General features: G+C 43.7%; 92 protein-coding genes. 36 read left to right on the top strand and 56 right to left on the bottom strand.

Annotated elements, in window-relative coordinates:
• Positions 1 to 36: 36 nt before the first annotated feature.
• The 13 genes from OW495_RS19205 to OW495_RS19145 all read right to left on the bottom strand — a co-directional run bounded on the left by OW495_RS19205 (position 37) and on the right by OW495_RS19145 (position 15308).
• A complete protein-coding gene (locus tag OW495_RS19205) occupies positions 37 to 828 on the bottom strand; it encodes an acyltransferase (RefSeq protein ID WP_102513591.1) in 792 nt (263 codons plus the stop codon).
• 83 nt (positions 829 to 911) lie between these two features.
• On the bottom strand, positions 912 to 2297 hold the full coding sequence (locus OW495_RS19200; protein WP_289887805.1) for an O-antigen ligase family protein: 1386 nt from the start codon (positions 2295 to 2297) through the stop codon (positions 912 to 914).
• A 94-nt stretch (positions 2298 to 2391) separates the two neighbouring features.
• Positions 2392 to 3555, bottom strand: coding sequence for a glycosyltransferase (locus OW495_RS19195; protein WP_133153977.1), 1164 nt, complete (start codon positions 3553 to 3555; stop codon positions 2392 to 2394).
• Positions 3556 to 3824: 269 nt separating this feature from the next.
• Positions 3825 to 4964: a glycosyltransferase family 4 protein gene (locus OW495_RS19190; RefSeq protein ID WP_102513588.1), complete on the bottom strand. Its 1140-nt coding sequence runs from the start codon at positions 4962 to 4964 to the stop codon at positions 3825 to 3827.
• Entirely contained in the window at positions 4945 to 6459 is a 1515-nt protein-coding gene (locus tag OW495_RS19185; protein WP_065112576.1) for a sigma-54 dependent transcriptional regulator, read from the bottom strand. The genes OW495_RS19190 and OW495_RS19185 overlap by 20 nt, the downstream gene beginning before the upstream one ends.
• 210 nt (positions 6460 to 6669) lie before the next feature.
• Positions 6670 to 7092: an Hpt domain-containing protein gene (locus OW495_RS19180; protein ID WP_076672012.1), complete on the bottom strand. Its 423-nt coding sequence runs from the start codon at positions 7090 to 7092 to the stop codon at positions 6670 to 6672.
• Between the two features lie 349 nt (positions 7093 to 7441).
• Positions 7442 to 8674 carry a glycine betaine/L-proline ABC transporter ATP-binding protein gene (locus OW495_RS19175; protein ID WP_102512830.1) on the bottom strand — a complete coding sequence of 411 codons (1233 nt, stop codon included), beginning with the start codon at positions 8672 to 8674 and terminating at the stop codon, positions 7442 to 7444.
• Positions 8667 to 9566, bottom strand: a complete 900-nt coding sequence (locus OW495_RS19170; RefSeq protein WP_017110849.1) for a proline/glycine betaine ABC transporter permease — start codon at positions 9564 to 9566, stop codon at positions 8667 to 8669. The genes OW495_RS19175 and OW495_RS19170 overlap by 8 nt, the downstream gene beginning before the upstream one ends.
• 191 nt (positions 9567 to 9757) lie before the next feature.
• Positions 9758 to 10750: an ABC transporter substrate-binding protein gene (locus OW495_RS19165; RefSeq protein WP_286298772.1), complete on the bottom strand. Its 993-nt coding sequence runs from the start codon at positions 10748 to 10750 to the stop codon at positions 9758 to 9760.
• Between the two features lie 543 nt (positions 10751 to 11293).
• Positions 11294 to 11983 (bottom strand): chromosome partitioning protein ParA, encoded by a 690-nt coding sequence (locus tag OW495_RS19160; protein ID WP_289887797.1) that lies wholly within the window; start codon positions 11981 to 11983, stop codon positions 11294 to 11296.
• Positions 11983 to 14082: an SLBB domain-containing protein gene (locus tag OW495_RS19155; RefSeq protein WP_289887796.1), complete on the bottom strand. Its 2100-nt coding sequence runs from the start codon at positions 14080 to 14082 to the stop codon at positions 11983 to 11985. Before OW495_RS19155 ends, OW495_RS19160 begins: the two co-directional genes overlap by 1 nt.
• Positions 14079 to 14912 (bottom strand): OmpA family protein, encoded by an 834-nt coding sequence (locus OW495_RS19150; RefSeq protein WP_289887795.1) that lies wholly within the window; start codon positions 14910 to 14912, stop codon positions 14079 to 14081. The genes OW495_RS19155 and OW495_RS19150 overlap by 4 nt, the downstream gene beginning before the upstream one ends.
• 69 nt (positions 14913 to 14981) lie before the next feature.
• A complete protein-coding gene (locus tag OW495_RS19145) occupies positions 14982 to 15308 on the bottom strand; it encodes an STAS domain-containing protein (RefSeq protein WP_017105482.1) in 327 nt (108 codons plus the stop codon).
• Between the two features lie 294 nt (positions 15309 to 15602).
• Between OW495_RS19145 and OW495_RS19140 the strand changes: the two genes are divergently transcribed.
• On the top strand, positions 15603 to 16445 hold the full coding sequence (locus OW495_RS19140; protein WP_289887794.1) for a DNA ligase: 843 nt from the start codon (positions 15603 to 15605) through the stop codon (positions 16443 to 16445).
• A 145-nt stretch (positions 16446 to 16590) separates the two neighbouring features.
• On the opposite strand, the gene OW495_RS19135 is transcribed toward OW495_RS19140, so the two are convergent.
• Positions 16591 to 17961: an MATE family efflux transporter gene (locus OW495_RS19135; protein ID WP_065103441.1), complete on the bottom strand. Its 1371-nt coding sequence runs from the start codon at positions 17959 to 17961 to the stop codon at positions 16591 to 16593.
• Positions 17962 to 18122: 161 nt separating this feature from the next.
• On the opposite strand from OW495_RS19135, the gene OW495_RS19130 reads away from it, so the two are divergent.
• On the top strand, positions 18123 to 18731 hold the full coding sequence (locus tag OW495_RS19130) for a riboflavin synthase subunit alpha (protein ID WP_102280837.1): 609 nt from the start codon (positions 18123 to 18125) through the stop codon (positions 18729 to 18731).
• A gap of 107 nt (positions 18732 to 18838) precedes the next feature.
• Here OW495_RS19130 and OW495_RS19125 read toward each other — a convergent pair whose 3' ends face one another.
• Positions 18839 to 19042 carry a CPXCG motif-containing cysteine-rich protein gene (locus tag OW495_RS19125; RefSeq protein ID WP_004733789.1) on the bottom strand — a complete coding sequence of 68 codons (204 nt, stop codon included), beginning with the start codon at positions 19040 to 19042 and terminating at the stop codon, positions 18839 to 18841.
• Positions 19043 to 19211: 169 nt separating this feature from the next.
• The gene (locus OW495_RS19120; RefSeq protein ID WP_017107077.1) at positions 19212 to 20078 is read right to left on the bottom strand and encodes a fructosamine kinase family protein; all 867 of its coding nucleotides are present in this window, start codon (positions 20076 to 20078) and stop codon (positions 19212 to 19214) included.
• A 569-nt stretch (positions 20079 to 20647) separates the two neighbouring features.
• Here OW495_RS19120 and OW495_RS19115 point away from each other — a divergent pair.
• The gene (locus OW495_RS19115) at positions 20648 to 20992 is read left to right on the top strand and encodes a DUF3802 family protein (RefSeq protein WP_017112048.1); all 345 of its coding nucleotides are present in this window, start codon (positions 20648 to 20650) and stop codon (positions 20990 to 20992) included.
• 54 nt (positions 20993 to 21046) lie between these two features.
• Here OW495_RS19115 and OW495_RS19110 read toward each other — a convergent pair whose 3' ends face one another.
• Entirely contained in the window at positions 21047 to 21532 is a 486-nt protein-coding gene (locus tag OW495_RS19110) for an NlpC/P60 family protein (RefSeq protein ID WP_289887792.1), read from the bottom strand.
• Between the two features lie 104 nt (positions 21533 to 21636).
• Between OW495_RS19110 and OW495_RS19105 the strand changes: the two genes are divergently transcribed.
• A complete protein-coding gene (locus tag OW495_RS19105; protein WP_289887791.1) occupies positions 21637 to 23691 on the top strand; it encodes a methyl-accepting chemotaxis protein in 2055 nt (684 codons plus the stop codon).
• Positions 23692 to 23819: 128 nt separating this feature from the next.
• Here the strand turns inward: OW495_RS19105 and OW495_RS19100 are convergent, their stop codons facing one another.
• Positions 23820 to 24155: an AzlD domain-containing protein gene (locus tag OW495_RS19100; protein ID WP_017112051.1), complete on the bottom strand. Its 336-nt coding sequence runs from the start codon at positions 24153 to 24155 to the stop codon at positions 23820 to 23822.
• Positions 24156 to 24157: 2 nt separating this feature from the next.
• Positions 24158 to 24895: an AzlC family ABC transporter permease gene (locus OW495_RS19095; protein WP_065103436.1), complete on the bottom strand. Its 738-nt coding sequence runs from the start codon at positions 24893 to 24895 to the stop codon at positions 24158 to 24160.
• A 302-nt stretch (positions 24896 to 25197) separates the two neighbouring features.
• Here OW495_RS19095 and OW495_RS19090 point away from each other — a divergent pair, with 302 nt between their 5' ends.
• The 3 genes from OW495_RS19090 (at position 25198) to OW495_RS19080 (ending at position 27616) form a co-directional block, all read left to right on the top strand.
• Positions 25198 to 25578 (top strand): RidA family protein, encoded by a 381-nt coding sequence (locus tag OW495_RS19090; protein WP_017112053.1) that lies wholly within the window; start codon positions 25198 to 25200, stop codon positions 25576 to 25578.
• 40 nt (positions 25579 to 25618) lie between these two features.
• Positions 25619 to 26893 (top strand): L-serine ammonia-lyase, iron-sulfur-dependent, subunit alpha, encoded by a 1275-nt coding sequence (locus OW495_RS19085; RefSeq protein ID WP_065103434.1) that lies wholly within the window; start codon positions 25619 to 25621, stop codon positions 26891 to 26893.
• A 75-nt stretch (positions 26894 to 26968) separates the two neighbouring features.
• Entirely contained in the window at positions 26969 to 27616 is a 648-nt protein-coding gene (locus OW495_RS19080; RefSeq protein ID WP_289887787.1) for a PAS domain-containing protein, read from the top strand.
• A gap of 28 nt (positions 27617 to 27644) precedes the next feature.
• Here the strand turns inward: OW495_RS19080 and OW495_RS19075 are convergent, their stop codons facing one another.
• Positions 27645 to 28442, bottom strand: coding sequence for a sterol desaturase family protein (locus tag OW495_RS19075; RefSeq protein WP_289887786.1), 798 nt, complete (start codon positions 28440 to 28442; stop codon positions 27645 to 27647).
• 68 nt (positions 28443 to 28510) lie between these two features.
• Here OW495_RS19075 and OW495_RS19070 point away from each other — a divergent pair, with 68 nt between their 5' ends.
• Positions 28511 to 29257, top strand: coding sequence for a tRNA-uridine aminocarboxypropyltransferase (locus tag OW495_RS19070; protein WP_076672039.1), 747 nt, complete (start codon positions 28511 to 28513; stop codon positions 29255 to 29257).
• Positions 29258 to 29420: 163 nt separating this feature from the next.
• A complete protein-coding gene (gene nagK / locus OW495_RS19065) occupies positions 29421 to 30329 on the top strand; it encodes an N-acetylglucosamine kinase (RefSeq protein WP_017112058.1) in 909 nt (302 codons plus the stop codon).
• A 165-nt stretch (positions 30330 to 30494) separates the two neighbouring features.
• Here nagK and OW495_RS19060 read toward each other — a convergent pair whose 3' ends face one another.
• The 6 genes from OW495_RS19060 to OW495_RS19035 all read right to left on the bottom strand — a co-directional run bounded on the left by OW495_RS19060 (position 30495) and on the right by OW495_RS19035 (position 35796).
• Positions 30495 to 30761 carry a DUF2960 family protein gene (locus OW495_RS19060; protein ID WP_004733780.1) on the bottom strand — a complete coding sequence of 89 codons (267 nt, stop codon included), beginning with the start codon at positions 30759 to 30761 and terminating at the stop codon, positions 30495 to 30497.
• 272 nt (positions 30762 to 31033) lie between these two features.
• Positions 31034 to 32851 carry a bifunctional molybdopterin-guanine dinucleotide biosynthesis adaptor protein MobB/molybdopterin molybdotransferase MoeA gene (locus tag OW495_RS19055; RefSeq protein WP_289887785.1) on the bottom strand — a complete coding sequence of 606 codons (1818 nt, stop codon included), beginning with the start codon at positions 32849 to 32851 and terminating at the stop codon, positions 31034 to 31036.
• Positions 32851 to 33435 (bottom strand): molybdenum cofactor guanylyltransferase MobA, encoded by a 585-nt coding sequence (gene mobA, locus OW495_RS19050; protein ID WP_017112061.1) that lies wholly within the window; start codon positions 33433 to 33435, stop codon positions 32851 to 32853. Before mobA ends, OW495_RS19055 begins: the two co-directional genes overlap by 1 nt.
• Positions 33413 to 34132 carry an energy-coupling factor ABC transporter ATP-binding protein gene (locus OW495_RS19045; RefSeq protein ID WP_009846743.1) on the bottom strand — a complete coding sequence of 240 codons (720 nt, stop codon included), beginning with the start codon at positions 34130 to 34132 and terminating at the stop codon, positions 33413 to 33415. Before OW495_RS19045 ends, mobA begins: the two co-directional genes overlap by 23 nt.
• A gap of 10 nt (positions 34133 to 34142) precedes the next feature.
• On the bottom strand, positions 34143 to 34841 hold the full coding sequence (locus tag OW495_RS19040; protein ID WP_017107083.1) for an ABC transporter permease: 699 nt from the start codon (positions 34839 to 34841) through the stop codon (positions 34143 to 34145).
• A 148-nt stretch (positions 34842 to 34989) separates the two neighbouring features.
• Positions 34990 to 35796 carry a substrate-binding domain-containing protein gene (locus OW495_RS19035; RefSeq protein ID WP_029223695.1) on the bottom strand — a complete coding sequence of 269 codons (807 nt, stop codon included), beginning with the start codon at positions 35794 to 35796 and terminating at the stop codon, positions 34990 to 34992.
• 302 nt (positions 35797 to 36098) lie between these two features.
• Between OW495_RS19035 and OW495_RS19030 the strand changes: the two genes are divergently transcribed.
• Both OW495_RS19030 and OW495_RS19025 read left to right on the top strand, forming a co-directional pair.
• On the top strand, positions 36099 to 37562 hold the full coding sequence (locus OW495_RS19030) for a sigma-54 dependent transcriptional regulator (protein WP_032501258.1): 1464 nt from the start codon (positions 36099 to 36101) through the stop codon (positions 37560 to 37562).
• Positions 37552 to 39579: a cache domain-containing protein gene (locus OW495_RS19025; protein ID WP_289887780.1), complete on the top strand. Its 2028-nt coding sequence runs from the start codon at positions 37552 to 37554 to the stop codon at positions 39577 to 39579. Before OW495_RS19030 ends, OW495_RS19025 begins: the two co-directional genes overlap by 11 nt.
• Before the next feature lie 82 nt (positions 39580 to 39661).
• On the opposite strand, the gene OW495_RS19020 is transcribed toward OW495_RS19025, so the two are convergent.
• The gene (locus OW495_RS19020; protein ID WP_289887778.1) at positions 39662 to 40348 is read right to left on the bottom strand and encodes a hypothetical protein; all 687 of its coding nucleotides are present in this window, start codon (positions 40346 to 40348) and stop codon (positions 39662 to 39664) included.
• Between the two features lie 274 nt (positions 40349 to 40622).
• Between OW495_RS19020 and OW495_RS19015 the strand changes: the two genes are divergently transcribed.
• Entirely contained in the window at positions 40623 to 42242 is a 1620-nt protein-coding gene (locus tag OW495_RS19015; protein WP_289887776.1) for a methyl-accepting chemotaxis protein, read from the top strand.
• A 154-nt stretch (positions 42243 to 42396) separates the two neighbouring features.
• Here the strand turns inward: OW495_RS19015 and OW495_RS19010 are convergent, their stop codons facing one another.
• Together OW495_RS19010 and OW495_RS19005 are read right to left on the bottom strand one after the other, a co-directional pair.
• The gene (locus OW495_RS19010) at positions 42397 to 43284 is read right to left on the bottom strand and encodes a mechanosensitive ion channel domain-containing protein (protein WP_017112066.1); all 888 of its coding nucleotides are present in this window, start codon (positions 43282 to 43284) and stop codon (positions 42397 to 42399) included.
• A 1-nt stretch (position 43285) separates the two neighbouring features.
• Positions 43286 to 45631 carry an ATP-binding protein gene (locus tag OW495_RS19005; protein WP_289887773.1) on the bottom strand — a complete coding sequence of 782 codons (2346 nt, stop codon included), beginning with the start codon at positions 45629 to 45631 and terminating at the stop codon, positions 43286 to 43288.
• Positions 45632 to 46091: 460 nt separating this feature from the next.
• On the opposite strand from OW495_RS19005, the gene OW495_RS19000 reads away from it, so the two are divergent.
• Complete coding sequence (locus OW495_RS19000) at positions 46092 to 47675, top strand: ABC-F family ATPase (RefSeq protein ID WP_017107090.1); 1584 nt, start codon at positions 46092 to 46094, stop codon at positions 47673 to 47675.
• Positions 47676 to 47844: 169 nt separating this feature from the next.
• Here OW495_RS19000 and OW495_RS18995 read toward each other — a convergent pair whose 3' ends face one another.
• From OW495_RS18995 to fdhD, 10 genes are all read right to left on the bottom strand, one after another.
• Positions 47845 to 49734, bottom strand: coding sequence for a methyl-accepting chemotaxis protein (locus OW495_RS18995; RefSeq protein WP_102514444.1), 1890 nt, complete (start codon positions 49732 to 49734; stop codon positions 47845 to 47847).
• Positions 49735 to 50107: 373 nt separating this feature from the next.
• The gene (gene cydX, locus OW495_RS18990) at positions 50108 to 50212 is read right to left on the bottom strand and encodes a cytochrome bd-I oxidase subunit CydX (protein ID WP_081326082.1); all 105 of its coding nucleotides are present in this window, start codon (positions 50210 to 50212) and stop codon (positions 50108 to 50110) included.
• Between the two features lie 26 nt (positions 50213 to 50238).
• On the bottom strand, positions 50239 to 51375 hold the full coding sequence (gene cydB, locus OW495_RS18985; protein WP_102514443.1) for a cytochrome d ubiquinol oxidase subunit II: 1137 nt from the start codon (positions 51373 to 51375) through the stop codon (positions 50239 to 50241).
• Between the two features lie 9 nt (positions 51376 to 51384).
• Positions 51385 to 53001 carry a cytochrome ubiquinol oxidase subunit I gene (locus OW495_RS18980; protein WP_102514442.1) on the bottom strand — a complete coding sequence of 539 codons (1617 nt, stop codon included), beginning with the start codon at positions 52999 to 53001 and terminating at the stop codon, positions 51385 to 51387.
• A 108-nt stretch (positions 53002 to 53109) separates the two neighbouring features.
• Positions 53110 to 53718, bottom strand: a complete 609-nt coding sequence (locus OW495_RS18975) for a DoxX family protein (protein ID WP_289887770.1) — start codon at positions 53716 to 53718, stop codon at positions 53110 to 53112.
• Positions 53715 to 54482: a putative DNA-binding domain-containing protein gene (locus OW495_RS18970; RefSeq protein ID WP_289887769.1), complete on the bottom strand. Its 768-nt coding sequence runs from the start codon at positions 54480 to 54482 to the stop codon at positions 53715 to 53717. The genes OW495_RS18975 and OW495_RS18970 overlap by 4 nt, the downstream gene beginning before the upstream one ends.
• Positions 54475 to 55377: a DUF692 domain-containing protein gene (locus OW495_RS18965; protein ID WP_289887768.1), complete on the bottom strand. Its 903-nt coding sequence runs from the start codon at positions 55375 to 55377 to the stop codon at positions 54475 to 54477. Before OW495_RS18965 ends, OW495_RS18970 begins: the two co-directional genes overlap by 8 nt.
• A 113-nt stretch (positions 55378 to 55490) precedes the next feature.
• Entirely contained in the window at positions 55491 to 55805 is a 315-nt protein-coding gene (locus OW495_RS18960; RefSeq protein WP_017112074.1) for a hypothetical protein, read from the bottom strand.
• Between the two features lies 1 nt (position 55806).
• Positions 55807 to 56748 (bottom strand): MBL fold metallo-hydrolase, encoded by a 942-nt coding sequence (locus OW495_RS18955; protein WP_289887767.1) that lies wholly within the window; start codon positions 56746 to 56748, stop codon positions 55807 to 55809.
• A gap of 334 nt (positions 56749 to 57082) precedes the next feature.
• On the bottom strand, positions 57083 to 57907 hold the full coding sequence (gene fdhD, locus OW495_RS18950; RefSeq protein WP_017107095.1) for a formate dehydrogenase accessory sulfurtransferase FdhD: 825 nt from the start codon (positions 57905 to 57907) through the stop codon (positions 57083 to 57085).
• A gap of 372 nt (positions 57908 to 58279) precedes the next feature.
• Here fdhD and OW495_RS18945 point away from each other — a divergent pair, with 372 nt between their 5' ends.
• From OW495_RS18945 to cobB, 11 genes are all read left to right on the top strand, one after another.
• Complete coding sequence (locus OW495_RS18945) at positions 58280 to 58744, top strand: DUF3305 domain-containing protein (protein ID WP_017112077.1); 465 nt, start codon at positions 58280 to 58282, stop codon at positions 58742 to 58744.
• Positions 58734 to 59423, top strand: coding sequence for a DUF3306 domain-containing protein (locus OW495_RS18940; protein ID WP_289887766.1), 690 nt, complete (start codon positions 58734 to 58736; stop codon positions 59421 to 59423). The genes OW495_RS18945 and OW495_RS18940 overlap by 11 nt, the downstream gene beginning before the upstream one ends.
• A 301-nt stretch (positions 59424 to 59724) precedes the next feature.
• Positions 59725 to 61386: a 4Fe-4S dicluster domain-containing protein gene (locus OW495_RS18935; RefSeq protein WP_065112606.1), complete on the top strand. Its 1662-nt coding sequence runs from the start codon at positions 59725 to 59727 to the stop codon at positions 61384 to 61386.
• Between the two features lie 9 nt (positions 61387 to 61395).
• Positions 61396 to 62028 (top strand): molecular chaperone TorD family protein, encoded by a 633-nt coding sequence (locus OW495_RS18930; RefSeq protein ID WP_017112080.1) that lies wholly within the window; start codon positions 61396 to 61398, stop codon positions 62026 to 62028.
• Positions 62029 to 62104: 76 nt separating this feature from the next.
• On the top strand, positions 62105 to 62305 hold the full coding sequence (locus OW495_RS18925) for a twin-arginine translocation signal domain-containing protein (RefSeq protein ID WP_029225905.1): 201 nt from the start codon (positions 62105 to 62107) through the stop codon (positions 62303 to 62305).
• A gap of 10 nt (positions 62306 to 62315) precedes the next feature.
• Entirely contained in the window at positions 62316 to 65171 is a 2856-nt protein-coding gene (locus OW495_RS18920; protein WP_065103416.1) for a formate dehydrogenase subunit alpha, read from the top strand.
• Between the two features lie 11 nt (positions 65172 to 65182).
• The gene (fdh3B, locus tag OW495_RS18915; protein WP_010440854.1) at positions 65183 to 65791 is read left to right on the top strand and encodes a formate dehydrogenase FDH3 subunit beta; all 609 of its coding nucleotides are present in this window, start codon (positions 65183 to 65185) and stop codon (positions 65789 to 65791) included.
• A 13-nt stretch (positions 65792 to 65804) separates the two neighbouring features.
• On the top strand, positions 65805 to 66878 hold the full coding sequence (locus OW495_RS18910; protein WP_017107102.1) for a formate dehydrogenase subunit gamma: 1074 nt from the start codon (positions 65805 to 65807) through the stop codon (positions 66876 to 66878).
• Positions 66862 to 67278, top strand: coding sequence for a hypothetical protein (locus OW495_RS18905; protein ID WP_010440849.1), 417 nt, complete (start codon positions 66862 to 66864; stop codon positions 67276 to 67278). Before OW495_RS18910 ends, OW495_RS18905 begins: the two co-directional genes overlap by 17 nt.
• 413 nt (positions 67279 to 67691) lie before the next feature.
• Complete coding sequence (locus tag OW495_RS18900) at positions 67692 to 68912, top strand: ammonium transporter (RefSeq protein WP_099167315.1); 1221 nt, start codon at positions 67692 to 67694, stop codon at positions 68910 to 68912.
• A 204-nt stretch (positions 68913 to 69116) separates the two neighbouring features.
• Positions 69117 to 69851: a Sir2 family NAD+-dependent deacetylase gene (cobB, locus tag OW495_RS18895; protein WP_065112610.1), complete on the top strand. Its 735-nt coding sequence runs from the start codon at positions 69117 to 69119 to the stop codon at positions 69849 to 69851.
• Positions 69852 to 69984: 133 nt separating this feature from the next.
• On the opposite strand, the gene OW495_RS18890 is transcribed toward cobB, so the two are convergent.
• The 6 genes from OW495_RS18890 to potA form a co-directional block, all read right to left on the bottom strand.
• A complete protein-coding gene (locus OW495_RS18890; RefSeq protein WP_065112611.1) occupies positions 69985 to 70800 on the bottom strand; it encodes a GGDEF domain-containing protein in 816 nt (271 codons plus the stop codon).
• Between the two features lie 83 nt (positions 70801 to 70883).
• A complete protein-coding gene (locus tag OW495_RS18885; protein WP_289887760.1) occupies positions 70884 to 71921 on the bottom strand; it encodes an extracellular solute-binding protein in 1038 nt (345 codons plus the stop codon).
• A gap of 227 nt (positions 71922 to 72148) precedes the next feature.
• Entirely contained in the window at positions 72149 to 73183 is a 1035-nt protein-coding gene (locus OW495_RS18880; RefSeq protein ID WP_102512790.1) for an extracellular solute-binding protein, read from the bottom strand.
• A 148-nt stretch (positions 73184 to 73331) separates the two neighbouring features.
• The gene (gene potC / locus OW495_RS18875) at positions 73332 to 74102 is read right to left on the bottom strand and encodes a spermidine/putrescine ABC transporter permease PotC (RefSeq protein ID WP_004733706.1); all 771 of its coding nucleotides are present in this window, start codon (positions 74100 to 74102) and stop codon (positions 73332 to 73334) included.
• Entirely contained in the window at positions 74102 to 74959 is an 858-nt protein-coding gene (gene potB, locus OW495_RS18870; RefSeq protein ID WP_060467661.1) for a spermidine/putrescine ABC transporter permease PotB, read from the bottom strand. Before potB ends, potC begins: the two co-directional genes overlap by 1 nt.
• On the bottom strand, positions 74943 to 76058 hold the full coding sequence (gene potA, locus OW495_RS18865) for a spermidine/putrescine ABC transporter ATP-binding protein PotA (protein WP_102311103.1): 1116 nt from the start codon (positions 76056 to 76058) through the stop codon (positions 74943 to 74945). The genes potB and potA overlap by 17 nt, the downstream gene beginning before the upstream one ends.
• A gap of 330 nt (positions 76059 to 76388) precedes the next feature.
• Here potA and OW495_RS18860 point away from each other — a divergent pair, with 330 nt between their 5' ends.
• From OW495_RS18860 to ttcA, 4 genes are all read left to right on the top strand, one after another.
• Positions 76389 to 77252: a hypothetical protein gene (locus OW495_RS18860; RefSeq protein WP_102512789.1), complete on the top strand. Its 864-nt coding sequence runs from the start codon at positions 76389 to 76391 to the stop codon at positions 77250 to 77252.
• Entirely contained in the window at positions 77245 to 78093 is an 849-nt protein-coding gene (locus OW495_RS18855) for a glucosaminidase domain-containing protein (RefSeq protein WP_065112613.1), read from the top strand. The genes OW495_RS18860 and OW495_RS18855 overlap by 8 nt, the downstream gene beginning before the upstream one ends.
• 123 nt (positions 78094 to 78216) lie before the next feature.
• Positions 78217 to 78867 carry a DUF2987 domain-containing protein gene (locus OW495_RS18850; RefSeq protein WP_076672085.1) on the top strand — a complete coding sequence of 217 codons (651 nt, stop codon included), beginning with the start codon at positions 78217 to 78219 and terminating at the stop codon, positions 78865 to 78867.
• A gap of 344 nt (positions 78868 to 79211) precedes the next feature.
• Entirely contained in the window at positions 79212 to 80105 is an 894-nt protein-coding gene (ttcA, locus tag OW495_RS18845; RefSeq protein ID WP_102339636.1) for a tRNA 2-thiocytidine(32) synthetase TtcA, read from the top strand.
• 135 nt (positions 80106 to 80240) lie between these two features.
• Here ttcA and uspE read toward each other — a convergent pair whose 3' ends face one another.
• From uspE to ccoN, 10 genes are all read right to left on the bottom strand, one after another.
• Positions 80241 to 81191: a universal stress protein UspE gene (gene uspE / locus OW495_RS18840; RefSeq protein ID WP_017108024.1), complete on the bottom strand. Its 951-nt coding sequence runs from the start codon at positions 81189 to 81191 to the stop codon at positions 80241 to 80243.
• 132 nt (positions 81192 to 81323) lie between these two features.
• Complete coding sequence (locus OW495_RS18835; protein WP_004733691.1) at positions 81324 to 82070, bottom strand: FNR family transcription factor; 747 nt, start codon at positions 82068 to 82070, stop codon at positions 81324 to 81326.
• Between the two features lie 86 nt (positions 82071 to 82156).
• Entirely contained in the window at positions 82157 to 82831 is a 675-nt protein-coding gene (locus OW495_RS18830; RefSeq protein WP_102512787.1) for a sulfite exporter TauE/SafE family protein, read from the bottom strand.
• Entirely contained in the window at positions 82821 to 83069 is a 249-nt protein-coding gene (gene ccoS / locus OW495_RS18825) for a cbb3-type cytochrome oxidase assembly protein CcoS (protein WP_102307839.1), read from the bottom strand. Before ccoS ends, OW495_RS18830 begins: the two co-directional genes overlap by 11 nt.
• Complete coding sequence (locus tag OW495_RS18820; protein WP_102512786.1) at positions 83069 to 85441, bottom strand: heavy metal translocating P-type ATPase metal-binding domain-containing protein; 2373 nt, start codon at positions 85439 to 85441, stop codon at positions 83069 to 83071. The genes ccoS and OW495_RS18820 overlap by 1 nt, the downstream gene beginning before the upstream one ends.
• A 5-nt stretch (positions 85442 to 85446) precedes the next feature.
• A complete protein-coding gene (locus OW495_RS18815; RefSeq protein WP_017108020.1) occupies positions 85447 to 85926 on the bottom strand; it encodes a FixH family protein in 480 nt (159 codons plus the stop codon).
• An 85-nt stretch (positions 85927 to 86011) separates the two neighbouring features.
• On the bottom strand, positions 86012 to 86986 hold the full coding sequence (gene ccoP / locus OW495_RS18810) for a cytochrome-c oxidase, cbb3-type subunit III (RefSeq protein WP_017112094.1): 975 nt from the start codon (positions 86984 to 86986) through the stop codon (positions 86012 to 86014).
• Positions 86986 to 87162 carry a CcoQ/FixQ family Cbb3-type cytochrome c oxidase assembly chaperone gene (locus tag OW495_RS18805; RefSeq protein WP_017108018.1) on the bottom strand — a complete coding sequence of 59 codons (177 nt, stop codon included), beginning with the start codon at positions 87160 to 87162 and terminating at the stop codon, positions 86986 to 86988. The genes ccoP and OW495_RS18805 overlap by 1 nt, the downstream gene beginning before the upstream one ends.
• A 9-nt stretch (positions 87163 to 87171) precedes the next feature.
• Complete coding sequence (gene ccoO / locus OW495_RS18800) at positions 87172 to 87792, bottom strand: cytochrome-c oxidase, cbb3-type subunit II (protein WP_016767204.1); 621 nt, start codon at positions 87790 to 87792, stop codon at positions 87172 to 87174.
• An 11-nt stretch (positions 87793 to 87803) separates the two neighbouring features.
• Entirely contained in the window at positions 87804 to 89237 is a 1434-nt protein-coding gene (ccoN, locus tag OW495_RS18795) for a cytochrome-c oxidase, cbb3-type subunit I (protein WP_008221953.1), read from the bottom strand.
• 252 nt (positions 89238 to 89489) lie between these two features.
• On the opposite strand from ccoN, the gene OW495_RS18790 reads away from it, so the two are divergent.
• The 3 genes from OW495_RS18790 (at position 89490) to OW495_RS18780 (ending at position 92882) form a co-directional block, all read left to right on the top strand.
• A complete protein-coding gene (locus OW495_RS18790; RefSeq protein ID WP_289887754.1) occupies positions 89490 to 89855 on the top strand; it encodes a hypothetical protein in 366 nt (121 codons plus the stop codon).
• Between the two features lie 115 nt (positions 89856 to 89970).
• Complete coding sequence (locus OW495_RS18785; RefSeq protein WP_017112097.1) at positions 89971 to 91155, top strand: FIST N-terminal domain-containing protein; 1185 nt, start codon at positions 89971 to 89973, stop codon at positions 91153 to 91155.
• On the top strand, positions 91155 to 92882 hold the full coding sequence (locus OW495_RS18780; RefSeq protein ID WP_102512785.1) for an ATP-binding protein: 1728 nt from the start codon (positions 91155 to 91157) through the stop codon (positions 92880 to 92882). Before OW495_RS18785 ends, OW495_RS18780 begins: the two co-directional genes overlap by 1 nt.
• A 150-nt stretch (positions 92883 to 93032) precedes the next feature.
• Here the strand turns inward: OW495_RS18780 and OW495_RS18775 are convergent, their stop codons facing one another.
• Positions 93033 to 93401, bottom strand: coding sequence for a DUF3693 domain-containing protein (locus OW495_RS18775; RefSeq protein WP_289887751.1), 369 nt, complete (start codon positions 93399 to 93401; stop codon positions 93033 to 93035).
• A 207-nt stretch (positions 93402 to 93608) separates the two neighbouring features.
• Here OW495_RS18775 and OW495_RS18770 point away from each other — a divergent pair, with 207 nt between their 5' ends.
• From OW495_RS18770 to OW495_RS18750, 5 genes are all read left to right on the top strand, one after another.
• Complete coding sequence (locus tag OW495_RS18770) at positions 93609 to 93812, top strand: hypothetical protein (RefSeq protein ID WP_289887749.1); 204 nt, start codon at positions 93609 to 93611, stop codon at positions 93810 to 93812.
• A 2-nt stretch (positions 93813 to 93814) separates the two neighbouring features.
• Positions 93815 to 95845 (top strand): replication endonuclease, encoded by a 2031-nt coding sequence (locus tag OW495_RS18765; RefSeq protein ID WP_289887747.1) that lies wholly within the window; start codon positions 93815 to 93817, stop codon positions 95843 to 95845.
• A gap of 74 nt (positions 95846 to 95919) precedes the next feature.
• Complete coding sequence (locus tag OW495_RS18760; RefSeq protein WP_076647148.1) at positions 95920 to 96234, top strand: chemotaxis protein; 315 nt, start codon at positions 95920 to 95922, stop codon at positions 96232 to 96234.
• Positions 96235 to 96253: 19 nt separating this feature from the next.
• Positions 96254 to 96481, top strand: coding sequence for a transcriptional regulator (locus OW495_RS18755; protein ID WP_102297672.1), 228 nt, complete (start codon positions 96254 to 96256; stop codon positions 96479 to 96481).
• A 19-nt stretch (positions 96482 to 96500) separates the two neighbouring features.
• Complete coding sequence (locus OW495_RS18750; RefSeq protein ID WP_102492046.1) at positions 96501 to 96719, top strand: hypothetical protein; 219 nt, start codon at positions 96501 to 96503, stop codon at positions 96717 to 96719.
• Positions 96720 to 96801: the final 82 nt, after the last annotated feature.

Below are 96801 nucleotides of genomic sequence, written 5' to 3'. Positions count from 1 at the left end.
GGTAGACCACCGAAATCTTCACCGAATACGATTAAATCACGCATGACGACCTCCATGAGTTTCTAGAGTATCGAATACATCAGATTCAGTCTCAACATGTTGTTCGTTTGGAATCTGCCCGACAACACGCGCTGGGTTGCCCGCAGCTATAGAGAAAGGCGGGATAGACTTAGTAACAACACTGCCTGCCGCAACCACAGTGCCTTCACCAATGGTGACCCCGCCTTTTACCGTAACATTCGTGCCTAGCCATACATCTTTCTCTAAAATGATACTTCCAATCTGTTCTTGATCATCGCCTTCGCCTGCCGCTCTGCGCTTAGCGTTGAGTGGGTGCCCAGAGTAACCAAACAGAAATGCACCGCCTGCAATGCGGACATTATCGGAAAGAACGACTTTGTGGCCGATGGCGATAGTGGATTGCCAACCGACGTCAACGTTGTTACCAATGCTTAGCAAAGGTTGAGAACCGTCAGGCGTTGGTTGAGTACAACCCGAGAACGTAGTTTGCCCAGAGATGCGGCAATCATTACCAAGTTTAATCATGAGTGGACCACTAACGAATGGTAGGCCACCATAAAGGTAAAGACGTTTACCGCATTGATTAACTCGGCCTTTGAAGGCTGGAGTCCAATAAACAAAGCGTGCTAATCCAGAGATGAAGTTGCTTACCAGTTTATGAGCATGGTAAAGGCACTTGTTGAAAATCTGAGGACTTGGGAATTCCATTGTTCTAATATTTTTCAAAATGAAAAATACATTTCTAATGTGAGAATTAGGATGAAACTTAAGCCAATGTTTGAATTGATGCGCTGATACTGACGTCATAATGAGAATCTCCATTTTTAACTTTAATGGATATCTTTCATTTTATATGCCACATCTTGATTGTTAATAATTTCAATGAGTTATCATCTTTCGGTTTGTGGGTTCTCATTCTGACATTCAGTTTGGGATACGTGAGATACGCAGACAGTGAGTGCTGCCAAGATATAAATTGGCCAGTTAAAACCTTGAGTTAAAAAGGTGCCCGAGACGATAGTGCCAATTAAGCCCGCATAGACGGCGTAGGCCGCAGAGTGGAGCGCTGGCGTGACCTTGTCAGAACATTGGTTGATACGAGCTAACGTTTGGAGAGTGGTGATGAGCAATGAAGAAATCACGATGATGAAAACAATGAATCCGAGAAAACCAGTTTCGGCCAAAACACCAAACCAAGTACTGTGTACTGCATGGTTTAACCCATCCCAGTGAGAGCTGTAGAAAAAGTAGTTGGAAAAGAAGTTATTTAACCCAACTCCAGTCAATGGGTTATCAAGCGCCATTTTAAAGGCCGCTTCCCAAGCGTATAAACGTCCCATTGCCGATTCATCGATACCGGCTTCTGCTGCACCACCAGAGGCTCTGTCTGAAATACCAGCGGCAAAGTAAAGTACGACGGCGCCTATTGCACCAAGTGATAGCAATAGCACTTTGGAACGAATCACTTTTAAAGCGAATATGCCCACAACGGCAACACAACCTAATAACCCGCCACGGCTTTGTGTGGCTATGACAGCGTAAACCAGAATACAGCCAGCGATAACACAAAGTAGTCGTTTGAAAGTCGCTATGCCATTGGTGCTCGCTTGGCTTATCGCAAACGCGAGAGGAAACATCAGTACAAGTGCTAAGTCGTTAGGGTCTCCTAGCATCGAACCAAAATCCCGACCGATGGTTACTCGGGTTCCTTCTACTAATCCAATACCGTTAATTGAGTTATAAATGGCGATAACGCCGACCAATGTCCCTGCGCCGACGATGATCATCGATGTCTTCGCAAGTTTGTCAGCGCTATTTACTAGCCAAACAATGGCTAATGTCATGACCATGATTTTCCAATAGATGCCTTTAAACTCAGCAAGCGCGACGCCTCTGTTGGAAGCAAACACCAATCCGATGGTCACTAACACCCAGAACACCATTAACCATGACAAAGAACGATGCCAATAAGGCTTAAGCTCTTTGCTTATAAGGCCGTGCCAAAGTAATGCAGATAAAGCGCCTAGCGACAGAAGCAGCGGGATTTTGAACGCAAAAAGCTGAGGGATAGCCTCGTGAATACGAAAGAAAGAGAACACAACGAACATAATCACCAACCAAAACGTTTTGTTGATGATAAATAGTGCCGCAAGTGGAACAAATGCTAAACAAACGGCCACCAATGGGTGAGGCACAATAACCCATACCACTCCCACAATTAGGCAGAGCGCTAAAATACCAATAGTAGAGGGGACTTTTCTGGCCGAATCAATCATCAATGATCCTTATTGTGACGGTTTAGGGGCTGAAGTGTATTCATTCTGATTTCTGCCTTTAAACCTAAATGCACGTAAAATATGAGTGTCATGACTAACGAAAAGCCCAGCGCAAAACTGGTTTTAAGCTGCAAGCTAAAGACATAGAACTCGGTTCCGCATATATTTTCTCGTAGAGTCGTTGGAAGCGTTGTGTGTTAGCAATAACAGTCAGGGAAGAGGCAGTGAGTTCATATAAATCATTACCGAGCCTGCTTCCAAGTTGAGGTTGAGTGATTAAGCTCAGCATATGCTCGGTCATCTCATTTATTGGGTTGTGTGTTGAGAACAATAGCCCATTGCCTTCGTGGTTGATGAACTCCGGAATGCCGCCAATGCGGGGCGCAATAATAGGTAACTTGGCGAGCCCAGCTTCGGCAATCACATGCCCAAACGCTTCATACCTAGCACCACTGATAAAAGCATCGGCACCACCATACAACCAATCCGCCGTATTATTTTGTTCTCCAACTAAGTGAACACGTTCATTTAAACCAGACGAATTAATCAAAAGTTCAAGATTTTCTCTATCTTCACCTTCTCCGATCACGACTAAATGACAGTCATGGTCTTGACTAGCAATGTTAAGTGCTTGAATGATCAAATCTATACCTTTGCTCACAATGAGAGGTCCTACAGTAATGAAGACATAACTTGATGCTGGGATATTTAGGTGTGTACGTAGGTCTATCTTTTGGTGGAGCTCTTGAGCTACACCATTATAAATCACTGACAGTTGGTCTTGAGGGTAATCGTCATCAAGTAGCCCTTCGCATACATCGTAGCTCACCCCAACGATACAGGGAGACAAATGCAATCCGAATGTAAAGCGGTCTCTTAATCGATAATTATTGTGAAGTTGAGTTACAAGTGGGATTTTGCATAGTTTGGCAGCTAGGCACATCCATTGACATGGGGCACCATTATTGATGTGTATTACGTCGATATCATGCTGTTTTATCAATGTGATCGCTTGGTTCACTTGTCTGCACCATCCAATGACATTTAATTTCGGTTGTTTTCGGCCAAGCATGAGATGGAAGGGAGAGTAATGGTTAGGAACCTCGGAATTGGTCAAACGTTCGATAAGAGGCTCACAATTGCTCCAAACCAATGGTTTGTAACGATTTCGATCGAGAGATTCAACCAAGTTGATTAAACGAGATTCGGCTCCACGAATATTATCGTCACCGTAATGAACATAAAGAATGTTTTTCATACCAATCCCCACACATAGGATGCCTGTTTTCTTGACTGCGTTTTAGCGAAATAGAACAGGCTAAAACAGTGTTAGGGTTAACTTTGCAAGTGTGATGCCATTGGTTTTATATGGCTAATATACTGTTATTTAACACTTTATGAGAAAGGCTAATTATCTATTTCAAATTGAGAATCAGAATGAACGATGAAAAGTGACCTAGCGACATACAGAATTGTCAGTGTTTCTGTAAGTGCTCAGCCGTTAAGTGATCTGAGACGCAGGGTGGTTTAAAGGTGGTAGCAATTCAATAACTGCGGGATAACGGCTTGCGGCGAATAGTCATCGATGACGCTTTGTCTAGCTTTGGCACTCATGATTTCTTTGTCAGAGGGGGACAGATTTAACCATGCGTTGAGGTTCGCGGTCAGTTCTGACTCTGAATGCGAAATGTAGCCATTGCTTCCATGATCAATCAATTGAGGTAGATTACCCACAGCCGTTGCAATTACCGGTATACCGCGAACCATGGCTTCAAGAGCGGCCATTGGCAGACCTTCGTATCGAGAGGGAATGATCAATACATCAATTCGCGGCCATACTGAAGCCATATCAATTTGATGACCATGAAATTGGCAGTTTGCAGGGCTATTTTGTGCGAGCTTTGAACGTTCAGGTCCATCACCAAATAGATTGAACTGATGTTGTTCAAAGTTTTTCGCTAACATTATAAAGCGATCGGCGGCTTTTTCGTGGCTTAAGCGCCCGACGAAACCAAACTGATAGTGACCATGTTGGTTGTTTTGTGCTTGTTGAGTATCGCTTAAAGCCGGTGCTTGAGAATCGGCAGGAATACTCACAAAGTTATTGAGCAATGTAGAGCGAGTGGGGAGTTTACGGCTTATCTTACTACTAACCACTAACGAGTGGTTTGATATCCAACTTGTGTAACGGTCGAGAAGATCATACACCCAAACACGACCTGTTGGCGTTTCACCTGCATGGTAGGTGGAGATTTGGCGAAGTGGTACTTGGCGGCTTAACAATTTAGTGGATTTACTTACGATACTGGCTTTGTAACCATGAGCATGAATCAGTTGTGGCTGATATTGTTCAACCGCTGATCGTAACTGAGCTATAGGATTACCTTGGACTTTTGATAGATCTTGGAGATAAGAGTAAGGCAGGGCGCTTTCATTTAATCGCCCGATAATCGAGGGTTCTGGCATGTATTGTGTTAACAAAACAACACGTACCTTTTTTCTGTGGTCAAGCAGCCCCTTTGCTAACTCCAAAACGTGAGTTTCTATTCCTCCGAAAGTTTGGCTATCGATGAACAACCAAATTTCTCCCAATACAGGAATGAGAGCCTCTTTGATAAGAGGCTCGTTTACGTTATTCGGGGGGATATTAGGCTTGGTTGTACTCATCTTCAGATTCCCAAGCCTGCTTCTTACGATAAACGGTAGAAGGGCTTAACTCTAAAAGCACAGCAGCGTTTAACACGTTTCCATCGCAATGATTGATCGCATGTTGAATTGCTTCACGCTCAATCTGCCACATTGGACGTATAGCGCCTTCGACCGTTGTGAAAGCTGGAGTCATTGACTCGATTTGTGCTTGCGGTGTTGGCGCTTGCTCAAGCTCTTCTGGCGTGATCGGCGGTAACTTAGTTTCAGTAACAGGAGTCGGAGCTGCCACAGCAACGGGCGCTACATTTCGTATTGGCGTAATAGACCTTGGTTTCGTGGTATCCGCTTTATTAATTGGCGGAGGAAGCATGTCTTTAGTCACGCTGCTTTCATTATTCAACACCACGATGTTTCGAATGACATTTTGCAACTGACGTACATTACCTGGCCACGCGTAACGTTTAAGTAGGGTTTGTGTCTCTTTGTCGATAGATTTGAACTTCTTCTTATCTTGCTTCGCGTACAGCTTCAAAAAGTGACTCGCAAGGGTGACAATGTCACTTCCTCTTTCTCGTAGTGGCGGCATCTCGATAGGTACGACATGGACGCGATAATAAAGGTCTTCACGGAATCGACCTTCTTCAACTTCAACCAGTGGATCTCGGTTGGTTGCGCAGATGATTCGAACGTCGACTTTGATTTCTCGGTTACCGCCGAGTGGGGTAAAGGTGCCTGTTTGTAAGAATCTGAGGAGCTTTTTCTGCATCTCCAGTTCCATCTCACAAAGCTCATCGAGAAATAAAGTCCCGCCATGCGCTTGCATCGCTGAACCTTTGCGGTCAGTCGTAGCGCCAGTAAAGGCACCTTTAACATGACCGAAGATTTCACTCTCCATTAGATCTCGAGGGATAGCACCACAGTTAATCGCGACAAACGGTTTATCGCAGCGTTGACTCTCTTGGTGTATCGCTTCTGCACAGACTTCTTTACCGGTACCACTTTCGCCATTGATGAAGACACTGGCAGTGGTTGGGGCAACTGAATCAATGATTTTGTAAACAGCTTGCATCGGTAAGCAAGAGCCGATGAAGTTATGGAAACGGTCGCGATCGAATTTGGTTTGAATGTCATCGACCAAGTTTTCGAGCTTGGCTCTGCGCAAGTGAAGATTAACCGATGTTTTCAGGCGGTCAGCTTGAATGGGTTTCTCTAAGAAATCTTCCGCACCACGTTGAATTAGATCAACGGCGATATTCACTGAGCCGTGTGCCGTAGCGATAATGACCGCAGTCGGAATCTCGCTATCACTGATCCAATCTAAGACTTCTTCGCCCGGCATATCAGGCAGTTTTAGATCGAGGATAACGAGCTGTGGGGCGTGTCTTTCTATAAATGTTTTGGCTTCAGCGCCAGTCTCGACATGAAATATGTCGTATGGCTCATCTTTGACGTACTGTTTATAAAGTACGGCAAGGGAGGTGGAGTCTTCAACCAACAATACTTTAGGGCGCATTGTATAATTCCTTTTGAAACTTTATCCTAACCAATCAATAACATAGTGACATCTAAGCATCAATGCGAATAACGCGTATTTGTTAGCTACCGCATGCAATATTTTAATATGCACTTGGCTTTAAATCATTACTGATACTGACGATGTCTAAGCTAATCTTTAAAAGCGATGTTACAAAGAAAATTGTCTAACATCGATTTGAAAACGAGTTTAACTAAAGCCTTGGTCTTTTCTTTCTAAAAGGGCTTTAATCGAACACTCTGCGAGTTCTAACAATTCGTCGACCCTAAGAAACGCGTCTTCATGCTTTTGTTCTAAACATTGCTTTTCTAACGTTCGTGCTAGAACGGACAGTGGGCGATTACCTAGTGCAAGAGCGGTACTGCCAACCGTATGCACTTCAAACTCAAGGGCTTGAGCATCATTATCTGTAGCCGCTTGTCTAATAGCGGTTAGGCGAGTTTGTGATTCTTCTACGTAATGGTCGATTAAAATAGGAATGATCTCTGCACTCGTGTCGCGAATCATTTGTTCTAAGATGCTCTCGTCTACAAGCTCTGCATCGGCAAGTTGTGCATTCGCTTGTTCGTTCAAACTAGCAGGTGTCTCTGAAGCTAAAGTCGAATTATTCACACTAAATCCTTTCATTGTGTGTTGAGGAAATACGTTAGCTTGAGGCTAATATCTATAAGTATTATTAAGTTTTAGTCATTTTTTAGAATAATTTCAACTGGTTGCCTTAAAAACTATGGCATTAATTGGTTCATTGGTAAGCGCGAAATCAAAAATGTCATAGTGGTAATGCTCTGATTTTTCGTGTTTTTACTTATGAAATATGAACTTAGATGTCTAACTTGGGACCGGAAGTTTTAAAAAACAAAGGTAAACTCTACGGCGGAAAGAGAAAGGCCACTGCATTTATTCAATGCAGTGGCCTAGGTTATTTAAGATAGTTAAAAGATTACTACGTTGAGCTAAGAAACTAAGAAGCCTTATCAATCTTTAACTTTGGGGCGGGCTCTACTTCTTCCTCGCTATTTTCAGTGAAGATCTCAGCAACAGCGCTTCGCTCTAACTCTCCTTTAAGGTTGCCATCTTCGTCGACAACAGGAAGAGAGTAATCACAAGACATGGTATCAGGCAGAACCTCTTCAATAACGGCATCAGGCAACACCGCTGGCACTTCTTCGTAGATTTCTTCACTAAAATCATGCACTGAGGAATCTTCAACTGCATCTTGAAGACTTTCTTGGGTCACTAAGCCCTGATAGCCGTCATCGGTTACGTGATAAGCGTAATCGTTTTTCAGCATCTTCATTTGTGCTAGTGCACCTTCAATCGTTTCCGAAGTAATGCGGTATAGAGGAGGTTGCATTACCGTTTCAACGGTAAGCGCGCGTGCTCGGTTGACGTCTTTTACGAACGCTTCTACATAATCATCTGCAGGGTTCAACAGAATTTCATGAGGCGTACCTTGTTGGACTAATTCACCATCTTTCAAAATCGCGATTCTGTCTCCTAAACGAAGTGCTTCGTCGAGATCGTGGGTAATGAAGATAATGGTTTTATGAAGCTTTTCTTGTAGCTCAATCAGCTGATCTTGCATTTCGCTTCGAATCAAAGGGTCCAGTGCTGAGAAAGCTTCATCCATAAGTAGAATTTCAGCGTTGGTACACAAAGCTCGAGATAAACCGACACGTTGTTGCTGACCACCAGAAAGTTGAGCAGGGTACTGGTTGCCGTAACCTTTTAAGCCAACAGTTTCGAGCCACTCGTTAGCTTTCGCTAAACGGTCTTCTTTCTTTATGCCTTGAACTTCGAGTCCGTATGCAACGTTTTCAACCACAGTACGGTGAGGCATTAAACCAAAGCGTTGGAAAACCATCGACATCTTGTGACGACGAAACTCTTCAAGCTCTTTGGTATTGAGGCTCATTACATCAATACCTTCAACCGTGATCTTACCTTGAGTCGGGTCAATTAGACGGTTGAAGTGACGAATTAGAGTCGATTTACCAGAGCCTGAAAGGCCCATGATAACGAAGATTTCACCGCGGTTGATCTTGAGGTTAATCTCCTTCAAACCGACGGTATGCCCAGTATCTGCCAATATGTCGTCTTTGTGTTCACCATTTTTCACACGGTTCATTACAGACATCGGCTTTGGTCCAAACACTTTGTAAAGACCACTAATTTCAATCAATGGTTTAGTCATGCTTGAATCCTCCTAGGTGCGCATTGGTTCTTCGCGCATAAGCCTGTGAAGCTCGGTCAAATAAGATAGCCAGCGCCACAATGGCGAAACCGTTCATCAAACCTAATGTGAAGTATTGGTTGGTGATCGATTTTAATACCGGTTGCCCTAAGCCTTTTACGCCAATCATCGACGCGATAACGACCATAGAAAGTGCCATCATGATAGTTTGGTTGATGCCCGCCATAATGGTTGGCATCGCTAAAGGCAATTGAACACCCCACAAGCGTTGTTTCTTACTCGCACCAAACGCTGTTGCCGCTTCCAATACTTCCTTATCGACCAAGCGAATACCTAAGTTGGTTAAACGAATAACCGGTGGGATTGCATAGATAACTACGGCGATCAGGCCAGGGATTTTACCGATACCAAGCAGCATAACTACTGGGATAAGGTATACGAACGCAGGCATGGTTTGCATGATATCGAGTAGCGGCGTCACAATGGATTGCACTCGATTAGATCGTGCCATTGCAATACCAATAGGGATGCCAAGGAAAATTGAGACTAAGGTACACACAGTAATGATACTGAGCGTCCGCATCGTATCTTCCCACATTCCAAAGTAACCAATCAGAAGCAATGAAACCACACACCCTAATGCCAGTTTCCACGAGCGACTCGCGGCATACACCAAGCTGGTACATACACCAAGAACGATAAGCCACGGAGTGGATATAAGGAGTTTTTCAAACCAAACAAGGAAAGAAAGAAGAGGGTCAAATAATGATTCAATCATTTCGCCGTATTCACGGGAAAATTCGCGGTAAGCGCCATCTAGCGCCTTTTTAATTGCTCGCAAATCAGAGCGTTCCATTTCAGGAAAGCTTGATAACCAATTGCTGTCAGCCATTTTATATCCTTATAGTTCGGCGCCTTTCAGTTCGTCTTAAGTCGCTGTTGAATAACGAGCGAGATAGACGGTTTCAGTCGCGATAACGTTTAACATCATCGTGACTGAAACTTAGGACTCCGAATATTGAATAACATCAAGTATAGCGACGTTATTTATTCCTATTATTTTCATCTACTTAGCGGGAGCGATTACAGCTCTGCTTCTACTTTTTTCGCGACTTCTTGAGATACCCATGGGTGCCATATTTCTGGGAATTCACTCAAGAAATGGATACTCGCTTCTTCACCATCCGCTTGATTGTCTTCCATCCAAGCAAGAAGTGAGTTCATTTTGTCGTTCGTGAAACCACGTTTAGTGAAGTAGTCGTAAGCCTCAGGTGCTCTTGATGCGAAGTCTTCTGTCGTGACGGTGTGAACAGGTGAAGGCGGGTACATGGTTGCTTTAGGAGAATCACAGTCTTCCTTAGTGGTACAGTTCAAAAACTCCTGTTCATTGACGCCACTACCAAAGTCAACTTTGACCATATCGTATTTACCTAACACCGCGGTTGGTGCCCAGTAATAACCAAACCAAGCTTCTTCACGTTCATAAGCTTTAGCGATAGATCCAGATAAGCCGGCACTCGAGCCTGGATCCACAATAGTGAAACCACTCTCTTCTAGGTCAAGAGCTTCAAACAAGTTACCGGCACTGATTTGACAATTCCAACCTGCTGGGCAGCTATAAAATGCAGATGTATCTGGGTCTTCTGGGTGTTTAAACAAGCTAGCGTTTTTGCGGACGCCTTCAATGGTTGCCATTTCTGGGTATTGCTTAACCAAGTAAGCGGGCACCCAAAAACCTTCTTCACCACCGTTTACAAGGGCTTTACCTGCGTAGCGGAGACGTTTCTCTTGGACACCTTTATCAAGTGCGTCTTTGAGACTGTTACTCCATAGTTCTGGTGCAACATCCGGTTGGCCTTTTTCAATCATCGACGTGCCAGTTGGCATTGTGTCACCAGGGATGAGTTCGGCATCACAACCATAACCGTGTTCTAGGATGAATTGGTCAATGTTGGCGATTAAAGTTGCAGAGTTCCAGTTCATATCTGCGATTGTTACGCTGCCACATTCACCAGCGTTAGCATGACCACTGGCTGCTGCAACTAACAAAAATACGGAGCTTAACTTGTATTTCATATTGAGTTTCCTTTCTCTTTAATAATACAACCAAGCTAATCAAGGTCTGTTGACTAACTAAATTGCTCGATGGTGAGCCTTTCCGTGTATTTGAACCATTTGAGCAGAAGGAGGGATGGAGGGAATATGAATAGATAAATCAACAAAGCATAAAGTGTGATTTGCTTGATTCATCCACTGTGTTTCACAGCCATCGGATAACTTTGTCAAACTATTACAAATTCGTCAAAAACCACCTCTATTTATAATCTTAGGGAATATTCGTACGAATTCCATCTTTGATGCGATTTGCATAGTGCTTTAACCGTCTGTGTCACATTACCGCTAAAGTTAGGCACAGGGCTGTTGATCTTTGAGTGGTTTTGAAGGTGGTAAGACCATATTTGTGATGTGTGAAATGCGTTGAATGGTTTTTAAAATCGTATTTTTAACGATAATTTCGCCAAAAACACCAAATTTGGTGTGAGGTGAATTAGCTCTAGGACTAGTAGGATAGGTGGCTGTCGGGTTTTGAATGACAGCCGGAAATCGACACAGGAAAAATCACATTGGCAGATTTAAAAACTCATTTTGATAAAGTTTGTTTGCCAAGCGGTCACGGAGCTTAGAAGGAAGGAATTTCATTCGGTTGACCTGTCGAACCAGTTCTTGAGCGAAGCTTGGGTTGTTCTTCATGTTCATCACGCAACCCATCAGGGAAATGCTTTGAGCATCAAGAAGTTTCTTCGCTTGCTCAAGATGATGAGTTGATGTTTCACCATAGGCGACAACAAGCAGTGCACAATCACAAGCACTCGCAACCGATTGAGCAGGAATATTCCCCTTGTTGATATTAAGCAGAGGCGACGTATCAATGATCACACGGTCGTACTTTCCTAACCACTGAGTCACCGCTTTGTTGAGTGTCGCTGGGTCTTTATAAGCGAGCTGAGTTGATGCGACTTGTGGAGCAGGGACGCCAATGAACATACGATGAGATTCAATGTGTTCAATAAGTTGACCCGATTGTTCCTCTTCAAGCATGTGCAAATTCTTAAATGCAGAGTTGAACAAGTTGAGGTCAACATACAGCGTAGAGTGACCCGCCAACAGGAAACGTTCCGCTAATGCCGTTGCAATAGATGTTACGCCGTCACCTGAATGGCAGGCGGTGACACAGATAGAGCGTTGTCCATTCAGTTCAGAAGCTAAGTACAGTTGTTCAACTTCTGCATGCGTTGCTGAGATAGTCATTATAACGCTCCTATTAAGACGATCATTGTTGTTAGACGTAGTATGTCTTCTAGACCTACACGAGCTTTTTCCATAAAGCTCTCTCGGCGATCTGGGATGTAGATAGTGTCACCAGCGCGCAGTACTGGGAGGTTGTAAATGTTGGCTGTTTTGCTGAACTCAACAAGGTCGAAGGTACGCGCTTGGCCTTGGCAACAAGACATGTTCACAATGGTAATTTTCTCTACGTAAGCGTTATCAGTAGGGCCTGCCGCTTCTGCCAAGATATCCAAGATAGTCATGTTGTCGTTAAACACATAACGACCTGGATTATTGATAGCCCCAAGCACACGAACGGTTTCTTCTTTCGGCGTGTCTAACCAGTTTTTACCTTTCTCTGGGATATAAATGGTGTCGCCAGTGGTTACGTTTGGCAGTAATGATTCATCACCTGTTTCAAAGTACAGTGATAGGTTCAGTTTGCTTACTTGAGAGTAAGTTTTGTCACGGTGTGTGACTCGAACATTGTGGATGTCGGCATCTTTAGTTGGGCCATCAGCCGCTGACAGTATGTCTAAGAAATGCATATCTTTAGTGAAACGGTAACGACCAGGGGCATTCACTTGCCCGAAGATATAGATTGATGCGTCTGAACTTTGACGAACCCATTGTGATTTATTGTCTGAAGGATCTTGTGGTAAATCGTGAACACGAACGATAGAGCCAGCGCGAATGTAGGGCATTTGATCTCGTGGTGCACCATTTCTGATGAAATCATCAAGGTTGAACACAACCAACTTTCTACCCGTTACTACTTCAATTTTTGATGTATCGGCACGTAATGTAGGACCACCGACATGAGCCAATAATCCCATGAAGTTCATTTCATCTGACCATTCAATACGCCCAGGGCGGTTCACTTCGCCAATAACGTTAACCGCTCTGTCTGGCGCAATCTTCAACCAAGACTTCTCGTTCATGTCCGTTTTCTCTGGAACGAAAATAGCGTCGCCTGCCTTAATATTCGGTGGGTTAGAGTTAGGTAGCCCTTCTGTGTAAGCCGACAAATCGAATTTAATCACTCTGCCATCTGCTTTGATTACACGTATTTGGCGAGATTCCGCAAATCGAGTCGGGCCGCCAGCATTGGCAAGGATATCCATGAAAGTAGCGTCTCTTTTTCCTTCAAAAGCGCCGGGAGCGGCAACTTCACCCATCACGTAAACCATATTGGCACCAGACTTAATCTCTTCTTCTTGCTTCGGTACAAAAATGGTTGAGCCGGGGCGAAGAACAGGTAACAAGCTTTCATCACCAGAGTCTAGGTAGCGTTTAAGATTGAATAGAGTAGGTGTGTTGTTAGAGATTACACGGATTTGCTCGACGCTGGCATAGCGAGTCACACCGCCCGAACGCATAAGCACATCGACGAGGTCAGTATTCTCTTTGTACGTGAATGAACCCGGCGCATTTACCTCACCAAATACCTTAATGGCATTGCGAGAGTCGGCACTGTCGCCAGAGTTAGCAAGCTTGGCTGGGTCAAACTCTTGTTCAATGTTACCTACAAGCGGGGAAGCAGGAACAAATAGAGAATCGAGCGATTGCAGTGTCGGTAGGTTAGCTTCATCACCTGAGTCTAGAAAGCGTTTGTAGTTGAACTCTTTTTTGTCAGAGCCACGTTTTAGAATTAATTTGTCTAACTGTGCACCTGAACGTAAACCGCCTGCAGCGTACAGTGCCATTTGAACACTTGAACCTAGCGCTAACGTGTATTCGCCCGGTTCTTTTACATAACCTTGTACCGAGATGATGATTTGTTGCTCTTTTACATAAACGGATGCGTTTGATAGGTCCTTGTATGCCGTAGCCAGTGACTCCAGAACGACTTTGTTTAGTTGTTCATTGTTGTAACCTGCCACGAACACTGCGCCGACTTCAGGGAGGGTAATTCGTCCGCGTTTATCAACTTGGAAACCTGTATTTAGAGTGCTTTCACCAGGAACATTCACTTGGATAAGGTCACCGACCTGTACCGCATCAGAAAACTCGTCATTAGCCTGAACGAAACTCGCGAAGCACAATGCGAATGTGATGAGTAAAGTGATTAGTGATTTCATAGTGCACCTCCCATCTTCGCTGCGTTCTCTGGCGAGATGACTTCAATGCTCACTCGACGGTTTGTCAGCATGGTTCCGTCAGATTCACCCTCAAAAAGTGGCACCGTTTCACCGACTGATACGGCTTTAATTCGTTGTGGACTTAGGCCAAAGATAGTGAGGTAGCGTTCGACTTGTTTTGCACGTCCTAGCGCTAGCTTATCGTTGTACTCTTCAGAACCTGCCGCATCAGCGTGTCCTGTAACAATAAGGTCTAAAGACCTGTTTTCTTTTAAAATGTAAGACGCTTCGGCCAATTTACCCATGTATTTAGGATTCACTTCAGTCGAATTTTGAGCGAATTGGTTGTCAACGTTGAGTAGGTCGTACAGTTGTTCGATCACAGATAACTGCATGCGAAATTGGTTTTCGTTCTTCGGTGGTTCACAACGCGCTTGAGAAGTCACATAGTCGAGTTGAACTTCGAGTTCGTTGAGACGCTTTCTTTGAATAACAAGGTCATTGGCTGCATCTAACAAAAGGCCACCTTGTAGTTCACGAGCAATTCGGTTTTGTTTTTCAATGGCTTGAACGACAGCTGCAGGGAAGCACCAACGCGCACCTTCTTGAATTAACGCATCTAAATGCAATTTTGCGAGTTGCCAATCAAAACGTAGTCCATGTTCAGGACCAAGAGGTTCGTCAGGCATGACAGGTGAGAAGTCAGAATTCTGGTAATTAAGTGAATCGTAGCTTTCAGCTAAACCGCCTGTGCCTTGCTCTGGATAGCTTGTGCAACCCAGAACTAGAGCAGACAGAGAAAGGGCTATGTAGTTTTTAAGTAATTTCATGCCAACGTCCTTTGTTTTTTCTTTTTATTATTATTTTTAGATACTTACTTCTAGCTTAGTGGATCTTTTTTAATTAGCAGGACTTTTTGAGTTAACAGGGATTGCGTGACCAATACGAAGTAAGTTCATGATTTCTAGAGGTTGTCCTGAAACGTTTTCTAAACGCATATTTCTTTCACGCTCTGTAAGACGTTTAAACATGTAGACGATTGCGCCCACACCTGATGAATCAAGAAACTGTACTTGGCTGAAATCTACTTCGATTTCTTGATGACCGTCGTTCGAAATAACATCATCGATGTCAGTTTGAGCATCTCGACTACCTGCTGCGTCTAAATCACCAAAAATAGAAAGAGTCAGTGTCGTAGTGTTTAAGTCAATTTTACGTAATTCCATAATGTTATCTCCTTGAATGCATGTGTTTACAATTGCACTGAATGTGCCAACTTTTTTATTTATTATTTTCAATGGTTTAGGGTAATTAGTTGTTCGGATGTCATATTGAGAAATAGGACTTCTCAATATGAGAACTAAAAATGAGTGAATTTTTGAGAGCTACTAGGTATTAATTTGATGAATGAAATCAAGGGTTGAATAATGTTGACGTTTGGATCGCATCGTTTATTTAATTCCTGATATCAACTCTGTTGAACACATAGGATGAAAGGAGTGAATAATACGGAGTGAATAATGAGGTTAACCAAACTGGCTATAGCGACGTTGTGGGCGTGTACTTTAGCTGCGCATTCATCGTATTTACCACCGGATCAATTGGTGCTTGCCAATACCTATCAACAAGGAATAGATGTCTCTCAATATTGGAAAAGCGAAAAACTGGATGGTATTAGAGCGTTGTGGGATGGCGAGCATCTATTCACGCGTAACGGCAATCGAATTTATGTCCCTAAGTGGTTTGTTGCAAAACTTCCTAAAGTTCACTTAGAAGGCGAGTTATGGGCAGGGCGAGGTAACTTCCATATTGTTCAATCAACCGTTTTAGATCATACGCCCAGTGATACTGCGTGGCAGAAAATCGACTTCATGCTTTTCGATATGCCTGGAGCTGCTGGAGATTATCAAAAACGTTATTACAACATTCTCCATTGGGCGAGTGTGATTGATGAAAAGCATATTGGTTACATCGAACATTTCCCCATACCCAATGAAGAGTTGTTATTCCAGCAGTTAGACAACATCGATGAAGAGAATGGTGAAGGCATTATGCTTCGTAAGATCACCAGTCGTTATCAAGCAGGAAGAAGCAACGACCTGTTGAAACTCAAAAGACATCATGACGCTGAAGCGACCGTTATCGGTTACAAGGGAGGAACAGGAAAATACAAAGGCATGATGGGCTCAATATTAGTGCACACTGAAGAGGGTGTTGAATTTTATATTGGGAGTGGGTTTAGCGATAAAATGAGATTGGCACCGCCAGAGATCGGCAGTCGAATTACCTTCCGCTATAACGGCTTTACGCAAAACGGAAAGCCCAAGTTTGCACGCTTTGTTCGAGAAAAGAGTGAGTATTGAAAACAAAAGCAGTGACAGCATTCAAACGAGAATATTTAGGTTAACAGGAAATAAAAAGAGCCCTGACAATTCAGAGCTCTTGAGGTTTATTTGTATACTGGATTTACGTTAGTAATTCGCGACTAATTATTAACGAATTAACGAATTAACGAGAACTAAACTCTAGCTGAACATCATCATCTTGTTTGTGCATCCAGTGCAGGCGCATACCCAACATAATGGCTGCTGACGTAAGACCAATGATGAAACCAATCCAGAAACCATGTGCGCCCATAGGCTCAACTATCCAGTCTTTCATTCCTAATACATAGCCGATAGGAAGGCCAAGTAGCCAGTAGGCAACGAAGGTAATGTTGAAGATCGAACGCATGTCTTTGTATCCGCGCAAAGCACCCGCCGCAATCACTTGAATTGCATCCGTACATTGATATACCGCCGCGAACAACAACAGCTGCATGGCAACGGTGATAACTGCCGTATTTTCAGTATAAAGTAGCGAAACTTGTTCTCTGAACAACACGGTTAGGGCAGCCGTCATAAACGCCGTTACTAATCCAACAATAATGCCCACATGTGTCGCTATTCTTGCGCCTTCTGTGTTGCCTTGCCCCAATTTATGGCCAACACGAATACTCACCGCAGCGCCAATACTCATTGGAATCATGAACACGAGTGAAGAGAAGTTAATCGCGACTTGGTGCGCGGCAACAATCAATGAGCCTAATGGTGCCACCAATAAAGAAACGACTGCAAATAGCGTTACTTCAAAAAAGATTGCAGCGGCAACCGGGAAACCAAGTTTGAACAAACGGATTTGCGCTTTTAACTGTGGCTTATGGAACGTGCCAAAGATATTAATTTTCGCTAAACGCTTCGATGTTAAAACATAAGCAAACAATAAAGCGAACATCACCCAATAGACGATTGCCGTCGCCACGCCACAGCCAACACCACCAAGAGCAGGTGCGCCTAGCTTTCCGTATACAAACATCCAGTTAAGCGGAATGTTTAATAGTAAGCCGATAAAACCGATAACCATTGCGGGTTTGGTTAAAGACATACCATCAGTAAAACTTCTTAAAGTTTGGAACAGCAAAAATGCAGGAACAGCAAACATCACGGCATTCATATAGCCGATGGTCTTGTCTGCCATGAGCTGTTCAATGTCCATCCATTCAAGTATCAGTTGCGTTTGAAAGAGCACACCAATGATTGGAAGAGAGATGACTAGCGCTAAAAACGCACCTTGCTGAATCTCAAATGGAATCTTTACTTGGCGACCCGAGCCATTCAATTGTGCCACTACAGGAACAAGCGCCATTAATAGACCCACGCCAAATAGAATGGATGGTAACCAAATACTTGCTGCAATCGAAACCGCCGCCATATCAATAGCACTTACGCCACCGGCCATAACGGTATCAACAAAACCCATTCCGGTTTGTGCAACTGACGCGATCAAAACTGGGGTCGCAAGTTTGACTAAATTAGAGGCTTCTTCTTTGTAACGATGCACAAACAACTCCAAATAAGAGAGAAAATTAGAATAATAGCGTAGGAATAGACATTCTGAAGGAATCAGAGACACTGATCTTGAGCTTCCACTGGACGAATCATAAAGAAATGTCACAATACTTGCTATGAAAAACTGTTACTAAAATGCTAAATAGGAATCTTATGTTTACAGGTATCGTTCAAGGCATGGCTACACTGGTTGCTATCAACAAAAAAGAGTTGTTTCAGACTCATACCATTGAGTTAAACGACGAGATGGTTGAAGGATTAGCGATTGGTGCTTCAGTCGCTCATAACGGTTGTTGCTTAACCGTTACTGAAATCTCAGGTAACCAAATCTCATTTGATCTCATGCAAGCAACACTAAGACTAACCAACTTAGGCCAACTCGATGTTGGTGACCAAGTAAACGTCGAGCGCGCCGCTAAGTTTGGTGACGAGATCGGTGGTCACAGCATGTCTGGGCACATCGCACTTATGGCTAAGTTAGTCGAAGTGATTAAAACGGAAAACAACCGTACGCTTTGGTTCGAACTGCCAGAAGCATCGATGAAATATGTTCTGAGCAAAGGCTACATTGGTGTCGATGGCTGTTCATTAACGATTGGTGAAGTGGAAGACAATCGTTTCTCTGTACATCTGATCCCAGAAACGCTGAATCGCACTCTATTTGGTGGCCGTGAAGTAGGGGACGATGTGAACATCGAATTCGACCCTCAAACACAAGCTATCGTTGATACCGTAGAACGCGTACTCGCAAATCAGAAATAACCTGCACGACAAGGTTTATGGTTTGAGTAATAAGATATCGTTATAAATAACAAAAAGAGCACATCAGGTGCTCTTTTTTGATCTGGGCTGAACCTAAAAATGATTGGTCAGAAAACCTGTTCATCGTCTGCATCAATCGAGAGATTAATTCTGTCTCTCACTTCATCTACCTGCATGTCGAGGTGAATGGCATTGCAACACGCTGGACAATCGTCGTAGAAATCTTGGCTACCATTGGAAGCATCGAGCGTTATACTGATGGCGTGCCCACAATGAGGGCAAGAGACATGTTTCTCGGTGTATTTATGCATGGCGAATTCTCCTCACTGTAACTTTTATCAATTGCAGCCGCTTTATCGAACGTGGACGCTTTTCCCAATCGTAGTCGCTTATATCTAACGTTCTAGCTTATGTCGATCCTAGAAGCTTATATCGAACACGGCTGCTTGTATGGTTCTTGGTCAACCGCTGTGACTGGTATTAAACGGCCTGAATCTTCTGAATACACGCTTCGGTTTGCGCTAAATACTCACCGCCAAATTGATTGCAGTGATTTAGAAGATGGTACAGGTTGTAAATGTCTTTTCGATCAGTATAGCCAACGTCTAGTGGCATGACGCTTTGATAGCCGTCATAAAACTCTTCAGGGAAGCCTTCGAACAATTCGGTTAGCGCTAAATCGCACTCATGGTCACCCCAGTAACAAGCAGGGTCGTAACAAATTGGGCCAAAAGCAGAATTGGCAACATTTCCGTTCCAAAGATCACCGTGAAGTAACGAAGGGCGGGGATTGTGGCCCGCAAGTCGCATATTGACCACGTCGACGATATCGTCGATGTCACCAAATTCGATGCCTTTTTCTTTCAGAAGCTGCAGCTGAAAACCTATACGCTGCTCTGAGAAAAAACGGCCCCATTTTTTGTGCCATGGATTGGGCTGAAGGGTACTGCCAATATAGTTATCTTGGTCGCAACCAAACTCTTTTTGTTCACCCCAGCTGTGCAATTGTGCCAGTTGAACGCCAAAGTCATAACTATTATTGCCTGTTTCTAAAGGCTTGGTTGGTAGGTAATTAAGAATAATGAACGAGCACTCTTTGGTTTTACCAATCAGCACCAACTCTGGGACGTAGACTGTGGAAGTATTTCTTAGTAAGCGCAGGTTCTCAGCTTCAATTTCAAATTTTGGGAGAAATTCCCGCTGATTCACTTTTACAAAGTAACGTTCATTACCATCACTGATCATATAGCAATCGTTAATGTCACCACCAGGCACCTTAGTACGTTCAGTAATCTGAAAGTTGAATAAAAGGGTGTCTGAAAGCTGTTGAGAAATGGCCTGCCACATAGGAAATCCTCACAGAACTGTTGATTTGAAATACTAAATACAAATAGTTTAATAGCAATAGTTTAGGATAAATCTGAGCAATTTATAGACGTTCTGGTCAATGTTCTTATCTCTTATTCCGTTCGATATGCATCAATTATAGAATTTGTGAACTCGAACTGTCTCAATGCCGTTGATATACCAGAAGAAATCATACTTTGTTAGGTCGTCAACGGTTTGGAACAGGTATCACATCTGAGCCCGATAAGATCCCTGTTAACTGGAAAAGAAGGGGCGGATTAGTATCGTCTACACGTTACCTTATTTGGTTCTAATAAGATGGTTAACGCTCATAAGACAATAGGTAGAATGCCAGTAAGGTATTAAATCCGTTTGTCGCTGGTCTTTTCACCTGTTTAGTTCGATGGCTTGTTTGATACTTGAGAGGTTGATTTAAATTTGAGCTCAAATGCTAACAAAGATCATTTAAATGCGACTTTTAATAATAAAATGATGACAAATGACCTAATTTACATAGTATTAGCCAAGTACGTATTAATCTACTCTTGAGCTTAAAACGGAGATTTATTGTGGTTGTAGAAACCGATGGCTACTTAGCTTTAATCGAGCACCTATCATTCAACCTGGATGTATTCACCAAAGGTACCGGTGATACTGGCACTGAAAGTGTCGAAGACATCGTAACGGACATGATTTCAAGCAACATCATGGCTATTTTCGAGCAAAACCCAGAATTGCATGCCAGCGTTCGTTTTCAATTGTTGAAAGAGGCCGATGCTGTTGTCGCTGATTTGGGTGAAGTATTAGCAGGTGTTTGGGCTAAGAAAGCGACGAACGAACAGATTGTTTTTCTTGATGAATACATCGCATTAGTGAAGAACTTGTTTGATACTGCTGTGGCTAAATACGACTAAGAACAGTTGCTGCTGACGTTAGCTAAATGCAATTAAAGTCAGATAAACTTCAATCTATATACGTCTAAAGTGCCAGAATTTTGAAGCCCAGTAGGGGTTATCAAGCCTTGAGATAATCACGCCTTTAGACGTAGACGCATGTAGGAACTGTTTGTTTCCCAGATAAACACCTACATGTCGAACCTTTGGTGAGGTTTTGAAAAAGACCAGATCACCGCTTATCGCTTGTTCATATGCGATTTCTTTTCCTTGTTGACTCTGATCTTTGGTCGTTCTTGGCAGTGCTTGCTGGGTTGCATTTTGTACAGCAATTTGAACAAATGCAGAGCAATCAACACCTCTAAATGACGTACCACCAAAGTGATAAGGCACACCTTTCCACTGGTCATACACGCTCATATAGGCATTAACAGTCAATTGTTCTGATTTTGATAAGGATTTCTGTGCGGTTTGACTGAAGTGAGAGGGAGGTGGTGTCGAGCTACATGCAGCTAATGTTGCGAAAGTTATTGTAACTGCAAGCATTTTCCTGAATTTCATACGTAACTCTTCTGAAAAAAAAATGAAATAAAAACGTCATCAAGGACTTCTAGTATACGAACTAACTTAAGGATATCTCTTTTCGTAGTCAAACTGGATTTCACATGCCCGACACAAATTTATCAATAAAACCCTCACGTTATACATTCTCGCTCATCCAAACCGTTAGTGCTGTCTTTATTTCCATTCTTTTACTTGTCAGCTTTTTATCAATGGTCAGCATAAGAGGTGTCGAGCGAGTAGGTGGATATTTCGATACGCTATCGGAGCAGGCTTTACCGCTTGCGTTGCACAACGCGGAGCTAACCCAGAGCGTATTAGAACAAGTCAAACTTCTCACTTACAGCACTCAATCAACCGACTTAGATACACTGAATGCAACACGAGGATCGATTGACCAACTCGCTTCCAAGAGTAACGCAACGCTAGAGGAACTCCTTTTTATCTCCCAATCTTTTCCTGATGCGATCTCTCTAGAACAACAACAGAACCTTATCGATGATATGGCGCAACTACAAACCATGACCAACACGGTTCTGCTCGCCCAGATTGAGATTCAAAATAAGCAAAACCTGATCGACAGCAAAATGAGCGAGTTCCGTTACGGTGTTGGTTCGATCGGACCCGAAATGAACCGTATCAGTTCGTTTTTGGTGGAAGATAATCCAGAAGCCAGTGATGCAGCGAATCGTTTCACTTCAAGTGCTTCAGCAATGGCAAATACCTTCTTGATGTTGATGATGCAATCTGACATCGAGAAAGCACAAGACGAATATCGCCAATTAAGAAACCGAATTGCGGGTCTGAACTTGGCTTACAGTGACTTTGCAGATTGGCATCCTGACATTGCTGAATTCGCAAGCCTAACCGCACCTTATGAAATGGTAAAAGAAGGCTTCACAGAACAAGGCGTTATCAAGCAACTACTTTCGAAATTAGAGTTAGTTCAACAACAAGAGCAAGATCTCGCTGAAGTGATCTCTTTAGCGAACACTGTCATCAACACACTGAACCAATTATCTTTTACCGCTTCTCAATTGATTGATGAGAGCGAGCTCGTTGTTAATCAGACTATTACCAATATTGACCGAGTGTTGTTTATCAGCGGTCTAGTGATCGCCATTATCATCGTGCTCTCATGGTTAGTGTTACGTCGCTGGGTCAACAAAGGCCTTAAAAATATTACGCAACAACTGAGCTTGCTTGCAGAGCATGATTTCTCAAAACAAAGCGTATTGGTTGGCCCTTTAGAGTTACAAGTGATTGCTTCGAAACTGAATACCGTGGTCGATTCAACAGCGGATTCTGTGCGCTTGGTGACACGTAACTGCGAAACGCTTTACCAAACCGCAGAAGTAAGCCATGACGCAGCGGAACAAACTAATTCGAGCCTGAATGAGCAAAACGAATCGCTACAGAATATGATCACTACGATTACTGAACTGGAAGCGTCAATCGGTGAAATTGCACGTATATCGAATGCATCAAATGACGACGCGCTACTTGCTGAAAACGAATCGGTAACCGGCAGCCAAGTTGTCGGGCTCAATCAACAACGCCTGCAAGCTTTAGAACACTCTTTGAGTTTGAACGAAGAGTCGATGACCGACCTCGACGGACGTGTTAAGCAGATCCGTGAAATGGTCGATGTGATCAGCGGCATTGCAGAAAACACCAACTTGCTAGCATTGAATGCCGCCATCGAAGCAGCGCGAGCAGGTGAACAAGGCCGAGGCTTTGCCGTAGTTGCCGATGAAGTCAGAAAATTAGCCAGCGGCACTTCTCAGCAAACCACTAATATTCGCAATATGATGAATGAATTGGTCGCAGCAGCTGGACGTTCTCGCTCGGCGGTGACTGAATCGCGAAGCGAAATGGCCAATGCGATGCAAACCAGTGGTGATGTTAAGCAAGCCTTTGAAAAGATTGAAGTTGCAGTGAGTCAGATTAAAGGACGAGTAGAGCAAATCATGGTGGCGACTGAGCAGCAGGCTCGCGCCACTGTTGATGTTACACATTCAATCACCCGTGTATCGGAGCAGGGTGAAGATACCAAGTTGCAGTTAGAGTCTATGATTGAAAGCTCAGAACAAGTTGCCGAGATAGCAGGGCACCAACAAGCCATGCTTCACAAGTACCAGTTGCAAGCTGAAAAGTAGACACGTTCGTTGCTGTTTGTTGATTAATATTGAATAACTACCAAGCGAGATAGGATTGATGCAAAAGGCAGAGTACGAGACTCTGCCTTTTCTTTTTTAACGCTATTTACCTGTCTATTTGAGCTTCTCTACATCGGCAACATTGGCATGATTTGTTGGAAAAAGATAAGCGAGGCAACACCACTGATCACAACCCAAATCAGATCAAAACGAAGGCTAACAAGCGTACAAACAATCGCAGCCAAAACCTTTGGGTTGTGAAGATCGAATTCCATTTCAGGCCCCGCACCTAAAATCTCCACAGCAATGATCGCAGGTAAAACCGTAACGGGAACAAAGCGCAGCGTCTTTTTAAAACGCTCCGACATCTCAAACTTGCCCGCCATACCAATCACAGAAAAACGAATGATGAAGGTTGCCGCCGCCATCGCTAAGGTAATAAGAATAAAAGTCGTTGTATTCATGGTTATGCCACTCCGCTTTCTGCGATTAATAAACCAGTTTGTGTTGCTTCTTGTTCTGCTTTCTCTGTCGAGAGATCCATACGATACCCCGCGTAAACGCCCACAACCGCAGCGATAACGAGACCAAGTGAATAGGGGAGTTCAGCCAGTAGAACGCCGGTGAACGTCGCAACGATTGCCGCCACAATGCACTCGCGACTTTTCACTTGGGGAATCACAATAGCAATGAAGGCTGCAACCATTGCGAAATCTAAACCATAGTTAGCAATTTCAGGGAACGAAGAACCAATCAGAGCGCCCAAGAAATCAGCCACCACCCAGTTAACCCAAAATCCGCCCATCGCCGCCAAATAGAACCAATGACGACCTTGTTTTTCTTCCTTCATTTCATTGATCGTTACTGCGTATACCTCGTCTGTTAATCCGTAAGACATCAATATGCGCATATGAAGAGGGTACTCTTTCATGTGTTCAGACATTGATGCGCTGTAGAGCATGTGACGCAGGTTGATAATGAAAGTAGTAAACATGATGACTACGATACTCGCAGACGATTGAACCAAGCCTAATGCGACCATTTGCGATGAACCAGCAAACACAGTAAATGACCACAAAGTACTTTGAGTAACACTCATCCCGGCTGTGATACTGATTGCTCCGACGATAAATGAAAATGGAAATGCACCTACGCATAACGGCAAGATGGCACGTAGCCCTGCCTGTATCTGTTGTTTATTCATGACTGCTCACCCTAAATTAAAAATTCAAATTTATTTGCAAATTATGGAGAGAATCGTATTGCTGATTCGTTTATTTTTCAAATGCAGATTAAAATTTATTTGATTTAGATCGGTATTACGACTTCGACAGAAATAGGGTCCACGCTTAAATTGTTCAAATTCAGCCACTTAAATTAACTTCCATTTTTGAGATCTTTGATTGACGGTATTTTAAGATAAATATTGCAACTATTTTTGCACTTTGGTTATTTCAGTGTTTAAAATGTAGTTGAAATATTTAGTAACCCAGAACAGGAATAATCATGAAAGAAGTCATCACAGCAGACAGAGCACCAGAAGCTATCGGTCCATACTCACACGGCAACGCATTTGGAAACCTCGTTTTCACATCAGGTCAATTACCTGTGTGCAGAGAAAAAGGCGGTGTCGTAGAAGGTGGTGTGAGTGAACAATCTCGTCAATCGTTACTAAACCTTCAATATGTATTACAAGCGGCGGGCAGTGACCTAGACGCGGTACTAAAAACAACGTGTTACTTATCAGACATTAATGATTTCGCGGCTTTCAATGAAGTCTATAAAGAGTTCTTTGAAACGGATTGTCCAGCTCGTAGCTGCTTTGCAGTGAAGGATCTTCCTTTAGGTGTGAAAATCGAAATTGAAGCAATTGCTGGTCGTAAGTAGCTGCTCGTAAATAATCGAAGAATAGTGTGAGGTCCTTACTATGAAACAACAATGGCAACAGTATAAAGAGATTTTAAATACCGTCGTTAAACCGGCTCTTGGTTGCACAGAACCCATCTCCGCAGCTTACGCTTGTTCAGTCGCGGCCAAGATGCTGGTGGGTACACCCGACAAAGTTCGCGTGTATGTGTCGGATAATTTATACAAAAACTCGATGGGCGTGTTTGTTCCGGGAACAGGAAAAATCGGCTTACCCATTGCTGCTGCTGTTGGTGCAATTGGTGGGGATCCACACGCTGGTCTAGAGGTTTTGGCTAAGATCACCGCACAAGATGTCGATAAAGCTCAAGCGCTTATTGATGCAGGGCAGGTGAGCGCACATCGAAAAGACGTAGATGAATTCATCTATTGCTGTGCTGAAGTTGAATCTGAAGGTCAAATTGCTATCGTTGAAATCAGCGGCGGTCATACTCAGATCATTAAAAAAACGTTAAATGGTACGGTTTTATTCAGTCAAGATTGTGACCAAACGGTGTCAACCGGATCGATTTGTGATGGTATCGATATTGATATCGGCGGTATCTACAATTACGCCACTGGCGCTGAATTTGAAGACATTCAGTTTATTCTAGAGGCGTCAGAGCTCAACAGTAAGTTGTCACAAGAAGGGTTAGCACATGCATACGGGCTTGAAGTTGGCCGTACCATGGAACAAGGTATCCAATTAGGCTTGATGACCGAAGATCTGATGAATAAGATCATCATGCAAACTGCCGCCGCGTCCGACGCTCGAATGGGCGGGGCAACCTTGCCTGCAATGAGTAATTTCGGCAGTGGTAATCAAGGGATCGCTGCAACAATTCCCGTCGCAATTATCGCCGAGCATTTTAAGTCGTCTCAAGAACAATTGGCACGAGCGCTTATCATGAGTCACCTTGGTGCGATTTATATCAAATCATACTATCCACCGCTTTCTGCTTTTTGTGGTAATACGGTAACCAGTGCCGCGGCAGCGATGGCGATGGTGTATCTTGCGAAAGGCTCTTTCGAGCAGAGCTGTTACGCAATTCAGAATGTACTAAGTGATTGTTCTGGAATGGTTTGTGATGGTGCTAAGTCGACATGTGCTATGAAAGTAAAAACCTCAACCAGTGCTGCGGCTAACGGATTCTTAATGGCGATGCGCTGTAATGAAGCCCACAACCAAGGCATTGTAGCTGATGATGTCGAGACCAGTATTCGCAATATTGGAAAATTGGTTACCGCGGGTATGAGTGTTACAGACTCAACGATTATTGATATAATGTCTGCGTAATCAAACGTTTTAGAATAAAACAAACCGCTTGGTATTTTTACTTAGCGGTTTTTTCGCCAGAAGAGGAAGGACTCAGTGTTTGAATTAGCTCAAAGTGATTATGATATTTTGCACTCAATCGAAAACATCGTTGACGGGATTGCTGCAATGTATGGCGTGCATACGGAAGTGTTATTGCACAGTTTAGATGTTCGCAACCCTTCGATTATCAAAATCGCGAACAGTCATGTCACTGGTCGAGACGTAGGCGCACCTATTACCAACTTAGCGCTGATGAAGCTGACTCAAGGTAAAGATGTGTCGGGTGCGTATATGACAAAATGTCCAGATGGCAAAACCTTACGTTCTATGACGACGATAATTCGAAATCCTCAACAGAAAGCCATCGGTTTGCTCTGTATCAACACCAACCTCGATGCGCCATTCCAAGAGGTGATGCATTCACTGGTTCCTTGTTTGTTGCCTCATTTAGAAAGACCTCAAACCACACCTGAAACCTTTGCCCGCAGCAATGAAGAAATGATGCACAGCTCAATTGAAACCGTGCGAGAGCAGGTGACGAGTGATCCTGAAATAGCGCCATCGAAGAAAAGTCGTGAGATTGTGACGCGATTGCATGAAATGGGTATTTTTGATTTGAAAGACAGTGCGCAAATAGCAGCAAAAGGGCTCGATATCTCTATCCACACCATTTACCGCTATCTACGTGAGTTAAAAGCGTAACGTTTGGTTCGTGTTTGTTGTCTAGTTTTTAACTTTTCTGGTTGTATCTAAATGGCTGGGTGATCAGTTTATCCAGCCTCTGTTCCTTGCCATCTTGTATCTCTGGCACACCGATATGAACGTTATCATGGCCAAGCTTAGGCTGGTCACGATATGTCTCAAACCAGATATCCCACACCGATAAGAAGAAACCAAAGTTTGAGTGTGTTTCTTTAACAATGACAGAGTGGTGGACGCGATGCATGTCTGGCGTAACAATCGCTTTTCTTAATCTTTTATCAAACCACAACGGCAGGCGCGCATTACTGTGGTTAAACATGGCGCTGGCATTCAACACAATTTCGAAGATGACAACGGCGATCACTGGAACACCCAGTGCTATGACCAAGCTCACTTTAATCAGCATTGAAAGAATCATTTCTATTGGGTGAAAGCGGGTGCCCGTTGTGACATCGATATCAAGATCAGCGTGATGTACTCGGTGCAGCTTCCACAACCAAGGAACGCGGTGAAACACCAAGTGCTGTAAGTAAATAGCGAAATCCAACAACAATACACAAACCACAATGCTAAGTTCTCTGGGAAGTGACAGGGTATTAAACAAACCCCATTGGTTATCTTGTGCGATAACTGCCGCTTGGAACGCCGCGATAGGGATTAACGTCGCTAACAGAAAGCTATTCAGAGCGACTAAAGCAAAGTTGTTTCCCCAACGAAACCATTTACTCTGAGTCAGCGTTTTACGTGGAAAGCGGTACTCCCAAAGCGCACATAATCCAAAAACGACAATAAAACAAACAAGGCGAAGCAGGGATGGGTCTTGCATGGGAATTCCTTCTATCATTCTAGGGTCACTGTAAGTACAATCGTGCCACTTTTCTAGATCTATCGTTATTGTCCATGAGAATCCACGCTTTTCACCGTTTATACCAACACCGTTTATCCATTGCTACTAAGCCGTTTAATGCGCGCGGGTGTAAAGTAGTGCGATGTGAGTTCTGTAAAATAAAACAAGACAGCTGTATCTGCGAGCATCAACCTAACATTGATACGAACGTCGCGACTATGTTGATCTTGTCAGACAACGAAATCTTAAAACCAAGTAACACCGGTCGTTTGATTGTTGACACGGTAAAAGACAGTTACGCCTACCTTTGGCATCGTACTGAGCCAAATCAAGAGATGTTGGATGTTCTAAAAGACGACAAATACCAACCTGTGATCGTGTTCCCTGAAGACTATACCGACGACAAAACGCGCGTGGTTCAAGACCTGCCACAAATGCGTGACCCAAACAAAACACTATTGCTGATTTTCATCGATGGCAGCTGGCGCGAAGCGCGACGTATCTTCCGTCGTTCAGAGTATCTGCAAGACTTACCTGTGCTGTCGATCGAGCCTGAATCGGTTTCTCAATACATGATGCGTAAGTCAGACAACGAACAACACCTCTCAACTGCCGAAGTCGCGAGCTTAGTATTAAAACAAGCGGGTGAAGAGCAGGGCGCGAAGACTTTACAACTATGGTTTGAAGCATTTCGTGAAAGCTACATGCTAAGTAAGACGCGTTATAAGTCCGATCCGACCAAACCAAGTCTGAACGCTTTCATAGAGCACACCAAAAGTGAGACGTCACTCTAACCTTTAACCGCTTTGTGCTGACTTGTTGTTCAAACAGACTCGATCACGAGATAAGTTTGTTATCTATCACGGTTTGTAGGGGGAGTGTTATGGATAATGCTCCTTAGTTGTTTAATTTAAAAATTTTATTTGCCCTAATTTAGGGAAAAATTGGAGAGATTTCATGTATTACGGCTTCGATGTTGGCGGCACAAAAATTGAGTTTGGTGCATTCAATGAGAAACTTGAGCGAGTAGCAACAGAACGTGTTCCAACACCAACAGACGATTATCAATTACTGCTTGATACGATTGCTGGTTTAGTTAAAAAATACGACAGCGAATTCTCTTGCGAAGGCAAAATTGGCCTTGGTCTTCCTGGCATGGAAAACGCAGACGACGGCACAATGCTTGTTGTTAACGTACCGGCTTCAACAGGTAAGCCACTGCGTAAAGATTTAGAAGCGCTTATTGGTCGTAGTGTAAAAATCGAGAATGATGCGAACTGTTTTGCGCTTTCAGAAGCATGGGATGATGAACTTAAAGATGAACCATCAGTTGCTGGCCTAATTCTAGGTACTGGCTTCGGTGGTGGTTTAGTTTATGAAGGCAAAGTTTTCTCTGGTCGTAACCACGTTGCAGGCGAGTTAGGCCATATGCGTCTTCCTATTGATGCATGGTTCCACCTTGGCGACAACGCGCCGCTATTAGGTTGTGGTTGTGGCAAGAAAGGTTGTTTAGACAGCTACTTATCAGGTCGTGGCTTCGAATTGATTTATGAGCACTACTTCGGTGAGAAGAAGAAAGCGATTGAAATCATCCAAGCATACAACGAAGGTGAAGCAAAAGCGGCTGAGCACGTAGATCGCTTCATGGAGCTATTGGCTATCTGTTTTGCGAACTTGTTTACGGGTCTTGACCCACATGTTGTTGCACTGGGTGGTGGTCTTTCAAACTTCGAACTTATCTACGAAGAGATGCCAAAGCGCATACCTAAGTACCTACTGTCTGTAGCGAAGTGCCCTAAGATCATCAAAGCGAAACACGGTGATTCCGGCGGTGTACGTGGCGCTGCATTCCTTAACATCAAGTAATCGCAACTTAACGTTCAGCTAGCTAGAAGCACAAATAAAAATGCCGCAATCTCGAAAGAGGTTGCGGCATTTTTTATTGTTTGGTTTTCGTTTCTTTAGCTTTTAACTACTAACCCCAAAACGAAAAGCTAGAAGCTAAATTTTGAGAAAAAGAAGCCAGAGGGCTTACTTCTTCTTTTTGCCAACGCCAAGGTTGTCTTTTTGCTTCAACGTAAGCTTAGTAAAGCCTAGCTTACGGAAATAGTTGTCTTGGTAGTTACGAACCGCTTTAGTATCAGAAATAAACTCAAGCTGTTGCTCAGTTTTTAGATACTCAGTGATGTCGATACCTTCAGCTGCAGCGACAGCTTCTTGGATCGTGCGGTGTTCTTGTTTCGAAAACAGTAACTCTTTGTCTTCGTCTTTGTAAGTGTACAGAATGGTACGAGCCATGATGCTCTCCAATAGAATTATTACTTTGCGCGCACTCTACATAAAAACAGTACGTGGCTCAAGGTTATGATAAAAAATCTTAAGATTATCGTTCTTCAGGCCTATCGCTATTTAAGCTTTCTGTCTTTTAAGGAACGAACAGGTTGTCTCTAACGAAACGAAAGCCCCATAACATCGAAAATTCGATAGAAGGGGCTTCATCTATGTTTTGGCAAAGAGCTTCTAAACCATTTAAAAAGCTGCTAAGTCAATTCAGGTCATTGAACCTTCAATTAAACACGACCTTGAAGTGGAATGATCGTTACCGTCTCGCCAACTTTCACGGTATCAACCGCTGGCGAGATTTCGATTAAGCAGTTCGCTTCGCTCATTGAACGTAGAATACCTGAACCTTGCTTACCGGTTGTTTTCACTTCAAGTACGCCTGACTCATTCATTGAGAACACACCACGGCTGAACTCAGTACGACCTTGACGAGAACGTAATTGCTCAGTTGCTATCGCGTTCGCTTTCACTGCTGTCCAGTTAGTTTGACCTTGTAGCTTGCGGATTGCAGGTTCTACAAAGTTAATGAACGACACCATCACGGCTACTGGGTTGCCAGGTAAACCGAAGAAAGGTTTATCTTCAATTTTGCCGTAAGCAAGAGGGCGCCCTGGACGCATGTTGATACGCCAGAAGTTAATCTCACCCAACTTATCTAACGCGAGTTTGATGTAGTCCGCATCACCAACAGACACGCCACCTGAAGTCAGAACCATGTCGGTCTCTAACGACGCAGCATGAAGTACATCCATCATCTTTTGTTCGTCATCTTCGATAATGCCGTAATCAACGATGTCGCAACCTAGCTTTTGAAGCATACCGATAATAGTAAAACGGTTCGAGTCATAGATAGAGTTCGGCTTCTGCTCACTACCCGGTGCTTGAACTTCATCACCCGTAGAGAACACACCGACTTTAACTTTACGTAAAACAGGGCAGTTGCCAAAACCTAGTGACGCCATCATGCCCATTTCTGGTGCTTCGATTCGTGTGCCACGAGTAAAGACAGGTTGGCCGATTTCTAAATCTTCGCCTGCCATACGGACATTTTGTCCAACCGAGATTTTAGCGTCTGGGAAGCTAACTGTGTCGCCTTCTTGAACGGCTTGTTCGCGCATCACGACGACATCAACGCCTTCAGGCATTGGAGCGCCAGTCATGATCTTAACCGCTTCACCTTGTTGAACGGTTTGCTCGTAGCTGTGACCAGCCATGACTTCAGCAACGATGTTGTAGCTGTCCAATTCTAGGTCTTCGCTACGGATCGCATAGCCGTCCATTGCAGAATTAGTATTCTGAGGTACGTTGATTGGTGAAATAACATCTTCAGCCAGCACACGCCCGTAGCCTTGTAGTAATTCAACACTCTCAGTGAGGTCGAGCGCATCAATACTATCGACGATCTTTTGTTGACCTTGCGTAACGCTTAGGCCAGCAGGAGAGAAGGAGTCACAACACACAACAGGTGTATCGTCTTTTGAAGATGAACACGACGCTGTTTTGCTTGTTGTCGATGAAGGGTCGAATGACTGAGCATACTCGATGATGAAATCACGAATCGCTTCTAAGTCGCTGATCGCCATTTGTGGCAAGTCTGATTCAACGTGACTGTCTGCAGCAATCGCAATAATGTTGTCATCGTTTGGATACAACCAAGGTTTACCGACTTCGTCTCTGTGCAGTTCAATTTTTGGGAAGGCAATGTTCTTGCAGCCTTCAACCAGAATCAAGTCCAGCGTGTTGGTATCGAAACGTGTCAGTAGGTAATCAAAATCAGCTTCGGCTTCTGGCGTTTCTGTCATCATCACGTGACGGTTACGCGAAGCGATCAGCATTTGATTGGCTCCAGCCTTACGTAGGCGGTAGCTGTCTTTGCCTGGCTTATCGACATCGAAATCGTGGTGAGCATGTTTAAGAACACCCACTTTTAAACCCGCATTCGTCAGCAGAGGCAACAACGCTTCAAGTACGGTTGTTTTGCCTGTGCCGCTGTAAGCAGCAAAGCCCAATAAAGGAAGGTTAGGGCGTTGTTTTGAATCTTTCATTATTGAAGCGTTCCAAATTGGGTGAGTTCTTCTGGCGTATTGAGATTAACAAAGCAGTTAGGCGCGTCGCTAAAGTCGACGTACTCAGTGACACACTCTTTGTACAACAAGATGATCTTGCGGTCGCCACGCTCTAAAAACGCTTCTAACTTTGGCAGAACACGTTTGTGGAACAGGGTGAATACAGGTTGCTTAAATTCGCCATCATGAGCCACAAGAATGTCGCTGTCTTCTTTTACTGCTGCACAAAAACGCTCAACAAGGTCGTCACTGATTTGAGGGCTGTCGCAAGGAACAAAGCCTACCCAATCTGTGGTCGCGTTTTTAAGGCCAGCGTGAATCCCACCCAAAGGGCCTGGGTAGTCAGGGAAAGAATCGGACACAACCGGTGCAAATGCTTGGTAACTGTCTAGGTTACGGTTGGCATTGATGGTAATGCTGACATCTTGTTGAGACAGCTTGTCTATAACGTATTGAATAAGCGGAGAACCGTTGAGCTCAACGAGTCCTTTATCTTTTCCGCCCATACGGCTGGCTTGACCGCCAGCCAAAATAACCCAACTAGTTTGCGTTGGAAGCAGCATAAATATTCTCTTGTGCTTTGTTCTTTTTAATAACTTGCAGAAGCGGTGATTCGGTCAAAGTGTTGTCTTTGATCCACCACTGCTTCTTACATAAATCGGTTAACGCGTTAGTTTGGTGGCTAGTGATGACCAAACTCGCGCCTCTCTGAAGAAGATCTTCGGCCATAATGACCAATCTTTCAATAGATTCTTTGTCTAAAGAAGCACTTGGTTCGTCCATCAGCAAGATTGAAGGCTTGAGAATCCAAGCTCGTGCCATTGCCACGCGTTGACGCTCACCACCAGACAAAACAGAAATGTGCTCGTCTGCTAGGGTTTCTAAACCTACCATCCTCAACGCATTAATTATTTGAGCTCGCTTATCTTTTTGGCTCTCTTTGTTAAAGCGAATGCCATAAGCGACATTTTGGTACACAGAGCCATCAAAAAGGTAAGGGGTTTGGTGTAGATAGATGATGTCTTTAAATTTTAACCGAGGAAACAGGCTGTGTTGCCAGCTTTGTGTCGGAGACTGAATACGGCCAGAGCTCGGCTTGATCAATCCTGATAAGATTTTAAGTAGGGTCGTTTTGCCAACACCGTTATCGCCTTTGAGATAAATAGCATCGTTAGGGCCGATCGACAATTCGGGGATGTGGAACAAAACACGCTCTTTGTAGCGCATTGAAATTTGCTGCGTTGTTATTTTTATACTCATGACAGCGTTCCTAAGTTCTCAAGTAGCCTTTTCCTCTCACACTGGAAAGGAAAAAGTTAAGGGCTAATGCCAATGCTAATAAGACCATACCAAGTGCCACACCTTGAGCAAATGCGCCTTTGTGACTTTCCATAGCAATAGCCGTAGGGATATTTCGTGTCATTCCCATAATGTTGCCACCCACCATCATCGAACAACCAACTTCGGTCACGATACGTGAGAATGCAGCAATGGTGGCTGCCAGCAGAGGGAATCGTGTTTCCCAAATTAAAGTACACGCGACTCGAGTGGTTGAAACTCCAAGGGTACGCGCTGTTTCTACTGCTCGGCGATCGCTGGCTTGCAGCGCGCCATGCATCATAGCGACCAGAATTGGGAAACAGATCAGCATCTGACCGAGAATCATCGCCTTTTGCGTGAACAACAATTGCCAGTCACCTAAAGGACCAGAACGAGAGAGCATCATGTACATCAACAAGCCAATTACCACGGTAGGTATCGCTTGTAAGGTGTTGATCACCGAAAGCAGCGCCCATTTACCGGGGAATTCGGTGTAAGCCAATAAGAAAGCCATGATGATTGCAGGAACAATCACCAATGAAATGGCGGACAATGAAACGCTGAAAGATACCGCGACGATTTTCCACAGTTCGTGGTCAAAACTCACCAGTAGATTCATTGCATCAAGCGTTGTTTGCCATAGGGTCATGAAGTATCTCGTTTAAAGCGACAATAAGTCTTAAAAAGTAATGCTGATATTTTGGTAATAGCTGACACTGGATCAATGAAACAGGGTGAGTCAGCCATTCATTCTTTTCGAGTTCACTATTCACCCTGTAAGAATAGTGCAATGACGACTATTCTGCGCTTGCAACAAACAGTTGTTTGCCGTGCAGTTTAAAGTCGTTAATCAGTTTCTGACCTTTAGGGTTAACCAACCAATCACTGAATACTTTCGCTGCTTGGTAGTTGATGGTCGGGTAGCGCTCTGGGTTAACAAGAATCACTTGGTAAGGGTTAAATAGGTTCTTGTCACCTTGGAAAAGGATTTTAAGATCCAATTTGTTTTGGTAAGCCAACCAAGTACCACGGTCTGTCATGGTGTAGCCTTGCATTTCAGACGCCATGTTCAGAGTAGGGCCCATGCCTTGACCAACACTGCGGTAGCCACCGAAGTTTGGTTCCATTTTGGTTTGTGCCCAGATCCCCATCTCTTTCTTGTGAGTACCAGAATCGTCACCACGAGAAACGAACGTCACGTTGTTCGTTGCAATCGCTTTGAACACATCAGCCACTGCTTTTTGAGATTCAATTTTCGCAGGATCACTTTGAGGACCTACGATAACGAAGTCGTTATACATCAGTTTGCGAGGTAGAACGCCGTAGCCTTGTTCAACGAAATTCGCTTCTGCTTTTGGTGCGTGAGTCATCACCAGATCAACATCGCCGTTTTCACCCATACGAAGTGATTTACCCGTACCTGCAGCTAGAACGTCAACTTTAATACCAGAGTCTTTTTCGAACTCAGGTAATAGGTAGTCTAGTAGGCCAGAGTGATACGTGCTTGTTGTTGTCGCAAGTTTGATGTGCGTGGTGTCTTCTGCGCTGCTAGCCGAGTAACTGACGATAGATAGAGCGGCAATAGTTAAGGGAATTGCTTTCATTATTATTATGTCCATTCTGTTATAAATGAATGACACGCCTTCAACTTCAAAGGGCTCAAAGAAGGTCATGTTCATGAGTGCTAATTTTTGTAATTAGAAATCATCACCTTATAAGCAATGTTAGTGCCAATAAATCATGCATCAGATCTCATTAAATTGCTGTTATTTCGAACGAAACTGCGTCATTTAACCCCATAAATTAAAACAAAACATGAGCTAGGACAAAATGTCGCACATTGACCCTGTTGCGTAAAAGGTTAATTGGTACACTCTGTCCCAACTTTCCCTATCGGCTGATCATTATGTCTTTACCTAGTTCAAGCGCTTCTAACCTCAACTCCAACACATTGACTCAATATCAGGCATTTTCTGTCTTGGTGGTTGACGATGAAATTGGTATGCAGGCTATTCTTAAGAAAGCACTAGGTAAGTATTTTGGCAAGGTATCCAGTGCCGGTTCCGTAGAAGAAGCTGAGGTTCTACGTTGCAACGAGCACTTCGATTTGATCGTGCTTGATATCAACCTCCCAGGTCGCTCTGGTATTGAATGGGAAGAGGTATTCAACGACGCCGACAAACGCGCCGATGTTATTTTCATGACAGGTTACGCTGATCTCGAAATGACCATATCTGCACTTAAGCTTGGCGCCTCTGATTTCATTTTGAAGCCTTTCAACTTAGAACAAATGATAAAAGCAGTACTTCGCTGCATGGACAAGCGCCTAGACCAAAGAATGCAATACGCGTTGAAGCGCGATGTTAGCCGTCATATCAAAACGGAACTGATCGGCAACTCAGATAAAACCAAACAACTTAAGCAACTCATCAGTCAATTCGCACCATCAAGAGCATCGGTGTTAATCGAAGGTGAGTCGGGGACGGGTAAAGAGTTGGTTGCTCGTGGCGTGCATGAAGCCAGCAAACGAACAGGGCCTTTTGTGCCAATCAACTGTGGAGCGATAGCTCCTGAGCTTTTAGAAAGTGAATTGTTTGGCCATACGTCGGGTGCCTTTACTGGTGCTAAGAAAAATAGAGAAGGCCTGTTTAGAGTCGCAAGTGGTGGCACATTGTTCCTTGATGAAATCGGTGAGATGCCACTGCCAATGCAAGCGGCGCTGTTACGCGTTTTAGAACAACGAACGATTCGACCTGTTGGCAGTGAGAAAGAGATCGCTGTCGATGTACGTGTGGTTGCGGCGACAAACCGAAATCTTCAAGAAGAGGTCGATAAAGGACACTTCCGTCGTGATCTGTTTTACCGACTTAATGTTCTTAAGATTGACGTTGTCCCACTAAGAGAACGTCCGTCCGATCTTATTGAGCTCGTTCCTTACTTTACCCGTTTACTATCGAGCGAGCTTTGTGTACCGGTTCCAAACTGGGCGCATGAAGACATCTTGGCAATGAATGAGTATGAATGGCCAGGAAATATTCGTGAACTTAAAAACTTAGTCGAACGTTGCATCTTATTAGACAAGCCACCAGCTCATTATTGGCGTGAGATTAACGGTGACCCAGCACCCACCAGCATTTCAGTGACGGTGTCACATGGTGCTGAATTGCCTAATTTAGATAACAATGATGCCGTTGAAGGTTATCCAAACACTTGGACGCTCAAAGATGTTGAGAAAGCACATATAGAACAGTTGGTTAGTTTTCATGATGGAAACAAATCAGCGGCGTCTCGAGATCTTGGCGTTGCTCGTAAAACGTTAGAGCGTAAATACAAAGAGTGGAATACAGAAGGCTCTGAATATGCCGATTAGACGTCATTGGTGGTCAAAGTGGGCGTTCCGATTCAAAACCATGGTGCGGTACCGTCTGTTATTTTTAACGTCTGCTCCGATCATCTTAACTCTATGTGCTCTGGTTGCGATCACTTTGTATTGGTCTGTTCACTACACATGGCAGGGCGCATTGATTGATGTTGATGAGCGGTTGGATGTTGCAGACAACAGTATTCAACTGATTCAAAGCCAACAGGCCTATAACGTTCAAGCCTTTGCTGAGTCTTACAACTTCCGAATCAAACTCAAGAGTGATATTTCAAAAAAAGAGCTCACACGTTGGGTTTCAGAAAACAAATCTCGCTATGAACTCGATTTTCTGCGCTGGCGTAGCGTCGAGAGCATGGAGAAAAAACTTGAATACCTCAACCTGACACACAAAGCGTCGTTCTTTAGTGTATTAAGCCAAAGCGAGCTCAACGATTTAGACCAAAATCTTGCAAGGCAAGCCGAAGTTCCAATGCTTAATAGCCGAAATGTTGAAACTCGTGGTTTGGTTAGCCGCACCGTTGTGTCGATTCGAGACAGTAATGATCACGTCATTGGTTTTCTTGATGGCGGGATCTTACTTAACAACAGCACGCAGTTAGTTGATCAGATCAGCAACCTAATTTATCCGCAACGCGATGGTTTCAATCGTCGTATCGGTACTGTCACGGTTTTCCTTGATGACCTACGTGTGAGTACGAATGTACCGCTGAGCAGTGAAGAGAGTGCAGGGCGCGCGATCGGCACTCGTGTTTCGCATGAGGTTCACTCAAAAGTCTTGAATGAAGGCAAAGAGTGGTTGGATCGTGCTTACGTTTACGACGCTTGGTACATCACAGCATATCAGCCAATTCATGACCAGTTTGATAACGTTATCGGCATGCTCTATACCGGTTATTTGATTTGGCCATTAGTGGAAACGTACTTAACCAACCTTGGTGAAATCAGTATTACTATTGTGCTGTTACTCTTGATCTCCGGTTGGATCGTTCACCGCGGCGCGCGTGATCTTTTCAACCCAATTGAACGCATCCATAAAGTCGTGAAGCTCGTTCAGATGGGGCAAGACAAGCGAATAGGTACACTTGGTTTAGATGATCAACACGAACTCACGTTGCTGGCTAAGCAATTCGACAAAATGTTAGATCTGCTCCACGAGCGTAATCAAGAAATTCAACAAGCGGCGTCTGAGCTCGAATGTAAGGTTCATTCTCGTACTGCCAGTTTGAAAGAGAAAACCGAAGAACTCGAACTTCATATCCAGCTTCTCAACCAAGCTAGAGATAAGCTGGTGGTCAACGAGAAATTAGCCGCATTAGGTGAGTTAACCGCAGGTATTGCCCATGAGATTAATAACCCAACGGCTGTGATTCTTGGCAATGTCGAGTTGATGAAGTTTGAGCTTGGTGACGAAGTGGCCCGTGTAGACGAGGAAGTCCACGCGATCATGGAGCAGATTGACCGAATCCGAAATATTACACGAAGCCTACTTCAATACAGCCGACATGGCGGCGTACAAGACGAAATCACTTGGCAACACATCAATCCAATCGTCGACGAGAGCATTACGCTTGTCAAAACAGGCGCTAAGAAGAAAGGCATTGTGTATGTTTCGCAACTGCACGCAAAAACGTCTGTCGAAGTGAACCGCAACCAATTGCTACAGATTCTGGTTAACCTACAGATGAACGCGATTCACGCGATGGACGGAAAGGGCACATTGACTATTTCAAGTGAAGACTGGGTTGAAAATGGCGTGTCTCATGGGGCTATTGTTCATGTTGAAGATGAGGGCTGTGGTATCAAAGAAGAACAATTGAAACGTATTTTCTCGCCTTTCTATACCACCAAACGAGACGGTACAGGTTTAGGTTTGTCGGTATCTCAAAGTATCTTGAGTCAAACGGGCGGCGAGATACGTGTCGAATCAGAAGTAGGCAAGGGAAGCCGCTTTAGTATCTACCTTCAACAAAAAGCCACACCTCAATTGCTGGTATCAAATCTATAAGTTTAAACAAAAATATAACTGTATAACTCACTCGTTTGATGGGACTCCCGAGTGAGTTTAGTTTTTAACAGCTTAGTCTTTTTTAGAATGTTACAGACACATTTTCTCTAAAATGTTTCAACACTTTGAATTCGATAGAACTATTGTCGTAATTTAGAACTTCGATTCGAGCACCTTTGTAATTAATAAGGTTTGATTTTGACATATCGTACTCAACATCATTAGTGAAAGCCCCGCGAGCCATATCATTGGTAAATTCTCGGTATGAAATGTTTAACTTTGTTCCCACTGAACCGTTATATATCAGCGTTTGGCGAAAGCTCGCGCTATCGTTGATTGTTTTGTCTTCAATATTAGACGTTCCTTCATAGCATTTTACTTCTTTTGCAATCACAGAAGAAACACAAACCTGCTTCGTTTCGTCCACAGATAATGCATAAGGTGGATCTACAAAAGCCCCTGGAGAAACTAGTCCGCCATTAGTCGAATAAATGTTGAACCATGATTTCTTCCCATCGTAGCCCATTTCAGCATATGAGCCTTGACTTATATTATAGAAGGCGCCGTCAATAGACTGGTGAACAGTCAAATATTTTTTAGTTGTAGCTTTTCCTTGGTCAAGCATAAAGTCGCCAACATAAGCACTTGTAAGAACACTGATTTTGGGCGTGCTAAAAGATTTAACTTCAGTTTTAGCATTCTGGGGGATTGATGCTGCGCAGCCTGAGAGGGTTACGAATATTAGGGGGACAAGTACATGGTTTTTCATTTTTCATCTCAAATTTAATTTTAGAATAGCATACCATATAAATAATAATAAGCTGTATTTATAGCTTCAATCTGAAAATATATTGATATCAATCAATTATTAAATGTCTAGTATTACGAAAATATCAACCTCAGCCTGTTTGACGAGCACCTCCTTTTGGTTATGTAACACAGTGTATATCTTTCGATCTTGATGCATATCATCTGAACTGTACGAAATTTTGATAACTTGGTCGAAAATCAATAATCAAAACAAATATTAAAGTCAGTCAGCTATGAAATTAAGTAACTTATCTATCAAATCAAAACTCGTATCCATCGTCATTTTATCGGTTGTTCTACTGGTAATGGCATCCACTTTTAATCTAATGCAACAGCGCGCTAGCTCCATGGAAGAGCGGCAAGATAAACTCAGTGCACAAGTCGAAACAGCGGTCAGCCTAGCTCAACACTATTATGACCAACGAAATATTCTTGGCGAAGAGACAGCAAAGAAACAAGCATTACAAGCCATTGAAACGCTTCGCTATGACAGCACCAACTATTTTTGGATCTTAAACCAACAACTCAACATCATTAGTCATCCACTCAAGCCAGAACTCAATGGCAAAAATGCGGGTAACTTAAGAGATGGCGCAGGCAAGCATCACTGGCGTGAGATGGTCACCATCTCTCAAACAGCGCAACAGAAAGGCTTTCTTGACTACCAATGGAAGAGCCCGAATGGAGAGTTGAAAAACAAGATCTCATACGTACAACTGTTCCCTGAATGGAACTGGGTACTAGGGTCTGGAATTTTGGTCGCTGATATTCAAGATGCGTTCTATGCGTTGGCGATTAAGGAAGGGATGGTTGCGGTTGTGTTGTCTGGTCTGTTGTTTACGATGGGCTACGCGATATCCAATAACATCCTTGTGCCGCTTAACAAGCTTATCGATAACACCCATAAGATTGCCGATGGCGACCTTCGTGTACGTATGAATATGACGCGTAAAGATGAGCTAGGCGATATGAGCCAACAGATCGACACCATGCTCGATAAATTGCAAAGCACGCTGCGTACCGCCAATGAATCTGCGGATCTGTCCAGTAACATGGCAAGTCACATTGCTCAAGCGAGTGAAGAGGCGGCGACCAGTGTCAATTCGCAACACGCTCAGCTTGAGTTATTGTCTACCGCGATGACAGAAATGAGCGCCACCATTTCAGATGTCGCGGTTAATGCAGAGAACACAGCGGCGAGTACCAATAAAGTCGTCGATCATGCCAATCAAAACGATAAGAACATGCAGGTTACATCTAAGACAATCTCTCAGGTTTCAGAGAACATCTCTACGGCAAACGAGTTGGTAAGAGACCTACAATCCGGAGTTAGCGAAATAAGCCAAGTGGTCAGCGTGATTCGTGATGTATCAGAACAAACTAACTTATTAGCGCTCAACGCGGCGATAGAAGCTGCACGTGCAGGTGAACAAGGAAGAGGGTTCGCAGTTGTGGCAGACGAAGTTCGTAACCTTGCTAGTCGCACTCAAAACTCAACCAATGAAGTGCAATCGACGATTGAGAAACTGACTCAACAAGCCGAGCGTACCTTTAAAGCGATGCAAAGTAGTAACGAGAAAGTGGATCACAGTGTCGTGGCCTCAAATGAAACACGCCAACAACTGGATGTGATTGTGAATGAGCTACACAACGCCAACGACATGGTGGCTCAAATTGCAGCAGCCTCGGAGCAACAGAGCACGGTAGCAACCGAAATGAGTGAAAGTGTCACAGGGATTCATCTGGCGGCTAACGAAGTACTGCAAGCTTCACAGTCGCTGGCAGAAGACAGCCAAAAAATGGCCAACACCACGGAACACCTTACCGATCAGCTGAAGTACTTTAAGGTTTAATCCCAACCTAGGTTTGGCCAAGCAAAAGCTAAGCTAAACTAGAACCTCATAAAAAAACACCTCCGCTCTTGAGACAAGTTCGGAGGTGTTTTTGTTTGCAGATGACTGGATTGCTAACTCGCTCAGCAAAAGGAGAGCGTTAAGCCAATCTCGATCAATGCGTTGCCACTGAAATTTTCGGTGGGTTGATGTTGTGCTTCTTAAACTCTTTCATTACTCGAAGGGTAATGTCTGTTTCAAACAACTTCTCATAAGCCGTATCGACCACATAAGCCTTACAAGTTAACTGTATTGCTAGGTAGTTATCCGTAATCGTCTGTTTAACCAGAACCGTAACAGGCTTAGGCAAGTGGATGTAACGGCTTGAAGAAGCGGCTTCTTGAATCAAGTCACGGGCTAGGGTGATGTCTTCATCCATGCTGACATAGAAAGGGATCACCACTTGCATATCCAATGCGCCATAGTTACCGCTCGTCGTCACTTCATTCAAGAACTTGTTGTTCGGGATCGTGATGATGTCATCGTTCAGCGTTCTCATACGAACAGAACGCAAACCGATGGTGATAATGTCGCCGTAGTTACCTTCAAACGTGACGCGGTCACCAACTTGAAAGGGTCTATCGATCATCACCGTGATACCAGCAATGAAAGAGGCCGCCAAGTCTTTAAGCGCAAAGCCAACGGACACGGCGAGGGTACCACCAATCAGAGCCAGTATTTGGTCGTTGATGCGAAAGCTCATCATAAACACGATTAAACCTGTGCTCACATAGATGAAGAACTGCATAAACGATTGAAGCTTTTGCAATAGCATCCGATATTGCACAAATTGGCTACCAAAGCTCGTTACCAAGGAGTTGATGAATTTGAGCAATAGCCACATTGCGGCAATGACGATAGCGGAGAAAAACACGCCACTCCATCGCACTAAACTCGCAATCTTCGAGATGTTTTCTACATTGGCCAACTCTTCCGTCGCGAAGGTCGGAAAACTCACAGTAGTCGCAAGGCCAACAAGTAATAGGATAAATAATTTCTTCATGTTACTTCACCAATAAATGTTGACGGTCGAGAACGTTAGTAATGTGGCGGAACCAGTGATCGGAAATTTTTGCCTTCTCTTCACTCCAACCAATGTAACCTCGACTTTCGAAGTAGCGCAAAATGCCCGTAATCTCAGCAATACTCAGTTGAGTACAATCAGACAGAACTTCAGGGGAGGCTATCTCTAGCTGAACAATCGAGCGAAGCACGGCCAACATTGGTTTGGGCATGTTCTCTAACTCTTGCGCTTCAGGTACGTGGAACAGCCTGACAACAGCTTGGTCGGTGTCTTTGTTTCTATTAAGAGATAAGCGGAAGAAGCGCAGAGCCACTGTTGGATTACCATCAGAGTAATGCCATAGAATTCGATAGAAGCCTTGGCGAGCACGTTCTTCTTCTGTCATCTCATCTTGGTCCCACTGTTTAGGGACCACCAAGCCATCAAACGACAACGGCTTTTCTAACTCGGTATTGATACGGCTTGTTAGTAGCTCGCCGATTTGCTTCTCAGTCCAACGAGGTAGGAAACACACGAAATCAAACAACAGACGCTCGCCACGAGCTCTATCGACAAATCGCCAGCTTGATTTAGCAATCGACATCACGACACGGTGATTCTTTTTAGAACGGCGCAGTAAGTTGGTTAAGCGAATCAGATCAGACAACCCGCCAACCATCGGTTTAACTAGTCGTTGTGCATTGTCGATCGCGATCAGGTAAGTGGTTTCGCTTTTACGTAAGTGAGCCAAAATCTGAATTTCAGTCGCTTCTTCTTCCAGTCCGATGCTTACAGCCAAGTGACAAAGAAACTCTTTGTAACCCGCATAAGGGCAGCTAACGTAAATGGGTTCAGCGTTGGTGACTTTATGTAGCAATGTGTAGAGCAGCGTTGTTGAACCCACGCCACGCTCACCAGACACAATACAAATCGCTGGGCTGTCAGACATCAGATAACGGTTAAGTTGCTTAACTTCGTCGCCCGCATAGTCAATCAAGGTGCTATCGATTGAACCTGGCAGAACGTATTCAAAGGTTTGATCGCCTTTGATTCTCACGAGATTCTGTTGGTTCTTATCAAGGTCGGACTGTTTTGCGACTTCAATTCTAAATAGATAAGCAAGCGCCTGACTAAACAGGGTATAACCGGATAACAGCGCCATAATACGATGTTGGAAGGTATAAACGGATAGCCATACAATACCAATTGCGGTTGCCAGTATATTGAGAATAAATGTGTCTTGGCGATTCACAGCCCAGTTCACCCATACAGGGCGATCTGAAATATGTTGTAGCGCATCAAACACTTTTGCGCGCCATAGCCTCAATACTGAGATAGTCACAAGAACAAACCAGAAGAACAGCGCACTGTAGATCCAGCTGTAGATCGTGCCTTTACCTAGCGTACGAATCGAAATCTGCAGAATCACACCCGCGACAATGAAGCTCCATACGTAACGACGAATCGTCGAGAGGCGCAACGCAATCACTTCTTGGTTTGATGTACGACCTAATCGGTAAGCAAACTCAAGAATAAAGCTGATTGCTATCGAGCCACCGAGAATCCACCACGTAAAGATCTCGAGGAAAATCAAGTGTTGTAAACTCGGTATGCTTGAGAGAATACGCAACGAAATAGTAATCGCGATTAACCACGCTATCGCTCGATGGGCACGACTCACGTACCAAATCAAACGCACCAAGAATGGAGGATTCTGTTTCGCTTCTAAGAAATTAACTCGGAACAATTCAATCAGACGCGTGCTGTTTGATAGCCACCACACTAAACCGAAGTAAATAAACAGCACTTTCAAAGACGCGCCAATCACAGGAACGGGTGAAATGAATATGTCTTTTATCAACGCCTTGAAGCTACGAGTTTGGAAATACACCAGATATTCAACGTTGAGCTTAGTCAGTCGCCACTCTTGCTTAAACTGCGTGACACCATAAGGGCCAAAACCCGTTAGGCGCTCTTTGTTCGCGGTAGTCGTCTGCTCAAGTAAGTGCTGCTTACTCACATTTAAACTGTTTAATGTTACGTAGCTCGATTCAACGTCAAACCACAGATCCGCATCGCTGTTTTTTCGATAATCCAGAAGCTGTTGATCAAAGGTTGCGATTTGTTGGTTTTGAACACGAAGCACTTCAGCCAACAAAACATTGACCTTACGTTTGTCACCCGCTTCCATAAACAGAGGGTCGGGGAGTGCATTAATGCGTTGATCCAGATCTTGGGCAATGTCAGACACCTGAGGACGTGACTGTAAGTCATATTCCAAGTTGGCATGACTAGGCCAAGAGATCATGGCCAAAGTGAACAATAAGAAGCGCGATAATGAACGCATAAAAGTCTCTTAGAATTATGAGGTTAGGATTACTATAGTTAGATAATGGTGCTTTGTGAAATCTAACCCTTTTTCGGGGGCGAGTACTTTATTCCTGTTTCTTTCATCTTTGTCATGAAATTGTCAGGGTTTGGGCTAGTATTTGAGCATCAGCCAGTACCGTAAATAAATAGGGGAAAGTAGGTTAGGTTGTAACGATGCATCATGCGATATATTCAATTATCCGTGGGATTTAAGGCGTTATATAAACCCTATTATCGGCGGCTGTTCGCTATTTTGTATTTTCCTCATTGTGGCGTTTTAATGAACACAAATAGAAAATCAAAAGTGTGAGTCAGCTCAAATTATGATTTGGCCAGGTTATCACTCACTTAATGGCCTGTAATTGCAATCAATACTTGAAGTTAAAGCCCCGAAGAAGTAACGTTGCGGCGTTTTTCACATTAAAAAGGTAAAGGCATTGATCTCCACAGCAAATATCACTCAACAATTCGGCGCTAAGCCACTTTTCGAAAATATTTCAGTTAAGTTCGGCGAAGGTAACCGTTACGGTTTAATCGGCGCGAATGGCTGTGGTAAATCGACGTTCATGAAGATCCTATCAGGTGAACTTGAACCAAGTGCTGGTAACGTAAGCTACGATCCAAACGAGCGCGTAGCTAAACTAAACCAAGACCAATTTGCTTACGAAGAATTCACGGTAATCGACACGGTTATCATGGGTCACAAAGAGCTTTGGGCTATTAAGCAAGAGCGTGACCGCATTTACTCTTTGCCTGAAATGAGCGAAGAAGACGGCATGAAGGTAGCTGATCTTGAAGTTCAGTTCGCTGAAATGGACGGTTACATGGCAGAAGCTAAAGCCGGTGAGCTTCTTCTTGCTGTAGGTATTGAAGAATCACTGCACTTCGGCCTAATGAGCGAAGTAGCACCGGGTTGGAAACTTCGTGTTCTATTGTCTCAAGTACTGTTTGCAGACCCGCATATCATGCTTCTTGACGAACCAACGAACAACCTGGACATGGACACCATCAAGTGGTTGGAAGATACGCTTAACCAACGCAACTGCACAATGATCATCATTTCGCATGACCGTCACTTCCTAAACTCAGTTTGTACACACATGGCTGACCTTGATTACGGCGCACTTCGTCTGTTCCCAGGTAACTACGATGAGTACATGACAGCAGCGACACAAGCTCGTGAACGTCTACTCTCTGATAACGCTAAGAAAAAAGCACAAATTGCTGAACTTCAAACGTTCGTTTCTCGTTTCTCTGCTAACGCATCTAAAGCGAAACAAGCAACGTCTCGTGCTAAACAGATCGACAAGATTCAACTAGACGAAGTTAAAGCGTCTAGCCGTCAAAACCCATTCATCCGTTTCGAACAGTCTAAAGAACTATTCCGTAACGCACTTGTGGTTGAAAACCTAGCTCAAGGCTTTGAAGAAGACCTTTACAACAAGTTCGATGCGATTTTCGAAGTTGGTGAGCGTGTTGCTATCATCGGTGAGAATGGCGTAGGTAAAACAACGCTTCTTAACACACTTGCGGGTGCTCTAGAAGCGCGCGAAGGTGAGTACAAGTGGTCTGAAAACTCAAACATCGGTTACTACGCTCAAGATCACGCACATGATTTTGAAAAAGACATGAACCTGTTTGATTGGATGAGCCAATGGCGTCAAGAAGGCGAAGACGAGCAAGTTGTTCGTGGCTTCCTAGGTCGTATGCTGTTTGGTCAAGACGACATCAAGAAGTCGGTAAAGGTTATCTCTGGTGGTGAGCAAGGTCGTATGCTTCTTGGCAAGATCATGATGCACAAGCCAAACATCCTGCTTATGGATGAACCAACGAACCACATGGATATGGAATCTATCGAAGCGCTTAACTTGGCTCTTGAGAACTACAAAGGCACATTGTTCTTCGTATCTCACGACCGCGTATTCGTAGACTCTCTAGCGACTCGTGTTCTTGAAATCAAAGACGGTAAGATCAACGACTTCCGTGGTACTTACGCTGAGTTCTTGAAAGCACGCGCTTAGTACACATAAAACATGAATACGTAATACAACGTTATTACGTAATCCTGATTAGAAAGGCCTCTATCTTTTTAGCAAGATAGAGGCCTTTTGTTTATCTTTCTCTCGGTTTTTCATATCAGTTTTTTCATCGCAAATACGCCGAGCGGTGGTCTCAAATGCTTTTTGCTAATCAATACTTAAACTGCGCCACTATCTTTTCAAGCTTCACACTCACGTTCGATACTTGTTCACTGCAACGAACAGACCCAGATACCACTGTATGAGTATCACTCGCTAAGTGCGCGATATCAGTGATGCTGCGGTCAATCTCTGCAGATACCATGGATTGCTCTTCAGACGCCGTGGCAATCTGGCTGTTTAAGTCGAACATTTCCCCGACTTGAAAGTGTATTCCTTCAATCGCATTCACCACGTCTTTGGTTTGGTGTTTAACTAACCCCGTTTGCTCTAGGCTTACCGACATCTTAGAGACCGTTTTTGCTATTCCCGACGTTAGACCATGAATGGTTGATTCAATTTGATGAGTTGAATCATTGGTCATTAGTGAAAGCTCTCTCACTTCAGAGGCCACGACTGCAAACCCACGACCGTGATCGCCAGCTCGCGCAGCTTCTATCGCTGCATTTAGCGCGAGTAGGTTAGTTTGTTCCGCAATGCCTTGAATCGTAGTAACGACTTGGTTGATTTCACGACTCTGATCTTCGAGCTGAACAATTAGGCTTTGAGACTCTGCAATATTCTCGGCCAGCACATTAATGCTGTCATTAGTTGCGTGGGTTTCTTGCAACGCCTGATGTGCATTGTCTTTGATCTTCTCAGCATTCATCGCTGCGTTTTCTATGTTCGCCGTTACTTCATTACTGGTCATCACCAGCTCATTAACTGCCGTCGCTACTGATTCAGATTGTTGCTTCTGCTTTTCAGCATTACTCATACTTTTGATTGCTGCTTCTTCAGAGCTACACGAACTATCGGTCAACACCGTCATCACGCCAGACAGCTCTTTAATATTGCCATGCAGTTTATTGATGAAGGTATCGAAGGAATGCGCCAACTGAGCAAGTTCATCATTGCCTTTGGCGTTCATGCGCACAGTTAAGTCGCCATCTCCATTGGCAATCGACTCCATCATCACATTTATCGCTTTAATTCGCGCAAGTATGTTGCGACCAATAAACACCAACAGCAAAGAGAGCAGCGCAACAATCGCCGCACCAAAAAGGTGTAGTGTATTTTTGGTATGCGTACTTGCCGCGGTGATGGCTTGGCTTATCTCGGTTTGTACGGCTTCAATGGCTTGTTCTGTTTGGTGGACGTTGCTACGTAAAGCGCCTCTAAGACCGAGTTCTGCCGATAAGCCTAAATTGGTGTTAGCCAGCAGAAGCGTTTCAACCGCAGCTTTGTATTCCGAATAGGCTTGCTCTGTCGCAACCGACGTTTGAGAGTAGGGTTCAAACTCTTTAAGAGCATCAGCTAACGCCATATGTGTTTGGTCATTGATATGAGCGAGATAGTGGAAATCTTTTTCAATCAACTCCAATAGCGCAAGCTCTAAAGCCAAACTCGATTCAGATTCGATCGCAGATTTTAATTTGTTTCTTTTGGTATCTAACGCAGCGACAAAGCCTAAGGGCGCGGTCGTACGTTCAATGTTATTTACTTGTTCGACAATTTGGTGAAACTGCTTTTGATATTGATGAAGAGTGTCCGAAATCTGCGCCATTTGGTCAGACAGGTGAAGCTCGTGTGAAGCTAGAGTTTGGTTCAAAGTCACCAACCGTTGATTCAGGGTGTTGGCGGTTTTGTCGAAGCGTTCTGCGTATTTGTTATCGTGGCGAGACAAGAAATCTTTTTCGTGTCGCCTCAGAGTAAGCAGGTCAACAGAGCTCCTCAAGTTTTCAGTAGCAGCACGTTCCAGGGATTCAAGCTTGTCTAAGCTGAACTGCTCATAGATGGCATAGATAAAGACTGAAACAAACAGGGTGAGATTGATTAGAATGAATTTACTGCGTATTGAAAGAGACAGCGAATGACGCTGAGGTTCCGATGGATTACTCATGGTTAATTCCCTTTAAGCCAGTGACGTTAATATTCATCTTTGTTTTGTAATTAATAGATTCATTAAAATGATGAATATGTAACTAATAGCTTATAAGGTTGTTAAAGCAAGGTTCATTGGTAGCAAAGGTTACTTAAAACCTGATATGTAAAAACTAAGCGATTTGAGACGCCAGTTCCCTTGATACAATACGCAAAGGCTACGATACAAAAAAGCTTAGATACACAGAACTCATATAGAACAAGGCCTGAATAAGAAAGCCCTCATTAACACGAATGTCGGTGATCTTTGAGATCGTAGGCATCGCATTTAATGAGGGCTTTTAAGTGAGTTAGCTTATTGTTTAGTTAACACTTATTACTGAATTTACCGTTCAGCTTTGTTCATCGAGAAAGTCGGTGTGTTCTAGCCATAGCGCATTAATAATTCCAAACGCGCAGGCTAATAATACGCCCAGTACCCAACATAAATACCACATAGGTTATCCTCCTATTTCATCTTTAATTAATACAGTGACGTACTGTTATCGTGAATGTATTGGCTATCTAGTCGACCGAACATTTTGTAGTAACACCAGATTGTGTAACCCAAAATAATGGGCACCACGATAACTGCGACAACCGAGATAATGCTCAGTGTTAACTCACTCGATGTTCCGTCCCACAGCGTTAAGCTATGCGATGGCATCAAGCTAGATGGCATGATCATTGGGAATAGGGCAACGCCCGCTGTCGTTATGATGCTTGCTATTGATAAGCTTGAAGAAGCGAAGGCTAAGCCAGCGCGGTTAAGTCGAGTCATCAGTGCACAACTCAGCATTCCGATGATACCTAGCACAGGAATGGCCAAAAGTATCGGGTAGTTTTCGTAGTTATGTAACAGTAAGTCATCAAACTTCACCACATGTTTTAGTAATGGGTTTGACACACCATCGGTAACCACTGGGCTAGTAATCAGGTAACCCGGAAGTGTATACGCGTATAACCCGCCAACAATAAACAGGCCGATAGTAACCAGCGCCATACATACGATCACTCTCTGTGCGCGTTGTTTTAAATCACCCGTCGTTTTCATCTGTAGGAATGCCGCGCCTTGCGTGACAACCATCGCCAGGCTCACCAAGCCACATAGCAGTGGGAAGGGCGTTAATAGGTCCCAGAAACCACCTTGGTATGACATCATTAGCAATTCGTTAAATTCAAACGGAACGCCAATCATCAAGTTCCCGAAACCAACACCAAAGATAACCGGAGGAATGAAGCCACTGACGATAAGCGCAATATCACAAGCTTTCTTCCATTGCGGATTGTCGATCTTAGCGCGGTAATCCATACCGAGGGGTCTTAACCACAAGGTCGCCAATACTAAAATCATGGCTAAATAGAATCCGGAGAACGCAGCCGCGTAGATTGCAGGCCATATCGCGAAGATAGCGCCACCCGCCGTAACTAACCATACTTGGTTACCGTCCCAGTGAGGGGCAATCGAGTTAATCATGATTCGTCGATCAACGTCTGACTTTCCGAGAACAGGGAGCAACGCTGCAACACCCATATCAAATCCATCGGTAATGATAAAACCGATCAACAACACGCCAATAACTGCCCATGTAAACAGGCGAAGATTTTCGTAATCAAACATCTGAATTCCTTAATGAAGATCGATAGTTTTATCTAGCTGACGCGGTGCACTTTGCTCATCTGTAATAGCTAGATCTTGGTTTGATTGCTCATGATGATAGCGACCCGTTTTCAGTGCGCTCGGGCCCATTTTTGCAAACTTAACCATCAGAAACATTTCTATAATCAAGAACGCGGTGTAGAACAAATAAACCAAGCCGATAGAGATCCACAGACTTGAAGCGGGTAGATTAGAAGCCGCCATGTTGACTGGTAGAATCTCACCAATTGCCCATGGTTGACGGCCATATTCCGCAACAAACCAACCGGCTTCACAAGCAATCCAAGGAAGTGGAATCGCGCATATCGTTGCTTTCAGTAACCAGCGATTGGTACCAATCTTACGGCGACAAATTTGTACGAATGAAAGACCAATGATGGCAAACATCAAGACGCCACACACCACCATGATGCGGAAACTCCAGAATAGAGGGGCTACCGTTGGGATTGTGTCTTTGGCTGCTTGTTTGATCTGTTGTTCTGTTGCATCCACCACGTTGTCGCTGTATTTCTTAACCAGTAATCCATAACCAAGATCATGTTTAACCAATTCAAAATCATCGATATTTTGTTGTGATTTATCACCAGAACGCAGTTTTTCTAATAACCCATAAGCTAAGATGCCGCTGCGAACACGTTCTTCATTCTTTGCTAATAGATCATGAATCCCGACAACTGGCGTATCCAAAGAACGCGTTGCGATAATACCCATCACGTATGGGATCTTAATCGCGTAGTCCGTCTCCATGGTTTCTTGGTTTGGGAAACCGAACAGTGTGAATGAGGCAGGGGCTTCCTCCGTGTGCCATTCAGCTTCGATAGCCGCTAGCTTCACCTGTTGAACATCTCCCAACTCATAACCAGATTCATCACCTAGCATCACTGTCGACACAATCGCAGCCATACCAAAAGCACTTGCAACTGCAAATGAACGACGAGCGAACGGTAAATCACGCCCTTTAAGCATGTAGTAAGCACTGATACCCATAATAAATAGCGCGCCGGTTGTATAACCTGCCGCAACGGTATGCACGAACTTCACTTGAGTCACTGGGTTGAAGATCACTTCGACAAAGTCTGTCATCTCCATACGCATGGTTTCGAAGTTAAACTCTGCGCCCACTGGGTTTTGCATCCAGCCATTGGCCATCAGAATCCACAGACCGGAGAAATTTGAACCTAAGGCCGTCAACCACGTTACAGACAAGTGTTGACGCTTCGAGAGCTTGTCCCAACCGAAGAAGAACATACCCACTAAGGTTGATTCCAAGAAAAACGCAACAAGCGCTTCAATGGCAAGCGGAGCACCAAAAATATCGCCTACGTAATGCGAGTAATAAGCCCAGTTGGTGCCGAACTGGAATTCCATGGTTAAGCCAGTAGCAACACCGACAGCAAAGTTAATACCAAACAATTTACCCCAGAACTTGGTCATGTCCTTGTAGATGGTTTTGTTGGTCATGACATACAGCGATTCCATCACTGCGAGTAAGAAGGAGAGGCCTATAGTTAGGGGGACGAATATAAAGTGATAAAGAGCGGTACTTGCGAATTGAAACCGCGACAGATCAACGACATCTGTAAGCATAAAAACTCCTTCCCGCCACGAGTGTGACGGGTAAGACAATGGAAAATAAGATGATAATTAGAGAGAACTAATTAAGGGTTTTACATATAACTGTGTGAAAAGAATCTATTACCAACGAAGTGCTTTGTTTTGTTTTTTAGAGAACTGTTTACGTAGCCAGTAATCTGCACTCACGTAACGACCACCACCATAAACAAGCAAGACCAGCAGCATCACGAAGTAGGTGCCTGCGAACTCCATACCGTTGTTCAGCATTACCGGGTCGCCAAGTTCAGTGATGTAGTTGTATCGACCTGGGAAGTTAACCGAGAGCCATTCGATTAAGCCATTAAGTCGAATTGTTGCTTCCATATCGCCAGTCGCAATCGCATCCCAACCGTGTTTCCAGTGAACCATTGCACTCGCGACGCTCATCATGAAAATCATTGGAATCGAGATAAAGCGAGTAAACAGACCTAACGCGATACAGATACAACCTAAAACTTCGGTCGCTGCCGCTAGGAATGCCAGTAGCTCTGGGAAGGGAAGGTTAAGACCACCATCGGCTGCCGAGGCACCAAACCATGCCACAGTTCCCGAGAAGCCCAGCACTTTGGAGCGTGCACCGACATAAATAACCGGAATCAAATAGAGGCGCACTGAAAGCAGTACTAAGTAATCGTATTGTTTGCATTTTTCGACAATTGCGTCGTACCAGCTGAGGGCTGACTTAATCATAATTTTTCTCCTAAAGAGTGAACGCCAATCAGTTCAATTTCACTGAAGTGTTCGACCCAATTAATAAACTCGAATCTCGCCAATTGTTGAGCAATTATTTGTTTTATATCGGCTAAAGAACGATTTGGTTGCTGTTGGATTATTTGGATAATCGCAACATCAATTTCTCTTAGTTTTATCGTGTTGACGCGTTGGTCAGAGTCGCGATAAATCGCGTAATAAACGGGATACCGCCTTTGTGTTAGAAACGTCAGCGACTCACCATGAATAATGAAAGGAACCTGCACGAGCTTCATCGTACTGTTGATTAACAAACCCAATTGAAGCTGTCGTTCATCGACGTGAAAGTCACGCGTTCGCGACAAAGGCAGAACTTGCTTTGAAGAATCAATCTCAACGCAAAAGGCACACCATTCGTACTCCAACACCGCCAGTTGATCGTCTGTAAGTTCATGTGCTGCAGTTAAGCTAGAGATGTACATTGGTTGAGTTCGACGTTGAACAAAGCTGACAAACTCAGTTGCTATATGATGAAACTCTGGCTCTGAGGCGTAATGTACGACAACAAACTCATCAACTAACATCAGTAGTTGGTCTTGGTCGACTTGCTGACAAAACAGCGGGAATGTGTTGTTCAATACGCCAAATACGTTGTCTCTTATGAACTCGCTGTATCGACACACTGCGTTGTCTTCAAGTGGCGAACGTATCAATGCGGTTAACGCCTGTGTTTGAGTGATCATCATGCTAGGAGGGTTATGCATAAACCAACTCCTGATTCATTGGACGATGAGCAACACCTGCGTTCAATACCTGACGATGCACTGTTCGTAACTCTTCACTAAGCACAACCAAAGGAGGTACGTTGTTGTCTCTTTCCAGTAACAACGGTTTGCTGCCATGAAGATCGAACACATAACGCGCCAAGTCGATAACCTCTTGCTGTACTTCCATACCGTGGGTATCAAGTAGCGACTTGTTACTTTCAACCGCTGTGTTACCTGCAACCGATCTGTCACTCTCAACCAAATGCCCAGCAATGTGGTAATAGCGAATAGCATCACTTGGCAATGCCTTAAGCATTTCAGTCGCATCAAAGTGGTGGTTCTGACTGTTCACATAAAGATTGTTGATATCGACCAACAACTCACAACCACTGCGCTTTGCTATTTCGGCGATAAACTCACCCTCAGGCATCTCATCTCCGTAATTGTGGTAATAAGAGATGTTCTCCATGACCAAAGGACGTTGAATGATGTCTTGGACTTGCTTGATTCGGTCCGCTAGATAGCTGATATTTTCTGCGCGGCGTGGCACAGGTAACAGTTCATACAGATACCCTTGGCTGTCTCGAGAGAAACTCAAATGTTCGCTGTATACCTGAATATTCAGTTCATCGAGAAATTGACCAACCTGACGAACAAACTTCGTATTAAGCGGCTGACAATCTCCAATGGATAAGCTCAAACCGTGTGCGATCAAAGGGTATTGCTTCGCTATATCCTGTAGTTGTTCGCGCTTAAGTCCGCCTAAGCTCATCCAGTTCTCGGGAGCTAATTCCAGAAAATCGATATCAGGGTGCTTTGGGGAACGAGCGAGCAGTTCAATATGCTCACTGCGCAGCCCAATGCCTTTGTCTGTATTCTGAATGGTTCGCACTTTATGGTTTAACTCTCTGCTTTTAGGGGCTCGGTCATTTGATGCTGAAGCTTTAGTTTTTAAAGTATTAGTTTTTAAAGCTCCAGTTTTTATAGCGTGAGTTTTATGCGTTTCTACTGGCCACATACACCACCTGTCACCTTGCTATTCGCCATTAAGATGCGCTCTTTACTTGGCGAGATACCTTCAGCCGTTAAGCCACATTTCCCATCACGTGCACGCACTAAACGGTCTTGAGGGTTGCTTGTCAGTTCCGCTTTTTCGAAGCGTTTTTCTGTACCACATTTACCCGCGGCACATTTACCTCCGTGTCCTGAAGATTGCTTAGCTTCAACTGGGGCTTCGGCAGGTGCATCAGCAAACGCCATTGCAGAGTTAAGGCTAATCACAGAGGTGATCGCGATTGATAGGGCGATTTTGTTGTTCATATTATTTCTCCTTTACAGCAGACATAGGGAAACTAGCCAAATCACGACCAGACATGATTGGCCCGTTGTAGTATTCGCGTACGATTTTGATCGATTCAGATTTGCGCTTAAGGCCTAGACCCATCCAGTGGTTAAGTACCAACATTTTTGGATTAATCTCTTTAGCAATTTCACCGATGACAGAAGGCTTGGCGTGCATGAATGTAGAAACACCATCGGCTTGTTCATGAATCGCCATTGGCATCATCATGATGTCGGCGCCACGAGCGAAGTCTAAGAACGCAGGGTTGCTACCATTTTGGTCAGCTGAAATCACCATCACGCCTTCTTCACTTTCGATTCGGTAAGCGAGACAAGGCACATCACCATGAGGAATACCCAGAGCAGTGATCTTCAAACCATCTTTTTCGTAAACGACGGTTGGCACTGTGGATTGATAGTCAACATCGGTAAGATTGACTGGGAATAGGCCATCGGTTCCATCGTATAAACCGGCAAGGTAAGCGTATGCACCATGGTCTGGGTCAAAATTCGCTGCGAAGTAACCGTTAAGGCTTGGGAATGCTGAACCTGCGGTTGGACCTGAAATCTCCAACGCCTTTTCACGTTCAAAGAAGTAGCCACCTTTAAGAAGAGCAGGCAAATCATTAACGTGATCGGTATGGAAGTGAGTGATACCCATGAAATCTAGGTCTTCAAGTTTTGCACCCGCTTGACCAAAACGTAGGTAAACACCGCCACCGGCATCAATCATGATTCGTGATTTGCCTTTCCACCATACGATTTCACCGGATGATGCACGTAGGTCATCCGAGATAGGACCGCCAGAACCCAGTATTTGTAATGTAAAATCCGTATCGACTGGCTTAAGTTCAATTGCGTGACAGTTGGCGCCCAAGGTCAGTCCAAGAGCGATTGCTAGAGCTTTTAAAGGCTGTTTCATATTGTTATCCAATTCTTTGTTTCTTATGTGTTTTCTTCGAAGTGAGCATTCAAAGAAGTGAAGCTTTTGCCAAGCAGCACAATAAGTGCGTGCTTCGCTCTGTTCACGGAACACAAGATAAAGAATTGTTAACGTTCGGTATATCTAGTTAATTTGAAGATAACGTTCAATAAAACCAAACGAAAAGATCAAAGTCGTTTTGAAAAGGGAAATGTACTTGAGAAATAGGGGGGAGATTAGGAGTTTGGAACGAGAAGAAAGGTGGAATTAAGGTGCAAGCTTACACTTGCACCTTAATTCTAATAGATAACCAGTGTCTAAAACGAATGATCGTTTACTGGTCACCTTTTACATCGAATTCAATCTTCTCTGCGCCAGTGAACACTTGGAAACGCAGGCCTTTAGCGCGAGCAATGGTTGTGATACCAAATTGCTGAGCCAAATCTAATCCCATTTGCGTTACACCTGAACGTGATAACAGAACAGGAATACCCATCTGAGCCACTTTGATGACCATTTCAGAAGTCAGGCGGCCAGTAGTATAAAAAATCTTATCTTCACCAGACTCTTTGTTAAGCCACATCTCACCAGCCAACGTATCTACCGCATTGTGACGGCCAACATCTTCGACAAACGATAGAACCTTGTCGTCTTTGCAAACTGCACAACCATGGACTGCGCCAGCTTTCTTGTAGGTGTCGTTGTAATGAGTCAGTGCTTCTAGAGCGGTATAGATTTCAGATTGCTTAATCTTGGTTTGAGGTACTTGGTAATCTTCCAACTGCTTCATCACGTTACCAAACATGGTGCCCTGACCACAGCCAGAGGTCACCGTCTTCTTCTTAAGCGCTTGCTCAAGCTGGCTCGTATCTTCATTGGTGATAACCGCTGCAGAGCTGGTTTCCCAATCAATGATGATAGATTCAACCGCTTCAGGGTCAGAAAGGAAGCTTTGGTTCTTCAAATAACCCAAGACTAAAGATTCAGGGCGTGAGCCGAGCGTCATCAGGGTTACGATCTCTTTCCAGTTCAACATGACGGTAAGAGGGCGTTCGCAAGCGATCTGTTTGGTTAGCTTCTCACCATATTCATCAAACACTTCAACTTCGATTGTTTGAAGTGGGTTTTCACTAGTTTTTATTATGTTTGGTTTTACCACAGTCACGTCCTACTTAATGAGATAGCGATTTTAAGAGATAAGAAGTTAACAAGAGGGTCTAACGCCGATCCTGTTAATCGATTCTTTAACTCATGCTTAAAGCAAATCTTATTCCAAAATAACGGGTATTCAGGAAAACATGAAGCATTCGATTAAAATAGCGCAAAATATGAGAGTTCACCGAGTGGAGTTGTCTGAATTTACGTGTATCGACTACCGTTATAGATACGACTTAATAACTAAAGCCATCATGTAAGATGGTAAAAGTTAACATGTATTGGCGTGTTTATTGCTTTATAGCGCTTATATGATTGAGCTAAGTACAAAATGTCCTAAGCACATTCAGACCAAAGAAAATCAATTGGGTGAAGTATGTCTGAGATAAAAGAATTCAAAGAACAATATGAAAAAACAGAAGCAGCTTGGCCAATAGGTGTCCAAAGAATAGAGAAAGAGATCAAGACAGGTATCTGGGTAACCACTCAATGGGAATTGATGGGGTTTGAACTGTCACCAGAAGATGACGCCCCAGACGTTTGTTTACTTCAGTTACACAAAGACGAGCGTACTGACTACCGCTTCAATTTAAGCTCCCAACAACCAAAGCTATTCTTAGTTATGGATAACGTTGATTCAGGTGTTAAGCCCGTTATTCAATTGCTGACAGCTTCTCAGTCGGTCGCAGGGCAGTATATGGATGGAGACAATCAAGTGTTGTCTTACGATATTCCTTTGCCCGTACAGGCTTGGATGGAAGCCTTCATCGGCCGTCATGGTGAGTTGCTAGAAGCAAGACGTAAGAAACGTAAAGGTGCGGGTAGATCAAATGGCAACTAACTTCTTTAGCCGTTGGTCTCAACGAAAGCTTGATGGATCCACAGACGAACCTTTGGAAGTAGAGCAAACACTGGAATCAACAGAACTCACTTCTTCTGATTCTTCATCTTCTGAGATTTCGCCTGCTGATCTTTCGTCTGAAATGGAAGCAGCAGCGCCTCAATCTTTAGAGAGTGACGCTTTAGAAACCAATGAAGAAGTTCATGCTTCAGACGTTCAAGATCCCGCATCAGAAGCCACTGAAGATTTGTCTGTTGCTCAATTATTAGTGTCGGAAGCCTCAGAAAGCGTAAAAAAAGCCGCATTACGTAAATTATTCCTCTCAGAGGAGTTTAACGTGCGTGATGGCTTGGACGATTACGACGACGATTACAGCAATTTGAAGACTCTCTCTGAAGGTGTTGCAGAAACTCTTCGCGATTGGGTAAAAGACAAGACAGAAGACGACACAGTAAACGAACCTGAACAAGTCGCTGATAATGAAGAAGAAACTTTGATTGATGAGGTTGATGACTCTATTAATGAAGCCGAAGAAACCGAATCAGAACTTAGTAAAAGTGACGAAATTGCGGGGGAAGAAAAAGGACTGTATAAAAACACAGCATTCAGCAATAGTGATACTGAGACTAACGAAGATGACCTAAAAGAGATGGGACAAAATATACCACACAAAGAATAGGTACATTTTGACTAAACACTCAATGAACCGCTTGCGACAAAATGTCCCAAGCGGCTTTTTTGTAAGCTTAACAAACTAAAAAACACGCTAATTCATTGAAAATAATAAATTATTAAATTGGCATGGCATTTGCTAAATATCGTTCATTATCGACTTTTTTGTAGATAGCCAGAGTAAAGTTGACTAGATAACGAATAGCTAATGAAACCATTAGTTGTTAACCGATTACTCAGCAAGTTCTCTAACGCTAACTACAATGAAGATTGAACAGATTATCCATGTCCAAAGATGGAACTGAGCAATGCTTAAACAATTATTAGAACAAGCAACTTCAAATAACGCTAAAGCAAGACTGTATGCATTTGAAAATACAGTTGAGTTAACAAACCTAATTCCACCGACAGTAAGTTATGAGAGCGGGGGAAACACACTCATCATTGGTCCAACAAAGATCATTGAGAGTGCGGCTGCGCAATTACCTCAGCTGACGAGTCTAACTTTACTTTCTACAGATGGAGAAAAGGGAACTAACCCAGAACTGTACTTCGCAAATTCGGTTCAAGTATCCGGTTTCCTTGGCACGTTTGAAGTTCTGATTGAAAGCAAAGGCACATCAAGCAACTTGGCAAAAGTGGCTATTAATCACGATTGTTTCGATGTGGTTTTAGACCTTTGCCTGAATAGTTGCATGACTGAAGAAGTACCTGTTCCTGGTTATTACCCAGTAGGGCGCGGTTATCCAAAACTGGCTGAAGCGTTAGAAGAGATTCCAACGCTAATGGGCACGTTCGATAAGCCTAAGTTCTTCCGTCTAGACACAGACCTTTGTGCGCACAGTTCACGTGGCGTTAAAGGCTGTGAGCGTTGTGTTGATGCTTGTCCTGCTGGCGCTCTTTCAAGTGAAGGTTCAGATAAGACAGGTCACAAGATTGAGATTAACCCTTATTTATGTCAAGGCGTGGGAACTTGTGCAACGAGCTGTCCTACAGAAGCGATTACCTATGCGCTTCCAAACCCTGACGATACCCAAAAATTCATTGAACGTACGCTAGCTAACTATGAGCAAGCGGGCGGTCTTGATCCTATCGTGCTTATCTGTAGCTCACGTCATGAAACCTACAATGTGATGGCGCTTAAAGCACTGCCAGATAACGTGATTCCGATTGTTGTTGAAGAACTGCCATCTATTGGTATTGATACGTGGTTTGCAGCTTTAGTTAATGGCGCGACTCAAGTTCTGTTTGCAGCTTCTCGCTTCATGCCAGAAACCATCATTCGTGTTCTGAATAACGAAGTCGGGATCGCTCAAGAGCTTCTTGACCAGATTGGTATTCCGAAAGAAACCATCGATATCCTTTACCTAGAATCGCTTCGCGAAGGCCCTCCGACACTATGTGTGGATTCGTTCGACCTTGCACTTGGCGATCTTCAAGGCAATAAGCGTCAACGTTTATTCACAGCACTTGATGCAATGTCTTCATCTCGTATTCCGGTTGAAAACATTGTTGAGCTTCCTTCGAATGCGCCATACGGCACGGTTTCGTGTGAAAGCAAAGATTGTACGTTATGCATGAGTTGTGTTGCTGTGTGTCCTACACGTGCGCTGCATACCGACGGCGCGTCTCCATCGCTTAAGTTTGTAGAACAAGACTGTATTCAATGTGGTTTGTGTGAAAAGGCATGTCCTGAGAACGTTCTTACTCTGACTCCTCGTATGAATTGGGTGAAAGAAGAACGTCAGAAGGCTGTTGTGATTCATGAAGAGAAAGCAGCGGAATGTTTACGTTGTCATAAGCCATTCGCACCGCAGTCTATGATTGACATGCTACAGAATAAGTTACGCGGTCACTCTCATTTCTCGGATGAGACAGCAATTAATCGTATTGCGATGTGTGAAGACTGCCGTGTGGTAGACATGTTCGATTCAATGGCTCAAGACCCATTGAAACAATTGAAATACTAGGAGTTGGACTTGGATACTCATTTAGATCAAGAACAGACACTAAGAACAGAAATCTATCTGGTTCTTTCTGCATTATTTCGTAGCGCACCTTCTGAAGAGGTGATCGACTTTCTAAAGACGCTAGACATTGAAGCGTCTGAGAGTGCGATGCAAAAGGCTTGGATTGCGATTCAACAAGCGGCAACCGAATCAAACCGCGAAGCACTAGAAGATGAATATCAGAATCTTTTCATCGGCATTGGCCGCGGAGAGATTGTTCCATTTGGATCTTGGCATAGAACAGGATCGATGATGGAAAAACCATTAGCTGAGATCCGTCACGATCTTGAATTGCTTGGCATTGAGCGTGATGAGCAGGTTAAAGAGCCTGAAGATCATATCGCGGCTCTTTGTGAAGTAATGGCGATGCTAACCGATGAAGAAGACGCGTTACAACAAGCCGTTTTCAATAAACATATCGGTCCTTGGTTTAACTCATTTACACGTCAGCTTGAAGCAGCAGAGAGTGCCAACTTCTACAAATCTGCAGCTCAGCTATGTGAAGCATTCTTAACGTTGGAGCAGGTTCGTTTCAGCGTGAATACAAAAAGCAGTAAACACAAATTAAAGATTGATGTGAAAAACGTCACTGATTACGAGTAATCGAGCAGTACGCGATTATATCGATAGAGGGGCATGAAGCCTCCAAAAAGATCTACCGCAAGGTAAGGAAGCAATGATGAAAGATAATAAAGAAATAGATACAAGCCGTAGAGACTTACTCAAAGGTTTAACGACTGCAGCCGTTGCTGGTGCCGTTGTCGCTGGTACAACCAAAGTGGCAACCGCTTCAGAAACGGTTGAAATGCCTGAAAAAGACGTGAAGAAGACGGGCTATCGTGAAACGCAACATATTCGCGATTACTACGACACACTTTAGGAGATAACGGATGAAACTTGTCAAACGCTCCGATAGTGTGAGCAAAGAAACCAATCAGCTAGGTGTGTCTCGTCGCGCCTTCATGAAAAACACTTCACTTGCTGCTGGTGGCGCGGTTGTAGGCGCAAGTCTATTCGCACCGGGCATGATGAAGAAAGCACAGGCTAAATCAGTCGACCCAGAAGCGAAAACAGAAGTAAAACGTACTATCTGTTCTCACTGTTCTGTGGGTTGTGGTATCTACGCTGAAGTTCAAAATGGTGTGTGGACGGGTCAAGAGCCTGCTTTCGATCACCCATTCAACGCTGGTGGACACTGTGCGAAAGGTGCCGCACTGCGTGAGCATGGCCACGGTGAACGTCGTCTTAAGTATCCAATGAAATTGGAAGGCGGTAAGTGGAAGAAGCTTTCTTGGGAACAAGCGATTGAAGAAATCGGCAACAAGGCGCTAGAACTTCGTAAAGAATCTGGCCCTGATTCGGTTTACTTCTTAGGTAGTGCAAAACACAGTAACGAGCAAGCTTACGCATTCCGTAAGATGGCGTCTTTGTGGGGAACAAACAACGTTGACCACCAAGCGCGTATTTGTCACTCAACCACAGTAGCCGGTGTTGCAAACACTTGGGGTTACGGTGCAATGACAAACTCGTTCAATGACATGCACAACTGTAAATCAATGCTATTCATTGGCTCGAACCCTGCAGAAGCTCACCCGGTTGCGATGCAACACATCCTGATCGCGAAAGAGAAGAACAACTGTAAGATCGTTGTTGCGGATCCTCGTCGTACGCGTACTGCTGCGAAATCTGATCACTATGTTTCTCTTCGCCCGGGTTCAGATGTTGCCTTCATTTGGGGCATCTTATGGCATGTATTTGGAAACCAATGGGAAGACAAAGAGTTCATTCGCCAACGTGTATTCGGCATGGAAGAAATCCGTGAAGAAGTGGCGAAATGGAACCCAGCAGAAGTTGAGCGTGTGACTGGTGTAAGCGAAGAAGACGTTTACCAAACTGCGAAACTACTTTCTGAAAACCGCCCGGGTTGTATTGTTTGGTGTATGGGTGGTACTCAACATACTACTGGTAACAACAACACTCGTGCTTACTGTGTACTTGAGCTAGCGCTCGGTAACATCGGTAAATCAGGCGGCGGTGCAAACATATTCCGTGGACACGATAACGTACAAGGCGCAACTGACCTTGGCGTACTGTCTGACACTCTACCAGGCTACTACGGCTTGTCTGAAGGTTCTTGGCGCCACTGGTCTAAAGTCTGGGAAGTTGACTTTGATTGGGTCAAGGGACGCTTTGACGACAACGCTTATGGCGGTCAAAAACCAATGAACAGTGCAGGTATTCCTGTATCTCGTTGGGTTGATGGTGTACTTGAAAACAAAGACAACATCCGTCAGCGCGAAAACATTCGTGCCATGTTCTACTGGGGTCACGCGGTGAACTCTCAGACTCGTGGTCCAGAGATGAAGAAGGCGATGCAGAAGCTGGATATGATGGTTATCGTTGACCCATACCCAACAGTAGCAGCAGTAATGAACGATCGTACTGACGGCGTTTACTTACTTCCTGCAACAACTCAATTTGAAACCTACGGCAGTGTAACGGCATCAAACCGTTCTCTACAGTGGCGTGACAAAGTGGTTGAGCCTTTGTTCGAATCTAAACCTGACCATGAAATCATGTACCTTCTTTCTAAGAAGCTTGGTTTCTCTGATCAGCTGTTCAAAAACATCCGTGTTGAAAACAACGAGCCGCTTATCGAAGACATCACTCGTGAATTCAACAAGGGTATGTGGACGATCGGTTACACAGGTCAAAGCCCTGAGCGCTTGAAAGAGCACCAACAGAACTGGCACACGTTCCACAAAACAACGCTTGCTGCAGAAGGCGGCCCAGCGAATGGCGAGACTTACGGTCTGCCGTGGCCTTGTTGGGGCAACCCAGAAATGAAACACCCGGGTACGCATATCCTTTACGATACGTCTAAACCAGTAGCAGAGGGCGGCGGTAACTTCCGTACTCGTTTCGGTGTGGAGTTCGAAGGTCAAAGTATTTTGGCGGAAGACAGCTACTCGAAAGGCAGCGAAATCAAAGACGGTTACCCAGAATTCAGTGACAAACTTCTGAAGCAACTGGGTTGGTGGGACGATCTAACTGCAGAAGAGAAAGCTTCAGCGGAAGGTAAGAACTGGAAGACTGACGTTTCTGGTGGTATCCAACGTGTGGCTATCAAGCATGGTTGTATTCCGTTTGGTAATGCGAAAGCGCGTGCGATTGTTTGGACATTCCCAGACCGCGTACCTCTACACCGTGAGCCGCTTTACACGCCACGTCGTGATCTTGTTGCTGATTACCCAACTTGGGACGACAAAGAAGCGATTTTCCGTGTTCCTACGTTGTACAAGTCAATTCAAGACCAAGACAAGTCTGCTGAATACCCAATCATTCTGACTTCTGGTCGTCTGGTTGAGTACGAAGGTGGTGGTGAAGAAACACGTTCAAACCCATGGCTAGCAGAACTTCAACAAGAGATGTTTGTTGAAGTGAACCCGAAAGACGCAAACGACATTGGCTTTAAAGATGGTGATGATGTTTGGGTTGAAGGCGCTGAGAAAGGCCGTATCAAGGTGAAAGCGATGGTTACTCGTCGTGTTAAACCGGGGTTAGCGTTCTTACCGTTCCACTTCGGTGGTAAGTTCGAAGGCGAAGATTTGCGTTCTAAGTACCCAGAAGGCACTGATCCTTACGTTATTGGCGAAGCAGCCAATACAGCAACCACATATGGTTACGACCCTGTCACGTTGATGCAGGAAACGAAAGTAACCCTTTGTAATATTCGTAAAGCGTAAGGAGTCTTAAAATGGCTAGAATGAAATTTCTTTGTGACACCAAACGTTGTATCGAATGTAACGGTTGTGTCACTGCATGTAAGAACGAAAATGATGATGCTCTGGAATGGGGTATTCAACGTCGCCGCGTTGTGACACTGAACGATGGTGAGCCGGGTGAAAACTCTATCTCAGTCGCATGTATGCACTGTACTGATGCCCCTTGTATGGCAGTTTGCCCAGCAGACTGTTTTGAACATACAGAAGACGGAATCGTACTTCACAATAAAGATCTGTGTATCGGTTGTGGTTACTGCTTGTTTGCTTGTCCGTTTGGCGCACCGCAATTCCCTAAACAGGAAGCCTTTGGTGAGCGCGGTAAGATGGACAAATGTACCTTCTGTGCTGGCGGCCCTGAAACAGAGCCAGGTTCTGTGGAAGAGCGTCAGAAGTACGGTGCGAACCGTATTGCTGAAGGCAAACTACCAATGTGTGCTTCGCTTTGTTCGACAAAAGCGCTGCTTGCAGGTGATGCTGAACAAGTCTCTGATATCTTCCGTCAGCGTGTTGTAGAACGTGGTGCGAAAGGTGCTGGTTGGACAGACGGCAACGACCTTTCTTACGATGCGATGAAGAGCTAGTTAGGAGAGACATATGCTTACAATGTTTAAGCGTCTCTTCCTTGTTGTGCTGCCGATGTTGGCAGCACTAACAATGCTGTCTCCTTTGAGTCATGCATCTGAGACGAACTCATCACAAACTCAATCGAGCTCTGCTGAAAGAGAAATCACACAACTTGCTGGCGCTGATTTTTGGCGACAAGTAAGAAACGGTGAGGAAGGTTACACCACCTCTCAATCGGCTGAGCACGGTGTGTTAATCAGTACGCCCGGGCAAACGTGGTACATATTGAAAGAGAAGTGGATGTCGCCAGCCGGCGCAGTTGCTATCTTTGGCAGTATTGCTTTCGTTACTCTAATGTACGTTGTGATTGGCCCACTAATGCTGAGTGCGCCAAGAACTGGCCGTAAGATCAAACGTTGGTCTCGACTGGATCGTGCGTTGCACTGGAGCATGGCGTTTACTTTCTTAACGCTCGCGTTCAGTGGTTTGATGTTGGTTTACGGCAAGCACTTTTTGAAGCCGTACATTCCAACTGACCTTTGGGGCTTTATCGTTCTATTGGCGAAGCAATACCACAACTACATCGGCCCGATTTTCTATGTGCTGTTGATGGCTGTTCTTATCAAGTGGTGGCGCAAGTCAATCTTCAAGATGGTCGATATCCAGTGGTTCATGAAACTGGGTGGTATGGTAGGGAAACACAAAGGTTCTCATCCATCTGCAGAGTTTTCGAATGCGGGTGAAAAAGCGCTATTTTGGCTGCTTATCGTTATGGGCAGTGTCGCTGCGATCAGTGGCTTGGTGTTAGATTTCCCAATCTTTGGCCAAACACGACGTGATATGGAGCTTTCTAACTTAGTTCACATGCTTGCTGCTCTGATCCTTATCTGTGGCTTTGTGTTCCACATCTATATTGGCTTGTTCGGTATGGAAGGCGCACTAGAAGGTATGGTAACAGGCGAAGTCGATGAAACCTGGGCTAAAGAACACCATGACCTTTGGTACAAAGAAGTGATGGAACAAGAGAAAAACGGCGTTGAACAAAGCGCTAACGTAGCAACAGAGAAAACGGAAGGGGTGAATAAGAATGAACAAACCTCATAAGGGTATTTGGGTTGCTTACATCCTAAGCTGCTTTACACCATTTACTTGTCTTCTCTCTGGTGTGATTGCCATTATCTACGCGGGCTATCGTTTAGATAAAGGCGAAGACGGCGAAGTAGTGGATACCCATTACTACGGCTTGATTCGCTCGTTCTTCTTGAACCTGACGTTTTTTGTTGTGCTTATCGTCACGGTAGCGACCTCAAACGGCGTGTTGATCGGTGTGAACGATTACTGGTATCAAAACCATATTATCGATGACATCGCTTACTACATTCCATATGTGGGCATGTTATTTGGTGGTGTAGCGATTGTGGTGTGGTTTATTCGCATGTATCAAGGCATGCAGCGTTTAAGTCAAAACCTACCGCAAAACCCGACAACAGGTCCAAACCTTTAAGCGTTTATATGTTAAGTCGTTTGGGTTATCAAACTCGATAATAACGCCTTTGTCGATGAGTTAACTCTAATAAGCGAAAGACATTAAAAGCCCAGTGATTCATTTCACTGGGCTTTTTGTCGTTTGGTCGCTAGGTAACTGATCTAATGCCCTACATTGACCGCATCAATATGGTGCAACTCCCTCAATTGGTGCAATCAGTTATCGAATATTTTCTCTCTCTGAGAACCAATAAAGTGCACCTAATAAATTAACCAATAAATATCAACAACTTAAAGCAACACCTTGTTGCACGTTTTTTGCGTAACCGAGTTGGAACGCATCTTGCGTTTACTGTTGAGTCTTTAATTAATTACGACATCAATTCGCACGGTTCTAGTGCAATTGAGGCAAAGCTAAGGGAGAGAGCTTTAATGAGTCAAACGGTTAACCAAGTTCATAGCGCAGTACAGAGCTTGACGCAGAGTTCGGATACTCTATTTTTATTACTAGGCGCGATCATGGTCTTCTTAATGCATGCTGGTTTTGCATTTTTGGAAGTCGGTACAGTTAGAAAAAAGAACCAAGTTAATGCGTTGGTTAAGATCCTCTCGGACTTTGGAGTCTCCGCCATTGCTTACTTCTTTATCGGTTATTGGGTCGCGTATGGTGCTCACTTTTTTACAGACGCAGAAACGCTATCGCAAGGGAATGGATACGAGCTGGTTAAGTTTTTCTTCCTAATGACCTTTGCCGCAGCAATCCCTGCGATTGTATCCGGTGGTATTGCAGAACGTGCACGTTTCTACCCAATCTTGATTGCGACACTGTTTACCGTTGGATTCATCTACCCGTTTTTTGAAGGCATCATCTGGAACGGTAATTTTGGCTTTCAAGCATGGCTAGAAAGTCAGTTTGGTTACGGATTTCACGACTTCGCGGGTTCTGTTGTGGTTCATGGTGTTGGCGGCTGGATTGCATTGGTCGCGGTTTACTTCCTTGGCATGCGTAAAGGCCGAATCCGCGCTGGCAAACACACCAACTTCGCACCATCGAACATTCCTTTCTTAGCATTAGGTTCTTGGATCTTATGTGTGGGTTGGTTTGGCTTCAACGTGATGTCTGCTCAAGCAATCAACGGCATCAGTGGACTCGTTGCAATGAACTCATTGATGGCGATGGTCGGCGGCATTCTAGCGGCGCTTGTTGCAGGTAAGAATGACCCGGGCTTTATCCATAATGGTCCTTTGGCTGGCTTAGTAGCGATTTGTGCAGGTTCAGACTTAATGCACCCATTAGGCGCATTAGTGACTGGCGGCGTAGCTGGCGCATTGTTCGTTTACTTGTTCACTTACATGCAGAACAAAACACAGATAGATGATGTGCTAGGTGTGTGGCCTCTACACGGTGTATGTGGTGCATGGGGCGGCATTGCCGCGGGCATCTTCGGTCAGCAAGCATTCTGGGGGCTAGGGGGCGTAAGCTTCACTGCTCAGGTGATTGGTACACTAGCGGGCATTACGGTAGCTTTAATCGGTGCATTGGTTGTCTACGGTGTGTTGAGCAAAGTAACTGGCCTAAGGTTAAGTGAAGAAGATGAGTTTAATGGCGCGGATCTTTCTATCCATAAGATCTCATCAATCAACGAAGACTGATCACGCTTCAATAGATAAACATTAAGCGGCTTCGGCCGCTTTTTTTGTGCCTATTTCATTTCTGAACAGCAGATATCGAGCGAGTTATGTCACAAATAACCAATGAATTCAGTTGGCTAAGACTATGGTCTAATCCCTAAAACTATTGTTGGAATTTGAACAGTGCTAAGCTGTTACAAAGTGACATATCTAAAAGGACGTTATATGCATTTCCCATACAGAAATATCGTAATTCTTACTGGTGCCGGAATCTCAGCGGAGTCGGGGATACAAACATTTCGAGCGCAAGACGGATTATGGGAAAACCATAAAATCGAAGATGTCGCGACACCTGAAGGTTTTGCAAAAGATCCCGATTTGGTGCAAGAATTCTACAATAAGCGTCGTCATGGCTTACAAAGCGAAAGCATCCTGCCAAATGCAGCCCATAAGGCGCTAGGAGAGCTTGAAGACAAGCTCGACGGCAAAGTAACAATCATCACTCAAAACATCGACAATCTGCATGAGCGCGGTGGTAGCAGCAATATCATCCACATGCACGGCGAGCTATTGAAAGCGCGATGCAGCGAATCCAATCAGGTTATCGAGCATAAAGACAATATTGAAACCGGTGAGCTTTGTCATTGTTGCCAGATCCCAGCTCAAATGCGCCCTCATATTGTTTGGTTTGGCGAAATGCCGTTAAGAATGGGCGACATCTATTCTGCATTAGAAGACGCAGACTTGTTTATCTCTATCGGTACGTCAGGTGTGGTTTATCCAGCGGCCGGTTTTGTTCATGACGCTAGAATGCATGGCGCACACACTATCGAGATCAACCTTGAACCGAGTGCGGTTGAGAGCGAATTTGAAGAGAAACGCTACGGCAAAGCCAGTATTGAAGTGCCGAAATTAGTCGGTGAGCTGTTGTCTGTTGAGAAAGGATCTTTAACCGCTTAAACTCGATACAGAGCTTTTGATCGAGCCTTAGCCAAAAGGCAAATACGTCTAACTGCAAGTAAGTTAGATAGGTATTTGCTTTTTTGTTGATGAAGACTTTGTTCATAACGACAAATGGCGGCCTCTTAAAATCTTAACTCACTGAAGATTGAGAGCTAACATCGACTGAACGCTGCGCTTTTTTCATTTCGTACATCGCTTTATCTGACTTATCAAGCGCCTGCTGAAAGTCCTCTTGGCAAGTGACTTCAATGCCGTAAGAAAAGGAGATGTTTTCTCCGTGAAGTAGATTACTTACCTGACTGACGAACTCACCACCACGACCCAGCTGCGCTGTTGCAATAAACTCATCGCCGCCAACGCGAAACACCATTTCATCTTCTAATACCGCTTGGCTTAATGCCTGAGAGAAGCGAACGATCATGAGGTCTCCGACTTTATGGCCTTTACGGTCATTCACCTTTTTTAAACCATCCAAATCGAAATAGATGAGTTCGAATTCTTTCAATTTTATCGCATCGAACTTCTTACGGTTATACAAACCGGTTAGTTCATCTTGCTTACTTTGGTCTTTTAATTGGGTTGTCAGCTCAGTAATGCCGTAGGCAATAAGTAGGAAAGCTATTTGCAATAAACCATCTTCAAGAAAGGTGTCGAGTAGTTCGTTTCTGTCTGCCCATTCATCGAGATGTTTGAGTTCTGTGGTCACATCATAAAATAGGTTAAAAATAAGCAGTAGGGCGCCGTAACGAAGGACTTTGTGAGGGCGAATGGCGTGACGAGCAACGTAGTAGATGTACATGGTAATCACGAGCGTATTTGTTTCAAAAAACAGGTCGTAATTTGACTCTATATGTATAAACGAACTCAGGCCAAGCATCAAGAATGACGCAAGAAGCATTAAAGTAACAACCAATAATATAGGGTTCGCTGGCATTTTAAATCGCACTTCATATTGTTTATTCAATCCTATATAAAGTGTAGATAAAAATAAAGCGGCTTACGCCGCTTTATTAATCAGTCAGTAACAATCTAGTTGTTTACTTTAAGTTTTTGGAAGTACTCGTCATAAATGACGCTCGCTTCGCCAACTTCATCTTGCCAAACGCCGTTATCCATCACTGATTGTGGTGGGAAAACGTTCTTATCTTCAGCAAATTCTTTAGGAAGAAGAGGGTAAGCCGTTTTAACTGGCGTCGGGTAACCGATCTCTAAAGCAATCTTAGCTGCGTTTTCAGGGCGAAGAAGGAAGTCGATCATCTTATGTGCCGCTTCAGTGTTCTTAGCACCTGCTGGAATCGCTAGGCTGTCCATCCAGAAGATAGCGCCTTTCTCTGGCCAGATGATGTCTATCGTTGCGCCTTCTTGACGTGCCATGTAAGCAGAGCCATTCCAAAGCATACCAAGAGACACTTCACCCGCTAGGTAAGGGTTCGCTGGGAAATCTGAGTTAAATACCAATACGTTTGGCATCAGCTTACGAAGTTCTTCGTACGCTGCTTTGATTTCTTCAGGGTTCGTTGTGTTTGGAGAGTAACCCAGTTTAGACAGTGCGATATGGAAAACTTCACGAGAGTCATCCATCATCATCAGTTGACCTTCCCACTGTGTATCCCACAGATCGCCCCAGTTTTTAATTGAAGACTTGTCTAGCATATCTGAGTTGATACCAATACCCGTTGCGCCCCAGATGTATGGGATCGAGTAGTTGTTGTTTGGGTCAAATGGCTTATCTAAGTAATTTGTATCCAAATCTGCAAAGTGGCTTAGCTTAGTTTTATCAAGCTCTTGAAGCATGCCTTCTTTACGCATCTTAGAAACGAAGTAAGTAGAAGGAACTACTAAGTCGTAACCCGTACCTTGAGTTTTTAACTTAGCGTACATGCTTTCGTTAGACTCATAAGTTGAGTAATAGACTTTAATGCCAGTCTCTTCTGTGAAGTCTTCTAGTACTTCATTTGGAATATATTCAGACCAGTTGTAAAAATACAGTTCTTGGTCAGCTGCGAAAGAGGGTGTAGAAAGTAAAGTAGCAGCACACAATGCGCCGGTATACAGTGTTTTTTTCATTACTGTTCCGTTCATTTGTTTGATTTGGAGCTGGGTATTGAACCCAAAGTAAATGGATTTCTAAAAATCGCGCTGAATTATAGCAGTGATATAACAAAATAGGCAGCCTAAGCTGCCTATTCATTGATATTCTTATTTTTAACTTGTTGATTACCTAACTAGACTTGTTAAGTAAACCAGTTACTTACTAGCCTCTGTTGACCAGAGCAATTAGATAACGAACTCGCTTACTGACCGGCTTTAAGCTTCATGAAGTAATCTTCGTACTTCACTGTCTTATCGCCAACCGCAGCTTGCCATTCCACACGGTCAAGGTCTTCTTGTGACGGGAACAAAGCAGGGCTATCTTTGAACTTCTCATTAGACGCTTTAACTGCCGTTAGGTAGCCTGTGTCACGAGATATTTGCTCTGCGATTTCTGGGCGAAGTAGGAAGTCTATCATCTTATGAGCCGCTTCTACGTTTACTGCGCCAGAACTGATAGCAAAGTTATCAACCCAACCGATGCCGCCTTCTTTAGGGAAAACCAGTTTAATCGGCAGACCTTCATTTTGCGCTGCAGCAGCAGAACCGTTCCAAAGCATACCAAGACCCACTTCACCAGACATGTATGGCACACCAGGGTTATCAGAGTTAAACACAAGAACGTTCGGCATCAACTTACGCAGTTCAGCGTAGGCTTCGTCGATCTCTTGCTCGTTCGTCGTGTTACCGGAGTAACCTAACTTACGCAGCGCGATGTGGAACACTTCACGTGTGTCGTCCATCATCATTAGCTGACCTTCAAGTTCAGGCTTCCATAAATCTGCCCAGCTTTGGAAATCTTCTGGATCGTACATGTCTGTGTTAACAGCCAAACCAGTAATAGCAACTACGTGCGGAATAGAGTAGTCGTTATTAGGGTCGTACGGCTTATCTAGGTAGTTTGTATCTAGATTGGCAAAATTGTTTAGCTTAGTTTTGTCGATCTTTTGAAGCATGCCTTCGTCGCGCATTTTAGACACGAAGTAGGTTGAAGGAACCACAAGGTCGTAACCTTTATTGTGCGTTTTCAATTTTGCGTACAAAGTTTCATTCGACTCGTAAGTCGAGTAAATCACTTTGATGCCCGTTTCATCAGTGAACTGTTCTAAGATCTCACTATTGATGTAAGGTCCCCAGTTCATGAATACCAATTCTTTGTCATCTTTTGCAAACGATGGTGCAGATAACATTGAAAGCGCACATGCACTACCAGCTAATAGAGTAGCCCATTTTTTCATTGACGTTAGCTCCAAACTAAACGTTGCCTAAAGGCAGTAGATAGAAAAACAGAATGGCAATTTACCATTCTGTTTATGATTAACATTTTTATTGAACTTGAAGTATCTTAACTTCTTATCAAGTCAGTCTCTGTAAAGAGTAGGAGACTTACTTAATCTTCTCTCTCGCTAACAACTGAGAAATAATCACCAGTATTAACGACACCACTAACATCACTGTTGCTAGGGCATTGACCTCTGGAGATATACCGACTTTAACCATCGAGTAAATCTTCAGTGGTAAGATTTCGTAGGTTGGCCCTGTAACGAAAGAGCTGATGATCACATCGTCCAAAGACAGAGTGAAGCTCAATAACCAACCCGCAGCAACCGCTGGCTTAGCAAGAGGAAGGATAATCTGTTTTAAAATCGTCCATTCACTTGCACCTAAATCTTTTGCGGCTTCTAGCATCTTCACATCAAAGCCATTCAAGCGACTGTAGACCGTGACAACAACAAACGGCAAACAGAAAGTAATATGCGCTGCAAGTAGGGTAAAGAACCCAAGTTGCACACCCATTACCAAGAATAGCGCAAGAAGCGAAATCGCCATTACGATATCTGGTGACATCATTACGATGAACAACATGCCATTGACGATGCCTTTACCTTTAAATTGGTAACGGAATAGGGCAACGGCAGTCAGGCTTCCGACAATCGTTGCGGCAGTTGCTGAGAACACCGCTACGTTGATCGAGTGCCACGCAGCCTGCATTAGGCTGTCGTTGTTGATCAGCGCGTCATACCACTTAGTGGTAAAGCCACCCCATTTCATGCCGAATTTATTGGCATTAAATGAGTTCGCAATCAATACGATAATAGGTAGGTATAGAAAAGCGTATACCAGCGCCATAAAGCTGAACTTAACTGTGCGACCCATTAGTCTAGCTCCACTTTCTTATTCAATAACTTGCCTGCACGGTAGTAGGCATAAAGCATCACGGCCATAGCGGTAGTCAGTGCAATACTGGTTGCGGCGCCAAACGGCCAATCACGGGCATTAAGCACTTGGCTCTTAATGACGTTACCGATCAACAGGTTCTTAGCACCGCCCAACAAGTCTGAAATGTAGAACATGCCAAGCGCAGGGAGCAATACAAGTAAGCAACCGCCGATAATGCCAGGCATCGTTAGCGGTAAAACAACCTTCAATAGCGTTTGAAGTTTGTTCGCACCTAGATCTTTAGCTGCTTCTAAATAAGTATCGTCTAGCTTTTCGATCGCTGAATACAACGGCAAAATCATGAACGGAAGTAGGATATACACTAAACCGATCATTACTGCAGTTTCTGAATACATAATACGAAGTGGCTTATCGATAATGTCTAACGCCAACAAGCCTTTGTTCAACACACCTTGAGTACCCAGAACCACTTTTAATCCGTAAGTACGAATCAAAGAATTTGTCCAGAATGGCACAATCACTAGAAACAACATGATTGGACGCCATTTCGCAGGCATTTTTGCCACGATGTAGGCGAACGGGTAACCAATAATTAAACAAAGTAGGGTTGCGACAATTGCCATATAGAAAGAGTGCATCAACACTTTAAAATACAGCGGGTCAGCCAAACGCACGTAGTTGTCGAGAGTAAAGGTCATCTCGATCAAGTTCGCTTCATCACGAGTTAGAAAGCTAGTACCGATGATCATGATGTTTGGAATCATCACGAACAGCACTAACCAACCAGTGATTAAAGCAACAATCGCGTTTTGTAAATTAAACTTCTTGCTCATCTTCTAACACCACTTCCCAGCTCTCAACCCAAGTTACTGCAACTTTTTGGCCCAGTGAGTGATCAACATCAGGGTCATCTTCGTTGAAGAATTCGCTAACCATGACACGCATACCTGATTCAAGTTCTACGACTGAATCTAATGTCATGCCTTTGTAGGTTCGCTCGACAATGTGGCCAACAATACCGCTTTGGTCCGACTCTTTAATTTCTTCGATACGAAGATCTTCAGGGCGAAGTAGTACTTGCAGTTTTTGGCCCGGTGTTACGTCTTTATCGTGATAGATAATTGACTCTTCACCTTCGATTGTCGCAACAATGCGCTTTTCATCTTGACGAGATTTCGCTGTCGCTTCGAATACGTTAATTTCACCAATGAAACGAGCAACAAATAAGTTCTTAGGCTCTTCGTAGATTTCTCTTGGTGTTCCGTCTTGTTCAATCACGCCATCTCGCATAACAATAATACGGTCTGACATAGACAATGCTTCTTCTTGGTCATGCGTTACAAAGATGAACGTGATACCAAGTTGGCGTTGCAGTTGTTTAAGCTCAATTTGCATCTGTTTACGTAGTTTGTAATCAAGAGCAGATAGAGACTCATCCAACAAAAGAACCTTAGGCTTATTAACGACAGCACGAGCGATTGCGATACGTTGCTGTTGACCACCGGATAGCTGGTGTGGCTTTCGTTGTGCCATTTGTTGTAGGCGCACCATTTTTAAAGCATCCATTACACGAGGTTCAATCTCAGTGTTTGGCACTTTCTGCATGCGTAAACCAAATGCCACATTGTCGAAAACGGTCATATGTGGGAATAGGGCATAGCTTTGGAATACAGTGTTAACATGCCTTTGCTCAGCAGGAACTTGGGTTACATTCTGTTGGGCTAATAGTATTTCACCACTATCTGCCGTTTCAAACCCTGCAATCATTCTTAGTACCGTAGTTTTACCACAACCGGACGGGCCTAATATCGTGAGAAACTCACCATGATTTACGTTTAGATCAAGATTGCCGATGACTTCCTTACCATCGAAACTTTTACTAATGCCAGTTAACTGTACGACTGGCTTTCCTACTGATTTTTTAGCGTTCAACGTCTGTTTTTCTCCACCTTGGTTCTATTTGAGACCTGTTGCTATACACTTTTAAGGCGCGCATGATAATCACCAAAAACGTGAATTCAAAGCATTTTTTACCATTCGAAGATAAAAAATTTCGCAGGTAAAAGTAAACATCCTTTACCATACTGTTATTTATTGGGTTTACACCTTAATAAGTGTCTAATTATTAACCATTAAGACGCAAAAGCAAGCCTTGTTACAGATTCATATTTTAGTTTGTGTCCGACATATGAGTATAATGAAGGTAATTTTTTATCAATAAGTTAGGTGGCTTCAAGCAATTGAACACACCTAGGTATCAATATGAACAACGACATCGAAAAAGATTTTAATTTGGGCGGTAGTATCGACCGTGCACTTTCCGGCGATTATGAGCTCAAAGCAACGGCTGTATTCCAAGAAGCATGGAAACATACGGTAAGTCACTTTCTTTCGTTTTCTCCTGCGATCGTTGCATTGATGTTCGTGCAACTGGCTATTTTTTACATCGCATTGAAATTACAACTTGGTGATCCTGCAGTCATTTTAGATGCTGTTATCGACCCTGAGGCATTTACCCCACAAATCGTTGAATCGATTTTCATCGCTAACTTTAGCTATGAAGTGGTGAGTGCACCTATCTATGCGGGCATCAGCCTAATGGCAATGAGCCACGCTGCAGGTTTGCACACCAAAACTCGTCATATTGGTAAAGGCTTACAATTTACCGTACCGGTTATCTTGGTGACTTTGTTCAGTTTAATGCTGCAAGGTATCGCTGGGATGCTATTACCGTTTCTTTCTATCTACTTTTCACTGGCTTTCAGCCATTCAATCCTATTGATTTGTGATAAGAAAGTTCCGCCAATGCAATCACTGCTGCTTTCACTACGAGCGGTAAATAAGAAAATCTTCACCGTTGCATCTATTTACCTATTAGTGATGCTGATGTTTATCGTCGCTGCAATGATGTACGGCATTGGCTTGATCTTCGTTTTACCATTCTTCTTCCACGTGAAAGGCATTCTTTACCGCGAAATGTTTGGTATTAAGTTAAAAGTTATTGCGTCAGATCGACCAAATAACGATGACGATCATAACGACAGCAGCAATGACGACAATAATGACGGCGGCAACAACAGTAACGACGGTAACAAAAACAAAAATCCTCAGGTGTTCGATGCGTAATAATGTCAAAGGCAGCGCAAGTAAATCTCTTGCGTTAAAGGTTACTGCACTGGCGATCGTGGGCTCTATCTCACTGGTTGGCCCTTACATTTACCAAGAAGAAGAGCGCCGACGCTCGGCAGACCAAAGTTCAAATACATCAAGTGAATTTGGTGATTTGACCGTAGCTTCAGATCGACCAAATTTTGCGGCCATAGAAGATGTGAACGAGAAAAAAGAGACCTTCTTTTCTTACCTACGTCCTAGCATCAACATCGAGAACAAGCGAATTACCAAAGAGCGTGCGTTTTTAAACAAGATCTCTGAATCAGGTATTACGAATATTGATTCAGAAGACGTGTCGTATGCGAAAAGGCTAGGGAAGTTATACAGCTTGCCAGTGCCATCTTCAGGATTAGATCAAGCTTGGCTTACGGAAATGCTTAGTCGCGTTAACGTACTGCCAGAGGCGCTTGTATTGACACAGGCTGCTAATGAATCGGCTTGGGGTACATCTCGCTTTGCTACTAAAGCCAACAACTATTTCGGACATTGGTGTTACACCAAAGGTTGTGGTCTGGTTCCGCTACAACGTAACGAAGGCAGTTCGCATGAAGTGGCTACATTCTCTTCAAGCCAAGAATCAGTTCATCGTTACTTCATGAACTTGAACCGTAACCGTGCTTATGCCGATTTAAGAGCGATTCGAGCGAAGCTTGCTACTCAGGGCGACGATTTGTTAACCACTGAATCTGCGACAGAGCTAACCAACGGCTTGCTAAAATATTCTGAGCGAGGTTCAGACTATGTGACTGATTTACAAGCTATGATCCGTCACAACGAGGTATACTGGAAAAAGTAACTCGATTTGGTCTCAGTTTGGTTAACCACGAAAGTAAGTTATCATCCAAACAGCATCACACAAAGAGCAGCTAACAGCTGCTCTTTTTAATTATGAACGCTCAACTTCGACAAGATTATAATAATGAAAAAGACAGCACTCGCTCTATTAGCCTCACTCAGCCTTGGGGTTTCTCTTCCAGCTTCAGCTCAAGAATACATGTTCACGTATTCCAAGCTCTACACACAGCTTAAAAACAACACCAAAGAAGGGCATGATGATGTCAAAGTTGCGGTCTTCTTTGTTGATCAAAAAGCTCAGACAACTTGTCATATCAGCAAAGCTTGGATGGAGAAGGAAGAACATTATGAAGAGCTAAAAGTCTCTCCAGCCAATGAACTTCTTCTACCTGTCGATCAAAACCTACGTTCAGCTAATCCTCTTATCTTTGTACAAACACAAGAACAAGAGTGCGCGTATTCGCTGGTTGTCATGACACAGGAACCTTTAGCTGGAACGGTTGAAGTTGCACAGCTAGAAAGCCTGTTACCGCAGATGCAAGCGATGCTAGAAGACGTAAGCGGCATGTTCTCTAGTTGGTTCACACCAGATATCCAAGGCTTGACGTTAGAGTTTGATAATAAGCTTGAAGGCAACATTGCTCTGTCTAACGGTAAGCAAATCCCAATTGAAGAAGGGCGCGCGAAATTCACGCTGGCTGAGCTCAGTGGAAGTGACAGCATCACGTTACCAGAAGCCACTGTTCGAGTTTTGCCTTACATCCCAGCGCAATAATTACGAACAGCCTGAAGCTCTTTATTTCGCTTCAGTAAGATCTTTACGAAACAGCCTGTTCTTCTCTGAACAGGCTGTTTTTATTTATAGTCTTAAATCTAAACCTTTGATCTTGCCAAATCACATATCTCAATACTCTTTCATCATTGATTCTTACCTCTTATTACGACGTGTTTTCTCACCTCTAGAGAGCAGAACGCATGATATGGCAGGATCTTTCTCCTGCTCAGCTTGTTTATCCTACCGTTACTGTTTCAACCTGAAATAAAAATCCGTATAATCCACGCCCTAAAACAGTCCCACTAGCAATCTACAGTCGGTAATACGACGGTGTGAGAGTCGCAATGAACCAAAACGAAAATAAAAAAGATACACTTGAATTCAACAAGCTTCAGAAACTTCTAAGAAGAAATGTTGGGAATGCCATCGTCGACTACAACATGATCGAAGAGAATGATGTAGTAATGGCGTGCATTAGTGGCGGTAAAGATTCATTTGCGATGCTAGACATTTTGCTACGTTTACGTGAAGCAGCACCCATCAAATTTGATGTAGTGGCAGTAAACCTAGATCAAAAACAACCTGGGTTCCCTGAGCATATCCTTCCTGAGTACTTTGAAACTCTGAACATTCCTTACTACATCGTAGATAAAGATACGTACTCAGTGGTAAAAGAGAAAGTGCCAGAAGGTAAGACGACGTGTGGCCTTTGTTCGCGTCTGCGTCGTGGTACTTTGTACTCGTTTGCAGAGAAGATTGGCGCAACGAAGATTGCTCTAGGTCACCACCTAGACGACATTGTTGAGACTATGTTCCTGAACATGTTCCACGGTGCTCGTCTTAAGGCTATGCCGCCTAAGCTTCGCTCTGACGATGGTCGTAACGTAGTAATCCGTCCTCTGACTTACTGTCGCGAAACTGACCTAATCAAATACGCGGAGCACAAAGAGTTTCCGATCATTCCGTGTAACCTGTGTGGTTCTCAAGAAAACCTACAACGTCAAAACATCAAAGCGATGCTAATTGATTGGGATAAACAGACTCCAGGCCGTGTTGAGAAGGTCTTCAAGTCAATTCAGAACGTGAGTCCGAGCCAATTGGCAGACCGTGAGTTGTTTGATTTCATTAACTTACCGTTAGACCGTACTGAAGAGCGCAAAGCATACGAATTCGAAGAAGCTGAAGTCTCGTCGTCAAACATCGATGAGTCTCTGTACATTGATGTCACCAACGTTTAAGCCTTATTCGTCGAAGAATCTTATAACGTATAGATAAATAAAAACGCCTCAAGCAATGCTTGAGGCGTTTTTTTATAGGTTAAATATGCAGATTAAAATACATATTCAGATTGTCGATTTTTAAACCTTTAATCTTTAGCCTTTAGCAAGGTTAGGATCGAGAGGGCTCACATAACCCGATGGCTTAAGAGCCAGAACGTCACAATTAATCTTATCGATAACGTGCTCAGCGGTATTACCAATAAACACGGCAGATAAACCAGTACGGCCTGTCGTTCCTAAAATCACCATAGCGGCGCTGTTTTCAGACGCTACTCTTGGTATCACATCTTCTGGTAAACCTTGCTCAACAACCGTTTGCTCTTCGCACATACCATGCTTTTGACGCAGCGCTTTCATTGCCGTTAAGTGATGGCCGCGAACCGCATCTGTGTAAGACGTTGGATCAAACTCAGGCAATTCAATCGTAATGTTAGCTGGCGTAACCGGGTAGGCATTCACTAAGAAAGGTTCAGCATCCAGACGCCCCGTAATCTCAAGCAATCTATCAACCATAGTATCGTTAAGCTCTAAGTGAGCTTCTGTTTCTGAACCTACATGTACCGAAGCATAAATCTTCGCATTGTCAGGCCAGAAATCATTCTTAACTAAGAGCACTGGGCTAGGGCACTTTCTCAATAGGTGCCAGTCTGTAGGGGTGAAAATCACAGACTCTAAGGTATCGTGCTTGCGCGTACCCTTGATTAAGATCTCATGCCCGCCACTGTATACCTCTGCAATGATCGCTTCATAAGGGCGGTTATGCCAAACCACTTGAACATTAAATTCAATAGAATCATCAAGGTAAGGTTCCGCGACTTTATTCATCCAAATTTCGCGTTGATGAATCACACCTTTGCGCATTGCGTCTCTTTCATCAACAGAAAGCATTGATGTCATCTCATACGAGAAATCGTAAATCGACAAAAAGAAAGTGATGTGGCTTGTTGAAGTGCTTTTCTTTGCAAGTTGGATAGCACGAACTAGAGCAGGTTGCTCATCGTGATTAATGTCTGCGACAACTAAAATTTTGTTATAGATACTCATAACTAAGCCTACTTTTCAGACCGAACATATAAATAATGTAGCGTAGTTATGGAGAGATTAAGAGAAATATAAGAGGTTTTAGGGGAGAAACATGATGTAGCTCATTTTTGAACTACATCATTGATATCTAAACTATTCTTTTGAAACGCCAGCAAGTTCCATCAGAGCATCGTGATCTTCGATAGTGATGTATTTGCCTTTAACGCTCAAGATGTCAGCTTTCTGGAAACGACCTAATAGACGGCTGATTGTTTCAACAGTCAAACCAAGGTAGTTACCAATGTCGCCACGAGTCATCGTTAAGCGGAACTCTCTTGGGCTGAAACCACGTTGAGAGAAGCGAGTAGAAAGGTTGTAAAGGAATGCAGCAAGACGCTCTTCCGCGTTCTTTTTAGAAAGAAGCAGAATCATTTCTTGGTCACCTTTAATCTCGTTACTCATCAGGCGCATAATTTGCTGACGCAATTTAGGCATTTTTCCTGATAAGTCATCAAGGATCTCGTATGGAATTTCACACACCATAGAAGTTTCAAGTGCTTGTGCAAAGCTAGGGTGTTCGTCACCCGTAATCGCATCAAAACCAACAAGATCGCCCGCTAGATGGAATGCAGTAATCTGCTCATCACCTTGTTCGGTAATCGTGTAACTCTTGATCGTTCCAGAGCGAATAGCATACAGAGATTTAAGCTCGTCACCGGCTTTAAATAACTCTTGGCCTTTTTGAATAGGCTTTTTTCTCTCAATGATCTGATCAAGTTGATCAAGTTCAGATTCATTCAAAGTAAATGGGATACAGAGCTGGCTAATACTACAATCCTGGCAGTGGATTGCACAGCCACCAGACTGAACACGTTTCGTCACAGGCTTTTCAGAAATCATAACAATCTTTCACTATTTGATATACGTCAATATTTTAGCATTCCTTTATCCAGTTGGGTAGTAAAAAAACCGGATTTAAAGAACGGCTATACGGTATAAATAATGAGCTGCAGTGCCATATATCCAGTATAAAAACCGTAAATAAGGATTAGAATTGCGCCTAATTGGCGAAATAAGTCGGCTTGTTGCAGTTTTTTTAGAAAATTAGCGCCCATACCAACAGTAAGCATGGCTGGTAGCGTCCCTAAGCCAAACGCCAGCATGATACCTGCGCCGTTATACCAACTTCCAGATACCGCAGCCCACGTCAGCATAGAGTAAACAAGGCCACATGGAAGCCAACCCCAGATAAAACCAAATGGTAAAGCATGGCTAGGGTGCTTTAATGGTAGAAATGATTTACCTACAGGAGAGATATAACGCCATAGCTTTTGTCCAATTTTTTCAAAGAACAACAAGCCGAACCACCATTTACCGATGTACAAACCTAAGATAATCATAAAGACGGCAGCAAATAAACGAAGCCAACCAAGCAAGGCATTAAAATCACTCAACTGGCCAATCGAAGAAATCGCACCGCCAATCACGCCACCAATTACGGCATAGCTTAATAGACGACCAAGATTATAAAGGAGGGGAAGAACAGGGGAAGGTTTACTGTTGCCAATAGACAGAAGCGACGCAATACCACCACACATTCCCATGCAATGGCCTGCGCCGATCAATCCAACAACAAAAGCGCCAATCCAATCAGGCGTCATCATTCTTTTTTTCTACGTTAGATTGTGTTTCAGCCGAGCTTTGGTTCTTGTCGCTCTCTTTTGAGGCTGTAGTAGGCTTGGTATCAACGTTAATATGGTTGTCTTCATCAAACAGAATGTTGTGGCCTTGACGCTCAAGGTCTTCAAACTGCTCACTCTTAACGGCCCATAGAAAGATACCGACAGCGATGCACACAAGTACGATCGCAATTGGAATGAGTATGTATAAACTTTCCATTATTTACCTTGCTCTTTTAAAAGCCTTAACGAATTAGACACAACAATAATAGAGCTAGCAGACATGCCAACCACGGCAATGTAAGGAGCAACCAAACCAGCGACGGCCAATGGAAGAATAAGTAGGTTATACCCCAACGACCACGCTAAGTTTTCACGGATTATCTTACGCGTTTTAAGCGCCAATGTACGTGATTTAAGTAATCTATCGAGTTTATCGCCCAATAACACCATATCCGCTGAGGCTTTCGCTACATCCGTACCGCCACCCATCGCAACTGAAAGGTGTGCACCCGCAAGAATAGGCGCATCGTTGATACCATCGCCAACCATCATGGTGATGTCACTAGCGTCTCTAGAGTTAAGGTACGCCAGTTTATCTTCCGGCTTCGCGTTAGCAACAATGTCAGTAATACCAATCTCTGCCGCAACAGGCTTCGCGTTAATCAAAGAGTCGCCAGTCAGCAGCGTGGTTTTGATTCCCGCTTCTTTGAATTGCTTAATGAACTCAATACTTTCTTTACGAATCGGGTCTTCATAAGTGAATGTTGCGATATGACGGCCAGCCAGCGACAAGTAAATACCATTACTTTGAGATGGCTGAGCTTCACCTAAAATGAACTCGCTACTACCAATCGCCACTTCTTGCCCATTCCACTCACCAGTAATGCCCGAACCAATCACATTGTTCACCGACTCTACTTCAATATCATCTGAAAGATGGGTCTTGAACGCTTTTGCGATAGGGTGGTTAGCGTGTTGTTCTAAGCTAGCCGCGACTTGCAGGCATATTTCTTTATCAAGGTCAGTAAACGTCTCGACTTTGCTGATACGAATATCACCTTCAGTCAGCGTGCCCGTTTTATCGATGATTAAGTGGTTCACTTTACATAAGGTTTCAAATACGTGGCCTTTGCGCAGCAAAATACCAAAGTTACCCATGCGAGATGTTGAACATGTAATCGCCGTCGGCGTCGCAAGAGACAGAGCACAAGGGCACGTCGCCACTAACACTGAAAGCATGATCCAGAATGCGTCTTCTGGACGTGTTTGATGCCAATAGAACCAAGTACCAAATGAAATGATTAAGATAACCGCGACAAAGTATCGCGCTACCACATCAGCGATTTCAGCGATGCGAGGTTTAGACAATTGAGCTTCATCTTGAAGGCGAACGATATTAGAAATAACCGAATCCGCTTTAGAGGTCATCACTTCTAATTCAAACGATTCATCGCCATTCAGTGTGCCAGCAAAGACGGTATCGCCTTCGTTCTTAACCACATGAATTGACTCACCAGTCAGCATGGATTCATCAATGTGAATTCTGCCAGATAATACTTTGCCATCCGCAGGAATATGCTCACCAGGAAGAACGCGAATCTGATCGCCAACCTTCAAGGTTTTTACCGGAACTTGTTCACCGTCTAACGTTGTCGCCATCGCAGGAACCAACTTAAGCAGGTTACCGCTAGCGGCTGCCGCTTTACGACGCGCGCGCATCTCAAGGAAACGACCAAGCAACAAGAAGAAGGTGAACATTGAGATAGATTCAAAGAATACTTCGCCTTGCTCTGTCACCGTTGCCACTAAACTCGCAACATAGGCAAACAATAGAGCGATCGACACAGGAACATCCATGCCCAAGGTTCGGCCTTTGATACTACGCCAAGCGTTAATATAGAACGGTAATGCAGAGTAGAGCAGTACTGGCGTTGCGAAAATCAAACTCACCCAACGAAAGTAGCTTTTGAATTCCGGCTCAAGGCTGCCAAAAACTTCGAGATAAAGCGCCACAGCTAGCATCATGACTTGCATGGTCGCTAAACCCGCGACACCAAGACGATAAAGGTAGTTTTTCATCGAACGATGATAAGCGGCTTCTTGTTGGTCAGCCTCGAATGGTGCGGCTTTATAGCCTAACCTATGAATCGCGGATAGCAACTCACTCAGTTTAGCCTGAGTGTTGTCCCAGCTAAGCAGGGCACGATTAGTCGTGGTATTGACACGAATACTCACAACGCCTAGCTTTGAGGAGACTTGCTTCTCAATGAGCCATGCACAGGCAGCACAAGAGACCCCCTCTAGTGACAATGTCACTTCAGAGGTATTTTCAGAGTTACGAACGAACTCCAATTGAACATCTTCATTGTCGTAATGACTCAGCGCCAGAAGCTGCTCTGGCACCAAATCTGCTTTTTCAGCAGGAGCAGTACGGTATTGGTAATAAGAGACCAAACCACTATCTATGATTGTCTGGGCTACGGTTTCGCAACCCGGACAACACATCGGTCGGACCGACCCTAAGATTTCTACTTTAAAATCCGTTTCCGCTGGTACATCTTCACCGCAGTGATAACAGGATTCACACATAAGCTTTAGTTCGTTAGTTGAGTAGGAGTATCAATAGGGAAGTTCATGCGACCTTGCACTAACCATTCAGAATCATGCGGAGAAAGCTCAATAAACCATGGACCTTGCATTTCATGATCCAGAGTCAACGTGTAGTTGCCGCTCGCATCAGCCGTCAGTAGCTGGGTGAAATCACGGTCAGGCAACGTTCTGTGCACGAACATTGCGCTAATAGCAGGGAAGTGGTCAAGCTTGCCTTTGTCTAGAGTAATGATAACCGAGTTACCTTTCTCATTAACTGAAGCTGATAGGCCAAGCTCTTTAGCAATGTTTACTTTTGAAATGTCGACATTAATGCCTTTTCCTTTTTTATAGTAATCCTCAGTCACTAGATCTACAGAGTTCTGTGTGAACACAATGACCGTCATGATGGTCCAAATAACTACTGTCGCTGGCAACGCGATTAAGAACCACGGCCAAAACTGTTTATACCAAGGCTTTACCATAAAAAATATCTCAAAAATGAATAAAAAGAAGGGCTTATAAAATAAAGGAAAGACAGCCTCTTAGAAAGAGGCTGTTATTGAAATGTTACTTATTATCTGAGTTACTTAAGCTCCACACGTACGATGCAACAAGCTGAACTTTGTCCTCGCCTAGAATATCCTTCCAAGCAGGCATTACGCCAGAACGGCCGTTCATTACTGTTTCAGTTACATCAGCGCGAGAATCGCCAAACAACCAATCGCGGTCTGTTAGGTCAGGTGCACCAACAGCAGGGTTACCCTTACCATCTGTACCGTGACACGCAGCACACACAACGAAACGTGCTTTACCAGCTTCTGCCTCACGTGCATTCACGCTACGACCAGAAAGGCTAAGAGTGTAGCTAACTACTTCTTTAACGCCTTGCTCGCCTAGTGCGTCTTTCCACGCTGGCATTTGACCGACACGACCATGCATGATGGTAGTAACGATAGCTTGTGGTTCACCGCCATATAGCCATGCATCGTCAGTCAAGTTAGGGAAGCCCTTTTGACCACGAGCATCAGAACCATGACACTGAGAACAGTTCTGTAAGAACAAACGTTGACCCACTTTGATTGCTTCAGCATCAGATGCGATGTCAGGAACAGAACGTAGACCGTTCTCATCATGAGCTAGCTTCTTGAATGCTTCGCCAAAATAAGTGTTCGCGTCATCAAGTTCTTTTGCGTACTCATCTAACTGTTTGTTAGCTTGAGCTGCAGCGATTGCAGAGCGAGACTCTTCTACGCTACGAACTGTTTGGTTTGAACTCGTCCAACCTAATAGACCTTTAAAGTTACCAAGGCCTGGGTATAGAGCAAGATAAACAGCTGCAAACACAATTGTGCTTACGAAAAGGTATGTCCACCATTTAGGTAGTGGGTTATTAAGCTCACGAATACCATCGTATTCGTGGCCCATATCATGACCTGGTTCTACGCCTGTTTTATCTTTAAAACACCAACGAAGTAAGACCGCACAACCAATTAGGGTACCAATCGTAATCGCACTAACCCAGATACTCCAGAATGTACTCATTACTTTGTCACTCCTTGATTTTTAGAACTTGTTGCCGGCTCGTCGTCTGCAAACACTAGGTTCGCATCTTCATCGAAACGTGTTTTACGATTCTTGCCGTATGCCCACCAAACGATGCCGATGAAACAAGCAAAAACAGTAACAGTCCAAACACTTTGAAATGTAATAATGTCCATAATTATTCCTTATTTCATTGCGTGGCCAAGCGATTGAAGGTAAGCGATGATTGCATCCATCTCTGTTTTTCCTTCAACATCTTGTTTAGCGTTAGCAATTTGTTCGTCTGTGTAAGGAACACCAAATTGATTGCGGAAGAGTTCAAGCTTCTGCTTAGTCAATTTGCCATCAAGTACATTCTCAGCAAGCCATGGGAAACCTGGCATGTTTGATTCAGGAACAAGTTCGCGTGGGTCTAGAAGGTGAACACGGTGCCACTCATCAGAGTAACGATCACCAACACGCGCTAGATCTGGACCAGTACGCTTAGAACCCCATAGGAATGGATGTTCCCAAACACTTTCGCCCGCTACAGAGTAGTGGCCGTAACGTTCAGTTTCAGAGCGGAAAGGACGAATCATTTGGCTGTGACATACGTTACAACCTTCACGAATGTAAATATCACGACCTTCCATTTCCAGAGCAGAGTAAACGCGTAGATTTTCTACAGGTTCAGTCGTCTGCTTTTGGAAAATAAGCGGAGTGATTTCTACTAAAGCACCAAAGCTGATTGCGATAACGATCAAGATCGCTAGTAGACCAACGTTTTTCTCGACCAACTCATGGCGATTATTTGAATTTGAGCTCATTCTAAATCTCCTTAAGCCGGTTGAGGGATAGCTTTAAGGCTATCTTTAGGTGCAGAAACAGTTTTGTACGTGTTGTATGCCAGTAAGAACATACCTGATAGGAAGATGAAACCACCTAAGAAACGTACAAAGTAGAACGGGTAAGAAGCTTCTACAGATTCTACGAAGCTGTAAGTCAATGTACCGTCAGAGTTAACTGCACGCCACATCAGACCTTGCATCACACCAGAGATCCACATTGCAACAATGTAGAAAACTGTACCAATCGTTGCTAACCAGAAGTGAACATTGATTAGTGATACAGAGTACATACGCTCTTGACCAAATAGTTTAGGAACTAAGTGGTAAACCGAACCGATTGAAACCATTGCAACCCAACCTAACGCACCAGAGTGAACGTGACCGATAGTCCAGTCCGTGTAGTGAGATAGTGCATTAACCGTTTTGATTGCCATCATTGGGCCTTCGAAAGTCGACATGCCGTAGAATGATAGAGAAACGATTAGGAAACGTAGGATTGGGTCGTAGCGAAGCTTATGCCACGCGCCAGATAGAGTCATAATACCATTGATCATGCCACCCCAAGAAGGAGCAAACAGAACCAAAGACATAACCATACCTAGAGACTGAGTCCAGTCTGGAAGTGCAGTGTAGTGTAGGTGGTGAGGACCAGCCCATATATACAGAGACACAAGAGCCCAGAAGTGGACAATTGACAAACGGTAAGAGTAAACAGGGCGACCAGCTTGTTTAGGAACGAAGTAATACATCATACCTAGGAAACCAGCTGTCAATAGGAAGCCTACCGCATTGTGTCCGTACCACCATTGCACCATTGCATCGATCGCTCCGGAATAAATCGAGTAAGATTTAAACGCAGATACAGGAACAGCCAGGCTGTTAACGATGTGCAACACGGCAACCGTGATGATGAAGGCTCCGAAGAACCAGTTAGCTACATAAATGTGCGATGTCTTACGCTTAATCATAGTTCCGAAGAACACGACCGCATAAGCTACCCACACAAGAGTAATAGCAATATCGATTGGCCATTCAAGTTCTGCGTATTCTTTACCAGAGGTTAAACCTAACGGTAAAGTAATTGCAGCGGACAGGATAATCGCTTGCCAACCCCAAAAGGTAAAGGCTACGAGAGGGCCACCAAAGAGACGCGTCTGACAGGTACGTTGCACAACATAATATGATGTTGCAAACAGCGCACTTGTACCGAACGCAAAAATAACCGCATTAGTATGCAGGGGACGTAAACGACTGTACGTCAGCCACGGCGTATCAAAGTTTAGCTGTGGCCAAACTAATTGAGCGGCAATCAAAACACCAACGCCCATACCGACAATACCCCACAAAATTGTAACAAGGGTAAATTGACGGACGACCGTATAGTTGTAGTTTTGTTCAAGCTGCTTTTCTTGGCTCATTTGCATGCTTCCAATTTCTTATTTACTACACTTTACTTCCAACACGACTCACGTCGTAATGCCACCCAAATTAGAAAAGGAAATTCAGCCTATTCAGGGCTTTATTTCCACTTGCTGATTTTGAAAAAAAGTGGCATTTTCAACGCGACACTATACTTGAATTAACAAATCAATGACAGAGTAGTAACCTTACGCTTGGTCTGGAATTGGATTTTTATTTAAAAACTTTGAACTTTGTAACAAGGAGTAAAGATTATAATGGCGGCACAAAAGCTAACAAAAGGCAGGCTTGTTCAAATTATCGTCATGTTGGTTATTTTAATAGCGGCATTTACTTGGAGAACAGTGACATACGACCAAGACGAGACGATAAACTGTATAGTTTCAAAACCTTGTCAAATTACTATTGATAAACATAATGTTTTAATTTCGGACAATAACCTAGGCTATTTAATCGAAACATCTAAAACTGGCAAATTTATCATTAGCTATGATGAGAACGGAATTCTTGAGGAAAATAAAGCCTCAAAATGGGCGTTAAAAACGACCGATAAAGCCTCATCAATAAGCATCACATTTCCACAACAGAGTGGCACATATTTGGTCAACATTTCCAAAGAATAACAGGGCGTGTAAATCACTCTTACCGCAGTTTGTTGATAGAAATATGTACTAAATCAGTAAAACTTAGTGCATAAAAGTGTTATAAATAGATTATTCATAAAGTATTCAGAAATCTATGAAATTTCTATCAAAAGTCTCTTATTCCTTAGACGATAAAATTGCGGTAGATGAGTTACTCTCTGGAGTTGAGACCCCAGAACAAATAGCTTGTCTCATTTGCTACTGTACAGAAGAGTATTCCACACTCGCTGTTCAGCGATATTTGGTAGACGCTCTTCCGAATACTCCTATCCACGGATGCACCACTTGCCACGGCATTATGACAGAAACTGGATTTCATTCAGGCCCCGTCATTGGCGTTCTTATCATCTATGACTCAGGGATCAATGCCTACGGAACCGGCATTGAGCACTTTTCTGACTCTATAGAAGCAAGTACCTTTCGAGCTATCGACAAAGCACTTAGAAATGCAAATAGAGAAGGTGAGATACCTGACTTAATCTTACTTCATTCCACTCCTGGTAATGAAGAGAAAGTAATGGCGGCTATCGATACGAAATTTGGCACAGAAGTGCCTATTGTTGGTGGTAGCGCGGCAGACAATCAGGTTTCAGGAAATTGGAGCATATTCAACGAAGAATCGCTCTCTATTAATGGTGTATCGTTAACCGTCATATTTGCATCGCAATCTATATATTCATCGCTAAGCTCAGGGCATACGCCGACTCAATTTTCAGGTACCGTCACCAAAGTAAGAAATCGAATATTGTTAGAGATCGACCATAGGCCTGCGACCACCGTTTATAATGAATGGACAAATTTTCATTTAGGTGGCAGTGATGATGGGTATATTTTTGAAAAGTCGACAGTTTATCCATTAGGCCGAAAGGTTGGCTCTTCTTACGACTACCCATATTTCAAATTATCGCATTCGATCAGAGAAACAGAGTGTAACGGTATCGAATTGTTCACTGATATAAATGAAGGTGACACCATCTATTTGATGCAAGGCTCTAAGCAACAACTGATCAGTCGTGCCGCTAACATCATTCATTCTTCTTATTATAATGACATGGACCTTGAAGAAAAATTAGGGGCTATCAACATATTCTGTGCAGGACCAATGCTGCACCTAAAACAAGATATGGATGAGGTATGTAACCAGATAAATCAGGCGCTTAACGGCCTCCCATACATATGTCCTTTTACTTTTGGCGAGCAAGGAAGGCTCTCTGGTGGGGAAAACGCGCACGGAAATTTGATGGTATCCTCAGCAACGTTTTATAGGTTAAAAAAGTAATGAGTTCCGAAGGTCAAGAAGCGCTGCAAGAAGCTCGCATTGAACTACAAAAACTAAAACTCCGTGAACGAAAACTCGCTGAAGAGAATAGGGTGATCTTGTCAACTATCTCTGCGATCAGTAAAGCGGGTAACATTTCCGAGATATTCTCTAGCTTGGAGTATGTCCTCAAAAAATACATCAAATTCGATGACTTTATTGTGGTTTCAAGGGTAGGGAACGACGGTGCTTTTAAAACCCTGTTAACCAATAACAAAGTCTTTGAACAAATGAATTGGAACGATTGCGGCAAGCTTTCGCGTGTCATCAATGGAGAATGCGCCATCCTTTTTGAACCCAAATCCCTGGGTGAATTCAACTCTTTGCATCCCATTGTTCTCGACCAAATTAACTCTGTTCTGATCACCGGTCTAGATAGTGGACTGACCCAATCCGTCATTATCTTTATCCATTCCAACACCAAGCACTTCAGCATTGAAACCAAAGCAACCTTAAATCGTTTCCGTCCTCTTATTGAAAGAGCCGTTTTCGATATTGAGAACAAAGAGAAGCTTGAAGCAACGGTAAGAGAGCGAACCGCAGAGCTAGTAAACGCGAGAAAGGAAGCAGAAGAAGCTAACAAAGCGAAGTCTGAGTTTCTAGCTATGATGAGTCACGAGCTCAGGACACCGTTGAACGCCATTATTGGGCTTATTGACACGCTAAAATCCACCGAGCTAACTGAAGAACAGCAATCTATACTGCTTAATATGAGTACATCGTCTGAACTTTTGTTGGCAATTATCAGTGACGTGTTGGATTTCTCTAAGATTGAATCTGGATGTTTCTCGTTAGCTCCTCAGTGGAATAACGTAAGAGACACTGTAACTTTTGTTTTATCGGAACAAAGAAAAGCCGCAGACAGCAAGGGATTAGCCTTAACAGTGACAACCGATATCCCTGAAGATGAGCTTCATTATATCGACCAGAGCCGCTTAGCGCAGATCCTCTTTAATTTGATTGGAAATGCCATCAAGTTTACCGAGCGTGGACACGTACATGTATCAATCAAGTATCAGCAAAGCTCGTTCTATATCACAGTAGAAGACTCAGGGATTGGAATCAGTGCCCAGCAGCTTTCGTCATTATTCAGTCCGTTTGTTCAAGCTGATAGCACGATCACCAGAAGGTTTGGTGGCACAGGTTTAGGATTAGCGATCACCAAACGTCTTGTTGAATTAATGCGAGGTCGAATCTTTGTAAACAGCGAACTAGGACAAGGCTCCAAATTCGAAGTGCAATTGCCAGTTTCAACGAGAGTTGTCTGTAACAAGACAAACAGACAAAATGAACTGCAGATTCAAGAAGAGCCAAGAAGTCGATACTCAGTATTGGTTGTAGAAGACAATCCAACCAATCAAATGGTCATAAAATTAATCTTAACGCGACAAGGCCACGAGGTGTTCATCGCGAGCAATGGAGCAGAAGCCATTAGCTTTATTGAACAAGGCAGCGATGCAATCGACATTATCTTAATGGATGTGTCGATGCCAGTAATGGATGGATTGACCACAACCAAATACATGAGAGATGCAAACATCCAAACACCAATTGTCGCGCTAACGGCACACACATCAGTAGAAGACAGATTTTCTTGCTTAGATGTCGGCATGAATGATTTCGTGACCAAGCCAGTAAGAACCAAAGAAATCACAGAAGCAATTGATAGGCTCATGCTTGAAGTCTAATAAACATATTCTGAATCGAAGATTAGGATATATGTTTATTAGGTATTTTATGGTAAATAGTCTTACTGTTAAATAGAACACCGGAACAGCACTAAAAAGAGAGGCAGGGCATCAAATAAAGATACCTGCCTTATAAACACCAAAATCAATTTAACATAATATACATAATACGCAGTCAAATATCGCTTCTTTAGTCTGCATCATCCATAACGCAAAACCTCCGCAAGCCATTGAAATTCCTGATAATCCTAACCTGTCAAACTTTTTTGCCATGTGTTCCCATAGCTGTTTTATCTCTGGATTGTCGTTGCGGTCAGCGTGCAAACCTATCAATGCGACCTGTGGGTCTAACTTTGCATTTTCTGCTAAAAAAACCGCTTGTGAATCAGTGAGATAGCGACGACCTTTGCGAAAATCACTGATTCTCTGCTGTGGTATGTTCATATCGTGTGCTATTTGCTTGTCTTGTACGTAATTTTGCGCCTTTTTATAGGCGTCTAACAGTTCATTCTGGTACATGGCAAATCCTCCGTTTTCCTAATCATAGCCTATTGCTAACCATTTTTGGTGTATTGCGTTAACCAAATCTGGTGTATATGATTTCCCCCGTTAACCAAATTTGGTTAATCCTATTTTGACTGTCTAGGTCTGGGCTGTTCGCCCTTGACGCTTATAGCTCGGCTTAGATGGTCAATCCCAACTCAATAATCAGTCAAGGTGGTTGTTATGGTTAATGTTCTATTAGTTTCTGGGTGTTTACCTCGTTACTTCGCAGGTTTTGGTACTTCAGCTCATGGTAAGCCTTTTGTGATTACCACGGCTCAACATTTTCACAGTAAATTCCTCTCTGAATCCGATGCTCACAGCATTGTAGAACGTTTACAAAACTCATGGCCTTTGGCTCAAGTTTCTTATGTTGTGAGTCATTAATCATGGCTTACGAGCGCGTTTTCGACCTCAAAACGAAAAGCTTTGAAATGATTGATTTCGTTCCGGTTCAATCATGGGCAACGGCTGAACATGTTCATGATAATCAGTTCGATTACTTGTCTTCATACAAAGACCATACGCGCTCTAATTATCCTCTTGCGGCTTCGGTTGTCCCTGCGTTAAATCATCAGATTCACGCTCATGATGTGACGGGGCTTCCTTCTCTTGCTTATCGCCCTGCTCCATTGCTTTGTAATTCTTTGCCGTTTGGTTTAAAGCGCAATGGTGATTTTACTCGTCATATGCTTCGTGCTTACAAAGATATGTGTAAGCAAAAGGAAGAGATTGACGCGGCTTACGCTTTACATCGTGCACATGAACGACTCACTAAAAACGGTTACAGCGCGGCAATGCCTGACGATGATATTCGCCAGCTCGCTGAAAACAAATCTAAACAATTTGGTCGTGCTGTCGCTTGTCTTCCTGATGTCGAAACACAATTTGAAACTTGTGTTGGGCTTCTGGCTTCGCTTGGCCTTGGCTTTCGTGAGGAAGTTATTAAAAAAGCTGAATCGAATAACGAGCTGCATTCTCTTGTTGCTCGTGCAATTGATAATAACTGGCTTGTTCGTCAGTTACGCAGAAAGTGTGCTTATGAAGTTGAACAGGTGGCGCGAGACTTGGCACTTGTTGAACGTCATAAGCAAATTTATTGTTCTGATTTTTCAGTTCGTAGACATCGCGACCGCATGAAATCTAATGAGATTGCGCTAGAAAAAACGGTGGCCTTTGATGAGAACGACCCTCAAACCTTTTTTACTCTTTCTGAGTTGTCGGCTAAATCAGTTTCGAATCCAGAATTAAGACGTAATGAAATGTTTGCCCGTCTTAATGGCTTTGAAAACATCGCTAAAAAATCAGACCATGACGCGGTGTTTTATACCGTGACTACTCCGTCAAGATTTCACGCGGTTTCTGGTGGTGTGACTAATCCCAATTGGGAGAAAGCAGGACGACCGGACGCGAGACAATCACACGATCATTTGATTGGTGTTTGGTCTTCGCTTCGCAAAATTTTGGATAAGAACGATATCAAAATCTATGGGATGCGCATTGTTGAACCTCATCAAGATGGTACGGCTCATCACCACATGCTTTTGTTTATGGAAAAAGAACATCGAGCTTTTGTTACATCTGAGTTTAACCGTCTAGCCCTTGCTGATACGCCTAACGAATCAGGTGCTAAAAAGTACCGTTTCAAGTCTGAGCTAATTGATTTTAGTAAAGGTTCTGCTGTTGGTTACGTGGCTAAGTACGTGAGTAAAAACGTTGATGGTAAACACATCGATAAAGACCGCAGTTCTAATCTAGATGGTATTGCGGCTGCTGAACGCGTTGTCACTTGGGCGCGTGTGAATCGTATCAGACAATTTCAATTTATAGGCGGTGCTTCTGTCACTGTTTGGCGTGAGCTTAGACGCTTACGCGAAGAACTTAACGAGGAAGACGCTATGTTTTCAGACTTAAACAACGAAGAACATCTAACTCTAGAAAACGTTCGCAGGGCTGCGGATGCGGGTGACTGGGAAGCGTTTTGTTATGCCATGGGCGGTGTGTTTGTAAAGCGCAAAGACCAAACCGTCAAGGCTGCTTATGAAGTGACTAACACTATCGAAAAGCTAATTGAATCCGGTGGTGAATACTCTACGACTCGCTACGGTGACGCGGCTCAAGCTCGTATCTCTGGCTTAATGTTCCGTGATGTTCTTGTAGTCACTCGCTTTAAATCTTGGAAAGTCGAAAACATAGATAAGTTCATTGCTTCACAAGAGAAAATCATGTCTGGGACTGTGGACTGGTTTGATGCTTTGGAGCGTGAGAAAGAATACGAATACATGCTAGATAGCCAGTATGAAGAATACGAGAAGCATCTGGCCCGTATGGATGAGATTGAGGCGCTTGTGCTCTTTGGCTCTTTAGAGCCTCGTGGGGCCTGTTCGGTGGGCGTAGCCCCTCCGGATAGGTTTCACTAGTCTCCTTGGACTTGTGTCAATAACTGTCTTTTTCTCTTTTAACCAAAAAATTACGTCAAGAAAGGAAACGCAATATGAAACTCGAAGGTTTGATTTTAGACGATACCGATATCATTCAAGAAACAAAACCCGCTCGTGGTACGGGTGAGGCTTTGACTGTAGGTAAGTTGAAACTGATTACAACCAATCCGACTAACACTATCGAAGTTAAGATCTCCTCTGAGCTTTGGGCAGGTGGTAAGGCCGGAGAGGTTTTAAAATCTTGCGTTGGTAAGCGTATGCAATTCAATGTTGAGTATAAAGAATTTAGCTTTGGTAATGATGAGGGTAAGCACGTTGCTTTGAACGGCTTCCACTTATTCGATTTGCCACCGCTCCCAAAAAACTAAGTAATTAGGTCTTAGTGCTATGTCTATTTGTGTGACTGTTATTGATGGGATTTTGCAACAATCGTCTGGTGATGTTTGTGATTATGTCTTGGTCTCTAAAGAACAGTTAACGCACTTGGTAGATGGCCAATTTGATTGGTCATTACTTGAATTCGACAAATCATTGTATGAATTCGTTGTCGGTCAGAGCTTGGCAACCTTTGTTGGTGGTCATGTTCTAGGCCGTGTATTAAAACACTTTCGTTAATCCATTTAGGAAAATTATTATGTTGAAATTACGTCAATTGGTTAGCAATAAAATCCTTGTTGCTTCTGTCGCTGTTACTTCTGGCTCTGCGTTCGCTGAAGGTAGTGCAAATGAAACCGCTATTACTGCTGCCGTTACTGCGGGTAAAGGTATGGTCGAGTTAACTACTTCAGGGGTGATTGGTATTGCTGCACTTGGTTTCGGTCTAGGTATGGTTATTTCTTGGCTCCGTAAGTAATGATTATCTCCGTTGTTCTTGGCTCTCTAACGTGTGCCTCATTCCTTTATGGGGTTTACACCGGAGTCATAGCAGGTTGATT

The organism is Vibrio sp. 14N.309.X.WAT.E.F5 (genome assembly GCF_030397615.1).
Taxonomy (GTDB): domain Bacteria; phylum Pseudomonadota; class Gammaproteobacteria; order Enterobacterales; family Vibrionaceae; genus Vibrio; species Vibrio lentus.
Note: the sequence above shows the minus strand (reverse complement) of the source record. Positions and strands in the feature narration are given on the sequence as shown.

Excerpts from the sequence above, each read along its gene's own strand:
- fdh3B (WP_010440854.1), top strand. The coding sequence starts at position 65,183 with ATGGCTAGAATGAAATTTCTTTGTGACACCAAACGTTGTATCGAATGT.
- OW495_RS19010 (WP_017112066.1), bottom strand. The coding sequence starts at position 43,284 with ATGAAGAAATTATTTATCCTATTACTTGTTGGCCTTGCGACTACTGTG.
- ttcA (WP_102339636.1), top strand. The coding sequence starts at position 79,212 with ATGAACCAAAACGAAAATAAAAAAGATACACTTGAATTCAACAAGCTT.
- OW495_RS19100 (WP_017112051.1), bottom strand. The coding sequence starts at position 24,155 with ATGAATACAACGACTTTTATTCTTATTACCTTAGCGATGGCGGCGGCA.
- OW495_RS18805 (WP_017108018.1), bottom strand. The coding sequence starts at position 87,162 with ATGGACATTATTACATTTCAAAGTGTTTGGACTGTTACTGTTTTTGCT.
- OW495_RS19150 (WP_289887795.1), bottom strand. The coding sequence starts at position 14,912 with ATGAAATTACTTAAAAACTACATAGCCCTTTCTCTGTCTGCTCTAGTT.
- OW495_RS19195 (WP_133153977.1), bottom strand. The coding sequence starts at position 3,555 with ATGAAAAACATTCTTTATGTTCATTACGGTGACGATAATATTCGTGGA.
- OW495_RS18830 (WP_102512787.1), bottom strand. The coding sequence starts at position 82,831 with ATGACGCCTGATTGGATTGGCGCTTTTGTTGTTGGATTGATCGGCGCA.
- OW495_RS18780 (WP_102512785.1), top strand. The coding sequence starts at position 91,155 with ATGAGTTCCGAAGGTCAAGAAGCGCTGCAAGAAGCTCGCATTGAACTA.
- OW495_RS18820 (WP_102512786.1), bottom strand. The coding sequence starts at position 85,441 with ATGTGTGAATCCTGTTATCACTGCGGTGAAGATGTACCAGCGGAAACG.
- OW495_RS18770 (WP_289887749.1), top strand. The coding sequence starts at position 93,609 with ATGGTTAATGTTCTATTAGTTTCTGGGTGTTTACCTCGTTACTTCGCA.
- cobB (WP_065112610.1), top strand. The coding sequence starts at position 69,117 with ATGCATTTCCCATACAGAAATATCGTAATTCTTACTGGTGCCGGAATC.
- cydB (WP_102514443.1), bottom strand. The coding sequence starts at position 51,375 with ATGTTTGATTACGAAAATCTTCGCCTGTTTACATGGGCAGTTATTGGC.
- OW495_RS19185 (WP_065112576.1), bottom strand. The coding sequence starts at position 6,459 with ATGCGCCCTAAAGTATTGTTGGTTGAAGACTCCACCTCCCTTGCCGTA.
- OW495_RS19120 (WP_017107077.1), bottom strand. The coding sequence starts at position 20,078 with ATGTGGCAGGCCATTTCTCAACAGCTTTCAGACACCCTTTTATTCAAC.
- OW495_RS19030 (WP_032501258.1), top strand. The coding sequence starts at position 36,099 with ATGTCTTTACCTAGTTCAAGCGCTTCTAACCTCAACTCCAACACATTG.
- OW495_RS18945 (WP_017112077.1), top strand. The coding sequence starts at position 58,280 with ATGTCTGAGATAAAAGAATTCAAAGAACAATATGAAAAAACAGAAGCA.
- OW495_RS18970 (WP_289887769.1), bottom strand. The coding sequence starts at position 54,482 with ATGCATAACCCTCCTAGCATGATGATCACTCAAACACAGGCGTTAACC.
- OW495_RS19110 (WP_289887792.1), bottom strand. The coding sequence starts at position 21,532 with ATGAAATTCAGGAAAATGCTTGCAGTTACAATAACTTTCGCAACATTA.
- OW495_RS18960 (WP_017112074.1), bottom strand. The coding sequence starts at position 55,805 with ATGAACAACAAAATCGCCCTATCAATCGCGATCACCTCTGTGATTAGC.
- OW495_RS18885 (WP_289887760.1), bottom strand. The coding sequence starts at position 71,921 with ATGAAAAAAACACTGTATACCGGCGCATTGTGTGCTGCTACTTTACTT.
- OW495_RS18750 (WP_102492046.1), top strand. The coding sequence starts at position 96,501 with ATGTTGAAATTACGTCAATTGGTTAGCAATAAAATCCTTGTTGCTTCT.
- OW495_RS18910 (WP_017107102.1), top strand. The coding sequence starts at position 65,805 with ATGCTTACAATGTTTAAGCGTCTCTTCCTTGTTGTGCTGCCGATGTTG.
- OW495_RS18775 (WP_289887751.1), bottom strand. The coding sequence starts at position 93,401 with ATGTACCAGAATGAACTGTTAGACGCCTATAAAAAGGCGCAAAATTAC.
- OW495_RS19145 (WP_017105482.1), bottom strand. The coding sequence starts at position 15,308 with ATGGAATTACGTAAAATTGACTTAAACACTACGACACTGACTCTTTCT.
- potC (WP_004733706.1), bottom strand. The coding sequence starts at position 74,102 with ATGGGTCGCACAGTTAAGTTCAGCTTTATGGCGCTGGTATACGCTTTT.
- OW495_RS18940 (WP_289887766.1), top strand. The coding sequence starts at position 58,734 with ATGGCAACTAACTTCTTTAGCCGTTGGTCTCAACGAAAGCTTGATGGA.
- OW495_RS18765 (WP_289887747.1), top strand. The coding sequence starts at position 93,815 with ATGGCTTACGAGCGCGTTTTCGACCTCAAAACGAAAAGCTTTGAAATG.
- OW495_RS19200 (WP_289887805.1), bottom strand. The coding sequence starts at position 2,297 with ATGATTGATTCGGCCAGAAAAGTCCCCTCTACTATTGGTATTTTAGCG.
- OW495_RS19140 (WP_289887794.1), top strand. The coding sequence starts at position 15,603 with ATGAGGTTAACCAAACTGGCTATAGCGACGTTGTGGGCGTGTACTTTA.
- OW495_RS18860 (WP_102512789.1), top strand. The coding sequence starts at position 76,389 with ATGAACAACGACATCGAAAAAGATTTTAATTTGGGCGGTAGTATCGAC.
- OW495_RS18785 (WP_017112097.1), top strand. The coding sequence starts at position 89,971 with ATGAAATTTCTATCAAAAGTCTCTTATTCCTTAGACGATAAAATTGCG.
- OW495_RS18815 (WP_017108020.1), bottom strand. The coding sequence starts at position 85,926 with ATGGTAAAGCCTTGGTATAAACAGTTTTGGCCGTGGTTCTTAATCGCG.
- OW495_RS19035 (WP_029223695.1), bottom strand. The coding sequence starts at position 35,796 with ATGAAAGCAATTCCCTTAACTATTGCCGCTCTATCTATCGTCAGTTAC.
- OW495_RS19005 (WP_289887773.1), bottom strand. The coding sequence starts at position 45,631 with ATGCGTTCATTATCGCGCTTCTTATTGTTCACTTTGGCCATGATCTCT.
- OW495_RS19160 (WP_289887797.1), bottom strand. The coding sequence starts at position 11,983 with ATGACTATCTCAGCAACGCATGCAGAAGTTGAACAACTGTACTTAGCT.
- OW495_RS19125 (WP_004733789.1), bottom strand. The coding sequence starts at position 19,042 with ATGCATAAATACACCGAGAAACATGTCTCTTGCCCTCATTGTGGGCAC.
- OW495_RS18755 (WP_102297672.1), top strand. The coding sequence starts at position 96,254 with ATGTCTATTTGTGTGACTGTTATTGATGGGATTTTGCAACAATCGTCT.
- OW495_RS18975 (WP_289887770.1), bottom strand. The coding sequence starts at position 53,718 with ATGATTAAGTCAGCCCTCAGCTGGTACGACGCAATTGTCGAAAAATGC.
- OW495_RS19155 (WP_289887796.1), bottom strand. The coding sequence starts at position 14,082 with ATGAAATCACTAATCACTTTACTCATCACATTCGCATTGTGCTTCGCG.
- OW495_RS18900 (WP_099167315.1), top strand. The coding sequence starts at position 67,692 with ATGAGTCAAACGGTTAACCAAGTTCATAGCGCAGTACAGAGCTTGACG.
- OW495_RS19175 (WP_102512830.1), bottom strand. The coding sequence starts at position 8,674 with ATGACTAAACCATTGATTGAAATTAGTGGTCTTTACAAAGTGTTTGGA.
- OW495_RS19165 (WP_286298772.1), bottom strand. The coding sequence starts at position 10,750 with ATGAAATACAAGTTAAGCTCCGTATTTTTGTTAGTTGCAGCAGCCAGT.
- ccoS (WP_102307839.1), bottom strand. The coding sequence starts at position 83,069 with ATGGAAAGTTTATACATACTCATTCCAATTGCGATCGTACTTGTGTGC.
- OW495_RS19075 (WP_289887786.1), bottom strand. The coding sequence starts at position 28,442 with ATGCAAGACCCATCCCTGCTTCGCCTTGTTTGTTTTATTGTCGTTTTT.
- OW495_RS19190 (WP_102513588.1), bottom strand. The coding sequence starts at position 4,964 with ATGAGTACAACCAAGCCTAATATCCCCCCGAATAACGTAAACGAGCCT.
- OW495_RS19170 (WP_017110849.1), bottom strand. The coding sequence starts at position 9,566 with ATGGCTGACAGCAATTGGTTATCAAGCTTTCCTGAAATGGAACGCTCT.
- OW495_RS19040 (WP_017107083.1), bottom strand. The coding sequence starts at position 34,841 with ATGACCCTATGGCAAACAACGCTTGATGCAATGAATCTACTGGTGAGT.
- OW495_RS19025 (WP_289887780.1), top strand. The coding sequence starts at position 37,552 with ATGCCGATTAGACGTCATTGGTGGTCAAAGTGGGCGTTCCGATTCAAA.
- OW495_RS18995 (WP_102514444.1), bottom strand. The coding sequence starts at position 49,734 with ATGAGTAATCCATCGGAACCTCAGCGTCATTCGCTGTCTCTTTCAATA.
- OW495_RS18835 (WP_004733691.1), bottom strand. The coding sequence starts at position 82,070 with ATGATTTCTGAAAAGCCTGTGACGAAACGTGTTCAGTCTGGTGGCTGT.
- mobA (WP_017112061.1), bottom strand. The coding sequence starts at position 33,435 with ATGCTGCTTCCAACGCAAACTAGTTGGGTTATTTTGGCTGGCGGTCAA.
- OW495_RS18935 (WP_065112606.1), top strand. The coding sequence starts at position 59,725 with ATGCTTAAACAATTATTAGAACAAGCAACTTCAAATAACGCTAAAGCA.
- OW495_RS19020 (WP_289887778.1), bottom strand. The coding sequence starts at position 40,348 with ATGAAAAACCATGTACTTGTCCCCCTAATATTCGTAACCCTCTCAGGC.
- OW495_RS19055 (WP_289887785.1), bottom strand. The coding sequence starts at position 32,851 with ATGAAAGATTCAAAACAACGCCCTAACCTTCCTTTATTGGGCTTTGCT.
- OW495_RS18855 (WP_065112613.1), top strand. The coding sequence starts at position 77,245 with ATGCGTAATAATGTCAAAGGCAGCGCAAGTAAATCTCTTGCGTTAAAG.
- nagK (WP_017112058.1), top strand. The coding sequence starts at position 29,421 with ATGTATTACGGCTTCGATGTTGGCGGCACAAAAATTGAGTTTGGTGCA.
- OW495_RS18790 (WP_289887754.1), top strand. The coding sequence starts at position 89,490 with ATGGCGGCACAAAAGCTAACAAAAGGCAGGCTTGTTCAAATTATCGTC.
- potB (WP_060467661.1), bottom strand. The coding sequence starts at position 74,959 with ATGAGCAAGAAGTTTAATTTACAAAACGCGATTGTTGCTTTAATCACT.
- OW495_RS18955 (WP_289887767.1), bottom strand. The coding sequence starts at position 56,748 with ATGAAACAGCCTTTAAAAGCTCTAGCAATCGCTCTTGGACTGACCTTG.
- OW495_RS18760 (WP_076647148.1), top strand. The coding sequence starts at position 95,920 with ATGAAACTCGAAGGTTTGATTTTAGACGATACCGATATCATTCAAGAA.
- OW495_RS19060 (WP_004733780.1), bottom strand. The coding sequence starts at position 30,761 with ATGGCTCGTACCATTCTGTACACTTACAAAGACGAAGACAAAGAGTTA.
- ccoP (WP_017112094.1), bottom strand. The coding sequence starts at position 86,986 with ATGAGTACATTCTGGAGTATCTGGGTTAGTGCGATTACGATTGGTACC.
- OW495_RS19130 (WP_102280837.1), top strand. The coding sequence starts at position 18,123 with ATGTTTACAGGTATCGTTCAAGGCATGGCTACACTGGTTGCTATCAAC.
- OW495_RS18850 (WP_076672085.1), top strand. The coding sequence starts at position 78,217 with ATGAAAAAGACAGCACTCGCTCTATTAGCCTCACTCAGCCTTGGGGTT.
- OW495_RS18925 (WP_029225905.1), top strand. The coding sequence starts at position 62,105 with ATGAAAGATAATAAAGAAATAGATACAAGCCGTAGAGACTTACTCAAA.
- ccoO (WP_016767204.1), bottom strand. The coding sequence starts at position 87,792 with ATGAGCTCAAATTCAAATAATCGCCATGAGTTGGTCGAGAAAAACGTT.
- OW495_RS18880 (WP_102512790.1), bottom strand. The coding sequence starts at position 73,183 with ATGAAAAAATGGGCTACTCTATTAGCTGGTAGTGCATGTGCGCTTTCA.
- cydX (WP_081326082.1), bottom strand. The coding sequence starts at position 50,212 with ATGTGGTATTTATGTTGGGTACTGGGCGTATTATTAGCCTGCGCGTTT.
- OW495_RS18920 (WP_065103416.1), top strand. The coding sequence starts at position 62,316 with ATGAAACTTGTCAAACGCTCCGATAGTGTGAGCAAAGAAACCAATCAG.
- OW495_RS19090 (WP_017112053.1), top strand. The coding sequence starts at position 25,198 with ATGAAAGAAGTCATCACAGCAGACAGAGCACCAGAAGCTATCGGTCCA.
- OW495_RS19045 (WP_009846743.1), bottom strand. The coding sequence starts at position 34,132 with ATGAGTATAAAAATAACAACGCAGCAAATTTCAATGCGCTACAAAGAG.
- OW495_RS19015 (WP_289887776.1), top strand. The coding sequence starts at position 40,623 with ATGAAATTAAGTAACTTATCTATCAAATCAAAACTCGTATCCATCGTC.
- OW495_RS18905 (WP_010440849.1), top strand. The coding sequence starts at position 66,862 with ATGAACAAACCTCATAAGGGTATTTGGGTTGCTTACATCCTAAGCTGC.
- OW495_RS19095 (WP_065103436.1), bottom strand. The coding sequence starts at position 24,895 with ATGAATAAACAACAGATACAGGCAGGGCTACGTGCCATCTTGCCGTTA.
- OW495_RS19205 (WP_102513591.1), bottom strand. The coding sequence starts at position 828 with ATGACGTCAGTATCAGCGCATCAATTCAAACATTGGCTTAAGTTTCAT.
- OW495_RS19085 (WP_065103434.1), top strand. The coding sequence starts at position 25,619 with ATGAAACAACAATGGCAACAGTATAAAGAGATTTTAAATACCGTCGTT.
- ccoN (WP_008221953.1), bottom strand. The coding sequence starts at position 89,237 with ATGCAAATGAGCCAAGAAAAGCAGCTTGAACAAAACTACAACTATACG.
- OW495_RS19105 (WP_289887791.1), top strand. The coding sequence starts at position 21,637 with ATGCCCGACACAAATTTATCAATAAAACCCTCACGTTATACATTCTCG.
- OW495_RS18980 (WP_102514442.1), bottom strand. The coding sequence starts at position 53,001 with ATGCTTACAGATGTCGTTGATCTGTCGCGGTTTCAATTCGCAAGTACC.
- uspE (WP_017108024.1), bottom strand. The coding sequence starts at position 81,191 with ATGAGTATCTATAACAAAATTTTAGTTGTCGCAGACATTAATCACGAT.